Source organism: Sphingomonas sp. PL-96, from assembly GCF_020707215.1.
GTDB lineage: Bacteria > Pseudomonadota > Alphaproteobacteria > Sphingomonadales > Sphingomonadaceae > Sphingomonas.
The window spans coordinates 1-113,245 of the sequence record NZ_JAJFET010000010.1 but is presented as its reverse complement, the minus strand read 5'-3'; the positions used below and the strand labels follow the sequence as shown (position 1 = coordinate 113,245).

Genomic DNA, 113,245 nt, shown 5'->3' with positions numbered 1-113,245 from the left:
CAGAACACGGCTGCACATTGCGACACGCTCGCCCGGCTTCCGATCAGCGACCAGATCGAAAGCCTCAACGTCTCCAACGCGGCCGCAATCGCGCTCTACGCGGCGGCGACGCGCCGGAGCTGAGAGCCCGGGGTGCGGTTTCCAGCCGCACCCCACCCGCCTTTGCACCCGCGGTATTCCCCGCTAGTCGTGGTGCGATGAAGCGTTTTCTTGTTCCCGCCGCCCTGCTGCTTGCCGTTCCTGCTGCCGCGCAGCCCCCCGCCGCGCCGCCTGCACCCAGCGCCAAGGCGCAGGGCGTGGTCAGCGCCTCGGACCCGCGCGCGGCTGCGGCCGGAGTCGAGATGCTGCGCGCCGGCGGCAGCGCGACCGACGCCGCGATCGCTACGCTGCTGGCGCTCAACGTGGTCGAGCCGCAGAATTCCGGCATCGGTGGCGGCGGCTTCTGGGTCGGGCATGATGCCAGAACCGGCAAGCTGCTCACCATCGACGGGCGTGAGGCGGCACCGGCCGCGGCCGACCCGCGCTGGTTCTACGCGCCCGATGGCAATCCCCTCACCCATTCCGCCGCGGTTCCGGGCGGGCGCAGCGTCGGCGTGCCCGGCAATCTGCGCGAATGGGCGATGGCGCACGATCGCGGCGGCAAGCTCCCCTGGGCCAAGCTGTTCGAGCCGGCGATCCGGCTGGCGCGCGACGGGTTTCGCATCACCCAGCGGCTGAACACCGGCATCAACAATTTCGGTAGCCACATCGCCCCCTGGGCCGCCGCGCACTATCGTGGTCCCGACGGCAAGGCGCTGCCGGTCGGCACGCTGCTCAAGAACCCGGAACAGGCGGCGTTGTTCGAGCGGCTGGCGCGGCTTGGCCCCGACAGCTTCTATGTCGGCCCGAACGCGCAAAAGCTGGTGACGACCGTCAACACCGCCGCGCGTAATCCGTCGAAGATGACGCTGGGCGACCTCGCCAGCTATGATGCCAAGGAGCGGGCGCCTGTGTGCGGCAGCTACCGCGCCTATCGTATCTGCGGCATGGGCCCGCCCTCGTCAGGCGGCGTCGCGGTGCTGATAATCCTGAAGCAGCTCGAACGCTTCGACATGGCCAGGCTCGGCAAGGACTCGCCGGTCGCATGGCACCTGATGGCCGAAAGCCAGCGGCTCGCCTATGCCGACCGCGACCTGTATCTCGCCGATCCGGACCATGTGGCGGTGCCGGTGAAGGGCCTTACCGACCCGAAGTACATCGCTGGGCGCTCCGCACTGATCTCGCCCGACCGCACCATGGCAGGTGTCGCCGCGGGCGTGCCGGCCGGCGCCCCTGCCCGCATCCGCGCCCAGCCGAGCGAAGTGCCGGGCACCACCCATGTCGCCGCGACCGACGCGCGCGGCAATGCCGTGTCGGTCACCTCGACGATCGAGGGCTATTTCGGCTCGGGCCTGGCCGTGAACGGCACGATGCTCAACAATGAGCTCACCGACTTCGACATCGTGCCCGAAAAGAACGGCGCACTTGTCGCCAACCGGGTGGAGGGCGGCAAGCGGCCGCGCAGCTCCATGTCGCCCACGATCGTCTATGGTCCGGACGGCAAGGTGCGGATGGTGATCGGCGCCGCCGGCGGCTCGACCATCATCGCCCAGGTCGCCAAGGCGCTGGTCGCGGTGATCGACTGGAAGCTGTCGGCGCAGGACGCGATCGGCCTGGGGCTGATCTATGCGCCGGGCAAGGTCGCGACCCTGGAACAGGGCACCCAGCTCGATGCGATGGCACCGGCGTTGCAGGCCTTGGGCGAACCGGTGAAGATCGCCCCCCTCGGCCTCAAGGCCAATGCGGTGGAGCGCGTCGGTGGTCGCTGGGTCGGCGGTGCCGATCCGCGCAGCGAGGGCGTCGCCATGCACCAGGACGGCACGATTGCAGACATCAAGCGCGTCGGTGGCTTCGGCAACCGACCGCCCGAATAACAACAGGCAAGCCCCGGCGCACGGATGCCGGGGCGGCAGGAGAGGCCATGCGTACCCTCGAGCATTTCCCGAACCTCGTTTCGATGTTCTTCGCGCGTGCCCGCGAGCGGGGCGACACGCCGTTCCTGTGGCACAAGGCGGACGGCCAGTGGCAGTCGCTCAGCTGGGCGGACGCCGCCCGCCAGGTCGCGAGCCTCGCCGCCGGCCTCAAGGCGCTGGGGCTGAAGCGCGGCGACCGCGTGATGCTGGTGTCGGAGAACCGGCCCGAATGGTGCATCTCGGACCTGGCGATCATGGCCGCGGGCTGCGTGACGGTGCCGACCTATGTCACCAACACCCAGCGCGACCACCAGCACATCATGGAGAATTCGGGCGCCTGCGCGGTGATCGTCTCCACCGCCAAGCTTGCGCGCACGCTGATCCCGGCGGCGCTCCACGCCTCCACACCCGAAAAGATCATCGGCATCGAGGACGTGCGCCTCTCGCAGCCCGGTAGCCTGGAGTTCCACGGCTGGCATCAGCTGATCGCCGACCATCCCGCCAGCGCCGATGCCGCCGCGGGCGAGGCGAATTTCACGCGCGAGGACCTGGCCTGCATCATCTACACCAGCGGCACCGGCGGGGCGCCGCGCGGGGTGATGCAGCACCACGGTGCGATCCTGCACAATGTCGCAGGCTGCTCGGCAGTGATCTCCGAGGATTTCGGGTGGGGCGACGAGGTGTTCCTGTCGTTCCTGCCGCTCAGCCACGCCTATGAGCACACCGGCGGCCAGCATTTCGCGATCGGGCTGGGCGGGCAGATCTATTATGCGGAAGGGTTGGACAAGCTCGCCGCCAATATCGAGGAGGTGCGCCCGACGATCATGTTCGTCGTGCCGCGCCTGTTCGAGGTGCTGCGCACCCGCATCACCAAGGCGGTCGAGAAGCAGGGCGGGATGGCCGCCTATCTCCTCGCCAAGGCACTCGACGTCGGGGCGAAAGAGAGCGAGGGCCGGCTGCGGCTGACCGACCGCCCCGCGCAGCTGGCGGTGCGCACCCTGTTCAAGCCCAAGATCGCCAAGCGCTTCGGCGGGCGGATGAAGGCGATGGTGTCGGGCGGCGCGCCGCTCAACCCGGAGGTGGGGCTGTTCTTCCAGTCGCTCGGCGTCACCTTCCTCCAGGGCTATGGCCAGACGGAGGCGGCACCGGTGATCTCGTGCAACCGGCCGTCCGCCGGCGTGCGCATGGATACGGTCGGCCCGCCGCTCCAGAACACGGAAGTTCGCATCGCCGACGACGGCGAGATCCTGGTGCGCGGCGAACTCGTCATGCACGGCTATTGGCGCAACGAGATCGAGACGGCGCGCGTGCTCAAGAACGGCTGGCTGCACACCGGCGACATCGGCCTGATCGACGAGGCCGGTCGGATCAAGATCACCGACCGCAAGAAGGACATCATCGTCAACGACAAGGGCGAGAATGTCGCCCCGCAGAAGGTGGAGGGCATGCTCACCCTGCAGCCGCAGATCGCCCAGGCGATGATCGCGGGCGATCGCCGGCCGTACATGGTGGCGGTGATCGTGCCCGATCCGGAGTGGACGCAGGAATGGTGCGCCGCCAACCGCACCGCCTGCGACTTCAAGCGGCTGGGCGAGGACAGCTCCTATCGCGCGGCGATCGCTGCTGCGGTCGACCGGGTGAACCAGGACCTGACCGTGACGGAACGCATCCGCCGCTTCATCCTGGCAGACGCCCCCTTCACGATCGAGAACGAACAGCTCACCCCCAGCCTGAAGATCCGCCGCCACATCCTGCGCGCGGCCTACGGCGAGCGCCTGGACGCGCTGTACAAGGGCTAAGCGGTAGTCTTGCTGCTGCGGGAGCGGGGTGCAGAGCCGCCGGCGTTCCGCCCCGCAACCCTGGGCTCCTGCCTCCGCAGGAGCACGGTGGTGGGTGAGCCCCCTATTCCCGTCATCCTGACCTACGCCAGCATGACGAGGGTGGCTGCGGATGCCCTGCACCCCAGCCGATGCCGTGCTCCTGCGCAGGCAGGAGCCCAGAGCCACAAGCCTTTGCGCTAGGACCCTGGACCCCTGCTTGCGCAGGGATACGGCGACCTCAATTCGCCTTCTTCTCCGGCACCACGACCAGCGACCAGTCCTTTTCCGGGCGCAGATACTTGGCAGCGAGCGCCTGGATGTCGGCGGCCGTCGTCGTGCCGACGTCGGAGGCGATGGTGTTGATCGCGTCGATCCGCTTGGGATCGAGCGTGCCGCCGGCGGTCTGCTGCATCCAGAACATGTTGCCGCTCGACACGCGGGCGATGAACTGGAGCACGGGCGCCTGGGCGCGGCGCAGCTCGTCCTGGGGGATCGGGTTCGCCACCAGGTCCGCCGCGATGCCGCGCGCGAGCTCGAAGAAGAATTCCGTCTTCTCCGGCGGCACCGATCCGATTGCCAGGATCTTGCCCCCGCTGGGCAGGCCCACCGGCCAGTCGGTGGAGACGTTGGGAGTATAGCTCACCCCCGCTTCCGAGCGCAGCTTGTCGAGCAGCCGGTCGCGGAACACCGCCGCCAGCAATTCGAGCTTGCGGCTTTCGGTGAGGCCCGCACTGCCGCCCCCGGTCGGCCAGGCGATGACCGCTGCCGCCTGGTTGGGCTGACCGGTGTGCGTGCGCACCACCGGCGTCGCCACATGCGCGGGGAAGCGCACGTCGGTGTTTGCCGCCGGCGCCGCCGGCCGCGCCTTCAGCGCGCCAAAGGTGCTCGCCACCGCCGCGATGGTGGCGTCGGCGGTGGTGTCGCCGAACACCTGCACTTCGATCGGGCCGCTCGCGAGCAGCGGCTCCCAGAAGGCGCGGAATCGCGCCGCATCCAGACCCTCGATGTCCTTGCGGTCGGGCGAGGCCCAGCGCGTGTCGCCGGCATGGAGCAGGCCCTCCAGGTCGCGCTGGAGCACGCCCACGGGCGATGACGACTGGCTGTCATAGCTGGCCAGCATCACCGCACGCGCGCGCGCCACCGGCTTGGGGTCCCAGCCGGGCGCCGCAAGCTTGGTCGCGATCAGCCGCAGCTGGTCCTTCAGGTCGGCCGCCGTCGTGATGCCGCCCAGGACGAACGCGTCCTCCTGCATCCCGAACGACAGGCCGATCTGGCGGTCGCCGGTCAGCCGGTCGAGCTCTTCCTGCCCGAACTTGCCGACGCCGCTCGCCACCAGCGCCAGGTCACCGGCAAAGGCGGGCGTCTGCCTGTTCGACGGCAGCGCGCTCAGGCCACGGCCGAAGCGGACCTGGACATAGACCTTGCCCGTCTCAGAATTGTTCGGGAACATCAGCAGGTTCACGCCATTGGCGAAGCTCACCTTCTCGATTTCGGGATCGGTGAGCACGACGCTGCGGCCGGTGACCTTGCCCGGCGTGCCGAGCTTGGGAAGTTCGTCGAACTTGACCGTGCGCTGCGGCCCGCGCGTCTCGGTAGCCGCCGTCACATCGGCCTGGATCGCCGCTGCCAGCTTGTTGGCCGCGGTCGGATCCGGGGCGGGCGTGTTGACCAGCGCGCGAGTCTCGACCCCGTCGAACACCTTGCGTGTTGCCGCCTGTACCTTGGCGGGCGTGAAGAACTTGCCAGAGACTGCACCGTCAAAGATGCGCAGCGACATTTCCGGGCCGGCGACCGTCTCGCGGATGTCGACGGCCTCGACCAAGTTGTCGGCGAGCTTGGAGCCCGCGTCCACGCGCGAAGTCGCAACCGCATTTTCCATGCCGGCGCGGATCTCGCCCACTTCGCGGTCGATCTCCTGCTGCGAAGGCGGGTTGCGCAGCGCGCTGGCGACCGTGGCGCGCACGTCGCGCACGGCCGCTTCCCAGTCGTTGCCGACCGGCAGGATCGAAATGGCGGTGATGTTGGCCGAACGCGACACATCCTCCAGGTCGGCGCCCGCGCTGATGTAGCTGGCGCCGCCCCGCGCGCGGCTTTCCAACCGGCGGTTGATGATCCGGATCGCGATCTGGTCGACCATGCGCTCCTGGTTGAACACGATGGTGTCGTTGCCGACCGTCCACGGCCGCACCGTGGCCATCTGCACCAGCGTCGGCAGCGCCGGCTCATTGACGACGGCGCTGAGCGGACCGCCGGCCTTGGGCTTGCCCAGGTCCGGGTTGGTCGGCGCGGGACCCTTGCCCTGCCAGCCGGAGAAGTGCTTCACCACTGCCGCCTCGAGCAGCTTGGGGTCGGCGTCGCCTGCAATCACCACCACGGCCCGGTCGGGCCGGTACCAGCGATCGTGAAACGCGCTCACCGTGCCGGCGGTCGCCGCCTGCAGCGTCTCGACATTGCCGATCGGCGAACGATCCGCGAGCGGCTGGCCGGCAAAGAACAGCGAGCGCGTCGCATCGCCGAGCCGCATCTGCGGCCCCGGCTGCTCGCGCTGCTCGGCGAGCACCACCGGCCGCTCGGCATTGAGCGAGGCAGCCGTGATCGTCGGTTCGGCCATCATGCCGGCCAGGATCTTCATGCTCTCGTCCAGCCCCGCCTGAGTCGCCCCGGGCAGGTCGAGCTTGTAGACCGTCTGGGTGAAGCTGGTGGAGGCGTTGCTGTCCGAACCAAAGGTCACGCCCAGCCGCTGCCACACGCGCTTCGATTCACCATCGGGAACATGGGTGGAGCCGCGGAACGACAGATGCTCGATCAGATGCGCAAAGCCGCGCTCCTGCTCGGTCTCCATCAGCGAGCCCGCGTCGATCGCGACCCGGATCGAGACCTGCCCCGGCGGCACGCCATTGTGACGCACGGCATAGCGCAGGCCGTTCGGCAGCACGCCATAGGTCCACGTCCGGTCGGGCGGGATGTCGCTGCCCTTGAACAGCCAGGGCGTGTCCGGCCCCTGCGCCACAGGCTGCAACGGCGGCAGCGGGCGAGTCTGTTGCTGGGGAGCGACTGGCGGCGCGGTCTGCGCAACGAGCGGCGTGGTGGCGATCAGGGCCAGAAGCGGCAGTGCGATCCGGCGCACGCGTACGGGAAATGCCATGTGCCCTGCCTAGCGGGCTTTTCCGGGCGCCGCCAGCACGGGCGTACCGCAACCATCCAAAAGCACCCGGAAACAGGCGGGTCACGATCTTCCACGCCGCCGCCACCTTTTCGCCGTTTCTGCAGCGCAGCTTGCGATTGCCAGGGGGATGCAATGCAGCGCGTACCATGTTCGATCGGCGAGGAAGGTCGTCTTGCCGGGGCAAGTCCGGCCCGACGCTCGCTTGCGCTGCGCGCGGGCAAGCGGTTGCGCCGTGTGTTCGATCCGTTGATCCGCACCTCGTCGCTGGTGTCCAACGCGCCGGTGCTGGACGTGCGCGCCTTTCCCTGGACGCGCGACCTGCGCGACCAGTGGCAGGCGATCCGCGAGGAAGCGGTACGCGTTGCCCTGCCCGAAGGCGCGGCCCCGCCGCTCGCCGCGATCGCGCCCGACCCGTTCACCCTCGCCGCGGTCGACCGGTGGCGCTCGCTGGTGCTGTGCGGCTATGGCTATGCGATCGACGCCAATCTCGCGCGCTGCCCGGCGACGGCGCAGGCGCTACGCGGCATCCCCGGCCTCACCAACGCGATGTTTTCGATCGTGGCGCCGGGCACCCACATCCCGACCCATCGCGGCGTTACAAAGGGGCTGATCACCTGCCACCTCGGCCTGGTGGTGCCGCGCGACGGCGACGTGCGGATGCGGCTCGACAACCGCATGCTGCGCTGGGCGGAGGGCGAGACATTGGTGTTCGACGACACCTATCCGCATGAGCTGTGGAACGACGCCGGCAGCACCCGCGTCGTCCTGATGCTGCAGTTCAAGCGGCCGCTGCGCCAGCCGGGTCGCTGGCTGGCCGACCTGCTGCTCGACCTGGTCCGGCGATCGGCGTTCGTGCAGGAGGCGCGCCGCAATCTTCTCGCCTGGCATCGCGCTGCGCAGGGGGAGACGCCGGGGACGTCGAACGCATCGTTTCCCGCCTCGGCTTGATCCGGCACCCCCGGCACGCCAAATGACGGGCATGTTGATCGAGACCGAACCGACCCCGAACCCCGCGACCCTGAAGTTCCTTCCGGGCCGGGTTGTGATGGAAACCGGCACCCGCGACTTCGCGAGCCCCGAGGAAGCGGAGACCTCGCCGCTTGCAGAGGCGATCTTCGCGCTGGGCGATGTGACGGGCGTGTTCTTCGGCCGCGACTTCGTCTCGGTTACCGCGGCTCCCGGCGTCGAATGGCCGAGCCTGAAGCCGGACGTGGTTGCGATCCTGCTCGATCATTTCTCGGCCGCGATGCCGCTGTTCCGCCAGGGCAGCGCCGGCTTCTCGGTTCCCCCGGCCGAAAGCGATATCGTCGACAATCCCGAAGATGCCGACATCGTCGCGCAGATCCGTGAGCTGATCGAGACTCGCGTGCGCCCGGCCGTTGCCAACGACGGTGGCGACATCGTCTATCGCGGCTTCGACAAGGGCAAGGTCTACCTGCAGATGCAGGGCGCCTGCTCGGGCTGCCCCTCTTCCAGCGCCACGCTGAAGAACGGCATCGAACAGCTGCTGAAATACTATGTCCCCGAAGTCACCGAAGTGAGGGCCGTTTGATGCCGCTGGACGACGCCGCCCTCGACACGATCTTTCGCACTGCCCGCAGCCACACCCACTTCACCGACCAGCCCGTCACGCAGGACGAGCTGGAGGCGATCTGGGACCTGATGAAGATGGGACCGACCTCGGCCAACCAGCTGCCCGCGCGGATGGTGTGGTGCGTATCGCCCGAAGCACGCGAACGGCTGGCCGCCTGCTGCAGCGACAGCAACGCCGACAAGGTGCGCGCCGCACCGGTGGCGGTGATTGTCGGCATGGACACCGAGTTCCACGAGCTGCTGCCCGAGCTCTATCCGCATGTGAATGCCAAGGCCTGGTTCGACGGCACCGCGGAGCTGCGCCAGGTGTCGGCCATGCGCAACTCGACGCTGCAGGGCGCCTATCTGATCGTCGCCGCGCGTGCGCTGGGCCTGGACATCGGACCGATGTCGGGCTTCGACAATGGCGCGGTGGACAAGGCGTTCTTCCACGACACGCCGGCGGTGCGCTCGAACTTCATCGCGGTGCTCGGCCATGGCGATCCGTCCCGGCTGCACGAGCGGCTGCCGCGCCCCGCGTTCGACCGGTTCAACACGATCGCCTGATCCCTTGCGCACGCTGGTCATCGAAACCGCCACCGCCGCCTGCTCGGTCGCATTGATGGAGGACGGCCACGTCCTCGACTTCCGCCATGTCGTGGTCGGCCGTGGCCATGCCGAGCGGCTGGTGCCGATGATCGCCGAGCTTCCCGACGCAGGGCGCGCCGACCGCATCCTGGTCGATTGCGGCCCCGGCAGCTTCACTGGCGTGCGCGTCGGGCTGGCGGCCGCGCGCGGGCTGGCGATCGGATGGGGGGCGGAAGTGCTGGGCTTTTCCTCGCTGGCGCTGGTTGCGGCCGGCGGCTTTGCCGCGAGGCCCGGCGACGACACCCGCGCGGTCGTGCTCGAAGGCGGGCATGGCGAGGTGTTCGTGCAGGAATTCACCGCCGATCCGCTGACTCCGGTCGCGTCCTTCGCCTCGCTGCGCCCGGAAGCGGCGCTGGAGCGACTGGCTGGCCGGCACGCAGTCGGCACCGGCGTCCACCGGTTGCTTGCGCTCGACCCCGGCTGTGTCGCAGCCGAAGCCCTGCCCGATGCCCGCGACGCGCGGCTGCTGCCGGAGGCACTTGCCACGCTGCCGCCACGCCCGCTCTACGGCCGCGCGCCAGATGCAAAGCCGCCGCAGGCATGAGCCGGAGTCCTGCCCCGGTCGTGCTGCGCACCGGCTCTGCGGCCGATCTGGACGCGGTGGCCGGCGTGATGGGCGAAGCGTTCGAATCGCGGTTCGGCGAAGCCTGGACGCCTGCCCAATGCCTGGGGATGCTCTCGCTGCCGGGCGTCTGCCTGACGCTGGCGGAACAGGACGGCCGGCTTGCCGCCTTTGCCCTTTCGCGCGCAGTGGCTGACGAAGGCGAGTTGCTGCTGATCGCGACCAGGCCCGCGGCACGCAGCCGCGGCATTGGTGGCATGCTGTTGCGATCGGTGGTGGAGGATGCGCGACGGCGCGGGCTGGCCCGCTTGCATCTGGAGGTTCGCCAAGGCAATCCTGCAGTTCATCTCTATACCCGCGAAGGATTTGCAAAGGTTGGAGAACGTCCGCTGTACTATCGCGGCAGATCGGGCGAGGCTTTTGATGCCCACAGTTACTCTCTCGACATATTGTGACACAGTACGAAACAATTGGTTGCAAAATTTTTTCGGCCAACTCTGTTGCGATTCAAGCACAGTAGGTGAATAGGCCCGACAGGAACGGCGGTGTTCAGCCGGTCCTGTGTGAAAGGGTCAGTATCATGGAAGTTCAGCAACCGCCGGTCGACACGCTTATCGCGTATACGGCCGACATCGTGGCAGCCCATGTCAGCAACAACAGCGTGTCGCTTGCCGACCTGCCGTCGCTGATTCAGAATGTTCACGGCGCGCTGATCACGCTTGGCGGTGCCCATGCGGAGCCGCAGGCGAAGCAGGAGCCGGCCGTGCCGATCCGCGCTTCGGTCAAGCCTGACTTCATCGTCTGCCTGGAAGACGGCAAGAAGCTGAAGATGCTCAAGCGGCACCTGATGACCCATTACCAGATGACCCCGGAACAATATCGCGCCAAGTGGGGCCTGCCGGCGGACTATCCGATGGTCGCCCCCAACTATGCCGAACAGCGCCGCACCCTGGCCAAGGCGATCGGCCTGGGCACCAACCGCAAGCGCTGACCCGACCAACGACACCACGGCCTCGAGCCGTCCGGCCGCCGTTCAACCGGCGACCGGGCGGTCAAGCCCGCTTCCCGAACCGCCCGCCTTCGGCTAGATAGCGGACTTTACGGAAGAAAGACGGAGAAGGAATGCCGCGCAGGATCGACCTCGAGGCGCTGTGTCAGGAAAAGGGGCTGCGCATCACCGAGCAGCGCCGCGTGATCGCGCGCGTGCTGTCGGAAGCGGAGGACCATCCCGACGTCGAGAAGGTCTATGAACGGGCCTCCGCGATCGACCCCGGCATCTCGATCGCCACCGTCTATCGTACCGTCCGCCTGTTCGAAGAGGCGGGCATTCTCGACCGCCACGACTTTGGCGACGGCCGCGCCCGTTACGAGCCCTCACCCGAAGCGCATCACGACCATCTGATCGACGTCGAGACCGGCAAGGTGATCGAATTCGTCGATCCCGAACTCGAACTCCTGCAAAAGCAGATCGCCGAACGGCTGGGCTTCCGCCTCGTCGATCACCGCATGGAGCTCTATGGCGTCAGCCTCGACCGCAAGGGCTGACCGGACGCCCGGCGTGGCCGGGCACCTCCGCCTCGCCGCGCGGGTGACGGCGATCCTTGGCTGGCTGCTGCTCGCGCTGGTGCTGCACGGCGGCTGGCGACTGTTCCGCCGCGCGTCGCCCTGGCCGCGCCGCTTCCTCGGAGGCGTTGCCTATCTGGTCGGGGGACGCGTGCGCACGACCGGCACGCCGATGCGGCACAATGCGCTGTTGCTCGCCAATCACCAGAGCTGGCTCGACATTCTCGCCATTGCCGGCGTCTCGGGCAGCACCTTTGTCGCCAAGGGCGAATTGCGCGCGGTGCCGCTGATCGGCTGGCTGTGTCGGCTGAACGAAACCCTGTTCGTCGAGCGCGGCGACCGGTTGGGCGTTGCCGCCCAGGTGCAGGCGCTGCGCGACGCACTCGGCGGCAGGCCGGTCACCATCTTTCCCGAAGGCACCACGGGCGACGGCACCGTGCTGCTGCCCTTCAAGGCGTCGCTGCTCGCGGTTGCCGACCCCGCTCCTCCCGGCCTGCAGGTCCAGCCGGTCGTGCTCGACTATGGCGATGCGACGCCCGAGGTCGGCTGGATCGGCGGCGAATCCGGCATCCACAACGCCGTCCGTCTCGTCTCCCGCCCCGGCACCATCCCCCTCACGATCCACTTTCTCGACCCCTTCGACCCCGCCGGCCTGGGTCGCAAGGGCGTGGCAGCCGAGGCGCGGCGCCGGATGGAGGCCGCGCAAGCTGGCAGCGGACGCCAAAGCGGCGTATAGGCCCGCGCCCATGAGCACGTCCCCAAAAAGCTTTCATGTCAAATCCTTCGGCTGCCAGATGAACGTCTATGACGGCGAGCGAATGGCCGAGCTGATGGCGGCGCAGGGCATGACCGCCGCCGCCGATGCGGGCGACGCCGATCTGGTCGTGCTCAACACCTGCCACATCCGTGAGAAGGCAACGGAGAAGGTCTATTCGGACATCGGCCGGCTGCGCAAAGGCGGCCGCAGTCCGATGATCGCGGTGGCCGGCTGCGTTGCGCAGGCGGAGGGCGAAGAGATCGTTCGCCGCGCCAAGGTGGACGTCGTGGTCGGTCCGCAGGCGTATCACAACCTGCCGGAGCTGGTCCGCGCCGCGGCCGCGGGCACGCCATCGCTGGACACCGACATGCCGGCGCTCAGCAAGTTCGGCGCGCTCGCCCCGCGGCGGCGCTCCGGGCCGACCGCCTTCCTGACGGTGCAGGAGGGCTGCGACAAGTTCTGCACCTATTGCGTGGTGCCCTATACCCGCGGTGCCGAAGTCAGCCGCCCCTGGGCAGCACTGCTCGATGAGGCGCGCGCGCTGGTTGATGCTGGCGCGCGCGAGATCACGCTGCTTGGGCAGAACGTCAATGCTTGGGAAGGCGTGGACGAGGCCGGGCGCACCCAGGGGCTCGACGGTCTGATCCGCGCGCTCGACCGGCTGCCGGGGCTGGCGCGGATCCGCTACACTACCAGCCATCCCAACGACATGGCGCAGGGGCTGATCGACGCGCATGGCGATGTCGAGAAGCTGATGCCCTATCTCCACCTGCCGGTGCAGTCGGGCAGCGACCGCGTGCTCAGGGCGATGAACCGCAGCCATACGCGCGACGGCTATCTGCGGCTACTCGACCGGGTGCGCGCGGTGCGGCCGGACATCGCGCTGTCGGGCGATTTCATCGTCGGGTTTCCCGGCGAGACGGACGAGGAGTTCGCCGACACGCTGCGGCTGGTCGACGCAGTCGGCTATTCGCAGGCGTTCAGCTTCAAATACAGCCCGCGCCCCGGCACCCCGGCGGCCGATTATGCGGGCGCCGTCCCGGCCGAGGTGATGGACGCGCGACTCCAGCAGTTGCAGGCGTCGCTGCTGCGGGATCAGCAGGCGTTCAACGCCGCCGCCGTTGGCCGCACCACCCAGGTGCTGATCGAGCGGCGCGCAAAGCTGCCCGGGCAGATGCTTGGCAAGTCGCCCTGGCTTCAATCGGTTCACCTGCTCACCGACGCACAGATCGGGGATCTGGTGGAGGTGGACCTGGTCGCCGCCGGCCCGGTGTCGATGTCGGGCGTGGAGCGAGTCGCCGCCGCGGCCTGAGTTGCGGTCCTTACATAAACGGCGCGGCGTTGCCGTATTCCTGCGCAGGCAGGAATCCAGGGCCAAGCAGAACAACGGCTGGAAGCGCTTGGAACCCTGGGCTCCTGCTTTCGCAGGAGCACGGGAGACACCACCCTTGTTGCCGGTTCAGTTGAGGCCTACATTTGCCTCAATTGAAACGGAGCGCATCATGGCCACGCAGGCTGCAACCATCGAGACACTGCTGGGAGTCCACGCCGGGCGGCAGGCGTCGCGACTGGCGCTGGCTGATTCGATCGAGAACGGGCTTCCGGTTGCAGCACTCGACCGGCTCGCCGACACGGTGGCGCCCGACGATGCCCGCTTCAAGTTCCGCCTGATCCCCAAGGCGACGCTGGAGCGGCGCCGCAAGTCCCCGTCCCAACGGCTGACCAGCGAGGAGGGCGACCGGCTGGCGCGACTCGCCAAGGTGTTCAGCTTCGCGCTCGACATCTACCAGGCGCCGGACAAGGCGCGCGCGTTCCTCGCCCGCCCGCAGCCCATGCTCGACGGCAAGCCACCGCTCGACGTGGCGCTCGCCACCGGGCCGGGCGCGGACCTGGTCCTCAACCTGCTCGGGCGCGCGGCGTACGGCGGCGGCGCGTGAAGGGGGCGAGGACCGATCGGGTCCTCACCGCCTTTCGCATCGGCGATCCCCATGGCCGCTATCCGATCTACGACAGCGAAGGCGCGCGCCTCTATCCCGGTCGCTGGAACACGCCGGCCAGCCCGGTGATCTACACATCGGAGCATTATTCGACCGCGATGCTGGAGAAGCTGGTCCACGCCAACGGCATCCTGCCGCCCAACCAGCATTTCATTCGCATCACCTTCCCCAACGATATGCCGTATGAGGTGTTTCAGCCCGAGGCGCATCCGGGCTGGGACGGCAAGGACGAGCGCCTCTGCAAGGCGGTGGGGCTGGAGTGGTTCGAAGCGGCGCGGTCCGCGCTTTTGTTCGTCCCCTCGATCCCGGCCCGACTGGAGCGCAATATCCTCATCAACCCGCGTCATCCGGATGCTGCTGCGATCACCTACGAGATGCCGGAGCCCGTCTGGTGGGACGAGCGGCTGTACGGCTGAGAGGGTGACTTCAGCCCTCACCTCTCCATGCCCTTCCGTTTGTTTCGGGTAGCCGTCGAGCTTGTCGAGAGGGCGTATCGAGAAATCGGTGGCGGTGGCTCTCTCGACACGGGCTCTCGACAAGCTCGATCCCTGCTCGAGACAAGCGGGGTGGGCGTCTGGTCGATCAGGCCCCTGCCCCAGCCGCAAAAACCACCGTCCTCCTCTGGCACTTCGGCGCGCGGCGCCCATATTCCCCCTGTCGTCCCGGCTGCCGCTCTGCCACACTTGGCCCGCATGCAGCCCGGCAGCCCTTCTCACCCAAGCGCAACCAAGCGCCGGCCGTGCACGTTGACGGTCGCCACCGCATGACCGCGTCGGATCCTTCCCGCCGCGTTCGCCACGAAAGGATCGCATGAGTCGCAAGCCCGTTCCCGCCCGCTCCGGCGAACGCAGCCGGGTCGAGGTCAGCTTCGACAAGCCCCAGATGCTGCCGCGGCTGTTCGGCGAATTCGACAGCAACCTGCTCGCGCTCGAGGAGCGGCTGGGCGTCTACATCACCGCGCGGGGCGACCGCGTCGGGATCGAGGGCTCGGCCGAGTCGGTCGCCCGCGCGCGTGAGGTGCTGCAGGAACTGCACCACCGCATCCTGCGCGGCGAAGAGGTCGACCCCGGCCTGATCGACGCCGTGATCGCGATGGCCGACCAGCCGACGCTGGATGGTATCGTGCGCGCGGACGGCGGCAATGCCGCCTCGATCATGATCCGCACGCGCAAGAAGACGATCGTGCCGCGCACCGCGGCGCAGGCGTCCTACATGCGCCAGCTCGTCGGCCACGACATCATCTTCGCCCTCGGGCCGGCGGGTACCGGCAAGACCTATCTCGCCGTCGCTCAGGCCGTGGCACAGCTCATCACCGGCTCGGTCCAGCGCCTCATCCTGTCGCGCCCCGCGGTGGAGGCGGGCGAGAAGCTCGGCTTCCTGCCCGGCGACATGAAGGAGAAGGTCGATCCCTATCTCCGCCCGCTCTACGACGCGCTCCACGACTGCCTGCCCGCCGAACAGGTCGAGCGCCGGATCAGCTCGGGGGAGATCGAGATCGCGCCGATCGCCTTCATGCGCGGCCGCACGCTCGCCGACGCCTTCGTGATCCTGGACGAGGCGCAGAATACCACGCCTGCGCAGATGAAGATGTTCCTCACCCGCTTCGGCCAGAACAGCCGCATGGTGGTGTGCGGCGATCCGAACCAGACCGACTTGCCGGGCGGCGTCTCTGCCTCCGGCCTGGCGGATGCGACCGCGCGGCTGGAGGGAGTGGAGGGCATCGCCTTTGCCCGCTTCGGTCCCGCCGACGTCGTCCGTCACCCGATCGTCGGCCGGATCGTCGAAGCCTATGAGGGGAAGGACGCTTGACGGGCGTCCCCGCCGGGCTACCCGTCCCCGCTGCCGACAACCGGAAGACGCCGCATGCTTGATATCGCCGTATTGCCAGAGGGCGAGTGGCCCAGCGACCTCGACTGGGAAGCGCTCGCCACCCGTGCGGCCGAGGCGGCGTTCGCGCGCACGCCCTATGCCGGCTGGTCGACCGATCCGGCGGCGATCGAGGTGGCGATCCGCCTCACGTCCGACGACGAGGTGCACGCGCTCAACCGCCAGTATCGGGGCAAGGACAAGCCGACCAACGTCTTGTCCTTCCCGATGATCCAGCCGGACCTGCTCGACACCGTCACGCAGAACTCCGACGATGGCGAGGTGCTGCTGGGCGACATCGTGCTCGCCCATGGCGTGTGCGTGGCGGAAGCGGCAGAGCGCAACATCCCGGTTGCCGACCATGCAACCCATCTGATTGTCCACGGTTGCCTGCACCTGCTAGGCTATGACCATCAGGACGAGGCCGAGGCGGAGGCGATGGAGGAGATCGAACGCCAAACCCTGCGCCAGCTCGGCCTGCACGACCCCTATTCCGTTCGAGAGGATTGACGAGACTTCGATGACTGACGGTTCCAGTAGCGCCGCCCCGGGGGGCGACAGTAGCCAGGCCGCAGGAGAAGGCGGCATATGGCGGGGCATCCGCGCCCTGCTCTTCGGCGAGGAACATAACGAAACGCTCCGCGGGCGGATCGAGGAAGTCATCACCGAGCATGAGGAGGAAGAGGCCCGCCCCGTCGCCGGCGACCTTGCCCCTATCGAGCGGCAGATGGTCCGCAACATCCTGCATTTCGGCGAGCGCGATGCCGGCGACATGGGCGTGCCGCGCGCCGACATCGTCGCGGTCGAGGAATCGACGCCGTTCGCCGAACTGGTGCAGATCTTTGCGGAGGCGGGCCACAGCCGCCTGCCCGTCTATCGCGAGCGGCTCGACCATGTGATCGGCATGATCCATGTGAAGGACGTGTTCGCGATCCTGGCGCGCGAGGGTGCGCCGCCCGAGAGCATCACCGCGCTGATGCGTCAGCCGCTCTATGTCCCCCAGTCCATGGGTACGCTCGACCTGCTCGCGCAGATGCGTTCCAGCCGCACCCATCTGGCGGTGGTGCTGGACGAATATTCGGGCACCGAAGGTCTCATCACCATCGAGGACCTGATCGAGGAGATCGTCGGCGAGATCGAGGACGAGCATGACGAGGCTCCGACCGAGCTGATGATCCCCATCGACGGCGGCAGCTGGGACGCCGATGCGCGCGCCGAGCTGGAGGACGCCGCCGAACTGATCGACCCGCGGCTTGGCGAGGTGGAGGAGGATGTCGAGACGCTGGGCGGTCTCGCCTTCGTGCTCGCCGGCCATGTCCCCAAGCCAGGCGAGCGGCTGGTCCACTCGAGCGGCTGGACGCTGGAGATCGTCGACGGCGACGAGCGCCGCGTCACCCGCCTGCGGCTCCATCCGCCAGTGGCGGAAGAGGTCGAGGAGGAATAGCGGAGGGGCCGCCGCGGGACGGCCTCCCGGTTTCGACGAGGGACAACGTACCCAACTTCGCACTTCCTTCTCCGTGCTCCTGCGCAGGCAGGAGCCCAGGGTTACTAAGCGCAGGCCGTTCTGCTTGGCCCTGGATCCCCGCCTGCGCGGGGATGCGCCGGCGGCACGCGCAGTGCCGCCCTTCACCGCAGCAATCCCTAGCGCCATCGCCAAATCCGATCACAGTCGGCACTTCTCTGCGTTTGAGACATTGCATCGACTGCGGCACCAACGTGCCCAGACGATCAGGAGACGTGCCATGGCCGATGCCGAAAAGAAGCGCCCGACGCTCACCACTTCTGCTGGTGCGCCGGTCGGGGACAACCAGCATTCCCTCACGGTCGGGCGTTTCGGCCCGCTGCTGCTGCAGGACTATCAGCTGATCGAGAAGCTGACTCACCAGAACCGCGAGCGCATTCCCGAGCGGGTGGTCCATGCCAAGGGCTGGGGCGCGTTCGGTACCTTCACGGTCACCCACGACATCAGCAAATACACCAACGCCAAGATCTTTTCCGAAATCGGCAAGCAGACGGACATGCTGCTGCGCTTCTCGACCGTCGCCGGTGAGCAGGGTGCGGCCGATGCCGAGCGCGACGTGCGCGGCTTCAGCTTCAAATTCTATACCGAGGAGGGCAACTGGGACCTCGTCGGCAACAACACGCCGGTGTTTTTCGTCCGCGACCCGCGCAAGTTCCCGGACTTCATCCGCACGCAGAAGCGCCACCCGCGCACCAACATGCGCAGCCCGACTGCGATGTGGGACTTCTGGAGCCTTGAGCCCCAGTCGATGCACCAGCTGCTGATCCTGATGTCGGACCGCGGCCTGCCGCAGGGCCCGCAGTACATGAACGGCTATGGCAGCCACACCTATTCCTTCTGGAACGATGCAGGCGAGCGTTACTGGGTGAAGTTCCACTTCAAGACCCAGCAGGGCCACAAGTTCTACACCAACAAGGAAGCCAGCGAAGTTATCGCCAAGAGCCGCGAGAGCTTCCAGGAAGAGCTATACGGCACGATCCACCGTGGCGAGTTCCCGAAGTGGAAGCTGTTCGTCCAGATCATGCCCGAGGAAGACGTCGGCAAGCACTGGTACAATCCGTTCGACCTGACCAAGGTCTGGCCGCACGGCGACTATCCGCTGATCGAGGTCGGCGAGATCGAGCTGAACCGCAATCCGGAAAATTACTTCGCGCAGATCGAGCAGGCGGCGTTCAGCCCGTCCAACGTCGTGCGCGGGATCAGCTTCTCGCCCGACAAGATGCTGCAGGCGCGCATCTTTTCCTATGCCGATGCGCATCGTCACCGGCTGGGCACCCATTATGAGGCGCTGCCGGTCAACCGTCCGCACGTGCCGGTGCACACCTATCACAAGGACGGTCTGCTCCGCTTCATGGAGGACACCAACCAGGACTATCCGGACGCCTATTACGAGCCCAACTCGTTCGGCGGCCCGGTCGAGGACCCGCGCTACAAGGAGCCGCCGCTCAAGGTAGAGGGCACCGCCTGGCACTGGGATCACAGCGAGGGCAATGACGACTTCCGCCAGCCGCGCGACCTGTGGAACCTGTTCGACGAGGACCAGAAAGCCCGCACCGCCAGCAACATCGCCGAGGCGATGCACGGCATTCCGCAGTTCATCATCGACCGCCAGCTGGGCCATTTCGAAGCGGTCGACGCCAACCTGGCCGAACGCATCCGCGAACGGCTGGCGACGATGAGCAAGTCGGAAGAGGACCGCGAGACGCAAAAGGACATGGACCGCATGGCGCTGGCCGACGCCGCCAAATAGGTCCGATCCGGAGTACGGGCGGCGCCTCCCCCATTCCCGCCGCCCGAATGCGCTGCCGCCGACAGGCGCAGCGCCGTGGAGCGCGCTGTCGACGGGATTCTCCCATCCGTCGGCGGCGCGTTTTTCGTTGGCGCGGCGGCAGGTCGCCCCTAATCCTCACGCCATGCGCAAACACCTGATCCGCATCGCGGCCATTGCCCTTGTCCTGCTGATCGCGTTCCTTTGGTGGCTGTTCAGCCCCGACCGGGCGGAGCTGCCCGAACAGGCCGTGACCGGCGCCCAGCCGCAGCTGAGCCGCGCGCGCGAACAGACCGTGCCCACCGTCCGCATCGCCAAGCCGATCGGCTGGAGCGCCAACGCCATGCCGACGCCGGCCGCAGGCTTGCGCGTCCAGCCGTTCGCGCGTGGCCTCGACCACCCGCGCTGGCTCTATCGCCTGGCGAACGGCGATGTGCTGGTGGCGGAGAGCAACTCGCCGCCGCGCGAGGGCGGTGGGCTCAAGGGCTGGGTGATGGGCCTGTTCATGGGCAGGGCCGGCGCGGGCGTGCCATCCGCCAACCGCATCACGCTGCTGCGCGACGCCGACGGGGACGGCGTCGCCGAACAGCGCTCCGCACTGCTGACCGGGCTCAACTCGCCCTTCGGCATGGCGGTGGTGGACAAGTGGCTCTACGTTGCCAACACCGATGCGCTGGTGCGCTTCCCCTTCCAGCTGGGCCAGACCCGCATCACCGCCCAGCCCGAAAAGGTCGTCGACCTGCCCGGCGGCGCGAACCACTGGGCGCGCAACGTCGTCGTGAACCCGGACGGCCCGACGCTGTTCGTGACCGTCGGCTCCGCCTCCAACATCGCCGAGAACGGGCTCGACGTCGAAAAGAACCGCGCGACGATCCTGGAGGTCGACCCGCTGGTGAAGAAGTTCCGCATCTATGCCAGCGGCCTGCGCAATCCCAACGGCATGGCGTTCGAACCGCAGACCGGCGCCTTGTGGACCGTGGTCAACGAGCGCGACATGATCGGGTCCGACATGCCGCCCGACTATATGACGCGAGTCGAGTTCGGTGGCTTCTACGGCTGGCCCTGGCATTATTGGGGTGGCTACATCGACGATCGCGTCCAGCCGCAGCGGCCGGACCTGCGCGAATATGTCGCCCGCCCCGACTATGCGCTGGGCGCTCACACCGCCTCGCTGGGCCTCACCTTTGCGGGCGACGCGAAGCTCGGGCAGCGTTTTGCCAGCGGCGCCTTCATTGGCCAGCACGGCTCGTGGAACCGCGTGCCGCCGTCGGGCTACAAGGTCGTGTTCGTGCCGTTCGCCGCCAACGGCTTCCCGGTGAAGGGTGTGAAGCCCATCGACGTGCTGACCGGCTTCCTGAACAAGGATGGCGAGGCGCAGGGCCGCCCGGTCGGCGTCATCACCGACCGCACCGGCGGCCTGCTGGTGGCGGATGACGTCGGCAACGTGATCTGGCGGGTCAGCGCAGCCGGCGCGCACTGAGGGCACGTGCTCCTGCGCAGGCAGGAGCCCAGGGCCAAGCAGAACAACAGCGCTTGGCGCGCGAAACCCTGGGCTCCTGCCTGCGCAGGAGCACGGAGATTGCCGCCCGGGCCGGAGGATCAGGCGCTGCGTGTCTGGATGCTGACCTGCGTCAGCATGATGGAGAACGGATGAGGGGCCCGCCTACTCCTTCACCTCGGGCAGGGTCAGCAGTTGCTCCCGCGTCAGCGTCTTGGCGCGCAGGTGCCACTGGCCGTTCACCGACACCGGCTCCAGGCCGTGGAGCGGCAACAGCACGGTACGATCAGGCTCCGCATCGATCTCGACCACCAGGCCGTTGACGTTGCCCTGCGCATCGGTCGTCGTGCGCTCCACTTCCGCGAGTTCGGCATTGTTGGCGCCCAGCAGTTCTGCGTCCTCCAGCTGCCGCTTGGTCAGGCCAAATGCGGTGCCGACGCCGGTCGCCACCGGGATGTTGGGCTCGCTACCCTGCGGTGGCGCGGCGACGACGCCATTGTCGGCGATCTGAGTGCCGACGGGAAGTGCAACCTGGTTCGTCTCCGGCGTATCGTTCGAGCAGGCAGCCAGTGCTGAGGCTGCGGTCAGGACGAAGAACGGTGCTTTCATGGGCTTCTCCTACCCTTGCACAACCGAAACGAGATGGGCCGAGTTCCCGAGCACCACCTCGACTTGCGCGCTACTTCAGCAACGCTGGCCCGTCCTTCTGCAACTTGGACCGGATCTTGTCGGCGAACAGGCGCAGGAAGGGCGGCAGGTCCAGCTGCGCATGCACGCGGTCATCGAACAGCTCCAGCCGGCTCGCCACCCGCTGACCCATCGCCTGCACGGTGAACGAAAGCGTGTCGCCCTCCCAATGATGCTCGGTGACGCTGCCGCCGGGGAACATGGCGCCGAGCTTTCCCAGCCCCGCCTCAATCCGGGTCCGGGCGCCCTCGCGGCCCAGCTTGTGGGGAATGTCGACAGTTACGGGATCGTTCACTTAGGAGTCCTTCACCTTGGAAACAGGGTTGATCGCAGAACGCCTTGGACGACGGCGCGTTTCCCCGGAAGCCGGTTGACGCATTGCCGCACTGCACTCCGCCGCGACGCGAACCGCTTGCCCGCGCCCGCAAAGCGCACGATATCCGCCGCGTGCGTCTTCCCCCTGCCCTGCTCGTCCTTCTTGCCGGTGCCGTCTCGGCGCTCGGCTTCGCGCCGCTCCAATGGTGGCCGCTCACCCTGCTTGCCTTCGCGCTGTGGCTGCATTGCGTCCATGCGGCCCCCAGCCTGAAGTCTGCGTTGTGGCGCTCCTGGCTGTTCGGGGTGGGGCATTTCACCATCGGCAACAACTGGATCCAGCACGCCTTCGACTTCCAGGATCGCATGCCGCCGGTGCTGGGGTATTTCGCGGTCGTGGGCCTGGCGCTCTACCTCGCGATCTATCCGATGCTTGCCGGCGGGCTTGCCTGGCGGCTGGGGCGCAAGGGCGAGCACCCGGACGCCGCCTTTGCGCTCGTCGCGGGTGCAGCCTGGATCCTTGCCGAATGGCTGCGGGCGGTGGTGTTTACCGGCTACGCCTGGAACCCGATCGGCGTGATCTGGCTGCCGGTGCCGGGCATTGCCCATCTGGCGGCGTGGATCGGCACCTATGCGCTCTCCGGCCTGACCGTGCTGGCCGCCGGCGCATTGCTGCTCGCGGCGCATCGGCGCTGGGCGCTTCCGGCCGGTGTGGCCGTCGCCGGGGTGGCGCTCGCCGTGAGCTGGCCGCTGCTGCACACGCCTGATCCCACCGCTCCCGCCGGAGCGCCGCGGGTTCGGGTCGTCCAGCCCAACATCGGCCAGGACCAAGTCGCGGACCCGGCCTATCCGGCCACGGTGTTCAACCGACTGCTGGCGCTGAGCGGCCGCCCCGGCCCCGCCCCGCGGCTGGTCGTCTGGCCGGAAGGTACGCTCCATTACTTCGTCGAGGATGGCTATCCGCGCTACTGGTACGATGCCGACCCGGCGCTGGTGCGCGCGGAAATCGCGTCGGCCCTTGGCCCGCGCGACGCGGCGCTGGTGGGCGGCACTGCCATGATGTTCGACGCCCGCGGCCAGGCGACCTCCGGCGGCAACTCCGTCTTCGCGATCCTGCCGGGCGGGCAACTGGTCGGCCGCTACGACAAGGCGCATCTGGTACCCTATGGCGAATATCTGCCGATGCGCACGCTGCTTCAGCCGCTGGGTCTCTCCCGTCTGGTGATGGGCGACATCGACTTCGCCCCTGGCCCTGGACCGCAATCGATCACCCTGCCGGGCTTTGGTCCCGTGGGCATGCAGATCTGTTACGAGATCATCTTCTCCGGACGGATCGTTGATCGCGCGCATCGCCCGCGCGTGCTGTTCAATCCCTCCAACGACGCCTGGTTCGGCGCCTGGGGTCCGCCCCAGCACCTGGCGCAGGCGCGGATGCGCGCCATCGAGGAGGGCCTGCCGATCCTGCGCTCCACCCCCACCGGCATTTCCGCGATCATCGACGCCGACGGACGGCTGCTCGCCACCATCCCCCTGGGCAAGGCCGGGGCGATCGAGCTGCCGCTGCCCCCCGCCCGCGCGCCGACGCTGTTCGCGCGCGCCGGTAACTGGATTGCGGCGATTGTGGGTCTTTTGCTGGCGCTGGTCGGCGTTGCCATCCAGCGGCGCACCCGCTAGGGCACGAATATAAGGAAGGCTTTATATCGGCATGGCAACGGCCGCGCTTTCCCACCAGAAAAGGGAAAACCATGCGTTCCAACTATCTCTTCACCTCCGAGTCGGTTTCCGAAGGCCATCCTGACAAGGTCGCGGATCAGATCTCCGACGCCGTCGTCGACCTGTTCCTGTCGCGCGACCCGGTCGCCCGCGTCGCGTGCGAGACGATGGTCACCACCCAGCGCGTCGTGCTGGCGGGCGAAGTCCGCTGCAACCAGGACGTGTTCCCGACCCTCGACGAAATCGAGAAAGCCGCGCGCGATACGGTGAAGAAGATCGGCTATGAACAGCACGGCTTCCACTGGCAGACCGCCGAGTTCGCCTGCCACCTCCACGGCCAGTCCGCGCACATCGCGCAAGGCGTGGACGAGAGCGGCAACAAGGACGAGGGTGCCGGCGACCAGGGCATCATGTTCGGCTTCGCCTGCGACGAAACGCCCGACCTGATGCCCGCGACGCTCTATTACTCGCACCGCATCCTGGAAAAGATGGCGCAGGACCGCCACGCCAATGTGGTCGACTTCCTGGAGCCCGACGCCAAGAGCCAGGTGACGCTCAAGTACGAGAACGGCCGCCCCACCGGCGCCACTGCGTTGGTCGTATCCACCCAGCACAGCAAGGCGCTGTCCAGCGACGCCGGCCAGAAGCAGCTGCGCGACTATGTGATGACGGTGTTCGAGGACGTCCTGCCGCAGGGCTGGATGCCGGCCGACCAGAGCCACATCTATGTCAACCCGACCGGCCTGTTCGAAATCGGCGGCCCCGACGGTGACGCAGGCCTCACCGGCCGCAAGATCATCGTCGACACCTATGGCGGTGCAGCACCCCATGGCGGCGGCGCCTTCTCGGGCAAGGATCCGACCAAGGTGGACCGTTCGGCGGCCTATATCAGCCGCTATCTCGCCAAGAACATCGTTGCCGCCGGCCTCGCCAAGCGCTGCACGATCCAGCTGAGCTACGCCATCGGCGTCGCCGAGCCGCTGTCGCTCTATGTCGACACCCACGGCACCGGCACCGTCGAGGAGTCGAAGATCGAGGCGGTTCTGCCCAAGCTCGTGCGCCTGACCCCCAAGGGCATCCGTACCCACCTGGGCATGAACAAGGCGATCTACCTGCCGACCGCCGCCTATGGCCATTTCGGCCGCAAGGCGGAGGGTGACCTGTTCACCTGGGAAAAGACCGACCTGGTCGACGCGCTCAAGTCCGAACTGGCCTGAGTTCCCTGAGGCGGGGCGGCGCGCAGCTGCCCCGCCTTTGCGCTTGTCCCTTCCCCCGCGCGATGGCAGCTTTGCCGCAACAGGGGGGAGAAGGATGATGAAGCGCATCTTTGCGGCCACGCTGGCGATCGCCGCGGCCGCAACCGTGTCGGGCATGCCTGCCGCAGCACAGCAGGTGGAGGAGCTCAAGGTTTCTTCGGACGAGCCGTACGCGCATGATCTGAGTGGACTTCGCTTGCCCGCGACGCTGGCCCGTGCGCCGCGCAACAAGGCAGTCACCATCGGCGGAGATCTGCTCGATGTTTCGGCCAATTATGAGAGCCCTGACCGCGCTGAGCTGTTGAGCCTCTATGTCTACCGCCAGGCAAGCGGCGCGTTGCCGGTGTGGTTTGATCGCGCCCGCTGGTCGATCGAGCACCGCCCCAACGTCTACGGCAAGCCTGTTGCCGCAGTGGGCGGCCCCAGTTTCGTGCCGCCCCGCCAGCAGACGGCAAGCGGCCTGATCGCAACCTACACCCTGAACAAGAACGCCTACCGCAGCACGGGCGTCGCCATCCTGCCGTTCGGCAATTGGCTGGTAAAACTACGCTACTCCTCGAAAACCCTGGAAGCGGCGAGCCTCGCCACAGCGATGCGTGCGGCACTGGCCGAGCTCGAATGGCCAGCGGACATCGCCCCGGCACCAGCTGCCGTCCCTGTCACCAACTGTTCCACGCCGCTGGTGACATCCGGAAAGTCCCGACCGGCACAGGAAGATCTCAGGGCGATGTTGATGACGGCCATCGTTGGCGTGGCGGCGGCGACTGACCCTGCGGACAAGGAAGCAACCGCAGCTGAGCCGCGAGCCGCTTGGTGCCGAGATGCGACGGCTCTCAAGGGCGGCGGCGTTTATCGACCGAACGAAGCGACGGACAACTATTTGATCGCCCTGTCGGATGCCGGACGTGGCGTGCTTGTCGGCCCCAGTCCTGCCAATAGCCTGCGGGCTGAAAGCAACCCTCCCGCGCCCAGCTGGAACGTATCGCTCGTCGATCTGGGCGCTACCACCTTTTTCCAAGCGCAGGATCGGCTCCCTTCTCCCTCGCATGTGATGCAGCGCGTGATCAGGGGCCCGGTCACGTCGCAGGTCAGCACCCGGGGCAAGAAACGGAACATCAACATCAGCCCCGGAGCTTTCCGGAACGGTAATGGCAAGGCGAAGTAGATCCGAGCACAACGGTTGCTGCCGGACCTCCCGATCTCAGAGGCAGACTACGGCCGGCCGCGTGGAACCCTGAACTCCCGCTTTCTCCAGAGGGTGAAGAAGGCTCTCACGAACCCGTGCAGCCACCACGCCGCATCCACCTTCCAGAAAAAAGTAGTGCCTCAGCCCCGGGGGGCTTGCGCTCGAGTCCCGTGGCGGATAGGGGACCGCCTCCCAAGCGCCCGTAGCTCAGCTGGATAGAGCATCAGACTACGAATCTGAGGGTCGGACGTTCGAATCGTTCCGGGCGCACCATTTTCCTACAGCCTTGTCGCCACGCCTCCCCCGCTCGAACGCGGCGTCGGGGAATACGCGCGCGACCGCCGCTTCCGCGCCCAGGCCGATCGCAGCGCCGGCAGCGACGTCGATCGGGAAATGCGCGCCGGTCGGCAGCTGCAGCGCGCCCATCGCTGCCACCGTTGCATAGGCCCGGCCCCGCACCTCCGGATATTCGCGCAGGATCGCACGCCCTACCGCCATTGCGCCGGCGGTGTGGCCGGACGGGAAGCTGTTGTGCGGCCCTTCGTTGCGCTCGCCGCGGGTCAGCTGGTGGTCGCGTTCGCTGCTGAACAGCCGCGGTCGCGCCCGGTCGACGCGGCGCTTGACCGCTGCTTTCATCGCGGTCGCGGCAAGGTGGCTCGCCAGCATCCGCACGCCGGTGCGCGCCAGCCGCCGGTCGCCGCGCGCGGCCCCTACCGCTGCCGTCGCCAGCGACAGCGCAATAAGCGGCGGCTGGTCGGCGAGCTCGCGCACCTGCTTCAGCACCCGCACCACCGGATGGTCGCGCCATTCCGCCGCCGCATGGCCTGCCTTGATGTCGGCGCGCTGCACCTTCGCCAGCGTCCTGCCCGTCTTGCCGTTGCTCATCCGTCGCCTTCCATGCGTGCCGGCAGACAACCCCCGGGGACGTGCGTGGCTCCATCGCCGCTTGGAGCCTGCGCAATGCGCGGCTACAGCCCCGCGCCATGAACGATCCGACCTCGATCCGCCGCCTCTACGGCCGCCGCCAGGGACACAAGCTGCGCCAGGGCCAGGCCGCGCTGGTGGAAGACCTGCTCCCCGTCGTCAGCATCCCTGACGAAGGCGTGCTGGATGCGCCCACGCTGTTCGGGGACGCCCGCCCGCTGGAGTTCGAGATCGGCTTTGGCGGCGGCGAGCACCTCGCCGGCCAGGCGGCGATGCGTCCCGATCATGGTTTCATCGGCTGCGAGCCGTTCCTGAACGGTGTCGTCGGCGCGCTCAACCACATCCGCGACGGGGAGCTGGAGAACGTCCGCCTGCACATGGGCGATGCGCTGGAGGCGCTGGAGCGGGTGCCGGACGCCAGCCTGGAGCGCGTCTACCTCCTCCACCCCGATCCCTGGCGCAAGGCGCGCCATGCCAAGCGACGCATGGTCAACGACGGCCCGCTCGACATGATTGCCGCCAAGCTCAAGCCGGGCGGCGAATTCCGCCTGGGCACCGACGATCCCACCTATTGCCGCTGGTCGATGATGGTGATGCGCGGCCGCCGCGACTTCGCCTGGCAGGTCGAGACCGCGCAGGATTTCCTCACCCGTCCCGACGACTGGCCGGAGACCCGCTACGAGCGCAAGGCACGGCGCCAGGGGCATGAGGTCTGGTACTTCCGCTACCTGCGGCTATGAGCACGGCCATGACCGCTGCCGACCTGCTCGACCTGTTCGTCACGACGCTGGTGCGCGATGCCGGGGGCACGCGGCGCCACTGGCGGCTGGTGATCGGCGGCATCACCGTCCACAGCCTGGACACGCATTCGCATTGCAACTGGTCGATCCACCCGTCCGGCAATGGCGCCGCGGTGGAGGCGGTGGAGCGGGTCGCCGACGACCTGCGCGCGCGGCATCCGATTGTGGCGGGGTAAGCGAGAGCCCCCTCTCCCCCCTCCCGTTCGTCTCGAGGAGCCGTCGAGCTTGTCGAGACGGCGTCTAGAGAAGCCGGTTGCGGCTCTCTCGACACGGGCTCTCGACGAGCTCCGTCCCTGCTCGAAACAAACGGGAGAAGGGGTCGGCTGAGCATTCAAGCAGGTGTCGCTGCGATCTTCTCGCTCCGACCCGCCTGAACGGCGGCCTCAGTCCGTCTTCGAGCCCGCCCCGGCATTGGCGTTGGTGCCGGTGTCGCCTTCGCCGCCGCCGGTGCCGCTATAGTCGATCTCGGTCTGGCCGCCGTGGCCGAAGAAGCCGCTCTGCTTTTCGTCCTTGCCCGTGTGCGGGTTGGGATAGGCGCCGCCGCCGCTCTCGCCGCCCGCATTGCGGCTGTTCACCCGCTCCTGGTCGACGCCGTCCTTGCCCTCGGCCACGCCCTTGCCGGCTGCCTGCATCGGTTGCTTGTCGCTCATGGTCCGTCTCCTTGTGAAGCTCGAACCGGCGCCGACGATGAGGGTTCCGTTCAGTCCGCCGGCGCGACCGGAATTGGGCCGTGGTCGGTCGCTTCCAGCAGCGTGTCGCCGCCCAGCGCGCGATACAGATTCACGCGGTTGCTCGCCTCTACCAGCCGGGTGGTCGCCAGCGTCCGCTGCGCCTCGTACAGCGAGCGCTGCGCATCCAGGCTGGCAAGAAAGGTGTCGATCCCGCCGCGATAGCGCGCCTGGGTGAGGTTGAACGTATCCTCAGCCGCCTCGGCCTGCACGCGCGTTGCGCGCAGCTGCTCGCCGATCGTACCCTGGCGCGCAAGCGCGTCGGAAACCTCACGGAACGCCGTCTGGATGGTGCGCTCATATTCGGCGAGCAGGCCTTCGCGCTGCGCCTCCGTCAGCCGGACGTTGGCGCGTGCGGCGCCGGCCTGGAAGATCGAATAGGAGGCCGAAGGCGCGACCGAATAGGTAAAGGCATCGCCGTCGAACAGCGAGCCGAGCGCATTGCTTGCAAAGCCGAGCGCCCCGGTCAGCGAGATGCGCGGAAACAATGCCGCGCGTGCTGCGCCGATCTCGGCATTGGCGGCGCGCAGCTGATATTCGGCCTGCACCACGTCCGGCCGGCGCAGCAGCACGCTCGAGTCGACGCCTGCGGGCAGCGCCACGACGCCGGGCGCCGCCTGCTCGATGGTGCCCGGCAGCAGCGCGCGGTCGAACGGCGCGCCTGCCAGCAGCTGGAGCGCGTTGACGTCCTGCGCCAATTGGGTGCGCTGCTCGGCCACGTCCGCCTGGGCGGTGGCGAGGATCTGTTCGGCCTGGCGCAGGTCGGTACGCGGCGCGACGCCGCCACGCAGCCGCGCACGGGTGAGCGTCACGCTACGCTCGGCGCTCGCCACCGTCTGCTCGGCGATGCGCAGCAGGCTGGCGTCGGTAGCGTAGGTGAGCCACGCGTCGGCAATGTCGGCGACCAGCGTCAGCCGAGTCGCGCGCGCCGCCGCCTCTGTCGCGAAATACTGGTTCTGCTGTGCGCGGCTCAGCGAGCGGAGCCGCCCGAACAGGTCGAGCTCAAACGCGGTGATGCCGAGGTCGGCGCCGAACTGCTCGCTGGTCGACGCGCTGCGGACCACGCCGTCGGTGCCCGTGCCCGTGCCGTCGCCGGTGCCGTTCCCGCCGGTGCCGGGCAGGACGTTGCCGCCACCCGACCCGGTCACCGCCGTGGTGCCGTTGCGCGAGCGCCGATAGCTGAGCGTGGCATCGACCTGCGGGAACAGCGCCGCCCGCTGGATGCGATACTGCGCGCGTGCCGTCAGGATGTTGGCCGCCGCCACCCGCAGGTCACGGTTGTTCGCCAGCGCCTGGCCGATCAGCGTCTGCAGGCGCGGATCGACGAACACGTCGCGATAGCTGACCACCGGCAGCGCGGCCTCGCTCTGGCGCAGATAGGCGTCACCCACCGGCCAGGACGGCGGCACCGGAGAGGCCGGACGCACGTCCTTCGGGTCCATCGAACAGCCTGCCAGCACCAAGGGCAGCATCATGATCAGCCGCATGTTCATGCCGCAGGCTCCTCCTTGTGCTGATGCCCGGCGGGCTTGCCCCGCAGCTTGGCCAGGCCGTCGCGCACGCCGCGGCGCACCAGCACGAAGAACAGCGGGATGTAGAAGATCGCCAGGATCGTCGCCGTCAGCATGCCGCCGATCACCGAGGTGCCGATCGCGATGCGGCTGTTGGCACCCGCACCCGTTGACAGCGCCAGCGGCAGCACGCCGAAGATGAAGGCGAGGCTGGTCATCAGGATCGGGCGCAGACGGATGCGTGCCGCCTCCAGCGCGGCGTCGATCACGCGCGCGCCCTTGCGCTCCGCCTGCTCGGCGAACTCGATCATCAGGATCGCGTTCTTGGCCGCCAGCCCCATCGTCGTCAGCAGACCGATCTGCAGATAGACGTCGTTCTCCAGCCCGCGCAGCGTCACGAAGAACACAGCACCAATCAGGCCGAGCGGAATGACGAGCAGCACCGCGACCGGGATCGACCAGCTTTCGTACAGCGCGGCCAGGCACAGGAACACGACCAGCAGCGACAGGCCATAGAGCAGCGGCGCCTGGCCGGAAGACAGCCGCTCCTGGAACGAGAGGCCAGCCCAGGCGACGCCGACGCCGGGGATCTCACCCGCAAGCGCGGTGATCCGCTCCATCGCCTCGCCCGAGCTCGTGCCCGGGGCGGCATCGCCCTGGAACTCGTAGGAGGGGATGCCCTGGAAGCGTGACAGCGTGGTCGGCGCCGTGCTCCAGGAGGTGCGCGCGAACGACGAGAACGGCGCCATGGTACCGTCGCCGGTGCGCACGAACCACTGGCTGAGGTCCGATGGCGCGGCACGATACTGGGCGTCGCCCTGCACATACACGCGCTTCACACGGCCGCGATCGATGAAGTCGTTGACGTAGCGTCCGCCCCAGGCAGTCGACAGCGTCGTGTTCACGTCGCTCTGGGAAAGGCCCAGCGTCGACAGCTTCTGCTGGTCGAGATCCACGCGCAGCGTGGCCACGTCGGGCAGCTCGGTCAGGCGCACGCCCGTCAGCTTATCGTCGGCATTGGCGGCGGCGAGCAGCTTGTCGCGTGCCTCGGCGAACTTCTCCGCCGACATGCCGCTCACATTCTGCAGCTCCATGGTGAAGCCGCTCGACTGGCCAAGGCCGCGGATCGCGGGCGGGATCAGCGCATAGACCTGCGCGTCGCGCAAGCCCCGGAAGGCGACGGAGGCGCGTGCGACGATCGCGTCCGCGCTGTCCTCCTTGCCTTCCCGCTCGGACCAGTCGACGAAGTTCATGAAGCCCTGCCCGGTGTTCTGGCCACTCGCGCCGCCGCCGCCGCCGCCGCTGACGGTCAACAGCGTGCGGACGTTCTTGCCCTCATGCTTCAGCAGGTAGTCCTCGATCGCGCGCTGCACCGCCTCGGTCCGGCCGCGGGTGGCGCCCGCGGGCAGCTGGTAGCGGATCAGCGCGGCACCCTGGTCCTCGGTCGGCAGGAAGCTGGTGGGCAGCCGCACGAACAACAGCACCAGCAGCGCGAGCACGCCGGCATAGATCAGCAGGAACAGCCACTTGCGATTGATGACCCGCTTCACCCCGCCCTCATAGCGGTCGATCATCCGGTCGAAGCGCGTGTTGAAGCCGTCGCGGGCGCGATCGGCGAAGTGGACCACGCCGGGGAAGCGGTTCGCGAACCAGCCGTCGCGGACATGCGCGCCATCCGCGTCGCGCGGCTTCTGCTTCAGCAGCGTCGCGGTGAGTGCGGGCGACAGGATCAGCGCGACAAGCACCGACAGCACCATCGCCGCGACGATGGTGACCGAGAACTGGCGATAGATCACCCCTGTCGAGCCGCCAAAGAACGCCATGGGCAGGAACACCGCCGACAGGACGATGCCGATCGCGATCAGCGCGACCTGGATCTCCTTCATCGACTGGATGGTTGCCTCGTACGGCGTCATCTCGGGATTTTCCTCGAGCAAACGCTCGACGTTTTCCACCACCACGATCGCGTCGTCGACAAGCAGGCCGATCGCCAGCACCAATCCGAACAGCGTCAGCGTGTTGATCGAGAAGCCCGCGAGGTAAAAGACCGCGAACGTGCCCAGCAGCACCACCGGCACCGCGATCGTCGGGATCAGCGTCGCCCGCCAGCTCTGCAGGAAGACGAACATGACGATCACGACCAGGATCACCGCTTCGATCAGCGTCTTGACGACTTCCTCGATCGACAGCTGGATGAACGCCGTGGTGTCGTTGGCATAGGCATAGGCATAGCCCTGCGGGAAAGCCTTGGCGAAGCGCGAGACCTCGGCCTTCACCAGTTCGGCGGTCTTGAGCGCGTCGGCGCCCGGTGCCAGCGAAATGGCCACGCCGGCGCCGGGATGGGCGTTGACGCGGCTGAGCGCGGCATAGCTTTCCTGGCCCAGCTCGACGCGGGCCACGTCACCCAGCCGCACGGTGGCACCGCTGCCCTGGCTCTTGAGTACGATCGCGCGGAACTGTTCGGGCGTCTGGAGGCGCCCCTGGGCCGTCACGGTGGCATTCAGCAGCTGGCTGTTGGGCTGCGGCTGTCCGCCCAGCTCGCCGGCGGCAACCTCGGTGTTCTGGTTGGTGACCGCGGTGATGACGTCGCCCGGCACCAGGCTGTAGCTCGCGAGCTTGGCGGGATCGAGCCAGATGCGCATCGCGTATTGCGACCCGAACACGTTGGTCTCGCCAACGCCTTCGATCCGGCCGAGCGGTTCGACGAGGTTCGACTGCAGATAGTCGGAAACGTCGCCGTTGGTGCTGCGGTCCGTCTCGTCAAAGACGCCGACGATCATCAGGAAGTCGGGATTGGACTTGGTGACGCGCAGGCCCTGTTCCTGCACCTGCTGCGGCAGGCGGGACAGCGCCTGCTGCACCTGGTTCTGTACCTGCACCTGAGCGATGTCGGGATCGATGCCCTTGGCAAAGGTGGCGCTGATCGTCACCTGCCCGCGCGAGCTGGAGGTCGAGCTGAAATATAGCAGCCCGTCGATCCCGGTCAGCTGCTGCTCGATGATCTGGGTGACGCTGTTCTGGATGGTCTGCGCATTGGCACCCGGATAGGTCGCGCGGATGTTGACCTGCGGCGGCGCGACGTCGGGATATTGCGCGATCGGCAGGCTGAAGATCGCGCCCACGCCGGCCAGCATGATGATGATCGCGATCACCCATGCAAAGATCGGGCGATCGATGAAGATCTTGGACATGGCGGCTCAGCCCCCCTTGGCGGGGGAAGCAGCACCCGACTGGCCACCCTGCCCGCCCTGGGCACCTTGGCCGGCTTGCGGAGGCGCCACGCGCTGGGGCGAGTTGGCAGGCACCGGCTGGATTGGCGCGTTCGGGCGCAGGTTGCCGGTCCCCTGGACGATCACCTTGTCGCCGGGCTGGAGCCCCTGGGTCACGACCCAGTTGGTGCCCTGGGTCAGGTTTGCGACGACCTTTCGCTGCACCGCCTTGTTGCCAGGGCCTACCACGAACAGCGTCGCGTCGCCCGCCGGGCTGCGGCTGATCGCCGGCTGCGGCACCAGGAAGGCGCGGCTGTTGATCGACTGGACAAACACCGCCCGCGCAAACATGCCGGGCAGCAGCAGGCCGTTGGGGTTGGCGAAGCGCGCGCGCAGCGTCACCGTGCCGGTGCTGGGATCGACGATCGACTCGGCGAACTCGACGGTGCCGGTCAGCCCATAGTCGCTGCCGTCCTCCAGCTTCAGCCGCACCGCGGCTTGGCCAGGCGCTACGCCATCCTTCGACAGCGACCGGCGCAGTGCCAGCAGGTCAGCGCTCGACTGCTGGATGTCGACATAGATGGGATCGAGTCGCTGGATCACCGCCAGCGGCTCGGTCTGGTTGGCGGTCACCAGCGCACCGACGGTCGCCAGCGACCGGCCGATGCGGCCCGTGATCGGGGCGGGCACATTGGTGAAGCGCAGGTTGACTCGCGCCGTCTCCAGCTGCGCCTGGGTCTGGGCGACCGAGGCCTGGGCCTGACGCGAGGCGGCGGCGGCGTTGGTAAATTCCTGCTGCGACACCGCTTCCATCTGCGCCAGCGGCCGCAGCCGCTCGGCATTGACGCGGGTCGCCTCGGCATTGGCGCGCGCGCTCTGCACGTTCGCCTGCGCTTCCTGGACAGCGGCGCTGTAGATACGCGGGTCGATTTCGTAGAGCGTCTGCCCCTGTCGCACGACCGAGCCTTCGGTGAAGAAGCGGCGGCGGATGACGCCAGCGACCTGCGGCCGCACCTCCGACTGCTGATAGGCGGTGACTCGCGCGTTCAGCTCCACCGTTTGTGCGACGCTGGTCGGCTGGACCACCACGAAGCCGACCTGGGAGGGCCCGCGCTGGGCGCCGCGGCCGCCGGACTGCTCCTCGTCCTCCTTGTGCGAACAGCCGGCCAGCAGCAGGGCCGCGGCGAGCAGGGACAAGGACGCGCGAGGGAAAGCCGGGTGCATAGCGACAAAAGCCTGATCGTTAGGCGACGCTGCGACAGGGTCGCGGCGTGCACCAGGGATACGGGCGCCCTTCCCGGAGCCGCCAACCGCATACCCGTGGCTGTCGCCCCTGGGCATTGTCGGCCACCCCGCCGAGGCGCTGGCAAGGACGGCGGCCTTGTTAGCCGCCGCCTTCGCGCGCTGGCAATTGCTACTTTGTAACCGAATGTCGCAAGGTCTTGCGATCCTTGCCGACTTCTTCCGTGGTGGGCTCGACCGGTGCGACCGCGCCGATCCCGCCGTAAAGCGTGCCAAAGAAGTCGCCTGCGTTCCAGACCGGCCGCTCCGGCGCCTCGGCGATGTCGCGGGCGATCTGGTAGTTCACCTTGATGAAGCGGACGCCCGACTCCCAGTCGATCGCCGGGTCCTGGACCACCTCGTCGGAGGGTTGGTGATAATGTTCGGCAAAGAACTTCTCGACCGCAGCCTTGCCCGCGCCCGCCTCACCCGGCCACAGGAAGACCGAGGGGATGCCCTGCTGCACGAAGCGATAATGGTCGGAACGCACGAACAGCCCCTGCTCCGGCATCGGATCGGGCGAGAAGCTGGCGCCCGCCTGCGCCGCCGCACGCCGCACGATCGGCCCCAGGGTCGAGCGATCGGCACCGAACGCGATCACGTCGGTGAACTTGTAGGTGATGATCGGCATGTCGAGGTTGACGTTGGCGACCAGCGCCGACTTCGCGACGGTCGGGTTGTGTGCGAAATAATCCGAGCCGACGAGGCCCTTTTCCTCGGCGGTGACCGCCACGAACAGCACGCTGCGCCGCGGTGCCTGGCCCGACGCCTGGAAGCGCTTGGCCTCCTCGATCAGCGAGGCGATGCCGACCGCATTGTCCATCGCGCCATTGTAGATGCTGTCGCCCTTTACCGCGGTGCCGACGCCGACATGGTCGAGGTGCGCGGTCAGCACGACCACTTCGCCGCCGACCGCCGGATCGCGGCCGGGCAGCAGGCCCGCGACGTTGTAGCTGGTGAACGGCGTGCTGGTGGTGCTCATCCGCACCGACAGGTTCTTGTGCAGCGCGACCGCCTCGAACGGTGCCGAGCCCTTGAGCGATGCCGCCGCCTGATCCCAGGTGACCGATCCGCCCGCGAACAGCTTGGCCGTCGCGCCCGCGCTCAGCATGCCCAGCGTCGGCGTGGTGGGTGCCGGCACGTGCGCGATGCCGTTGCGGTCTGCCCAGGTGACGCGCGGCTGGTTCCACTGCTCGGCCATCTTGGCAAAGGGCCGCTGCTTGGCGGCTTCCGGCGTCTCCAGCGTGACGATGCCGATCGCACCCTTGGCCATGGCGGTGACCGCCTTGGTCGCGGGGCTGCCGAAGTGCGCGCGCTCCTCGCCGTTCAGCCCGTCCGGCGTGCCGGGGACCACCGCGACGATCTTGCCCTTCACGTCCACGCCCGCATAGTCGTCGCGACCGACGCTGGGCGCAACCAGGCCATAGCCTACGAAGACGACGGGCGCGTCGATCGCCAGCGTCGGCTGCGCCGGATTGCCGGCCGGGATGTAATCCTCCCCAAACACCAGCGGCTCCCCGCCGACCGCAACGCCGCCCTTGTCGGCCGGCTTGTAGTTCAGCAGCGGCACCTTCTGAAGATAGCTGCCCTGGTCACCCGCCGGCCGCAGCCCGGCCGCATAGAATTGCGACGCCACATAGTTGGCGGCGATGTCATATTCGGGCGACCCCGCATCGCGGCCCCGCATCGCGTCGGAGGCGAGGAACAGCACATGCGCCTTCATCGCTGCCTGATCCGCGGGCAGCGGGGCGTTGGCGGCGGCATTGCGCTGGGCAAGGTCGGGAGCCGCCGGTGCGGCGGGCGCGGGCTTGGCCTTTTGTGCCAGCGCCGGCGCGGCGATCGGAGCGGCGGTGGCGAGCAAGGCGAACGACAGGACGGAACGCAGCATTGGAATCCTTGGCGTCGGGGGCATATGGAACAGCTATGCAGCCGGCCGTGCGCGGACGCAATCGCGCGCACCCGGCCCCGATCGACTCCTGCAAGGGTTTGCCCATGGCCGACGCACTTCGTTCCCCCGACCAGCCGCCCGCGCCGATCCTGCGCAGCGACTATCGCGCGCCCGACTGGCAGGTGACGGAGATCGCGCTCGACTTCGATCTCGATCCCGCGCGCACGGTCGTCCGGGCGAAGCTGCACGTCACCCGCAACGGCGACCATGCCCGCCCGCTCCGCCTGGATGGCGACGGGCTCCAGCCGCTGTCGGTGGGGATCGACGGCGTCGCTGGCAGCAACGACCGCTGGCACATGGACGGCGACGAAGCGCTGGTAGTCGACCTCCACGGCGACGCGCATGTCGTCGAGACCGAGGTCGCGATCGCACCCGAGCGCAACACCCAGCTGATGGGGCTTTATGCCTCGGGTGGGAACCTGTGCACCCAGTGCGAGGCGGAGGGGTTCCGCCGCATCACCTTCTTCCCGGATCGGCCCGACGTGCTCGCCCGCTATTCGGTGCGCATGACCGCCGACAAGGCGCGCTTCCCGGTGCTGCTCGCCAACGGCGATCCGGTCGCGCACGGCGACTTGGCCGACGGCCGCCACTGGGCCGAATGGCACGACCCCTTCCCCAAGCCCTCCTATCTCTTTGCACTGGTCGCCGGTGACCTCGTCGCCAACCGCGCCACCTTCGTCACCGCCAGCGGCCGCGAGGTACAGCTCGCCATCTGGGTGCGTGAGAAGGACCTGGCCAAGACCAGCCACGCACTTGAAGCCTTGAAGACGTCGATGGCCTGGGACGAGCGCGTCTATGGCCGCGAATACGACCTGGACGTGTTCAACATCGTGGCGGTCGACGACTTCAACTTTGGCGCGATGGAGAACAAGGGCCTCAACATCTTCAACTCGCGCTACATCCTGGCCGACCCGGACACCGCGACCGATCACGACTATGACGCGGTCGCCGCCGTCGTCGCGCATGAATATTTCCACAACTGGTCGGGCAATCGCGTGACCTGCCGCGACTGGTTCCAGCTGTCGCTGAAGGAAGGCTTCACCGTCTTTCGCGACCAGGGCTTCTCCGCCGACCAGGGCTCGGCCGCCGTCAAGCGGATCGAAGACGTGCGCTCCCTGCGTGCCGCGCAGTTCCCGGAGGATGCGGGGCCGCTCGCCCATCCAATCCGCCCGGACAGCTATCTGGAGATTTCCAACTTCTACACCGCCACCATCTACAACAAGGGCGCGGAGGTGGTGCGGATGCTTCACACCATGCTTGGCCCGCAGCGCTTCCGCGCCGGCACCGACCGCTATTTCGACCGCTTCGACGGCACTGCCGCCACCTGCGAGGATTTCGTCGCCTCGATGGAAGAGGCCAATGACGTCGATCTCGCGCAGTTCCGCCGCTGGTATTCGCAGGCCGGCACCCCGCGGGTGACTGCGACGCTTGAGCATGTGCCGGGCGGCGGCACCGCGACGCTGCACCTGTCGCAGGCCGTGCCGCCGACGCCGGGCCAGGCCGACAAGCAGCCGATGGTGCTGCCGATCAAGCTGCGCCTGTTCGGCGGCAACACCGGCCAGCCGCTGGGCGACGAGCAACTGGTGCTGCTGTCCGACGCAGAGGCGACGCTGCGGTTCGAGGCCATCACCGAACGCCCGGTGCTGTCGATCAACCGCGGCTTTTCCGCCCCTGTGATCGTCGACACCAACCGCACCCCCGCGGACCTCGCCTTTCTGTCCGCGCACGACGACGATCCCTTCGCCCGCTACGAGGCGATGCAGCAGCTGATGCTCGACACGCTCGTTGCCGCCGTCGCCAGCGGCCGCGGCGATCATGGCGCGGTGGTGGATGCCGTGCGCGAGACGCTGCGCAACCCAGAGCTCGACCGCGCCTTCATCGCGGAGGCGGTGCTGCTGCCGTCCGACAATTTCATCGGCGACCAGCTGCCCGTCGTCGACCCGGAAGCGATCTTCCGCGCCCGCGAGGCGCTGCGCCGCGACATCGGCCGCGCGCTGGAGCAGGACTGGCGTCAGGCTTATGCCGACACCAATGGCGACGCCTTCGAATATTCGCCGGCGGCCAAGGGCAAGCGCCGCCTGAAGACCGTGGCGCTCGGCTATCTCGCCGCCTCGGGCGCGCCCGACATCGGCGCGCTCGCCTTTGCGCAGTTCGAGCAGGCGGACAACATGACCGACCGCCAGGGCGCATTGATGACGCTGGTGAACGGCCCGTGGGAACAGCGCGAGGCTGCCCTAAACAGCTTCTACGAGCGCTATCGCGACACGCCGCTCGTGCTGGACAAATGGTTCCAGACCCAGGCGCTCTCGACCCGCGACGACACGCCCGACCGGGTGGAGGCGCTTGCCCGCCACCGCGACTTCACCCTGGCCAATCCCAATCGCGCGCGGGCGCTGGTGGGCGCCTTTGGGGTCAACCAGCGCGCCTTTCATGCCGCCGACGGTCGTGGGTACCGCTTCTTCGTGGACCAGCTGATCGCGCTCGACCGGCTGAATCCGCAGACCGCGGCCAAGATGATGCCGCCGCTCGGCCGCTGGCGCCGCTTCGATGCCGCCCGGCAGCAGGCGATGCGCGCCGAACTGGAGCGCATCCTGTCCGCTCCGGGCCTCTCCAAGGACATGCTCGAACAGGTGAGCAAGAGCCTCGCCGCCTGAACCTGTTGAGTTGAATGACAAGGTTGTTTGTATGCGTCTTCCGATTCTCGTAATGCTCCTCGCCACTACTGCCTGCACGCAGACGCAAACCGCGGCCCCTGAAGCGGCAACGGCATCGGCCGCCGTTTCCCCGGCGGACGAGGGCAGCTATTCGGTCGAGGCGCAGCGCGCGAAGATCGCCCGCGTCAACATCGCGCCCGACACGGGCTTCCTCTCGGCCGAAGAACGCCAGGTGGTGAACCTGCTGATCCAGGCGTCCGACCTCATGACGCCGATCTATCTGCGCCAGCGCGACGCGCTCAACCCGCAGACGCGCCAGGCGATCCAGCGCATGCGCCGCGCCGACCAGCCGCTGATCCTTGATTGGTTCGATGCCAACCTTGGCCCGTGGGACGACTTCGCCGAGCTGCGCCCCTTCTGGGGCGACCGGCCGATGCCGGAAGGTGCCGGCTTCTATCCGGAGGACCTGACCCGCGCGGAGTTCGACGCCTATCTCGCCCAGCACCCGGACGAGAAGCCCGCGCTCACCAGCCTCTACACAGTGGTGCGCCGCGACGGCACGAAGCTGAAGGCGGTGCCTTATTCGATCGAGTATCGCGAATGGCTGGAGCCTGCAGCCAAGCTGCTGGAACAGGCCGCCGCCGTCACCACCAACCCCAGCCTGAAGCGCTTCCTCACCCTGCGGGCCAAGGCGTTCCGCACCGACGACTATTATGAGTCGGAGCTCGCCTGGATGGACCTGAAGGACACGCCGATCGAAGTGGCGATCGGGCCGTACGAGACCTACACTGATCGGCTTTACGGCTGGAAGGCCGCGTTCGAGAGCTTCGTCACGCTGAAGGACCCGGGGGAGTCCGCCGCGCTCGACAAGTACAAGCACTATCTGCGCGACATGGAGGCGAACCTGCCGGTCGATGCGCGCTACAAGAACTTCACGCGCGGCTTCGAATCGCCGATCGCGGTGGCCGAACAGGTCCGCGGCGGCGGCGACAACGAGCATGGCGGCCGCACCATCGCCTTCAACCTGCCCAACGACGAGCGGGTGCGTGAGGCCAAGGGCGCGAAGAAGGTCATCCTCTCCAACGTGCTCGGCGCCAAGTACGACCGCATCCTGGCACCCATGGCGCCGCTGGTTCTGGTGCCGGACCAGGCCGGGCTGGTCGCCAAGAAGTATATGCAGCTCGAAACCCTGTTCCACGAGCTGTCGCACAGCCTGGGGCCGGGCAACATCACGCTGAACGGCCGCAAGACCAGCGTGAACGAGGAACTGAAGGAGCAGGCGTCGGCGCTCGAAGAGGCCAAGGCCGACGTGATGGGCGTCTGGAACATCCTGTTCATGATGAACAAGGGCGAGCTGCCGGTCGCGGAAAAGCCGCAGCTGTTTGCGACCTATGTGGCGGGCGTGTTCCGCGCGATGCGCTTCGGCACGGCCGAGGCACATGGCCGGGGTGCGGCGATGCAGTACGGGTATCTGCGCGACAAGGGCGCCTTTGCCTGGGATGCCGCCGCGGGCCGCTTCCGCATCGACAACGCCCGGATGGAGACGGGCCTGCGCGATCTGCTGCACGACATGATCGTCGTGCAGGGCAATGGCGACTATGCCGGCGCCAAGGCGATGCTGTCGCGCTGGCAGAAGCTCGATGCCCATGCCGAACAGCTGGTCGGCACGATGGGCAGCATCCCCGTCGACATCCAGCCGGTCTACCCGACGAAGATCTAAGGGCGGGAGGGCGGCCCCTGCCCGATCAGGCGGCCGCCCCGTCCACGTCCGCGTCCTCTTCGCCCATCCGTACGCCGGCCTTGGCCGCACGCTCCGACTCGCGTTCCAGCGCGACCTTGATCATCGCCACCATCGGGTCCGCGAGCGCCAGGCCCAGGATGCCGAACAGCGTCGAGGTCAGGATCTGCGACGACAGCGTGAGCGCCGGCGGCAGGTCCACCGTACGCCTGGCGACGATCGGCAGCAGCACATAGCCGTCGAACGTCTGCACCACGAAATAGATGATGATCGCCCAGAAGCCGGTGTCGGAGCCTGCGCTGAACCCGACCGCGACCATCAACACACCGCTGATGAACGCGCCGATGTTGGGGATGAATGCCAGGAGACCCGTGATGATGCCCAGCAGCATCGCCATCGGCACGCCCGCGATCCACAGCAGGAGGCCGGTCAGCGCCCCTTCGAACACCATCCCCGCCAGCCGCCCGGCGAGCAGCCGGCGCATGGTGGTCGCCATGCGATTGATGGTGATCGCGAATTCCGTGCGCTGGCCGACCGGAATCATCCATTGCAGCCCGCGGTCGTAGATCCGGGGCTCCATGGCGACGAACAGCCCGATGATCAGGATCATGAACAGCGTCGTAAAGGCGCCGAACACGGTGCCCACGGCGGACGTCAGCCGCCCGACCGAACCCATCGCCTGCTGGACGATCCCGCTCAGGTCGGAGCGGCCGGGCATCAGCCCCATGTCGTTCGCCCAGCCGATCAGCCGGTTGCCCTGGACCTCCAGGGTCGAGCGCAGCTGTTCGGCCTGCGCCGCGATCTGCACGCCTGTCAGGTAGAAGGTGCCCAGGATGAATGCGGTTACCAGCAGCACGACGATCAGCAGCCGAAAGCCCCGTCCGATCGGCAGCACCTTGCCGAGCAGCCGCACGCCGCCGTCCAGCATTGCGGCGAACACCAGCCCGCCAAAGATGATCAGCAGCGGCTGGATCAGCAGCACCACCAGGCCGATGGCGGCCGCGACCCCGAACCACACCGATGCCTTGCGCAGTTCCGCCCGGGTGACCGGATCGCGCAGCTCGTTCGGGCCGGGTGCCCGCTCCACGGCCACCCGGTCGTCTCTGCTCATTCGGCTTCCTCTGGATGCAGCGAGGTACCCGCGCGGTCCCCACGCAGCGACGGCCACCAGCTGAGCGGATTGAGGCTCGTGGTCCCGTCGAGCGAGAAGGTGATGAACTCGGCGCGCCCACCGATATTCTCCCACGGCACCGGCCCGCCCAGCCCCTGTTCGGAAAGCGGAAAGCGGCTGTCGGCGCTGTTGTCGCGATTGTCGCCCATCAGGAACACATGACCGGCCGGCACGGTGACTGGTCCGAAATTGTCGCCGATCGAACCCTGCACCGCGTCGATCGTGTCATAGGAGCGACCGTTGGGCAGCGTCTCGCGATAGATCGGCAGGCGGCAGAACGCCCCGCCCGCGGCATTGCGCACCTGGGCGTCAGGATATTGCCAGGCCGGGCAATGGGTGTTGGCATCGACCGGGATCATGCGGTCGCCGACCGCCCGGCGCTCGACCGGCTTGCCGTTCAGGTAGAGCATGCCGGCGCGCACCTGCACCCGGTCGCCCGGCAGGCCGATCACGCGCTTGATATAGTCGGTCTTGGTCCCCGGCGGCGTCACGATCACGACGTCGCCCGCCTTGGGCAGGCTGCCGAACAGCCGGCCGTGGAAAAAGGGCAGCAGGTGGAAGGCGGGGGTGACGAACGAATAGCCATAGGGGTATTTGGTCACCACCAGGCGATCCCCGACCAGCAGCCCCGGCATCATCGATTCCGACGGGATGTAGAAGGGCTTGGCCACCAGGCTGTGGAAGCCGAGCACGGCCAGCACCAGCACCAGCAGGTTGCGGATCTCCGCACCCCAGTCGGTGGACTTGCGCTTGGTTCTGGCAGGCTGGGGGCGTTCGGACGGCAGCGCCAGGTCCTCTCCGGTCATCGGACTTCCTGTTCGGCGCCGGGCAGCGCCTCGATGATGACGAACGCCTGCGCCCAAGGATGGTCGTCGGTGAGCGTCAGGTGAATCTTGGGGACGTGCCCCGGCGGGATCAACGCATCGAGCGCGGCCTTGGCTCCACCCGAAAGCGCCAGCGTCGGCGCGCCCGACGGCGCATTGACGACGCCGATGTCGCGCATGAACACGCCGCGGTTGAAGCCGGTGCCGACCGCCTTCGAAAACGCCTCCTTGGCGGCGAAGCGCTTGGCAAAGGTGCCGGCGCGGGTGAAGGGTCGGCGCGCGGCCTTGGCCTGCTCAAGCGGCGTGAACACGCGCTCGATGAAGCGCTGCCCGAACCGGTCGAGCGAATTCTGGATGCGCTCGATGTTGCACAGGTCCGAGCCGAGCCCGACGATCACCGTGCCGCGTCCATCAGCGACCGCATCCGCGCCACCACGGGTACAAGGCCATCGAAGATCGCCTCGCCGATCAGGAAATGGCCGATGTTCAGCTCACGCACCTGCGGAATCGCCGCGATCGGCACGACATTGTCGAAGGTGAGACCGTGGCCGGCATGCACTTCGATGCCGTTCTTGGCCGCGAGCGCCGCGGCATCGGCGAGCCGCTTGAGCTCGACCTCGCGTGCAGCCTCCTCCAGCTCGGCATAGCGGCCGGTGTGAAGCTCGACCACCGGCGCGCCGAGCCGCACCGCCGCATCGATCTGTGCGGCATCGGGCTCGATGAACAGCGACACGCGGATGCCGGCTTCCCCCAGTGTCGCGACCATGGGGGCGAGCAGGTCGAACTGCCCGGCCGCGTCCAGCCCGCCCTCGGTCGTGCGCTCCTCGCGCTTTTCGGGAACGATGCAGGCGGCGTGCGGACGGTGGCGCAGCGCAATGCCCAGCATCTCCTCGGTCGCCGCCATCTCCAGGTTCAGCGGCACCGGCAGCTCCGCCGAAAGGCGCGCGATGTCCGCGTCGGTGATGTGGCGCCGGTCCTCGCGCAGATGGGCGGTGATGCCCTCTGCCCCAGCCTCCGCCGCCATCAGCGCCGCGCGCACCGGGTCGGGGTAGCCGCTGCCGCGCGCGTTCCGCACCGTCGCGACATGGTCGATGTTGACGCCCAGGCGGATCGGCTGAGTCACGCCGCAGCCCGGCTCCCGGGCTTCATCGCGGGGATCGCCGCCAGTTCGGGCGGCAGCGCGTCGGCTTCGTAGCTCGGCACTTCCAGTCGGATCAGCGGGAAGAAAGGCACGCCCAGGTCGGCCTGGCCGTTGGAGCGATCCACCAGCGCGGCTGCCGCCACCACCTGGCCGCCGCCCGCGCGAATCGCCGCAATGGCTTCGCGCGACGAAAGGCCCGTGGTCACCACGTCCTCCATCATCAGCACGCGCGTGCCGGGATCGAGGCGAAAGCCGCGGCGCAGTTCAAAGGTGCCGGTCGGGCGCTCCAGGAACATCGCCGGGCGGCCGAGCGCGCGGCCCATCTCGTGCCCTGCAATCACGCCACCCATTGCCGGCGAGACCACCGCGTCGATCGCGCCGCGCACGTCGCTGGGCAGCCGCGCCACGAGTTCGTCGGCAAGCCGGCTCCCGCGCCGCGGGTCCATCAGCACGCGCGCGCACTGGAGATACCGCGCGCTGTGGCGTCCGGAAGAAAGGATGAAATGGCCCTCCAGCAGGGCCTCTGCCGCGCGGAATTCCGCCAGGATGTCGTCGTCGGTCATGGTCGAGGCCCTCTCTAGGCGCAGGCGCGCGAGCCCGCAATCGGCGCTGCAAAAACAGCCAGCACGCGCTTGAGGCACGGCAAAACGCTGCCTATACCCCTGAACTGGGCCTTTTTCCGGGGCCCGGATGCGCAAGCCCGCGCGGTAAAAACGGGTGGATGGGGATGCGAATGGCTGGGATGGGGTCCGGACTGAAGCTTGCCCTGCTGGGGGCCGGACTGGCGCTCGCAGGAATCGGCCATGCCGCGGCACCCGCCGCGCCGGCTGCTGCCGCCCCGCAGGCAGCGGCGCCGCAAGTGGGCGCACCGCCGCCGGGCTCGGCCGAGGCAGCACCGGACGGCACCGTCACCCCGCCCGCGACCGCAGGTGCTGCGCAACCCGCCGCAGCGGTCGCCGACCCGACGCTCAACCCCGATGGCACCCCCAAGCTGCGCCCGACCGACAACCATGGCCAGCCGAGCCCGCGCGTCGTGGGCCTCCAGAACCAGGTGACGCCCAACGGGCAGGAGGCGGCGCGCTTCCACAACAACCTGCTGATGCCGGTCGTCACCGCCATCGTGCTGCTGGTGCTGGCGCTGATGGTGTGGGTGGTGATCCGCTTCCGCGCCGCCGCCCACCCCAACCCGTCGCGCACGTCGCACAACACCACCATCGAGATCCTGTGGACGGCGATCCCGGTGCTGATCCTGGCGGTGTTCGCAGTGCCCTCGATCCGGTTGCTCGCGCACCAGTTCAAGCCTGCGCCCGCCAATGCCGTGACGCTGAAGGCGATCGGCAACCAGTGGTTCTGGACCTATGAATATCCGGACAATGGCGGGGTGTCGGTCACGGCCAACATGCTCAAGGAGCGCGACCAGGTCGCCCCCGGCCAGCGGTACCGCACCGATGCCGACGGCCCACGCCTGCTCGCGACCGACAACCGCATCGTGCTGCCGGTGGGCGTGCCGATCCGGCTGATCACCACCGCCAACGACGTCATCCACAGCTGGGCGATCCCCAGCTTCTGGGTGAAGCTCGACGCCATTCCCGGCCGCCTGAACGAGACCAGCTTCACCATCAAGGAGCCGGGCGTCTATTTTGGCCAGTGTTCGGAGCTGTGCGGTGCCCGCCACGCCTATATGCCGATCGCGGTCGATGCGGTCTCGCCGGCCGAGTTCGCCGCCTGGATCCGTGCCAAGGGCGGCACCATGCCGGGTCAGGTCCAGCCCTCGTCGACGGCACCGGCGCAGCCCGGGTCGGACGCGGCCGACGACACGGCGACCCCGCCCACCGGCGGCGACGGCCCCATCGTCAACGCGACCGACACCGCCACTCCCGTCACCCAGGGCGCAACCGGCAACCCGGCCGGCGCCGGCAACGCGGATCAGTAAGCCATGACCGACACCGCCCTGCACCCCTCTGCGTTCGAGGCGCACCACGCGCATCCGCATGACCATCATGCGGACCACCGCCCGGCCTTTTTCGCCCGCTGGTTCCTGTCGACGAACCACAAGGACATCGGCACGCTCTACCTGATCTTCGCGATCTTCATGGGCATCGTCGGCGGCGCCATCTCCGGCCTGATGCGCTGGGAGCTGGCGGAGCCGGGCATCCAGCATCTGGGCAGCTGGGCGACCTGGCTCGCCGGGTCGGAACAGAGCCTCGATGAATCGCTCCACCTCTGGAACGTCATGATCACGGCCCACGGCCTGATCATGGTGTTCTTCATGGTGATGCCGGCGATGATCGGCGGCTTTGGCAACTGGTTCGTGCCGATCATGATCGGTGCGCCGGACATGGCCTTCCCGCGCATGAACAACGTGTCCTTCTGGCTGCTGGTACCCTCGGGCATCCTGCTGCTCGCCTCGCCCTTTTTCGGCGGCGCCGGCACCGGCTGGACGGTTTATGCACCGCTGTCCACCTATGGCGAGCCTTCGGCCTCGGTCGACATGGCGATCCTGGCGCTGCACCTGTCGGGCGCCAGCTCGATCCTGGGCGCCATCAACTTCATCACCACCATCTTCAACATGCGCGCGCCGGGCATGACGCTGCACAAGATGCCGCTGTTCGCCTGGTCGGTGCTGGTCACCGCGTTCCTGCTCCTGCTGTCGCTGCCGGTGCTGGCCGCGGCGATCACCATGCTGCTGACCGACCGCCACTTCAGCACCACCTTCTTCGATCCGGCCGGCGGCGGCGACCCGGTGCTGTACCAGCACCTGTTCTGGTTCTTCGGCCATCCGGAGGTCTACATCATGATCCTGCCGGGCTTCGGCATGATCAGCCATGTGGTCGCGACCTTCAGCCGCAAGCCGGTGTTCGGCTATCTCGGCATGGCCTATGCCATGGTCGCGATCGGCGCGGTCGGGTTCATCGTGTGGGCGCACCACATGTTCACGACGGGCCTGAGCGTGAACACCAAGATGTATTTCACCGCGGCGACGATGATCATCGCGGTGCCGACCGGCATCAAGATCTTTTCGTGGATCGCCACCATGTGGGGCGGCAGCCTGCGCTTCCCCACCCCGATGCTGTGGGCGCTGGGCTTCATCTTCATGTTCACGGTGGGCGGCGTCACGGGCGTCATTCTCGCCAACGGCGGCGTCGACGATTACATGCACGACACCTATTATGTTGTCGCGCACTTCCACTATGTGCTGTCGCTGGGCGCAGTGTTCGCGCTGTTTGCCGGCTTCTATTACTGGTTCCCGAAGATGTCGGGGCGCATGTACAACGAGCTGCTCGGCAAGCTGCACTTCTGGGTGTTCTTCGTCGGCGTGAACGTGCTGTTCTTCCCGATGCACTTCCTGGGCGCCAACGGCATGCCGCGCCGTATTCCCGACTATCCCGATGCCTTTGCGCATTGGAACCAGGTCGCCTCGATCGGCTATGTCATCATGGGCGTCGGCATGCTGATCTTCTTCGTCAACCTGGTGGTGTCGCTGCTGGGCGGCCGGCCCGCGGGCGACAATCCCTGGGGCGAAGGTGCGACGACGCTGGAGTGGACGCTGTCCTCGCCCCCGCCCTATCACCAGTTCGAGACGCTCCCCAGGGTCGACTGACCGGGCGGGTGTGGAACAGCAAAGGCCTCGGGGAGGAAGCTCCCCGGGGCCTTTTCCTTGCCGGCCCCGTTCAGGGCCGGACGGACAGGGTCAGCGACAGCACATGGTTGACCGCGACATCGCCGCCGGTGCGATTGACCAGCTGGTTCAGATAGCCCGCCTCGATCGTGGAACGGCCCCGCAACGGCACCTCCATGCCGACGAAGCTGCGTAGCTGGTCAAAGCCGCTTGCCGAGCCCCAGTCCGTCTCGTTGAGCACGAACATGCCCTCCAGCGACATCACCGCCTTCAGCGGCTTGTCGCCCGGGGCAATCGGCGTCTCGAGCCGCGCCAGCTGCCGCACGCGCAGCCCCATGTCGCGATAACCCGCCACCCAGCGCTGTTCGAACCGCGTGCGCGACGACAGCTCGGTTGCCCCCGGCAGCAGCGTCCAGGACAGCTGCTGAAAACTGCGCTGCTCGTCCCGGTCGGGCTCCGGGCCGTCGCGCGGCTGCACGATATAGGCATAGCCTTGGTAGAGGCTCACCCGGTCGCTCAGCCGTACACCGATCGCGCCGCGCAGGACCGCCTGCTGCATCTCGGAGACGCCCTCCATCAGCCGCGGCTGCGCTTCGACGAAATAGACCAGCCGGTCGCCAGCCGACCCGTTCAGCGTGACGTTGATCCACGCCTGCTCGTCCTCGGTCGTACGCGCCCATGCCGGCGCGGCAGTCGTCGAAAGCGCAAACGCGGCAAGGGCAAGGAAGGGGCGCGGCATGCACCATCCTATCCCATTCAGGGAGGGCGGCAACCCTTTCGCCGGCGCGCCCGTCTCCCTATACACAGGGGCAGATCATGACCACCGCCGTTCCCCTGACGATGCCTGCCGATTGGCGGGACTTCCTTGCTCTCACCAAGCCGCGCGTGATGACGCTGGTGGTGTTCACCGGCCTGTGCGGCATGCTGGCAGCACCCGTCGGCATTCACCCGGTGCTCGGCTTCACCGCCATCCTGTGCATCGCGCTGGGCGCCGGTGCGGCAGGCGCACTCAACCAATGGTATGAGGCGGACCTCGACGCGCACATGAAGCGGACGCGCAGCCGCCCGCTGCCGGACGGCCGCATGGACCGGCAGTCCGCGCTGCACTTCGGTGTCGGGCTGGCGGTCTTCTCGGTCGCGTTGATGGGGCTGGCGATCAACCTCGCCGCCGCTGCGATCCTGACCGTCTCTATCCTCTTCTACGTGCTGGTCTACACCGTCTGGCTCAAGCGCCGGACGCCGCAGAACATCGTCATCGGCGGCGCGGCCGGCGCCTTCCCCCCGCTGATCGGCTGGGCGGCCGCGACCGGCGAGATCGCGCTGCTCCCGCTGCTCCTGTTCAGCCTGGTGTTCCTGTGGACGCCTCCGCATTTCTGGGCGCTCGCGCTGTTCGTGCGCATGGACTATGCGGCGGCCGGTGTGCCGATGCTGCCGGTAGTGGCCGGCGAACGCGCCACCCGCACCCAGATCGGTCTCTACACCATCCCGATGGCACTGGCCGCGATCGCACCCTGGCCGCTCGGGTTGGCCGGCGCAATCTATGGCGTGGTGTCGGTCGTCATGACGGCGGTGTTCGGCTGGTTCGTGCTGCGCGTGGCGCTGCGCACGGCCGCGCCTGAGGGGGACACGATGCAGCCCGAAAAGCGCCTGTTCGGCTATTCGATCCTGTACCTGTTCGTCGTGTTCGGTGCGCTGGTCGTCGACCGGTGGCTGCTGCCGTGACGCCGGAAGAGGAAGCGCTGGTCCGCGCCCGCCAGCAGTCGCGCGCCCGGGTGATGGCCTGGCTGCTCGGTGCGCTGGTGCTGCTCATCTTTGCGATCAGCATCGTGAAAATTCAGGCAGGGATGATGTGACCCGCAACGGCCGTACAGCCTTGCTGGCCGGCCTGGCCGCGGTGGCGATGACCGGCCTCGGCTGGGCAAGCGTCCCGCTCTATCGCATGTTCTGCCAGGTGACGGGGCTGAACGGCACCACCCAGCGCGGCGACCTGGCCCCCGGTGGCATCGGCGACAAGGTGACGGTGCGGTTCGACAGCAACGTCGCGCCCGATCTCAAGTGGCGCTTCCGCCCGGAGCATCCGTCCGACACCATCGACATCGGCGCGCGCGACATGGCGTTCTTCACCGCGAAGAACCTGTCCGACAAGCCGATTACCGGCACCGCCACCTTCAACGTGACGCCGGCCCAGGCGGGCAAGTATTTCACCAAGATCCAGTGCTTCTGCTTCACCCAGCAGACGCTGCAGCCGGGCGAAGAAGTGCGGATGCCCGTGATCTTCTACGTCGATCCCAAGCTCGCAAGCGATCCCGACACCAGCGACGTGCGGGTGATTACGCTCTCCTATACATTTTACCCTGTGGATTCGGCCCGAACGGCGAGCTAGACCTTTCGCAACGAGAGAGGATGGGGACGAGCATGGCCGGAACCAAGAACCACGAATACCACATCCTGCCGCCGAGCCCCTGGCCGATGCTGAGCGCCTTTGCCGCGCTGGTGCTGGCATCCGGCGGCATCATGGTCATGCGCGACGCGACCTATGGCTGGCTGGTGTTCGGCGCCGGGCTGATCGCGGTTCTTTCCTGCATGGGCCTGTGGTGGGCCGACGTGATCCGCGAAGCGCGCGCGGGCGACCATACGCCTGTCGTCCAGCTCCACCTGCGCTATGGCATGGTGCTGTTCATCGCATCGGAAGTCATGTTCTTCCTGGGCTGGTTCTGGGCCTGGTTCGACTTTTCGCTGTTCCCGGCCGCAGTGCAGTTCGACCATGAGGATGGCGTCTCGCTGATCGACTCCGCCTCGCAGCTTGCGGCGCAATGGCCGCCGGCCGGGATCGAAGTGCTCGACGCCTTTCGCCTGCCGCTCCTCAACACCTTCCTGCTGCTGCTTTCGGGCACCACCATCACCTGGGCGCACCACGCGCTGATCCATGGCGAGCGTGGCGGCCGGCGCACCGGCCTGTGGGGCCTGCTCGGCGTCGGCGAGAACGACAGCGTGAAGAAGGGCCTGTGGCTGACGATCGTGCTCGGCCTGCTGTTCTCGTGCATCCAGGCCTATGAATATGCCCATGCGCCGTTCCCGTTCGGCACGATCAACTACACCTCCGCCTTCTACATGGCGACGGGCTTCCACGGCTTCCACGTCATCATCGGCACGATCTTCCTGATCGTGAACCTGGTGCGCACCTACCAGGGCGACTTCACCCCCCGGCAGCATTTCGGGTTCGAGGCCGCGGCCTGGTACTGGCACTTCGTCGACGTCGTGTGGCTGTTCCTGTTCGTCACCGTCTATGTCTGGGGCGGCTGGGGCGCGCCGGTCCACGCCGGCTGACGTGACGGACCCCGCCGGCGCGCCGCCGGAGTCGCTGCCGGCCGGCGCACCGCCGGAGCCCTTTGCCGCCGCGACCGGGGGGCTGTGCCCGCGCTGCGGGGCAAAGACGTTGTTCGCCGGCTTTATCGCCTTTGCGCCCCGCTGCACCAACTGCGGCCTCGACTTCCTCCGGTTCAACGTCGGCGACGGGCCGACGGTGTTCCTGACGATGGGGATCGGCACCCTGGTGACCGTGCTCGCCGTGGTGGTCGAGCTCGTCTTCTCCCCGCCGACCTGGCTGCACATACTGCTGTGGCTGCCGCTCACCCTGGGGGGCGTCGCGGTGTCGCTGCGCTTCACCAAGGCGCTGCTGCTCGCGCTGGAATACCGCAACGCCGCGCGTGAGGCGCGGCTGACCCGCGAGGAGCCGTGAGGCGCATCCCGCTTGCCGCCACGGTCGCAGTGGTGCTGGCCGTCGCGGCCATGCTCGCGCTCGGCGTGTGGCAGCTTCAGCGCCGGGCCGAAAAGGGGGCGATGATCGCGCGTTTCACCGCCAATGCAGGCAAGCCGGTGATGGCGCTGCCCGGCTTCCCCTATGCCGGCGCTCTGTTCCGCCGCGTCTCCGCCCACTGCCTGGAGGTGACGGACTGGACCACCACCGCAGGCCGCACGCGCGACGGCGCCACCGGCTGGCGCCATGTCGCCCACTGCCGCACCGGCGCCGAAGGCCCGGGCTTTCGCGCCGACATGGGGGTGAGCAACGATCCCAAGCTGCGCCCGGCATGGCAGGGCGGCGTGGTCACCGGCATGCTCACCCAGGCCTCCACCGGTCAGCCCGCGATCGCCGCACTGTTCGCCGGGAAGACGACGGGAGAGCGCCTGATCGTCTCGGAAACCGCGGCCCCCGGCCTCGCCCCCAGTCGTCAGCCCGACCCGGCCGACCTCCCCAACAACCACCTCGCCTATGCGGTGCAGTGGTTCGCCTTCGCCGCCATCGCGCTGGTCATCTACGTGCTCGCCCTGCGCCGCCGCCTGCGCGGCTGAGCCCCCTCCCATCTTCCCGACGGAAGCCAGCACGACGCGGCAGGAAAACCTACGTCCGTGCAAAGCCCTGCCCCGCTTGTGCCCTCCCGGCAGCAGGGCTAACGCCTCCGCATGCGCTATGTGAGCACCAGGGGGAATGCGCCCGTCCTCGATTTCGAGGGCGCGACGCTGGCAGGGCTGGCCGCCGACGGCGGACTTTATGTGCCGGAGGCGTGGCCGACGCTCTCGCGCGAGCAGATCGCCGGCCTGGCCGGCCTTTCCTATGCCGAGACGGCAGTGCGGGTGATGCTGCCCTTCGTCGGCGACAGCCTGAGCGAGGACGAGCTGCGCGACCTTTGTCAGCGCGCGTATGGCGACCGCTTCGCCCATGCCGCGGTGACGCCGCTCGTCCAGCTCGACCATCGCAACTGGCTGCTGGAGCTGTTCCATGGCCCGACGCTCGCGTTCAAGGACGTCGCTCTGCAGCTGCTCGGCCTGTTGTTCGAACGCTTCCTGACGGGCCGGTCGGAGCATGTGACGGTGATCGGCGCGACCTCCGGCGACACCGGGTCGGCGGCAATCGACGCGCTTGCAGGCCGCACCGGCGTCGACATCTTCATGCTCCACCCGCACGGTCGCGTCTCCGACGTGCAGCGGCGGCAGATGACGACGGTGCTCGCGCCCAACGTCCACAACATCGCCATCGACGGCAGCTTCGACGACGCGCAGGCGCTGGTGAAGGCGATGTTCAACGCGCCCGATTTCGCCGGCCGCTTCCACCTGTCGGCGGTGAACTCGATCAACTGGGCCCGGCTGATGGCGCAGGTGGTCTATTATTTCTACACCGCCGTGCGCCTGGGCGCGCCGGAGCGGCCGGTCGCCTTCTCCGTGCCCACGGGCAATTTCGGCGACGTGTTCGCCGGCTATGTGGCGCAGCGCATGGGCCTGCCGGTGGCGAGGCTGGTGGTTGCGACCAACGTCAACGACATCCTCCACCGCGCGCTGTCCGCCGGCGACTATTCGACCGGCAGCGTGACGGCGACCGACACGCCGTCGATGGACATTCAGGTCAGCTCCAACTTCGAACGGCTGCTGCACGATCTGGGCGGTCGCGACGGCGCGGCACTCGCGCTGCAGATGCAGGGGTTCGAGAAGAGCCGGGCGATGCAGCTTACCAACGCCCACCGCGACGGCGCCGCCGCGCTCTTCGTCAGCGCGCGCATCGATGCCGAGGGCATGATGGGCGCGATGCGCTGGGCGTGCGAGCGGTCGGGCGAGCTGATCGACCCGCACACCGCGATCGGCCTTGCGGCTGCGCGCGAGGCGGACGTTCCGGGCGACGTGCCCGTCGTCACCCTTGCCACCGCCCATCCGGCCAAGTTCCCCGACGCGGTCGAGCGCGCGACCGGCCAGCGCCCGCCGCTCCCTACCCGCGTCGGCGACCTGTTCGAGCGCGAGGAACGCTGCGATCGGCTGCCCGGCACGTTCGAAGCGGTGACCGGCTATATCGCCGAGCGCGCGGTCGCGCGCGCGTGAAGCTCGTCAGCCTGATCGGCGAGCCCTGGGCCGATTACGGCCTGGTGGACTGCGGCCACGGCCGCAAGCTGGAGCGCTACGGCCCCTATCGCTTCATCCGCCCGGAGCCTCAGGCGATGTGGGCGCCGGCGTCACCGGATTGGGACGCGCACGGCGAATTCGTGCCCGGCTCCGACGAGGAGGGCGGCGGCCGCTGGCAGTTTGACAAGCCCGTGCCGCGCGAAGGCTGGCCGCTCGCCTGGGATCAGGTCCGCTTCACGGCGCAGAACACCCCGTTCCGCCACCTGGGCTTCTTCCCGGACATGGCACCGGTGTGGAGCTGGATGCGCGAGCAGTTGGGTGACGCGCCTGAGCCTGAGTGCCTGAACCTGTTCGGCTACACCGGCGTCGGAACGCTCGCGCTCGCCTCTGCCGGAGCCCGCATGGTCCACGTCGACGCGTCCAAGAAGTCGGTCGAGGCCGCCCGGGGCAACGCGGTGCTGTCGGGCATGACCGACCTGCCGGTGCGCTGGCTTGTCGAGGATGCCACCAAGTTCGTCGCGCGCGAGGTGCGCCGCAACCGCCGCTATGACGGCATCCTGCTCGATCCGCCCAAATGGGGCCGCGGCCCCAATGGCGAGGTGTGGAAGCTGGAGGATCACCTCCCCGCCCTCATCGCCGACTGCCGCCAGCTGCTCGACGACAACTCGCGCTTCCTGTTCCTGACCGTTTACGCCGTGCGCATGTCCGCGCTCGCGATCGGCGAGCTGCTGCGCCAGGCGCTGGCCGACCTGGGCGGCACGGTGGAGTGCGGCGAACTCGGCGTCCGCGAGGAGGCGCGCGGGCTGACGCTGCCGACGGCGATTTTCGCGCGGTGGCGGCGGTAGCACCGGCCGCCTAACCATGCCGCCCTCCTCGTCTTCCCCCGTTCGTTTCGAGTAGCCGTCGAGCTTGTCGAGACGGCGTATCGAGAAACCGGTGGTGGCTCTCTCGACACGGGCTCTCGACAAGCTCGATCCCTGCTCGAGACAAACGGAGTGGGTCTACTCCCGCGCGAACCGCAGCGCAGCGCCAGCCACGAACGGGGCGCCGGCCAGCAGCAGCAGGCTCGTCGCCGCGACGAGCTTGAGGCCGGAACTGCCGCCCTCCAGGGCACCCGCGCCGAACACCAGCAGGGGCAGCGCGAACGGCAGCATCACCATGCCCGCCACCGCGCCCGCGCCCCGCAGGCCGGCGACCAGCGCGGCAGTCGCGACCGCCAGCGCCGCCAGGCCGGGCGTTCCCAGCAACAGCCCCAGCTCCAGCCGCAACAGCACCTCGGCCGGCATCTCCAGCAGCGCCGCGCTGAGCGCAGCCGCCAGCATCACCGCCGGGCCGAAGCCGATCCAGTGGCCCAGGATCTTGGCGAGCGCCACGCCGGCACCCGACAGGCCGCGCACCGCGAACTGGTCGATCACGCCTGACTCCAGGTCCGGCAGCACCAGCCGCTCGACCGGCAGCAGTGCTGCCAGCAGCGCGGTTGCCCACACCACCCCGCCGCCGATCCGCGCGAGCAGCTTCGCGTCCGGGCCGATCGCGAACGGGAACAGCGTCGCGACCAGCAGGAAAAAGGCGAGCGTCAGCATCAGCCCGCCGCCACTCCAGGCCCGGCGCAGCTCGCGCAAGCCGATTGCGATCATTCCGCCGGCTCCAGCGGCAGCACTCGCGCGCCCGGCAGCGCAACCGGCACATGGCTCGCCACCAGCACGATGCCACCCTCCGCCCGGTGTTGTGCGACCAGCCCCTCAAGCAACGCGGTCGAGGCGGTGTCGAGGCCGTTGACCGGCTCGTCGAGCAGCCAGATGGCGGCACCGCCTGCCACGACCCGCGCGAGCGCCGCGCGGCGGCGCTGGCCGGTAGACAGCATCCGCACCGGTACTTCGGCAAGCGCGCCGAGCCCCACTGCCGCCAACGCGTCCGGCACCCGCTCGCGCGCGCCATCCAGCGCCGCCCAGAAAGCGACCGAGTCCGCCAGCGTCCGCTCCGGATCCAGCGCCGCCGTCTCGGCCAGCAGCGCGCGGCTGCCCTGCGCCTCCACCCGCCCCGCGGCCGGCGCCAGCAGTCCGGCGGCGATGCGGATCAGGCTCGACTTGCCGACGCCATTGGGGCCCGTCACCAGCGCCGCCTCTCCAGCGCCAAGCGCCAGGCCGAACCCCCTGAACAAGAGCCGGCCGCCGCGCACGCAAGCGACGCCGTCCAGCACAAGCGCCGCGCCGCTCACGCGCCCGCCGCTTCCTCCAGCGCGTGCATGTCGGCGTCCGACAGGCCGAAATGATGGCCGACTTCATGCACCACGACATGGGTGATGAGCGCTTCGAGCGCGACGCCCGTCTCGACCCATTCGTCGAGCAGCGCGCGGCGATAGAGGTGGATGCGGTCCGGCATGGCGACCCCGGTCCAGGCGGATTTCTCGCCCACCGGCAGACCGTGGTAGAGACCGGTCAGCGCGAACGGATCCTCGATCTCCATCGCGTCGAGCGTCTCGTCGTCGGCGAACTCCTCGACCAGCAGCACGACGTCCTTCAGATGCTCGGCGAACGGCTCGGGGATGCGGGCGAGCGCCGTACGCGCGAGCGCCTCGATACGGGCGGCGTCGGGGGCGAACTGCAAAGGCGCTTGCTCGGACATGGCTTCGTCCATAGGCCCTGCCAGCAAGGCCGCACAAGGAGGGTCGAATGGAGCTGTTGAACGAGGCGGAGCGCGCCGATGCGCTCGACGGGCTGCCCGACTGGGACCATGACGACGCGCGCGACGCGATCACGCGCAGCTTCACCTTTGACAATTTCAGCCAGGCGTTCGCCTTCATGACTCAGGTCGCGATGCTGGCGGAAAAGGCGGACCATCACCCCGAATGGTCGAACGTGTGGAACCGGGTCGACATCCTGCTGACCACACATGAGGCGGGCGGGCTTTCCCCCCGCGACATCGACATGGCCCAGGCGATCGACGCGCTGGTGGAATAACGGACCCTCTGGCGCCGCCGCCCGTTGGGCAGGCGATGCCGAACCAATCCGAACGTCCGATGCGACTGGGCTTTCCCGTCAAGGTGATGGGCAAGCCCGAACTCAAGAGCAACGACACCCGCCGCTGGCAGGCGAGCCCGCACCTCAAATGCTCGCTCGAGCATGTCGACCGCGTGCTCGACTATTGCGCGGCCAAGGGCATTCCCATGTACCGGCTGTCGTCGGACCTGGCGCCCTATGCCACCCACCCGGACATGCCGCAGTTCCACGCCATGGTCGCGGAAAGCGATGCGGAGCTCGCCGCCTTTGGTGCCAAGGCGCGGTCGCTCGACATGCGGCTGTCCTTCCATCCGTCGCAATATATCCTGCTCAACAGCCCCAATCCGGAGCTGACCGCCAAAAGCATCCAGGATCTCGCCAGCCAGTCGGAAATGCTCGACCGCATGGGGCTGAACGACGAGGCGGTGGTGATCACCCATGTCGGCGGCGTCTATGACGACCGCGAGGCGGCGCGCGCCCGCTGGATCGAAGGCTGGGAGCAATGCCCTGACCATGTCCGGCGCCGGCTGGTGCTGGAGAATGACGACATCCGCTTCTCCGCGGCGGACGTGCTATGGATTCACGAGCGCACCGGCGTCCGGCTGATCTTCGACTATCAGCACTTCTGGTGCCTCAACCCGGAGGGGCTGGACCTGCGCGACACGCTGGAGCGCTTCATGGCGAGCTGGCCCACCGGCGTGCGGCCCAAGATCCACTTCTCCTCGCCCCGCACCGAGATGCGCGAGGTGAAGCAGAAGATCACCCCCGCCAAGCGCGGCAAGGCGGCCAAGGACGAGGTCACCAAGGCACCCGTAAAGCCCAACGCACGCGTGAAGACGGTGCTGCGCCCGCCGATCTGGACCGGCCATGCCGACTTCACCAACCCGTTTGAATTCGCGACCTTCATGCGCACTGCCAATGGCCTGGAGTTCGACGTGATGCTGGAGGGCAAGTCGAAGGATCTGGCCCTCATGAAGCTGCGCGGCGACCTGCTGCGCTTTGCGCCCGACGTGGCAGCGCGCTTCGGCATCCATGCCGAGGATGCCGCCGCGCTCGAAGCCGACGATGCGGCGATCGAGGATGGGGTGGATGCCGAGGATACGCCCGACGTGGACGAAGGCGCCGCCTGACCGCCGGGATACCCGCCGCCGTCTGCTCGTTGCCTTCCAGGACCATTTCAGGAGATCCGCATGCTTCGCTCCCTTCTTATCGGCCTTGTCGCCGGCCAGCGCGCGATGACCCCGCTTGCGCTGGTCGCGGGCGCCGCGCGGCGCGACCGCCTGCCGCAGGATGCGCCGGCACGCGACCTGCTCACGCATCCGCTGGTCGCGACCGGTGCGGTGGCGCTGGCCGCAGCGGAGATGGCGGGCGACAAGATGCGCACCGCACCCGATCGCACCGTCCTGCCGGGACTGATCGCACGCACGACCACCGCAGCCTTTGCGGGCGCAGCGCTGGCGCCGGCCGATCAGCGCAAGACCGCTGCGGTACTAGCCGCGGCGACCGCGATCGCGGCGTCCTATGTGGGCTTGTCGCTCCGCATGCGCGCGCTGCGCCGGTTCGGCCAGACGAAGAGCGGCTTCGTCGAAGACGCACTGGTCCTCGGCAGCGGATTGGCGATCACGCGCTGACAGGCGAGCCGTTGCGGCGCGTACGGGCCGGGCAGCCGCCGCCCGGCAACGCCCGCCTTCAGTCGCGCACCACTCGCGTGACATGGCCCATCTTGCGGCCGGCGCGGACTTCGCGCTTGCCGTAGAGGTGCAGGTGGGCGCCGGGCTCGGCCATCAGGGCGGGCCAGGCATCGGCGTCCTCGCCGATCAGGTTGGTCATCACCGCCTCGCGGCCGGTCATCCGCACCGGGCCCAGCGGCAGGCCGCAGATCGCGCGGACGTGGTTCTCGAACTGCGAGGTTTCCGCGCCCTCGATGGTCCAGTGGCCGGAGTTGTGGACGCGCGGGGCCATTTCGTTGAACACCGGACCATCCGGGCCGCAGAAGAACTCCAGCGTCAGCACCCCGACATGGTCAAGCGCTTCGGCGACGCGGCCGGCGAGCGCCGCTGCCTCGGTCCATTGCGCGGCCACTTCGGCCGGGGCGGGTACCGTCGAGGTGTCGAGGATACCGTCCTTGTGGACGTTACAGGCGGGCGGATAGCTCAGCAGGCTGCCGTCCGGCCCGCGCGCCAGGATGATCGAGAATTCATGCGTGAAGGGGACGAACGCCTCCAGGATCGCCGGACCCTCGCCGATCGCCGCCCAAGCGGCGTCGGCGTCGTCCGACGACGTGAGCCGAGCCTGGCCCTTGCCGTCATAGCCGAAGCGCGTGGTCTTGAGCACCGCAGGGCAGCCGATGGTGGCGATCGCCGCGTCGAGATCGGCGCGGGTATCGACCGCAGCCCAGCGGGCGGGGCGGCCGCCTAGTTCCTCTACGAACCGCTTTTCGGCGACCCGGTCCTGCGCCACGCGCAGCGATTGCGAGGAGGGGTGCACCGGCACCTGCTGCTCCAGCGCCGCGATCGGCTCGGCGGCGATGTTCTCGAACTCATAGGTGACGACGTCGACCTCTGCGGCGAAGCGCGCCAGCGCCACGCCGTCGTCATAGGCGCCGCGGCTGTGCGTCGCCGCCACGTCGTTGGCAGGACCGGTATCGGGGGCATAGACGTGGATGCGATAGCCGAGCTGGGCTGCGGCCATGCCGATCATGCGGCCGAGCTGACCCGATCCGATGATGCCGATGGTGGCGCCGGGTGCCAGCGTCATTGCGGGTCGATCGCCACGCTGTCGGTCTGCTTCGCCCGCCATGCTTCCAGCCGCGCGGCGAGCGCGTCGTCGGCGACGGCAAGGATCGCAGCCGCCATCAGCCCCGCGTTGACGGCCCCTGCGCGACCGATGGCAAGGGTGCCGACCGGGATGCCGGCGGGCATCTGCACGATCGAGAGCAGGCTATCCATGCCGCTCAACGCCTTGGACTCGACCGGCACGCCCAGCACCGGCAGCCGGGTCATCGAGGCGGCCATGCCCGGCAGGTGGGCCGCGCCGCCCGCGCCGGCGATCACGACCTTCAGCCCACGTCCCGCGGCGCCTTCGGCATAGTCGACCAGCCGGCGGGGGGTGCGGTGTGCGGAGACGACCTTGGTTTCGTGCGGCACGCCGAGCGCGTCGAGCACGTCCGCTGCGTGGCGCATCGTCTCCCAGTCGGAGGTGCTGCCCATGATGATGCCGACGAGAGGTTGGTCTGCCATCGCTGTCCCGAATGCGAGGAAGCGGGTTTCCTAGAGAGCGGGGCCGCGGGGGGCAAGGGTGGAGGGGAATGTGGTGGTCCCGTCGACCTGCGTCTTCTTCCGTTTGCCTCGAGTAGCCGTCGAGCTTGTCGAGACGGCGTATCGAGAGGTCGGTGGTGGCGGCTCTCTCGACACGGGCTCTCGACAAGCTCGATCCCTGCTCGAGACAAACGGGGTTGGCCTTGAGCTGCGGGGGCTGATGGCCGCGTTCCCCACCCGTCATGCCGACGTTCGTCAGCATGACGGGACGCGGGCGGTTTCTCAGCGATCGCGCAGATAGTAGCGGTCGGTGGCGTTCAGCGCCTCGTCCAGCTCATAGACGAGCGGCTGGCCGGTCGGGATTTCCAGGCTGGCGATGTCCGCGTCCGAAATGCCCGACAGGTGCTTGACCAGCGCGCGCAGCGAATTGCCGTGGGCGGAGATCAGCACGCGCTTGCCGGCCTTGAGCTCGGGGACGATGCGCGCCTCCCAATAAGGCAGCACGCGGGCGATCGTGTCCTTCAGGCTCTCGGTCGCGGGCACGTGGATGCCGGCATAGCGACGGTCGCTGGAGAGGTCGTACGCGCCGCCTGCCTCGGCCACGGGCGGCGGGATGTCGAAGCTGCGCCGCCAGATCTTGACCTGGTCGTCCCCGTGCTTGGCCGCGGTCTCCGCCTTGTCCAGGCCGGTGAGGCCACCATAGTGGCGCTCGTTCAGGCGCCAGTCCTTCTCGACCGGCAGCCACAGCCGGCCCATCGATTCCAGCGCCAGGTTGAGCGTCTTGATCGCGCGCGTCTGAAGGCTGGTGAAGCACTGGTCGAAGTCCAGGCCCTTGGCGGCCAGCAGCTCGCCGGCCGCAGTCGCCTCGGCAATGCCCTGCTCGGTCAGGTTGACGTCCCACCAGCCGGTGAAGCGGTTTTCCAGGTTCCAGGCGGACTGGCCGTGACGAATGAGGACGAGGCTGGGCATCAGGACTCCTTGAGTGACAGTGGGCGGCAGGGCCGGGCGATCAGAGTTCGTCGATCATCCCGGCAAGCGTGTCGAGGCACGAATGGGCAAGCGTCTTGGACCGCTCGGGCGACCAGCCGAACTCCGGATCGGGGTTCAGGTCGTGATCCTTGAACGGCATCTCCAGCGTCATCGAGACGGCGCCGAAGCGCTCGGCGAGCTGGTTGGTCGACATCGACAGGTTGGCGGTGCCGGGCTGCGACTTCACATAGCCGAGCTCGAGCTGGAAGTCGGGTGTCGCGGCGGCCAGGCGGCGGCCATATTCGTAGAATTTCTCGCCATGCGGATCAGTCCAGGCGGGGATACCCTCATAGCCGGCGAGGAAGTTGGCGGGGATCGCCTCGTCCCCGTGCACGTCCATCGCGAAGACGACGCCGGTCTCATCCATGGCGTTGCGGACGCAGAGCACTTCGGGGCTGCGTTCCGCGGTGGGCGTATGCCACTCGCGGTTGAGGTTCACGCCCGCGGCATTGGTGCGCAGGTGGCCACGGAAGGACCCGTCCGGGTTCATGTTGGGGACCAGGTGCAGCGTCGCCTTCTCGCGAAGCGCCTGTGCGGTCGCATCAGTCGGGTCGACCAGCTTTTCTAGCGCGCCTTCCATGAACCATTCGGTCATCGATTCGCCGGGGTGCTGGCGGGCATAGAACCAGACCTGCTTGGGGCCGGTGCCGATCGAGAGGCAGTCGATCGCGCGGCCATCGAGGCTCTGGCCGAGTTCGCGCAAGGTGACGCCCGGTTCGGCGGTGATGCGCGCGACCAGCGCGTCGTGGCGCTCCATCGAATAGGGTGCGAAATAGGCGAACCACACGACATCGCTGTCGATCTCGACGCTCCAGCGCAGCACGCCATCGGCATAGTCGGTGTCCGCGACCTGACGCCACGCCTCGCGATCGGTGCTCATGCGCGTGCGATAGCCGGGCCAGCCGAACGGATAGGCGGAGCCGGCCGCATTGGTGATGCGGAAGGTCAGCCGGCGCCCCTTGGCGCCGGCGACCCGAAAGTGGAACCACTGGTAGAAGTCCGACTGGTGATCGCGCACGATCTCCAGGTTCAGCGTGTCGCCTTCGATGCCGGTGAGGCGGATGTTGCCGCTGTCGAAGGCGGCGTTGACGGTGATGCTCATTTCACCGTGGTAGTGATCCCGGACTCTCCGGGGAAGCCCCGGAACAGCGCGTTGGCGAGCTTGTCGGCAACCGTGATCGGCTGGGTGCCGGGCTTGCCCTCCAGCGACTCGGTGACCGCCCGGCCTTCCCACACCACCGTGTTGTCGGTGCGGCGGCGGATCTGGGCGGAAAGCTCCGACCCGATCACCGCCTGCTGGCGACCGCGGCCGACCGGCAGGGTGACGCCGCCGCCAAGGCCTACGCCCGAACGGCGCCCGAAGCTGCCGCCACCGGCGCCCAGCCCGACCGAGAAGGGTGCCGGCTTGTCCACATAGCCGCGCGTGGCGCGCACGAAGGAGACCGACACGACATATTGCGAATCGCCGGTCACCGTGGTGCGAGTCGGGGTGAAGTCCAGCCGCTCCATCTCGCGCGACACGGCATCGGCATAGGTCTGATATTCCGGGCTGATCGTGGCATTGGTGCGCAGCGGCTCGACGGTGAAGCTGCCTGGCTGGACGGGCATGTTCAGGTGGAAACGAGTCACGTCCACAGGCGCCGCCCGCTGCGTGGTTGCGCAGCCGGCCGTAAGGCTTGCCATTCCTGCGGTAAGTGCCAGTACGAGCTTCTTCATGCCGTGGCTCCTGTGCGGCCCGGTCGGGGCCGGTCGTCGATGTGTCGTGTGCAACGCGCGGCTTGCCGCATCTGCTCCCAGCGCGCCATATCTTGACTTGAGAGCGGTCAGCTTCTAGGCGGGCGCCTCTTTTTGTCAGCCCAATTTTCGAGAAGCGAACCCGGTCATGAAGATCGTCAACTCCCTGAAGTCGCTGAAGGATCGTCACCGGGACAACCGCGTGATCCGCCGTCGCGGCCGTATCTACGTCATCAACAAGACGAATCGCCGTTTCAAGGCACGCCAGGGCTAATCCTGCCGGTTCGGTAGCGATGTCGGTACCGAACCCGATCAGGGCCGTCGTCTTCGACGTCGGCAACGTCCTGTACCACTGGGACCCACGGTTCCTCTACGAGCGCCTGATCGACGACGATCAGGCGCTCGCGGCGTTTCTGCGCGATGTAGTCACCCATGACTGGCATTTCCAGCATGACGCCGGCCGCCCCTTTGCCGAGACCTCGGCCGAGCTGATCGCGCGCTATCCGCAGCATGAGTCGCTGATCGCCGCCTGGGGCCCGCGCTTCAACGAAAGCATCGGCGGCCCGGTGCCGGGCATGGCCGAGATCGTCCGCGAGCTCGATGCCGCGGGCGTGCCGCTCTATGCGATCACCAACTTTTCGGCCGAGTTCTGGCCGCCGTTCCGCGCGACCGCGCCGGAGCTGTTCGACCGCTTCCGCGACGTGGTCGTGTCCGGCGACGAGAAGCTGGTGAAGCCGGATCCGGCCATCTACGCGCTGGCGCTTCGCCGATTCGGACTAGGCCGCGGCGAGGCAGTGTTCGTCGACGACAACGCCGCCAATGTCGCGGCGGCGGACGCGGCCGGGCTGCACGCGGTGCACTTCACCGACGCAGCTACGTTTCGGGCGGAGCTGGTGCGGCTCGAGCTGTTGCCGGCGTAACATGCGCCTGCGGGGATCCGCGGGTTATCCACAGAGATGGTGCTGGAGGAACCTGGTTCGGCGCACGGACGGGCGTGGCCAGTAACGGCTTGCTCAGGACGGCACCGACTCGCGGCTACATGCACGCAACGCAATCGCCGGCTAGTTCCTTGCAGTTGCTGCAATTGCGCGAACACGCCACATGAAGGGCAACCATGCTGCACCGCAGCACAACTTCATGAGGTTCCCATGTTCAGCCTGATCGCCCTGTATTTCGCCTATCGCAACCAGACCGTCGGCGCGCACATCGCGCCCGCTAACGCCAAGGCCCCGGCTGCCAACGACCGCGCGGTCGTGGCCGAATTCGCCAAGGCGGCCTAATCGCCCAGCCGCGCCCCCGGCGCGGCAATCCCGACGGGCGGAGCGCAAGGCTCCGCCCGCGAGGGCTCAGCCCTCCACCCCAAGCTGCCACAGAACGAACGCCATTTCCTCGGCGGCTTCCTTCAGGCTCTCCCACCGACCCGACTTGCCGCCGTGCCCTGCGCCCATGTTGGTCTTGAGCAGCAGCACGTTGCTGTCGGTCTTGGTGAAGCGCAGCTTCGCGGCCCATTTTGCCGGTTCCCAATAGGTCACCCGCGGGTCGTTCAACCCGCCCGAGATGAAGATCGGCGGATAGGCCTGCGCCTGGACGTTGTCGTATGGGCTGTAGGAGCGGATCAGCTCGAACGCGGCCTTGTCCTCGATCGGATTGCCCCACTCCGGCCATTCGCCGGGCGTCAGCGGCAGCGAATCGTCCAGCATCGTGTTGAGCACGTCGACGAACGGTACGCTCGCCACCACCGCGCCCCATAGCTCGGGATCGGAGTTCACCACCGCACCCATCAGCTCGCCGCCCGCCGATCCGCCGGCGATGGCGATCTGCCCTTCGCTGGTGAAGCCGTGCTCGATCAGCCCGCGCGCCACGTCGACGAAGTCGTTGAAGGTGTTGGTGCGCTTCTCCAGCTTGCCGTCGAGATACCATTGCTGGCCCAGGTCATCGCCGCCGCGGATGTGGGCGATGGCAAAGGCAACGCCGCGGTCCAGGAACGACATGCGGCTGGTCGAGAAGCCCGGCGGCACCGCATAGCCATAGGCGCCATAGGCATAGAGGTAGAGCTTGCCCGTGCCGTCGCGCGGGAAGCCGTTGGGATAGACCACCGACACCGGCACTTCCGTGCCGTCGCGCGCCACGATCTTCAGCCGCTCGGTGGCGTATTTCGATGCGTCATAGCCGCTGGGGATGGTCTGGACCTTGAGCACGCGCTGCTCGGCGGTGGCGACGTCATATTCGATGACGGTGCCCGGCGTGACCATCGACTCATAGCCGAGCCGCAGCGTGTCGACGGCGTACTCTGGGTTGTCGCCCAGGCCCACGACATAGCTCGCCTCCGGGAACGCGATCGGCGTCCCCTCACCGCCTTCGTAGCGGTGCAAAAAGATCTGATCGAGCCCGTCCTCGCGTCCTTCGACCACGAAGAAGTCGGCAAAGGTGGTGACGCCGGTCATGTAGAAATGGTCGCTCGCCGGCAGGCGCTCGGTCCACTCCGAGGGGCGCTCCAGCGGCGCGGTTACCAGCCGGAAGTTCGGGTTGGTGTCGTTGGTGTGGATGAACAGCGTGCCGTCATGCTCCTCCACGTCATATTCGACGTGCGGCTGGCGCGCACGCACCAGGATCGGCTCGGCGGTGGGGTCATCGGCCGGCACCAGCCGCACCTCGCTGGTGACATGGTCGCCGGCGGAGATCACCAGAAAGCGGCGCGACTGGGTCTCGCCCACGGACACGCGCCAGCCCTCGTCCGCTTCGTGGTACAACTCGACGTCCTGGTCGACAGGCGTGCCGAGGCGATGCAGCCGCGCATTGTCGGTCCGCCACTGGTCGTTCGCGAGGCCGTAGAGGAAGCCCGAGGAGTCCGCGACCCACACCAGCTCGGACAGCGTGCCGGGGATCACGTCGTCGAGCAGCGCGCCGGTGGTCAGGTCCTTGACCCGCGCCTCGAACCGCTCCGACCCGTTGTCGTCGATCGCATAGGCGAGGTAGCGGCCGTCCGGGCTGATCGAGAGCGCACCCAGCCGGAAATATTCCTTGCCCGCGGCCAGCGCCGGCTCGTCCAAGATCAGCTCGTCCGGGCCGCCCGAAACGGGCTTGCGCCACCAGCGGCGATACTCGCCACCGGTCTCATGGTCCGACCAGTAGAGCCAGTCGCCGTCCTTCTGCGGAACGGTGGCCTCGTCCTCTTTGATCCGCCCGCGCATCTCCTGGAACAGCCGGTCGGTGAGCGGCTGGTGCGGCGCCATCACCGTTTCGAAATAGGCGTTCTCCGCCTCGAGATAGCCGAGCACGTCCGGGTCGGTAACCTCCGGATAGCCGGCGTCGCGCAGCCAGGCCCAGGGGTCCTCTACGGTGATGCCGTGGCGTTCGAATTGGTGGGGACGTTGCTCTGCGATGGGGGGCGTCGGATGGTTCATGCCGCCCATGTGGGCCGCCACGCCCGCGAAGTCGAGGGGAGGTACGGTGCGGATCTACAGTGCTCCTGCGCAGGCGAGACCTTTGCAAAACACCCAACGGAATCTTGGACCCCTGCGCAGGCAGGGGGCCAGGGCCAAGCAGATCAACGGCTTGCCGGGCTGAGAAACCCTGGGCTCCTGCCTGCGCAGGAGCACCGGAAAGACCTGGTGAAGGTCCCGCCCAGGCAGGAGCGCGGTACGATCCGTCCTCTTAGCGCCCACTCTCCAGCGCCAGCCGCTCGCGCAGGTTCGCCAGCTCCGTCTCCGAAGCCCGCCGCCGCTCTGGCGCCGGCTTGCCGTCGCGCAGTCGGGCGCGGTCCTTTTCCGGCGGCTCCACCCGGCGCACGCGCACCCCGGCATAGCCTTGGCCGCGGATCCCCAGCTGCTCGGCCGCGCCGCGGCTCAGGTCCAGGATGCGCCCGCGCGAAAACGGCCCGCGATCGTTGATCCGCAGCAGGATGGTGCGCCCGGTGTCCAGCGCCGTCACCTCGACATAGCTCGGCAGCGGCAGGGTGGTATGCGCGGCGGTGATGCCTTTCGGCCGGAAGCGCTCGCCGTTCGCCGTCTGGTTGCCGGACTCATTGCCGTACCAGCTGGCATAGCCGACCGCGTCATAGTCCGGATCCTCGGCGGGCGTGTAGCGGATGCCGCGCACCGTATAGGGCTTGCCGATCTTGACCGGCACGTCGCTGACCGGCCGGAACTGCTTGCCCCCACATGCAGCCAAGAGCGGCACGGCGAGCAGCGCCATCCACGCCCCCCGGGGCAGGCGGGGAACGGCGGTCGGCATTGTCATCGCATCGGGCATGGCCGGCGGGGTATCGCAGCAGGCACGCCGAATGAACCCCCAAGCGGTGAACCGAGTCTGGTGCGGCCCTGTCGCGGCGGCGCCGAATCTGGCACATCCGGGGTTGTTTCGTCGTCGCGGGGAGTCCTCGCGGCGCAGATCGAACGCCAGATGGATTGCCGATGCCCCCCTATACCGACCGCCTCGCCGCCCTTCGCACCCGCCTCGCCCAGGACGGCCTCGACGGCTTCGTCGTGCCGCTCACCGACGAGCATATGAGCGAATATGTCGGCGGCTATGCCCAGCGGCTCGCCTGGCTCACCGGCTTCCAGGGCTCGGCCGGCAGCGCGGTGGTGCTGGCGACCGAGGCGGCGATGTTCACCGACGGCCGCTACACGCTGCAGGTGCGCGAGCAGGTCGACGGCGCCGACTGGCGCTATGCCCAAGTGCCGCAGGAGAGCATCGCGGGCTGGCTCGCCGGCCATGCGCCACAGGGCGGGCGGATCGGCTATGATCCCTGGCTGCACACGCGCGAATGGGTGGCACGCACCGCCGCCGCGCTTGCCCCGCGAGGGGCCAAGCTGGTGCCGGTTGCAACCAACCCGATCGACGCGCTTTGGGCGGACCGGCCGCAGCCGTCGGACGCGCCGCTCGCCGTCCAGCCGGACGATCTCGCCGGCCGCAGTGCCGCCGACAAGCGCGCAGAGATCGCCGACTGGCTGCGGGACCAGGGCGCCGACGCGCTGGTGCTTTCCGCGCTCGATTCGGTCGCCTGGGCGTTCAACGTGCGCGGCACCGATGTCACTCATACGCCGGTCGCGCTCTCCTATGCGCTGGTGCATGCCGACGGCACCGCCGAGCTGTTCGTAGCGCCCGACAAGGTCGGCGATGCCGTCCACCGCCACCTCGGCAACGCCGTGCGCGTCCGCGACAAGGCTGAGTTCGGGCCTGCTCTCCGCACCCTCGCCGGCAAGCGCGTCGCGGTCGATCCCGAGCGCGCGGTTGCCGCGATCTTCGACGCGCTCGACGCGGGCGGGGCCACGCTGCTGCCGGTGCGCGATCCCGTCGTCCTCGCCAAGGCGATCAAGAACCCGGCCGAGATCGCCGGCCACCAGGCGGCGCAAGCGCGCGACGGCGCCGCGCTGGTGCGCTTCCTGAAGTGGTTCGAGGAAACCGCGCCTGCCGGCACTCTGACCGAACTCGACGTGGCGGCCCGGCTCCACGAGTTCCGCGCCGAGACCGGCGTGCTCAAGGACCTGTCGTTCGAGACGATCTCCGCCACTGGCGCGCACGGCGCCAGCCCGCACTACAAGGTCACACAAGAGTCGAACGCGCCGATCCTGCCGGGCCAGCTGTTCCTGATCGATTCGGGCGGGCAGTACGCCGATGGCACCACCGACATCACCCGCGTGATGCCGGTCACGGAGCCTACCGCCGAGATGCGCGCCCGCTTCACTCGCGTGCTCAAGGGGCACATTGCCGTTGCGACCGCGATCTTCCCGGATGGCACGACGGGGGCGCAGATCGACGCCTTCGCCCGCCGCCCCTTGTGGGAAGCCGGCCTCGATTTCGCGCATGGCACCGGCCACGGCATCGGCGCCTACCTATCGGTGCACGAAGGGCCGCAGCGCATCGCCCAGCCGAGCTACCCCGGCGGCGGCCCGCTGGAGCCGCTGCGCGCGGGCATGCTGCTCTCCAACGAACCCGGCTATTACAAGGCCGGGGAATACGGCATCCGCATCGAGAACCTGATGCTGGTGGTCGAGCATACGCCCACGGGCGGCGACGCGGCGATGCTGGCGTTCGAGACGACCAGCTTCGTGCCGATCGAGCGGGGGCTGATCGAGCCGGCGCTGCTCACCCCGGCGGAGCGGGCCTGGCTGGATGCCTATCACGCCGAAACGCTACGCCGGGCCGGGCCGCTGCTGGATGCAGACACCCGCGCCTGGCTGGGGGAGAAGTGCGCGCCGATCGGGTGATTGGCGCGCTTCCGTCATCCTGACGAAGAGGGTGGCGACTTGTCCGGCTCCCCCGCCCCGTCCTCGGGCGCGGCGGCAGGCGTCCCCTCCGCCGCGCGCGCCTGAGCCTTGCGGCGCCGCAGATTGTCGCGCAGCGCCTGCGCCAGCCGGGCCTGTTTCTCGGGGTCGTTCATCACGGCTGGCATAAACCGCACGATGCCGGGTTGACAATGATCCGCGCCCCGCACATAGGCGCCCCTCCGCTGGCAATTGCCCGCGTGTGCTGCCGTAGCTCAGTGGTAGAGCGCATCCTTGGTAAGGCTGAGGTCGTGAGTTCAATCCTCACCGGCAGCACCATTTTCTCCTAGAAAATCAGACACTCCCTTCGGGGACCCGCCTGCGCAAAGCCGCGCGTGTTGGCGCATTGCATGCGGCACGAGGAAGCGGCGGCGCAGACCCGCTGCACCGCCGCCTTTCGATCAGTGCGCGGCGCTGGTGTCCGCTGCGCGGCGTGGTCGCGGTGCCAGCCAGATGATCGTCGCCGCTCCGAAAAAGGCGAGCGCCGACAAGAGGAAGATGTGGGTGGTGGCAAGCGCCATCGCTTCCTTGTCCACCAGCTGCGCCACGATCGCACGCACCTGGTCGAGCGGCATGCCCTGCCCCGTCAGCGCGTCGATGGTGTGGCCATCGTTGAGCCGGCCGGCCACCTCGCTGCGCGCCACGCGGGAGCTGTCGTCCCACATGGTCGTCACCACCGACGTGCCGATCGCGCCCGCCATGGTGCGAAGGAAGCTCATCAGGCCGGCGGCCGCCGCGGTCTCCTTCGGGTCCACCGATCCCAGCGCCAGCGTCATCAGCGGCACGAAGAAGAACGGCATGCCGAACCCCTGGAGCAGCTGCGGGAAGGCCAGCGTCCAGAAATCGGCGCCGCTGTTCCACTGCGTTCGAAGCAGCGTCGTCATGCCCAGCCAGACGATGCCGAAGCATACCAGCCCGCGCGGATCGACCTTGGTCGACAGCTTGGCGACGATCGGCGACATGACTACCGCCGCCACGCCGTTGAAGGCGGTGGCATAGCCCGCATAGGTCGCGGTGTAGCCAAGGCTCGTCTGCAACCACTGCGGAATGATGACGGCGGAGGCAAAGAAGGTGCCGAACGCGAAGAACAGCGACGTGACCGCCACCGTATAGCCGCGATGCCGGAACACGCGCAGGTCCACGATCGGCTCGGCCTCCGTCGCTTCCCAGGCCAGGAACACCAGGAAGCCGACGCCCGCGATCACCGCCAGCGCGACGATCGTCGGGTCCGCGAACCAGTCATGCTCGCGCCCCAGGTCGAGCATGATCTGCAAGGCGCCGATCCACAGCAGCATCAGCATCAGGCCGATCTTGTCGACGCGCAGCGGCTGGGTCGGCGTCTCGGCATGGCGCAGCAGCCGCATCGCGCCAAACGCGCACAGCATCGCGACCGGAATGTTGATGAAGAAGATCCAGTGCCACGACCAGCTGTCGCTGATGGTGCCGCCCAGGATCGGCCCCAGGATCGGCGCGACCACTGTTGTCATCGACCAGGCACCCATCGCCTGCGCGCGCTGGTCGGGGCGGAAGATGCGCATCAGCAGAGTCTGCGACAGCGGCATCAGCGGCCCGCCGCACAGCCCCTGCCCGATCCGGCACGCGATCAGCATGCCCAGGCTGGTCGACAGCCCGCACAGCACCGAAAAGATGCCGAAGCCGATCATGCCGATCGTGAAGACCCGCACCGCACCGAACCGACCTGAGAGCCAGCCGGTCAGCGGCACGCACACGGCTTCGGCCACCGCATAGGAGGTGATGATCCACGTCCCCTGGCTGCTCGATATGGCGAGGCTGCCGGAGATGTGGGGGACGGAGACGTTGGCGATGGTGGTGTCGAGCACCACCATGAAGTTGGTGAGCGCGAGGACCGCCCCCGCAAGCAGCAGCCGCACGCCCGTGAGGGGCGTGGGCGACTCGGCCTTGCCGTTCATGGGCTTGTCCTTAGTGCGAGCGGAGGTCGATCTCGGCGTCCATCGAGAGGCCGACGCGCAGCGGATGCGCCTGCAACTCCCTGGGGTCGAGCGCGACGCGCACCGGCAGCCGCTGAACCACCTTGATCCAGTTGCCGGTCGCATTCTGCGCCGGGATCAGCGCGAACGACGATCCGGTGCCGCCCGAAAAGCCGATGACGCGGCCGTGATATTCGACATCGCCACCGTACAGGTCGGAGGTGAGCGTCACCGGCTGGCCGACCTTCACACGGTTGAGCTGGCCTTCCTTGAAGTTCGCGTCGACGTAGAGCTGGTTGAGCGGCACGATCAGCATCAGCGCGGTGCCCGGCGCGACCCGCTGGCCGACCTGGACGTTGCGGCGGGTGATGACCCCGTCGATCGGCGCGCGGATCACCGTGCGCTCCAGGTCGAGCTTCGCCTGCGCGAGCTTGGCCTGGGCAGCGAGCACTTCGGGCGCGGTCGCAGCCGTAGTGCCGCGGATCAGCGCATTGTTGGCGGCCAGCTGGCCGGTCGCCTGACCGCGGGTCGAGCTCGCCTGGGCAACGCCGGCGCGTGCCAGCTCCAGGTTCGCACGGGCAGTGGCGAAGGCGTTGGTCGCGCTGCTCAGCTCCTCGCCCGAAACCGCGCCGTTGGGCGCGAGCTTCTGGCGGCGGGCGAGGTCGACGCGGGCGCGGTCATAGTCGGCCTGGGCGGCGCTCAGCTGCGCACGCGCCCGGGCGATGTCGGCGTCGCGCGCCTGCACCTGCGCGGCAAGCGCGGTGCTGGTGGCAGAGGTCTGGCCGTACTGGCGCTCGGCACGGGCAAGGTCCGCCTCGGCCTGTGCGACCGCAATGCGGGCGTCGCTGTCGTCCAGCTGCACCAGCACCGTGCCCTTGCGGACCGTCTGGGTGTCCGCCACCCCGACGCTTTTCACCTGCGCGGCGATCATAGGCGTCACGCTGGCGGTGTCCGCGCCGACATAGGCGTTGTCGGTGCCGACGAAGTGGCGGGAGACCAGCAGGTAATAGGCGCCAAAGACCACCGCGGCGATCAGCACCACGACGGCGATGATCCCCAGCAGCTTCTTGCGCTTGCCGTTGGGCTTGGTGCCCGCGCCGGCAGCGGCCTGGTTCGGGAGGGCGGCATCAGCCATGAGTCGGGTCCTTGCGTGCGGTCACGGCCGCGGTGTTGGTGGAAAAGCCGCCGCCGAGTGCGCGGACGAGCTGGACGTCGAGCGCGAACGCCCGCGCTTCCAGGTCGGCGACCGCAGTGCGGTTCTGCAGCACCCGGTCTTCGGCGGTGAGAACGTCGAGGAAGGTCGACAACCCGCCCTCATAGCGTTGCCGCGCAAGCGACCACGCCTCTTCGGACGCGGCCAGCGCCTGGCGGGTCTGGCCCAACCGCTCGACCAGCGCGCGCTGGCTGGTCACCGCATCGGCGACCTCGCGATAGGCATTGGCGACGGTGCCGTCATAGTTCGCGACCGCCTCGTCATAGCTGGCGCGCGCGCCGCGATACTGGCCGGACAGCTGCCCGCCGCGGAAGATCGGCAGGCTGAGCGCAGGCCCGACCTGGCCATAGGTCGACCCGCCCTTGAACAGATTGCTCAGGCCCAGCGACTGGAAGCCGACCAGCGCGTTCAGGTTGAGCGCAGGGTAGAAGTCGGCGTGCGCGACCTTGATCTCGCTGGCGCGAGCCTCGACCCGCGCGCGTGCCGCGGCGATGTCGGGGCGGCGGCCGATCAGGTCGGTGGTGACCCCGGCCGGCAACGCCCGCGTGCCCGCCGGGAGCGGCGGCAGCGCGATCGTGAGGCCGCGATCCGGCCCCTTGCCCAGCAGTGCTGCCAGGCGATTGCGGGTCAGCCCGATGTTCTCGTCGATCGCGGCAATCTGAGCCCGGATCGCCGGGATCGCCGCTTCGGCCTGCTTGACCTCGGCACGGGTATCGAGGCCGTTGGCGACGCGCTGCGCGACCAGCCGTTCGGTCTGGCTGCGCACCTCCAGGGACCGCAGCTGCACGGCCCGCTCGGCGGCAAGCTGGGCCAGGTCCGCATAGGCCGCCGCGATGTTGGTCGACAGCACCAGTCGCGCCTGCTCGACGTCGATCCGCGACGCCTCCGCCTCGGACGTGGCGGCGGCGAGCGCGGCGCGATTGCGGCCCCACAGGTCCAGGTCGAAGCTCAAGGTCGCAGCGATCGAACCCGTGTCGTTCCAGCCCTTGGGCACGAAATCGGCGGGGATGCCGTTGTTGTAGCTCTGCTTGGTCTCGCTGGCATTGCCCTCGATCCCGATCGACGGCAGCCGCGCAGCCCCGCGCTGCTCGACAAACGCCCGGGCCGAGCGCAGCCGCGCGGCGGCGGCCACAATATCGGGGGAGCCGGTCAGCCCCTCCTCGATCAACGCGCTCAGCTGCGGATCGCCGAAGCCCGACCACCAGTCGGTGGCAGGCCAGGCGGAGGCGACAGACGTGGTTGCCATGCTCTGCTCGGCGGCAAAGCTCTGGGAGGTCCGCACCTCGGGCCGGGCGCCCAGGTTCGGCACTGGCGCACAGGCGGCCAGCGGGATGACGCCGGCCGCGGCGGCGAGCAGCAACTGCCGGGAAGAAAATCGGATCATGGAGAAAAACCGTACTGATTGGTACGGTGCGCCAGATGGGAGCGGGCCGCTGCCTTGTCAACCAGAAACTGTACTCTATAGTACGGTTATGGAACGGGACCTTAAGGCAGCGACCGGCAAGCGGGAGGCGCGCAAGCAGGATCGACGCTTGGCGATCATGGCGATCGCGCGACGCATGTTCCTGGAGAACGGCTATGCCGCGACCTCCATGTCGGCGATCGCGGCCGAGCTGGGTGGGTCCAAGGCGACGCTGTGGAACTACTTCCCGTCCAAGGAAGAGCTGTTCGACGCGGTGCTGGACGATGCGACTGCCGCCTACCGCCAGCAACTGACCGATCTGCTGCGCCCCACGCCGGATCTGGGGGCGACGGTGCTCGCCTTTACCCGCAGCTTCATCGCCAAGATCACTTCGCGCGACGCCGTGCAGCTTCATCGCCTGGTCGCTGCCGAAGCGGCGCGGTCGCCCGAGGTCGGCCTGATCTTCTCGCGCGTGCCCCAGCGCACCCGTCAGCTCCTGGCCGAGTTCTTCGCCGCCGCCATGGCCGCGGGGCAGCTTCGCCAGGCCGACCCTGCCGATGCTGCGAACGTCGTCACCTACCTGTGCATGGTACTGCAACAACGCGTGCTTTGGGGCGGGGCGGCGCCGACTGCGGCCGAGATCGAGGCCGGCGCCGCCACCGCGACCGAAGTGTTCCTGCGCGCCTATGCGCCGGAACGGAGCCATAGCGCCTGAGACTTCCAGCGGCGGGGCTCGCGTCCTTCATGCATCTGTTCGCGGGCTCGCGCATTCTGCCCCGGTGACTCACTCGCCACCCCCCAGCATCGTCTGGTTCCGCCAGGACCTGCGGCTCTCCGACCAGGTCGCGTTCGCCGCCGCCGCGGCGGAAGGGCCGGTACTCGCCGTTTATGTGCTTGATGACGAGACACCGGGCGAATGGCGGATCGGCGGCGCCCAGCGCTGGTGGCTGCACCATGCGCTCGCGGCGCTCGCCGCGTCGCTTGCCGATCTCGGCGTACCGCTGGTGCTGCGCCGCGGCCGGGCGGCCGAGGAAGTCGCGAGGATTGCAAAGGAGACCGGCGCCAAGCGCGTCCACTGCCTCGCCCATCAGGAACCCTGGTGGCGCGCTGCCGAGGATGCGCTGGCGCAAGCCGTCGATCTGGTGTGCCACCCCGGCCGCCTGCTCGTCGAGGAGGGCGCCGTGCGCACCGGCACCGGTGGCCGCTTCCGCATCTTCACGCCCTTCTGGCGCGCGCTCCAGCTCCACATGCCGCCGCCCGCCCCCGAACCGGCGCCCACCGCCGTGCAAGGCGTGGCCCATCCGCCCCGCAGCGAGCGGCTGGAGGACTGGCGCCTGCTTCCCACTGCCCCGAACTGGGCGGAGGGCTTTGCGCACTGGACGCCCGGCGAGGCCGGCGCGCAGGCGCGGCTGGAGGCGTTCGCGGACGCGGTCGGCGATTATGACCATGCCCGCAACCTGCCATCGACCGACGGCACCTCCAGCCTGTCGCCGCACCTGCATTTCGGTGAAGTCTCCCCCGCCGCCGTCTGGCATGCGCTTGACGGACAATCGGGTGCCGAGAGCTATCTGCGGGAAATCGGCTGGCGCGACTTCGCCGCAAACCTGATCGTCCAGCAGCCGGATTATGGCAGCGCGCACGGGCGCACGAAGATGGACAGCCTGCGCTGGCGCACCGGCCCGGACGCCGAGGCGGAGTTCCGCGCGTGGACACAAGGACGCACCGGCTATCCGATCGTCGACGCGGGCATGCGCCAGCTCTGGCACATCGGCTGGATGCACAATCGCGTGCGCATGATCGCCGCGAGCTTTGTGGTGAAGCATCTGCTGATCGACTGGCGGCGCGGCCAGCACTGGTTCTGGGACTGCCTGGTCGATGCCGACTATGGCAACAACGCCGTGAACTGGCAGTGGATCGCCGGCACCGGCGTCGACTCAAGCCCCTTCGGCCGCATCATGGCACCGCTGGTCCAGTCGCCCAAGTTCGATGCCGCCGGCTACATCCGCAAATGGGTGCCGGAGTTGGCCGGCGTGGACGACGCCGCGATCCACGATCCGCATGGCGCCGGTGTCGCGCCCGCCGGCTATCCCGAACCCCTGATCGCCCATCGCCCCGCGCGCGAGCGGGCGCTTGCCGCCGCGGCTGCGGCACGCGGCTGATGCAGGCGCCGGCGCAAACGCCGGCGCCTGGCTGGCATCAGAAGCGATAGCTCGCAGTTACCGTCGCGTTGCGCGGCGCGCCGTAGCGGTACTGGCTGAACGAACCCACGTTGCTGTAGAAGGTCTTGTCGAGCAGATTGTCGATGTTGGCCTGCAACTGCAGCTGCTCCGTCACGGCAAAGCGCGCCATCAGGCTGACCAGCGTATAGCCGTCCTGCTGGAAACGATACGCGGTGTTCAGAACCGGGTTCGTGCCGTCCGAATAGGCCTTGCTGCGATAGTTCACGCCGCCGCCGATGGTGAGGCCCGCCAGCGGACCCTGCAGGTCATAGGTGGTGAAGATCTTGAGCAGCTTGCGCGGCTGGTCGGTGTTGGCGGGCACGTCGTCGGCATCTTCGGCCTTGAACTGGCTGTAGCTGGCGTTGACGTTCCAGCCCGGGAGTGGACGACCGGTGGCTTCCAGTTCGAAGCCCTTGCTGACCACGCCCTGCGCCGAGCGATAGGGCTGAAGGGTCTGGCCGTTCACGACGATCGGCTCGCCGTCGATCTGGCCGACATTGTCCTGTTCGATGCGGAACAGCGCGACCGAGGTCTGCAGCGCATCCCCGAAGAAGCTGCTCTTCAGACCGACCTCATAGGCAACGCCGTCGAGCGGATCGAGCAGGTTCAGATCGCGGTCGTACAGGTTCTGCGGCTGGAAGATCTTGGTGTAGCTGGCGTAGAGGCGGTGGTTGGGCGTGATATCGTAGAGCGCGCCGACATACGGGATGAACACGTCGTCGTCGCCATAGTCGCTCGGACCGCTCCAGGCGAAGCCCGTCTGGCGCCAGCTCGCCAGCCGGCCGCCGAGAATGACCTTGAACGGATCGGCGACGTTCAGGCGCACCGCGCCATAATAGCCGGTCTGCTTGATCCGCTCCTGTTCGTTGCGCACCGGCTCGGTACCCCACACCGGCTCGGGGTAGGGAATGCCTTCCTGGCCGATCACCGGAATGTCGGTGAGCCAGGGCAGCGGCGCATCGTAATTGTCGGTATGCCGCTTCAGGATGCTGTGCAGCGCCCCGACCACCACTTCATGATCGCGACCGAACAGGGATACCGCACCCTTCAGCTGCGCATCGAAGCTGTTCTGATAGCTGACCCCTGCCGACTTGTACGGATTGGTGCCGTCCATCGTGCCCGTCTCCTTGTCGACGGTGCCGTAGAGATAGAGCAGCTGGGTATGGCTGGTGTTCTTGAGCCGGTTGTAGTTGGCCGTCAGGTTCCACCGGTCGCCGAACTCCTGCCGGACGGTGGCAAAGACGTTCTGGTTGGTGCTGTTCCAGTAGGTCCAGTCCGCCGCCGTCGTCTGCGAGCGCGGAAGGTCGGTCAGCGTGCCGTCGCTGTAGAAGGTCGGCAGCGCACCCCAGGTCGCGCCCCCCGGCTTGGTATCCTGATGGCTGATTCCTGCGCGCACCAGCGTGGTGTCGGTCAGGTCGGCGTCGACCACGCCATAGGGCACCCACTTCTTCTTGTTCTGGATGTCGATGTAGCTTTCGCCTTCCTCATAGCGGCCGACGACGCGGGCGCGCACGCGCCCGTCCGCGGTGAGGGCGCCGCCGACATCCGCCGACACGCGCCAGGTGTCCCAGCTGCCGAGGCTGGCGTTGACATAGCCGGTCAGATCGGTGGCATCGGCATGCTTGCGCACGAGGTTGACCGAGGCCGAGGGGTCGCCCGCGCCCGAGAGGAGGCCGGTCGCGCCCCGCACGATCTCCACCCGGTCATAGATGGACACGTCGATGCTGGTCTCGCCGTTGCCGCCGGCCAGCGTCCAGGCCGCCGGCACCCCGTCCACCTGGGTGTTGCGGATCTCGAACCCGCGCGCGAAGAAGGTGTTGCGGACGTCATCATATTCGTTCGCGGATACGCCGACCGCGTTGGTGATGACGTCCTTCACGGTGATCAGATTCTGGTCGAGGATGCGCTGCGCGGTCATGATGCTGACCGATTGCGGCGTCTCCCGGATCGTCAGCCCGAGGCCGGTCGCCGTGTCGATCGCGTCCGGCAGGGTGTAGCTGCCGACCACCACGATCTCGTCGCTGGGCGTCTCGCGCGTCGCGGTGCTGGCCTGGCTGCTGCTGGTCGCCTCCGCCTCCACGCTCTGCGCGGCAGCAGGCGCTGCCAGGACGATGGAGGCCCCGCCAAGCAGGAACGCGATCTTCGACTTCATGACTTTCCCCGACCCCGGCCCTCCCCATCGGGGCCGCGGCGTTCGGCTACGATAGTTGCGTCTCATTCGCAATAAGAAAGTTGCGAATGCCTCTCATTTCGCGGCGGGCGCTACGCAGGGACGGTCTCTGTCAACTGGCACCCATCGCCGATTTCGCGCATGACCCGCCGATCGGCAGAAGCGGAGGGTATTGGATCGTGGCACAGGGGCATGGATGGCGCTTGATCCTCACGCTGCTGACGGCGGCGCTTGGGACGGTTCCGGCGGGAACGCTTCCGGCGCACGCGCAGGATCAGGACGCGCGCATTGCCCGTATCCTGCGCACCACGCCGCTGATCGACGGCCATAACGACTGGCCGGAGGTGCTGCGCGAGCGGGAAGGTGACGCGCGCTGGACCATGGACCTGACCGACCTCTCCAGTCGGCCGGACCGCTACAACACCGACATCGCCCGCCTGCGCCGCGGCAAGGTGGGCGCGCAATTCTGGTCGGTCTGGGTTTCGCCCGAGTTGCCGGGCAAGGAGCAGGTGATCCAGACGCTCGAGCAGATCGATCTCGTGAAGTCGATCTGCACCCGTTACGCTGACACCTTCACCCTGGTCCGCACCGCCGCCCAAGTCCGCCGCGCCTATGCGAATGGCCGCATCGGCTGCCTGATCGGGGTTGAGGGCGGCGGCCAGATCGACGGCAACCTGTCGGTCCTGCGCAGCTATGCGGCACTGGGCGCGGGCTATCTGACGCTCACCCATTCGCGCACCATCGACTGGGCCGACAGCGCCACCGACAATCCGCGCCACCGGGGCCTCACCCCCTTTGGTCGGCAGGTGGTGGCCGAGCTCAACCGGCTAGGCATGCTGGTAGACCTCGCCCATGTCAGCGAGCGGGTCATGCGCGACGCGCTCGCCGTCACCAGGGCGCCCGTGATCTTCTCCCATTCCGGCGCGCGGACGATCAACGACCATCCGCGCAACGTCTCCGACGCGGTGCTCGGGCTGGTGCGCGCCAATGGCGGCGTCGTGATGGTCGATTACGCGCCCATCTATGTCTCCGGCGCCTATCGGCGCTGGTCGGCGGATTCAGCGGCGGAAAAGACCCGGCTCAACGCCCCGCCCTTCAACGGCCTCGACATCGGCGAGCCGGAAAAGGCGGCGGCCGATTATGCCAAATGGCTCGCCGCCCATCCCGCGCCCAGGGTCACACTGGCGCAGGTCGCCGACCACATCGACCATGTCGCGCGCGTTGCCGGCCACGATCATGTCGGGATCGGCTCCGACTTCGACGGCGTCGGGGCGACGCTGCCTCAGGGGCTGGAGGACGTCGCCACCTACCCCGCCTTGCTCGCCGAACTCATGCGCCGCGGCTGGAGCGACGCGGACCTGGCCAAGCTCGCCGGCGGCAACGTCCTGCGCGTGATGGAGGAGGCAGAGCGCGTCGCGCGCGAACTCGCGCCGGTTCGTCCTGAGTAGCCGTTGGGCGAAAAGGTCTTCGACAGGGCTCAGCGCCTGCTCAGCACAGACGGCGGTCCCAAGCCGCTGCCCACCCGCTTGGAGACGCGGCCCACCATCCCCATCTCCCACCCATGACCGATTATTCGCTGCTCGACCTGGTTCCGATCGTCGCCGGAGGCGACGCCGGCACCGCCCTCGCCAACGCCGCCGATCTCGCCGCCCATGCCGAGGGACTCGGCTACCAGCGCTACTGGGTTGCCGAACACCACGGCATGCCCGGCATCGCCAGCGCCGCCACCGCCGTCGTGATCGGCCATGTCGCGGCCGCCACCCGCAGCATCCGCGTGGGCGCAGGCGGCATCATGCTCCCCAACCACGCGCCCCTCACCATCGCCGAGCAGTTCGGCACCCTCGACGCGCTGTTTCCGGGCCGCATCGACCTGGGCCTCGGTCGCGCGCCCGGCTCCGACCAGCGTGTCGCCCGTGCGCTGCGCCGCACGCTGGAGACCGATCCCAACGCCTTTCCGCAGGACGTGATGGAGTTGCAGTCGCTGTTCGCAGGCGACGGCCGCACCGGCATCGAGGCGGTGCCGGGCGGCGGCGCCAACGTGCCGCTCTGGATCCTGGGCTCCAGCCTGTTCGGGGCGCAGCTCGCCGCGGCGCTTGGCCTGCCCTACGCCTTTGCCTCGCACTTCGCGCCGGCAGCGCTCGACCAGGCGCTTGCGATCTATCGTCGCGACTTCCGCCCCTCGGCCCAGCTCGACAAGCCCTATGCCATGGCGGCGTTCAACGTGCTCGCCGCCGACACGGACGAAGAGGCGCGCTTCCTCGCCAGCTCGACCGAGCAGTCGTTCGTCGCCATCCGCACCGGCAACGCCATCCCGATGCCCCCGCCGGTCGAGGGCTATCGCGAGTCGATCGGTGCCCAGGGCGCGGCGATCCTCGACCAGGTGCTCGAATGCTCGGCGATCGGCGGACCCGACACCGTCGAGCGTGGGCTCGCCGCCTTTCTGGAGCGGACCAAGGTGGATGAGGTGATGATCACCGGCGCCATGTACGACCCCGCCGACCGCCGCCGCAGCACCCGCATCGCCGCAGAGGCGATGCAGCGCCTGAATGCGCACGGCTGACCCTTGCAGCGCCCGCGTCCTTCGCGTACCGGCACGGGCACCGGGCGCTTAGCTCAGTTGGTAGAGCATCTCGTTTACACCGAGAGGGTCGGCGGTTCGAGCCCGTCAGCGCCCACCACGCGCCCCCCAGGCGCATTCCCGGACAGATTGGCACAGCGGCACTGCTTGGCCGCGCCTTCCGCCACGGCTATTGCGCCCGCATGATCGCGATCGGTTGCCTGGCGCTCATCATCCTGCCGCTGCTCGGGCTTGCGCTGGGCGGGATGCTGGCGGGTCCGGACGGCGCCACCTGGGGCGCGATCCTCGGGCTGGTGGTGGCGCTGGGGATCAGCGGGTTCATGGGCTATGCGCTGGTAAAGATCGGCCGCCGGCGCTAGCCGCCCGCACGCGCAGCCTTTCGCCGCCTCGCCCGTTCGGGACTCCAAAGCCCGGAGGATTTCCATGACAGACGCCGCCACCCGCCCCCTCGCCGTCGTGACCGGCGGCTCCAACGGCATCGGCCTGGAGCTTGCCCGCCAGTTCGCCGAAAACGGCCACGACCTGTTGCTCGCGGCCGAGGACGAGGCGCATCTGCGCGCGGCGGCCGGCGCGCTTGCCGCCACCGGCGCCGGCGTCGACATTCACGCCAGCGACCTGGGCCAGGAGCAGGCCGTCGAAGCGCTGTATCGCGCGATTGCCGCGACCGGGCGGCCCGTGGACGTGCTGTGCGTCAACGCGGGCATTGGTCTTGGCGGCGCGTTCGTCGAGACGGATCTTTCGACCGAGCTGCAGATGATCGACCTCAACATCCGCGGCGCGGTGCAACTCACCAAGCTCGTGCTCAAGGACATGGTTGCACGGGACAGCGGCAAGCTGCTCTTCACCTCGTCGATCGCGGCCACCATGCCCGATCCGTTCGAGGCGGTGTATGGCGGCACCAAGGTGTTCCTGCGCTGGTTCGGCGAGGCGCTGCGCAACGAGCTGAAGGACACCGGCATCACCGTCACCGTGCTGATGCCCGGCGTTACCGACACCAATTTCTTCAACCGCGCCGACATGCTGGACACCCGCGCAGGCGGCATGGAGAACAAGGACGACCCTGCCGACGTCGCCAAGGCCGCCTATGCCGCGCTGATGGCGGACAAGGACAAGGTGCTGCCCAAGCTCAAGAACAAGGTCATGGGCGCCATCGCCGACGCGCTGCCGGACAAGACCGCCGCCCAGATCCACCGCGGCCTCTCGGAGCCGGGCTCGGCCGGCTGAGCGCGGGTCGGCGATGGCCCGCAGCCCCAAGCTCAAGGTGTTCCGCACGCCCATCGGCTTCCACGACGCCTATGTCGCGGCGCCGAGCCAGAAGGCGGCGCTTGAGGCCTGGGGCAGCGACCACGACCTGTTCGCGCGCGGCATCGCCGAACGGGTCGAGGACCCGGAGCTTACCCGCGAGCCCCTGGAGCAGCCCGGCACCGTGATCCGCCGCCTGCGCGGCACCACCGCCGAGCAGATCGCCGCGCTTCCGAAGGACAAGCCGCGCCGCGCGGAGGCGCCTGCCAAGGCAAGGCCGGCGCGCACGCCCAAGCCGAAGCCCGATCGCGGCGCGCTGCGCGAGGCCGAGGATGCGCTTGCCGACGCCGAGGCCCGCCATGCCGACGAGCAGGCCGAGCTTGCCCGGCGTGAAGAAGACCTCGCCCGCGAGCGCCGCGCGCTGGAGAAACGTCAGGCGTCCGAGCAGGCGCGCCTCGCCCGCAGGCGGGACGCGGAACGCGACCGCTATGATCAGGCGATCCGCGACTGGCGCGGCTAGTTACGATTTGCCGAGTGGCGGGAACAGCCCTGCCCGCCCATGGTTGGTCCGGCGAACGACTGAATGGAGCGCACCGCCATGACCGACAAGAGAACCGGCATCCCCCAGGACGGGGAAGGCAATTCCGACCAGCAGGCGCAGGGCGTGTCGGGCTTCCGGGGCGAGCGGGGCAGCAACCCTGCCGTCGAGCACCCCGAACAACGTCGCACAGTCCCGACGGAGGCAGGCGCGATCGTGGTCGAGGAGACTTCCGGCACCAGCTTTGCCGAAGCCAGGGGCACCGGCCAACGCGCCGCAGACGAACCCCGTGTCGGCACGCCCGAGACCGACGAACGCAACCTCCCGCCCGAGGCGCCGGAAGACGATCCCGATCACCTGGGCTGACACAGCGCGGCCAGCGGGCGCATCGACGCCCGCTGGCCGCGCCGCACCCGTCAGGCGGGTTGCAGTGCCTCTTCGTTGATCTCCGCGTCGGCGATCGCGGTCAGGTCCTCGTCGGTCTGCGATTCCTCCTGCAGCGTCTCGTCGAGCAGCTTCACCGCGTCCTCGAGGCCGAGCACGCCGGCCCAGCGCTTGAGCGTGCCGTAGCGGGTGATCTCATAATGCTCGACCGCCTGGGCGGCCGCGAGCAGGCCCGCGTCGAGCGCCGGCGTGCCCTTATATTCCTCCATGATCTCCTCGCCCTCGGCAAGAATGCCCTCGATCGCATCGCAGGTCTTGCCGCGCGGCGCCTTGCCGATGATCTCGAACACCTGCTGCAGGCGCTCGATCTGACCTTCGGTCTGCTCCTTGTGCTTCTCGAAAGCCGCCTTGAGCGCTTCCGACTGCGCCGCCCGCTTCATCTTGGGCAGCGATTTCAGGATCTTGCGCTCGGCGTAGTAGATGTCCTTGAGCGTGTCATGGAACAGCGTGTCCAGGGTCTTTTGCGCCACGGCTTGGTCTCCAGCTAGGGAGCCCCTGAACCGCACGGGCTGGACGAAGGTTCCTGCCCCCGCGCCAGTCGCGCGTTCCACCGGGCCAAGAATCTACCTAGCTCAGTTCGGCGGAGTTCCTGCCGCCACACCTTCCCTTGCGAAGCGGATCGGCGGTGCTTCAGGCAGGTAGAGCCCGTAATATTCGCCCGCACGCTGTTCGGGATGCGCGACAAAGTCGATGAACGGCGCGTCGCAATGCGGGCAGCGAAACGGATTTTGGTAGGCAAAACGCGATCCGTCCGGCGCAGCCGGCAGGCGAGCCTCGAGCGCGGCGAGCGCCTCCGGATCGGGATCGGACAGCGGCGCCGGGGCGCCCTCTAGTCTCGCGTCTACCGTCAGCGTGTACCGGCTCGAACCGGAATAGAAGTAGGCAGTCTCCCCAAAGCCCGCGTGAAAGGAGCGGACAAGGAACGTGCGGGCGCAGCGGTCGCACTCGCACGACAGCAGGATGTTCCCTGGCGTAACCAGTCCGGAAAAGTGCAAGCCCCGCGCGAACAGGCCGCGTCCATCCAGCGCCGGGATGCTCGGCGCTTCCGGGAGGAAGAATGGCTGGAACCGGATGCCAATCTCGTCTTCGCCGATCGGCGCGCCCGACGAATGCTCCGGCCGTTCAGTGACCACGGCATCGGCCTGGCAACCCAGATGCGGGTGAACCCGGACGCTCAGGTGCAACCAGCCTTGTTCCGCTGGCAGTTGGTGGCGGTGGACCGTCCCGGCGCTGTCTTCGAAATCGATCGTGGCAGGCGCGTCGAGTTGGACATCCGGGCAGATTTCGCAGGGCACGTCGCCCTGCCCGACGCTCGCAACCTCCCGCCCGTTCACCCGAACGACGAGCAGACGATCCTGCTTCTCAGGGGTCTGTTGCCTCGCCGCCCTGAACAAGTTCCGCAAACCCATGTCCATTCTCCCCGCAGGCGATCTTCGACACCGCATAGCCGATCGCCTGGGCGACGGTCAGCACGGTCTTATCATCCGGCCCGGCAAGCCGCGGCCTGCCCTCGAACCCGGCACCCGTAAGCCGTGCAGCGCGAAATACACGCAAAAGGCCGCCGCGCCGCAAGGAGCAGCCGGGCAGGTGGAAGCGCGATGACATCCGCCACCCGAGTGCGGAGCACCGTTCCCGGCATCGGCCTGTAGGGCCTGGATGCGACCAACGACTTCTCGTCGCCCGACGGCCTGTGGTTCGGCCTTCCGAGCAACCCGTCGGGTCAGGTCACGCCCTTTATGTGGATGCAGACCGACGACAGCGCCTTTACCGACCAGACCAACTGCATGATGCTGGCGGCAATCCCGGGCATCGTCGGCGACGGCAAGGCACAGGCGGTGACCAGCAACTGGCCTGCCAGCCAGACGGCGGCCGCTCCGGACCAGCGCCCGCGATCGTCCACCATCGTGATCACGCGCGACGACGGCGGCGTCGTCGGCCTTTGATGCAGAGGCGTCCCGTTCAGCCCGGCGGCTGAACGGGACACACCGGGGCAAGCGGATGCAGGGCGCCTTCAAAGACGCCAGCCTCGCGGCGACGCTCCTTCCACGGGGCGCGCGCGGGTCCCGAAGCCAAAGAAGTGGCGGATCTCGCGCGCATCGGCATGGCGCAGCAAGATGATAGCGGTCGCAGCCGGATCTATCCGCACCAGCCGGAACATCGATGTCGTGAAATTAGAGCACAAGGCTACGCCGCTCATTGTCGGCGCGAACCGTTGATTTCTCCGGCGGAACGCTGAGTAATCAGCCGCCTGGACCTCCGGAACAATCCGGAGGGAGAGTGGTGCCCAGAAGAGGACTCGAACCTCCACGACCTTGCGATCGCCAGCACCTGAAGCTGGTGCGTCTACCAATTCCGCCATCTGGGCACGGGGTAGGCCGGCGCCTCTACGGTTCCCTGCCGGGGGTGTCAACAGCCCCTTGTACGATTTTTCAGGACCGCAGCGTTCCCTTGCCCTTCCGGGCACATCGCGGCATGGGCGGACACACGCGAAAATTCCTGGTCGGACCAAGGCTGAGCACGATGAAAAACAAGGTAATCACCCTGATCGGCGGCGGCGGTTTCGTCGGCCGCTATGTCGCGCAGGCCCTGCTGCGCCGCGGCGCGCGGGTGCGCATCGCCCAGCGCGATCCGCGCCAGGCCTATTTCCTGCGCACGCAGAGCGCGCTGGGCCAGACCCAGTTCATCGCTGCCGACGTGTCGCGTCCCGACACGATCGCCCGCGCCATGATGGGCGCCAATGCGGTGGTGAACCTGGCCGGCACGCTTACCGGCGACATGGATGCGATCCAGGCCAAGGGCGCAGCCGCCGTCGCAGAGGCAGCCCGCGCCGCCGGGGTCGAGGCGCTGGTGCACCTGTCGGCGATCGGCGCGGATGCCAATGGTGAGACGGCCTATGCCCGCTCCAAGGGCGAAGGCGAGGCGGCGGTGCGCCAGAATTTCGACCGCGCTACCATCTTGCGCCCGTCGCTGATCTTCGGTCGCGAGGACCAGTTCGCCAATCGCTTCGCCCGCATGGTCGCCAGGCTGTCGGTGGTGCCGGTGGTGGCGCCCAAGACGCGGTTCCAGCCGGTCTATGTCGGCGACGTGGCAGCCGCTACGGTTGCGGCACTCGAGGATCCGGAGCGCTTCGGCGGCCGCACCTTCGAACTCGGCGGGCCGGACGTGCTGACGATGGCGGAGCTGATCCAGCAGGTCGCCGCGCTCCTCGACCGCAAGATCCGCACGGTGGAGCTCGGCAGCGGCATGGCCGGTCTGGTCGCAGCGCTTCCCGGCACGCCGATCACCCGCGACCAGCTGCGCATGCTGGGCCACGACAACGTCGTGACCGCGGGTACGGACGGGCTGGCGGCGCTGGGCGTCACGCCGACCCCGTACGAGTCGGTCGCGCCGCAGTGGCTGGTCCAGTATCGTCGCAACGGGCGCTTCTCGCGCCACGTGCACGTCGCCTGACGCTTTTCCGGACGGGACACGCATGACCGATCTTCTGACCATCATCCTCCTCGGCATCGTCGAGGGGGTGACCGAGTTCCTGCCTGTCTCGTCGACCGGTCACCTGATCCTCGCCGGCGCCCTGCTGGGCTTCAAGGACGAGGCATCGGGCACGTTCGAGATCGTGATCCAGCTTGGGGCGATCCTGTCGGTGATCGTGCTCTACTGGCGGCGGTTCTGGGACGTGTTCGTGGGGCTTTCCCGTCGCGACCCCCGCGCGATCGCCTTTACCCGCAACGTGGCGCTCGCCTTTCTCCCCTCGGCCGTGATCGGCCTGCTCGTCTACAAGATGGTCAAGGCGATGCTGGAGAGCCCGATGACGGTCGCGGTCGCGCTGGTCGTCGGCGGCATCGCCATCCTGGTGATCGAGCGGCTGGTGAAAACGCCCCGCACCACGGACGTCGAGCAGATCAGCTGGAAGGTGGCGCTGGGCATCGGCATCATCCAGTGCCTGGCGATGATCCCCGGCGTCAGCCGCTCGGGCGCCACCATCATGGGCGCGCTCGGCCTGGGCGTCGATCGCAAGACCGCGGCGGAGTTCAGCTTCTTCCTCGCCGTTCCCACCATGCTCGCGGCTTCGGCCTATGATCTCTACAAGAACGCCGCCGACATCGGCAGCGACGGCTGGCTCGCGATCGCGATCGGCTTTGTCGTGTCCTTCGTGGTCGCGCTGCTGGTGATCCGCTGGTTCCTGGGGATCGTCACCCGCCACGGCTTCACCCCGTTCGCCTGGTACCGAATCGTCGCTGGCGGCGTCGCCATCGTGTGGCTTTCGCAGCTGTAGGACCGGATCGGCCGCATCTTCTTCGCTGAAGCTGCGAACCTTTCGCAACTCTGCCAGCTTCTGCGAAGAACAAGGTCAGCATTGCTGACCTAGCGACATAATATTTCGTGACTTAGCCTTCCGGCTGTGCTTTTCGCACAGGCCGGAGGAAGTCATGGCTGCTGACCAGATGCTCAAGTTCGTTGCGCGCCCCCAGGCCTATCCGGCCAAGCGGGAGCCGGAGCTGCGTGCGGAGGATTTTCGCGAGATCGCGGATCGCTATGCGACGCCAACCGCGGAGGACCAGGCCGGACGCTGCTCGCAGTGTGGCGTGCCCTATTGCTCGGTGCACTGCCCGCTCCACAACCACATCCCCGACTGGCTGCGCCTGACGGCGGAGGGGCGGCTGCGCGAGGCGTATGAGCTGTCCAACGCCACCTCGACCATGCCCGAGATCTGCGGCCGCATCTGCCCGCAGGACCGGCTGTGCGAGGGCAATTGCGTCATCGAATTCTCCGGCCACGGCGCCGTCACCATCGGCTCGGTGGAGAAGTTCATCACCGACAAGGCCTGGGACGAAGGTTGGGTCGAGCCGGTCGCGGTCGGCCCGGAACGCGGCCAGTCCGTCGGCATCATCGGCGCCGGCCCTGCGGGGCTTTCGGCCGCCGACTGGCTGCGCACCGCGGGCTATGAGGTTCATGTCTATGACCGGCACGATCGCGCCGGCGGCCTGCTCACCTATGGCATCCCGGGCTTCAAGCTCGAGAAGCACGTCGTCACCCGCCGGGTGCAGCGGCTGAAGGACGGCGGCATCATCTTCCACGAAGGCTTCGACCTCGGCCGCGACGCGACCATGGAGCAACTGCGCCAGCGCCATGACGCGCTGCTGGTCGCAACCGGCGTCTACAAGCCGCGCGCCATCAAGGCGCCGGGTGTGGCCACCGACGGCGTGGTCGACGCGCTCGACTATCTCACCGCCTCCAACCGCAAGAGCTTCGGCGATGCGGTGCCTGCCTTCGACGGCGGCGCGCTCAATGCGGAGGGCAAGAAGGTCGTCGTGATCGGCGGCGGCGACACCGCGATGGATTGCGTGCGCACCGCCATCCGCCAGGGCGCGACCTCGGTGAAGTGCCTCTATCGCCGCGACCGCGCCAACATGCCGGGCTCGCAGCGCGAGGTCGCCAATGCCGAGGAGGAAGGCGCCGAGTTCGTCTGGCTCTCCGCCCCCGCTTCGTTCGAGGGCGAGGGTAAGGTCACGGCCGTCCGCGCCAGCGGCATGCGCCTGGGCGCCGCCGACGCCACCGGCCGCCGCGCGCCCGAGGTCGATCCGGGCAGCGAGTTCGTGCTGGAGGCCGATCTCGTCATCAAGGCGCTGGGCTTCGATGCGGAGGATCTCCCCACCCTGTTCGGCAGCCCGGATCTCGGCGTCACCCGCTGGGGCACGCTGCGCGTTGACGGCAAGTCGATGATGACCAGCCTCGACGGCGTGTTCGCCGCCGGCGACATCGTGCGCGGCGCCTCGCTGGTCGTCTGGGCGATCCGCGACGGCCGCGACGTGTCCGAACACATGCACCGCTACCTGCGCGAAAAGGCCAAGGCCGCAAAGGCGGGCGCCGCTCCGGTGCCGGAGCGCGAAGCCACGAAGGTCGCGGCATGATCCGCGCGCTCTTCCTGGCAAGTGCGCTTCTTGCCGCGCCTGTCGCGAGCGCGCAGACCAAGCCCGCCACCCCGGCGATAACCCTGGGCCCCGTTGACCCCGCACGTCTTGCCGCGGCCCAGCGAACGATCGCGCTGCTCGTCCCGCAGGGCATCTATGCCAGGATGACGCGCGACCAGTGGCCGCGCATGCTGGAGGCATCGCTCGCCGGCATGAAGGGGCTGTCGGCAGCCGATCTCGGCGGGAGCGGCGCAGGCAGCCCGCTCGACGCGCTGCGCGCCAAGGATCCGGACTTCGACGAACGGCTCGACATTATGGTGCGGGTGATGGGCGAGGAACTCACGCCCATCCTCACACAACTCGAACCGGAGCTGCGCGCCGGCCTCGCCCGCGCCTTTGCCCGCCGCTTCACGGTCGCCCAGCTGGCCGACATCAACGCCTTTTTCGCCACTCCTTCGGGCACGGTGATGGCCGAGAATTTCCTGTCGCTGTTCGCTGACCCGGACGTGATGCTGGAAATGTCCAGGTCCGCGCCGCTGCTGGCAAAGGCGATGCCCGGAATCATTGCGAAGGTGGAAGCCGCGACCGCCCACCTGCCCCCGAAGCCCGACTACGAAAGCGCCAAGTGATGCCCACGTTGGAATCCGAACGCCTCCGCCTCGCTCGCGAAGGCATGTACCGCCCCGAGTTCGAGAGCGACGCGTGCGGCGTCGGCCTGGTCGCCGCGACCGACGGCACCAGTTCGCGCCGAGTCGTCCAGTCGGCGATCGACGCCCTGCGCGCGGTCTGGCACCGCGGCGCGGTCGATGCCGATGGCAAGACCGGTGACGGCGCCGGGCTCCACGTCGATCTCCCCACCCGCTTCTTCGAGGATGCGGTGGCGGTCTCCGGCCACCGCATGCGCCCGAACCGGCTGGCTGTCGGCATGATCTTCCTACCGCGCACCGACCTGGGCGCGCAGGAGACCTGCCGCACCATCGTCGAGAGCGAGATCATCGCCGCCGGCTACACCATCTATGGCTGGCGCCAGGTGCCGGTCGACGTTTCGGTGATCGGGCTGAAGGCGCAGGCGACGCGCCCGGAGATCGAGCAGATCATGATCGCCGGGCCGATGCCCGACACGGTCGACGCGGCCGAGTTCGAGAAGAACCTCTACCTCGTCCGCCGCCGGATCGAGAAGCGCGTGATCGCAGCGCAGATCAGCGGCTTCTACATCTGCTCGCTGTCGTGCCGGTCGATCATCTACAAGGGGCTGTTCCTCGCCGAGTCCCTCTCGGACTTCTACCCGGACCTGAAGGACGACCGGTTCGAAAGCCGCGTCGCGATCTTCCACCAGCGCTATTCCACCAACACCTTCCCGCAATGGTGGCTGGCCCAGCCGTTCCGCTGCCTCGCCCACAATGGTGAGGTGAATACGATCCGCGGCAACAAGAACTGGATGCTCAGCCACGAGATCAAGATGGCGAGCCTGGCGTTCGGCGAACGGTCTGAGGACATCAAGCCGGTGATCCCGGCCGGCGCGTCCGACACCGCCGCGCTCGACGCCGTGTTCGAGGCGATCTGCCGCTCCGGCCGCGACGCGCCCACCGCCAAGCTGATGCTGGTGCCCGAGGCGTGGCAGGAGAATGAGGACCTGCCCGCCGGGCACCTGGCGATGTACGAATATCTCGCCTCGGTGATGGAGCCGTGGGACGGGCCGGCGGCGCTGGCGATGACCGACGGCCGCTGGGCGGTCGCCGGCATGGATCGCAATGCGCTGCGCCCGTTGCGCTACACCCAGACCAACGACGGCCTGCTGATCGTCGGCTCCGAGGCCGGCATGGTCGTGGTGCCGGAGGCAAGCGTGCTGGCCAAGGGGCGCCTTGGGCCGGGCGAGATGATCGCCGTCGACCTGCACGAAGGCCGGGTGTTCGACGATCGCACGATCAAGGATCAGCTCGCGGCCGAGGCCGACTACCCGGCCATGATCCAGAACTTCGTGACGATCGACGATCTCGCGCCGGTCGCGGGCGAGCAGCTGCCGCGTTACACCCGCGCCGAGCTTGCCCGCCGTCAAGTCGCCGCCGGCCAGACGCTCGAGGACATGGAGCTGATCCTGAGCCCGATGGTAGAGGGCGGCAAGGAAGCGATCGGCTCGATGGGCGACGACACGCCGCTTGCCGTCATCTCCGACAAGCCGCGCCTGGTCAGCCAGTTCTTCCGCCAGAACTTCAGCCAGGTGACCAACCCGCCGATCGACCCCTTGCGGGAGCGGCAGGTGATGTCGCTGCGCACCCGCTTCGGCAACCTCGCCAACATCCTCGACACGCAAGAGCGCGCCAGCAAGGTGCTGGTGCTCGACAGCCCGGCGCTCACCAGCGAGGAATGGCTGCGGCTCAAGGTCTATTTCGGCGCTCAGGCGGCAGAGATCGACTGCACCTTCGAGGTGTCGGACGACCATGAGGTGCTGCGCGCCGCCATCCAGCGCATCCGCCAGGAAGCCGAGCAGGCGGTGCGCGAAGGTCGCAGCGAGCTGTTCCTGACCGACGAGAATGTCGGGCCCGATCGCGTCGCGATCCCGGGCGTGCTCGCGGCCGCTGCCGTCCACACCCACCTCGTGCGTCGGGGCCTGCGCTCCTATGCGTCGGTCAACGTCCGCACCGCCGAATGCCTCGACACGCATTATTACGCGGTGCTCGTCGGCGTCGGCGCGACCACGGTGAACGCCTATCTGGCCGAGGCCGCGATCGCCGATCGCCACGCCCGCGGCTTGTTCGGCGACATGCGCTTCGACCAGTGCCTCGACCAGCATCGCCATGCGGTGAATGAGGGCCTGCTCAAGATCCTGTCGAAGATGGGCATCGCCGTCATCTCCAGCTATCGCGGCGGCTACAACTTCGAGGCGGTCGGCCTGTCCCGCGCGCTGGTCAACGACCTCTTCCCGGGCATGCCGGCGAAGATCTCGGGTGAGGGCTATCACTCGCTCCACTACAGCGCGATGCTCAAGCACCAGGCGGCGTTCGACCGCGGGGTCGCCACGCTCCCGATCGGCGGCTTCTACCGCCAGCGCGACGGCGGCGAGACCCACGCCTATTCGGCGCAGCTGATGCACCTGCTGCAGTCGGCGGTCGCCCGCGACAGCTTCTCGACCTACATGCAGTTCTCGCGCGGGGTGCGCGACCTGCCGCCGGTCTATCTGCGCGACCTGCTCGAGTTCAACTATCCCGACGAGGGGATCGCGATCGAAAAGGTCGAGGCGATCACCGAGATCCGCAAGCGCTTCGTCACGCCGGGCATGTCGCTGGGCGCGCTGTCGCCCGAGGCGCACGAGACGCTGGCGATCGCGATGAACCGCATCGGCGCCAAGGCCGTGTCGGGCGAGGGCGGCGAGGACAAGGCGCGCTATCAGCCGTACGAGAACGGCGACAACGCCAACTCGACGATCAAGCAGATCGCGTCCGGCCGCTTCGGCGTGACGGCCGAATATCTCAACGCCTGCGACGAGATCGAGATCAAGGTGGCCCAAGGCGCCAAGCCCGGCGAGGGCGGCCAGCTGCCCGGCTTCAAGGTGACCGAGTTCATCGCCAAGCTGCGCCACGCGACGCCGGGCGTCACGCTGATCTCGCCGCCGCCGCACCACGACATCTATTCGATCGAGGATCTCGCGCAGCTCATCTACGACTGCAAGCAGATCAACCCGCGCGCGCGCGTCTGCGTGAAGCTCGTCTCCTCGGCGGGCATCGGCACGGTCGCGGCCGGCGTCGCAAAGGCGCATGCCGACGTCATCCTGGTCTCCGGTCATGTCGGCGGCACCGGCGCGAGCCCACAGACTTCGATCAAATACGCCGGCACCCCATGGGAAATGGGCCTGTCGGAGGTCAACCAGACGCTCACCCTCAACGGCCTGCGCGGCCGCGTGACGCTGCGCACCGACGGCGGCCTCAAGACTGGGCGTGACATCGTCATCGCCGCGATCCTGGGCGCCGAGGAGTTCGGCATCGGCACGCTCTCCCTGGTGGCAATGGGCTGCATCATGGTGCGCCAGTGCCATTCGAACACCTGCCCGGTCGGCGTGTGCGTCCAGGACGAGAAGCTGCGCGCCAAGTTCACCGGCTCGCCCGAAAAGGTCATCAACCTGATGACCTTCATCGCCGAGGAAGTGCGCGAGATCCTGGCCCGCCTCGGCGTCTCCAGCCTCGACGAAGTGATCGGCCGCACCGAGCTGCTCCGCCAGGTCAGCCGCGGTGCCGAGCATCTCGACGACCTGGACCTGAACCCCGTCCTCGCCAAGGTCGACGCGACCGACGCGGAACGCCGCTTCTCGCTGAGCACCTTCCGCAACGAGGTGCCCGACAGCCTCGATGCGCAGATGATCAAGGACGCAGCCGCCGTCTTCTCGCGTGGCGAAAAGATGCAGCTGACCTATTCGGTGCGCAACACGCACCGGGCGGTCGGCACGCGGCTCTCCAGCGAGATCACTCGCACCTTCGGCATGTCCAAGCTATCCGACGGCCACGTGACCATCCGCCTGCGCGGCACCGCCGGCCAGTCGCTCGGCGCCTTCCTGTGCAAGGGCATCACGCTCGAAGTGTTCGGCGACGCCAACGACTATGTCGGCAAGGGGCTGTCGGGCGGCGTCATCGTCGTGCGCCCGATGGTGAGTTCCAAGCTCGTCAGCCACCAGAACACGATCCTCGGCAACACCGTGCTCTATGGCGCGACCTCGGGCCGGCTGTTCGCCGCCGGCCAGGCGGGCGAGCGCTTCGCGGTCCGCAACTCGGGTGCCACCGTGGTGGTCGAGGGCTGCGGCGCCAACGGCTGCGAGTACATGACCGGCGGCGTCGCGGTGGTGCTGGGCGACACCGGCACCAACTTCGGCGCGGGCATGACCGGCGGCATGGCGTTCGTCTACGACGCCGACGATCGCTTCCCCCGCCACGCCAACCCGGAAAGCATCGTCTGGCAGCGCCTCGACTCCGCGCATTGGGAGGGCGTGCTGCGCGACCTGGTCGAACAGCACCACCGCGCCACCGACAGCCGCTGGTCGGGCGAGATCCTGGAGGACTGGACCCGCACCCGCAGTCGCTTCTGGCAGGTGGTGCCCAAGGAAATGCTCACCCGCCTGTCCCAGCCGCTGTCGGACAGTCCGGCCGAGGCAGCGGAAGCGGCAATGGTGGCGGCGGAGTAAGGATCTCCGGCCCTGGCTTGCCAGGGCCGGCCCGGTCGCTCATTCGAGCCACGGCACCATCGCACCGCCGTACCCCGGCGAAGGCCGGGGTCCAGCTACGATGGTTGTCGTAGCGGAGCGCACCTTCACAACCGCCTCCTCACTGGACCGCGGCTTTCGCCGGGGTACGGATGGATGGGAGGATGTTCGCTCCAGCCGGATGAACGTCGGGGTCAGGCGCCCGCTGCCTGAGACCCGAGCCGGAGCCGCAATGGAGCCGGGCTTCCCTAGGATGACGCGGAAACCAGGAACGGCAGCATGCCGGTCGCACTCCCGTGCTCCTGCGCAGGCAGGAGCCCAGGGTTCCGGACGCTAGCCGCCGTTGCTCTGCTGGCCCTGGGTCCCCGCCTGCGCGGGGACACGGGCGCTGGTAAGGGCACAAAGTCCCCAGCGCCCGGATGCTGCCGCAGGGGACTTCGGCCGCCGCTCAGCCCGCCGCTGCTTCCCCCAGCAGCGCCCGCGCGTCGGCGCCCGTCCACTCCATCGCCCCCTGCACCCGCCACAGCTCCTTGCCCGCGGCATCGTACAGGATCGTCGTCGGCAGGTTCGCGTTGAGCCCCGTCGAGAGGCCCAGCTTGGGGTCGGAGTAGGCCGCGAGGTTCTTCCAGCCATGCTTGGCCAGGAACGGCGCCGCCGCCTTGCCGTCCTCCAGGTCCTGGCTCACCGCCACCACCTTGAGCTTCCCCTCACCCGCCAGCGCGTCGAGCGTCGGCATCTCCTGGATGCACGGCGCGCACCAGGTCGCCCACAGGTTCACCAGCACCGGCTTGCCGCGGAACGACGCCAGGCTCGTGGGCTTGCCGTCCGGCCCCGCGAAGGTGACGTCCGGCGCCGCCTCCCCCTTGTGGCTGCGGTCGACTTTGCCCGCCTTCGCAGGCACCCCGGAGTCCGCGCCCGCAGAGACGTCGGGAACCGTGCCCGCTTCGTCTTGCCGGGCCGGGTCGGGTCGCCTATCGCAAGCCCCGGTTAGCAGCAGCGTTGTGGCAAGGAGAAGCGCGATTACCGAGCGCAAGGCAGGCTCCAATTCGATGTGGGGCGGGCGCTTCGCCGAGGGTCCCTCGGCTGTGATGCGGGAGATAAATGCCTCCATCCCGTTCGACAAGCGAATGTGGCAGCAGGACATCGCCGGATCGCAGGCGCATGCCGCGATGCTGGCCGCCCAGGGCATCCTGACGGCGGAGGACGCCGCCGCGATCCGCGCCGGCCTCGACGGCGTCGCCGAGCATTATGCGCGCGAGGGCGTGGCCGAGGACCTCGCGCTCGAGGACATCCACATGCAGACCGAGGCGCGGCTGGCCGAGGCGATCGGCCCGGCGGCCGGGCGCCTGCACACCGCGCGCTCGCGCAACGACCAGGTCGCGACCGATTTCCGCCTGTGGGTGCGCGACGCGATCGACTCGGTCGATGCCGCGCTGGCCCAGCTCCAGGACGCGCTGATCGCGCGCGCCGATGAGCATGCCGAGACGGTGATGCCCGGCTTCACCCATCTCCAGGTCGCCCAGCCGGTGACGCTCGGCCATCACCTGATGGCGTACAATGCGATGGTGGCCCGCGACCGCAGCCGCTTCGCCGATGCCCGCGCCCGCCTCAATCGCTGCCCGCTCGGCGCCGCAGCACTCGCCGGCACCGGCTTTCCGATCGACCGCGAGGCGACTGCCCGCGCGCTCGGCTTCGACGGACCCACCGACAATTCGCTCGACTCGGTTTCCGACCGCGACTTTGCGATCGAATATCTCACCGCCGCGGTGCAGGCCGCGCTGCACCTGTCGCGCATGGCCGAGGAATTCGTGCTCTGGGCGTCGCAGCCGTTCGGCTTCGTCTCCCTGTCGGACGCCTGGTCGACCGGCTCCTCGATCATGCCGCAAAAGCGCAACCCGGACGCCGCCGAGCTGGTGCGCGGCCATTCGGGACGCATCCTTGGCTGCATGACCGCGTTGATGGTCACCATGAAGGGTCTGCCGCTCGCCTATTCCAAGGACATGCAGGACGACAAGCCGCCCGTGTTCGAGGCGACCGACCTGCTCGCCCTGTCGATCGCGGCGATGACCGGCATGGTCGAAAGCGCGACCTTCCGTCCCGCCCGCATGCGCGCCGCGCTGGAGGCCGGCTTTCCGACCGCCACCGACCTCGCCGACTGGCTGGTGCGGGAGGCGGGCCTTCCGTTCCGTGAGGCGCACCACGTCACCGGCCGCACCGTGAAGCTCGCCGAGGAACGCGGCGTCGCGCTCGACGCGCTGCCGCTCGCCGATCTTCAGGCGATCGACCCGCGCATCACCGACAGCGTCTACTCCGTGCTAACCGTGGACGCATCGGTGCGCAGCCGCACCAGCTTCGGCGGCACTGCGCCGGATCGCGTGCGCGCTGCCGTCGCCGCGGCCCGCGCCGCCCGAGCCGGGGAAGCCGCATGACCCGTCGCCCGCTGCTGCTCGCCGCCGTCGCCCTTGCGCTCGCCGGCTGCGGCGCGCGCCGTGACCTGCGGCCGGCTGAGGGCGAGGCGCTGCCGCCGCCGCCCTATGGCGCGACCGCGACCCCCACGCCCGGCGACCTGCTGACGCCCACCACCCAGCAGCGCCCTACCCGCAGCGACGAGCTGCTGCGCGAATCGACCGAACGCGCGGACGATCCGTTCGACATTCCGCCCCGCAACTGAGCCCCTGAACCCATGGACAATTTCCAGCTGCGCGACGGCGCGCTTCATGCCGAGGACGTGCCGCTGGCGGCGATCGCAGAGGCAGTCGGCACGCCCGTCTACGTCTATTCGACCGCGACCCTTGCCCGCCACGTCGCCGTGTTCCGGGAAGCGCTGTCGGGCATCGAAAATCCGCTGATCGCCTTCGCGGTCAAGGCCAATCCCAATGGCGCGGTGCTCGCCACCCTCGCCCGCGCCGGGCTCGGCGCCGACGTCGTCTCCGGCGGGGAGCTCGCACGCGCGCTCCACGCCGGGGTGCGCCCGCAGGACATCGTCTTCTCCGGCGTCGGCAAGACCGCGGAGGAGATGGCGCAGGCGCTCGACGCCGGGATCGGCCAGTTCAACGTCGAGTCCGAGCCGGAGCTCGACATGCTCTCCGCCGTCGCGACGGCACGCGGCGTCACCGCGCCGGTCGCAATCCGCGTCAATCCGGACGTGCTCGCCGGCACCCATTCGAAGATCTCGACGGGCGGCGCCGACAACAAGTTCGGCATCCCCTATGATCGCGCAGTTGCCGCCTTCGCTCATGTCGCGGCACTGCCGGGCCTGGAGGTACGCGGCGTCGCCGTCCACATCGGCAGCCAGCTGACCGACCTCGGCCCGCTGGAGGCCGCATTCGGCCGCATGGGCGCGCTGATTGCGGAGCTGCGTGCGGCCGGCCACAGCATCACCACCGCCGATCTCGGCGGCGGCCTCGGCGTCCCCTATGACCCGGCCAAGCCCGCGCCGCCTTTGCCCGCCGCCTATGGCGAGATGGTCCGCCGCGCCACCGCCGGCTGGAACGCGCGCCTGATCTTTGAGCCCGGCCGCCTGATCGTCGCCAACGCAGGCGTGCTGGTGTCGCGCGTGATCCGCGTGAAGCAGGGCGCCAACGCCCCCTTCGTGATCGTCGACGCGGCCATGAACGACCTGCTGCGCCCCAGCCTCTACGACGCCTATCACGCGATCGAGGCGGTCCAGCCCACTGGCCAGCGCGAGACCGTCAACGTCGTCGGCCCCGTGTGCGAGACCGGCGACACCTTCGCCACCGGTCGCACCATGGACCATGTCGCGGCCGGCGATCTCGTCGCCTTCCGCACCGCCGGCGCCTATGCCGCCTCCATGTCGAGCAGCTACAACTCGCGCGCGCTCACGCCCGAGGTATTGGTCTCGGGCGATCGCTTCGCCGTGGTGCGCGAGCGCCCGACGATCCGCTCGATGGTCGAGGCCGATACGCTGCCGGACTGGCTCGCCTGACATGATCGGCCTGCCGGTGCTGCTGCGGCTTGCCGGCAGGCCCGTGATCCTGAAGGGCAGCGGCCCTGCCGCAGACGCCAAGCGCCGCCTGCTCGAACGCGCTGGCGCCGAGATTGTCGAGGATCACCCCGACGCGCGCCTCGCGGTAGTCGCCCTCTCGGACGAAGCAGAGGCGCACGCCGCCATCGCCACGCTCCGCGCCCGCGGCATCCTGATCAACGCCGTCGACCGCCCGGAGCTCTGCGACTTCACCTTGCCGGCGATCGTCGACCGCGATCCCCTGCTGGTCGCCGTGGCCACCGGCGGCATCTCCGCCGGCCTCGCCGCCGCCGTCCGCCAGCGCCTCGAAACCCTGCTCCCCGCCAGCCTCGGCCGCCTTGCCGAGCAGCTCCACGCCGCCCGCGCTGCCCTGCGCCAGCGCTTCCCCGACGGCGACACCCGCCGCCGTGCGCTCGGCACGGCGCTCTCGGCAGGGGGCGCCCTCGACCCGCTGATGGCACACGACGACGGCGCCGTGGCCCGCTGGCTCGACACCGCCGATACGCCGCCGTCCGAACACGTCCGCATTTCCCTGCGCTCGCCCGACCCGGACGAGCTCACCCTGCGCGAAGCCCGGCTGCTGGCGCGCGCAGACCGGCTGGTCCACGCCGCCGACGTGCCCGCCGCCATCCTCGACCGCGCCCGCGCCGATGCCGACCGCATCGTCGGCGACACCCCTCCGCCCGATGCGCCGGGCCTCACGATCCTGCTGGAGATGATGCGTTGAACGGCTTTGCGATGCAGGTGAAGGACGGAACTGCCCGAGAGATCCCGCTGGAGGCGGCGCTGGAAGCGGACGGGGCATTGGTCTGGATCCACCTCCACGGCGAGGAGTCGGCGCTACGTCCCTGGTTCGAAAACACTGCCGGCCTTCCCGCCTGGGTCGTTGATCCGCTGGTCGCGACCGAGACGCGCCCGCGCGCCACCGCGCTGGAAGAGGGCGCCTTCGTCAACCTGCGCGGCCTCTCCCCCGACGAGCTAGCCACTTCGGACCCGCTCGCCTCGGTGCGTCTCTTTGCCACCGCCGGCCGCGTCTATTCGGTGACGCGCCACCGGCTCACCGCCATGCCGGCCGTCCGCGCGGAAGTGCAGCAGGCGCAGGTTGCCGATCCAGGCGACCTGATCGTCGCCTTTGCCGAAGAAATCACAGACGAACTCGACCCGCTGGTCGCCGATCTGGGCGACACACTGGACGATTGCGAGGGCGAGCTGAGCGCCGACCGGGTGTTCGACCTGCGCCGCGTCGTCGGTCGTGCCCGCATTCAGGCGATCGGCTACCGCCGCTTCCTCGCCCCCCAGCGTGCCGCGCTGGAGAAGCTCTCGACGCTGCCCGGTGACTGGCTGGGGTCCGACGATCGCCTCCACCTCGCCGCCGCCGCCGACAAGGCGGCCCGCATGGCCGAGGAGCTGGAGGCGATCCGCGAACGCGCCGCGCTGATCCACGAGACGCTGACCGACCTGCGTGCCGAACAGCTCGACCAGCGCTCGCTCCAGATCGCGATCGTGGCGATGGTGTTCCTGCCGCTGACCTTCCTCACCGGCCTGCTCGGCATGAACGTCGAGGGCATTCCCTTTGCTCACGCACCCTGGGCGTTCGCCGGCGTGGTTGCGATCTGCGTGTTCCTCGCCGCAGGTATCACCGGCTGGTTCGTCCACCGTCACTGGTTGAACCGCGGAAGCTGATGCTCCCGGGGGAATTTTCCTGCATTACAACGGTGCCGCGCCAGGCACAGAACTGCAAACATGCAAGTTGCTCTGTTCCCCGTACTATAGCATTCTCCCCCCATGATTTCGCTACTGTTGCTCTCAGCGGTCGGATCAACTTCCGCGCAAACACCGGCAGCTCCGGTTGCGGCGGACTCGACAAGCGCTGTCACTGCCGCCGTGCAGCGCTTCGACGATGCGATTGCGTCGGAACGGGCGGCATTCCGCGCCCTCTCTGCCACGGAGGAACGCGGGCGTAACCTTGCCACCCGGGTTACATTGGAGCAGGCTATGCGGCGGGAGATCGAACCTTCTCTCGTGAACCTCTCCGAGACAGAACGAGCTGCGGCATCGGTGGCGATTTGGCAGCGGATCGAACAGGTGGATGCGGCGAACACGACCTATGTTAGATCCATCCTGCCGTCAGACGGCTGGTTCAAGTTTCGGCGGGACGGGGTGGACGTGTCCCGCCAAGCCTGGTTGATCGTGCAGCATTCGCCGGACGCCGCGTTCCGACGAACTGTCGCGGCGCGAATGCAGCACCTGGTCGCTTCAGGAGACGCAAGCGGCGCCGACTTCGCCCTGATCTATGATCGCGCCGAGCGGGCCGACGGACGACCGCAGCTGTATGGCAGCCAGATGACGTGCGTCGCCGGACGCTGGCAGCCGGCACAGACCCTGGACCCGGAGAACCTCGACCGGCGCCGCGCCGATATGGGGCTGCAACCTATGGCTGAGTATATGAAGAACTTCGAAGGTCGCTGCTGAACGACGCGTCTTGCGTCCCGATGCGCGGTAACTCCAGCGAGATCCGTCGAGGTAACGATCCGTTTTCGACGGGCCTTAGACATCGACGGTGTCGTACACCACGACCCGCTCCCACAGCCCCTCGCAGGCGGCCACGAACGCCTTGTGGATCGGGTGGTCCTGATACCGCCGCTGGTCCTCGACCGTGTCGAAGACCATGAGCTCGGACACCTGATAGCTGCTATCCACCACCGAACGCTGCTCGGTCGCGGCCGGCATGCCGATGCGCAGCTCGCGGATTTGGGGGATGTCGCGCAGCGTCCGAAGCCCCGCGATGAGCTTGTCCGCATCCGCCTTGGACGCCGGGTTCTTCAGCCAGAAGAAGACGTGATGCACGATCTGCTTGCGCTTGGCGGCAGCAACAGCGGCTCTGCCCGCCGGTGCGATACCCAGCAGCAGAAGCAAGCTGATCCAGCGTCTCCGGTTCATGATCACGCGCACCTCCCTATCGTCACCGACGAGGAGGAAGGTGCCATGACCGGCCCGCCATGGCGAGCCGCAAACCTGTCAGCGCCGTCCCACGAACCCCATGATCTGCCCCACCATGGTGGCGATCTGCGGCTCGGCCTCGTTGATCGAGTCCGGGCTCGCAAGCGTGTTGATCGCGACCCCCATGGGCGTCGGCCAGCCGCGCAGCGCGTGCGCCACCGTGCGCAGCGTGCCGAGCGTCGCGACCGCCGCCTGCCATCCGGCCGCCGTCGCGATGATCCCGACCGGCAGCCCGTCGAAATAGACCCGCTCGTCGCCGCGCGTCAGCTCGACATGGTCGAGCGCGTTCTTGACCAGCCCGGACAGCGTTCCGTGGTAGCCCGGCGATCCGATCACGATCCCGTCCGCCTCACGCAACGTCGCCAGGAATGCGGCGATCACCGGATTCGCCAGCGCGCTTTCCGGCTCATAGTTCGGGAAGTCGATCGCAGCGCCGGTCAGCAAGGTGGTGCGCGCACCCAGCGCCTCCGCCTGGTGGAGCGCGATCTGGAGTGCGCGGGCCGTGCCGGAGCTTGCGCGGAGCGTTCCCCCGATCGCGACGATATGCGGTTGCTTCATAGGCACCGCCGCTACCGCAAAGCCGCAGCGCATGCCAGCGCGTGTGCCGAGTGCCTCGATTGACCCAGCGATATACGAACCATATACGCTTCATGTATTCGCATTTCGTAACAGGATCTGCCATGGGCATCGTGAAGATCGACGACCACCTCCATGCCCAGGTGCGCCGCGCCAGCACCGTGATGTGCCGCTCGATCAACGCCCAGGCGGAATTCTGGATGAAGATCGGCATGCTGGCAGAGGCGAACCCCACCCTCTCCTTCGCCGACATCGTCCGGCAGGAACTCGCCGCGGCCGAGAGCGCGCCGGCGCAGGCTGCGGCCGCCTGAGATGGAAAAGACACCGGACGAACTCGCGCTGATGCGCATCTCGGGCAAGCTGCTCGCCTCGGTGTTCGAGATGCTCGATCGGCAACAGCTGGCCGGCATGTCCACCCTCCAGGTCAACGACCTGGTCGAGCGCTACATCACCGACGACCTCGCCGCCCGCCCGGCGAGCAAGGGGCAGTACGACTTCCAGTACGTTCTCAACGCCTCGATCAACGAGGTCGTCTGTCACGGCGTGCCGGACGCGGAGGCAATCATCCGCGACGGGGACATCATCAACCTCGACATCACGCTGGAAAAGAACGGCTTCATCGCCGATTCGAGCAAGACCTACCTGGTCGGCACCGTCACTCCCGCCGCGCGCCGGCTGGTACGGGTTGCGCAGGAGGCCATGTGGGCCGGCATCCGCCAGGTCCGCCCCGGCGGCCACCTGGGCGACATCGGCGCCGCGATCGAGCGTCACGCCAAGAAGAACGGCTATTCGGTGGTGCGCGAATATTGCGGCCACGGCATCGGCCGCGAGATGCACGAGGAACCCTCGGTGCTCAACCACGGCCGTCCCGGCACCGGCCCGAAACTGCGCGAGGGCATGACCTTCACGGTCGAGCCGATGATCAACCAGGGCAGCCGCCGCGTGGCAGAAGCCGGCGACGGCTGGACCGTGGTCACCGCCGACGGCAAGCTCTCCGCCCAGTTCGAACATACGGTAGCGGTGACGGCGAGCGGCGTCGAGGTGCTGACGCTGCGGGCGGGGGAGACCGGGTTCGGCGGCAGGGCGTGAGGCGGCGACTTTTCTGAACGGGAGGGGGATGAATCGCCGAGTGCCTCGGCGGAACCCACCCCCGACCCCTCCCTTTCAGGGAGGAGAGAAGAAGACACGTCGCATTGACCGACCGAACCCCTCCCGGGGCTGGGGGTGGGTTGGCGAGCGCAGCGACGCCGCTCCCGCCCGCCCGTCAGAAGAACAGCTTGCGCACGCTTACCCGCACCGTCCGGCCGAGCGGGTCCAGGAAGCCGCCCTGGTAGCTCAGCGGCACCGTGCCCTGTGCATTGGTTACTTCCTGGCGCTGGTCGAAGATATTGTCGACCGACAGCGTCACCCGCGTGCCGCTCAGCCAAGGATGGTCACGCACCAGCGCCGGCTGCTGCCCCAGATTGGCGAACAGCCGCAGGTTGGCCGTCGCGAGCGAACCGAAGCGCAGCCGGTCGGCGCCCGTCTCTCCGCCGTTCACTTCCGTCGCGCTTTGCCAATTGGCGCTCACCCGCGCGCCCAGGCCGTTGACGACATAGCCGCCCTGCAGCTGGACCTGGTGGCGGGGCTGGCCGCCGCGGCTGCCGGAGGCGGAACCGTTCAATAGGTCGAGTTCGGGCAGCCCTTCGCGGATCAGGATCGAATTCTCGAACTGCCAGGTGTGATAGGCCGCGAACTGCAGCCGCCCGCCGGCACCGCCGCCGCCTCGGCCGCCGCGTCCGCCCCAGCCACCGCCGCCAGGCCCACCTGGCCCACCAGCGCCAGGCCCCCGGCCCTCTCCGCGGCCCTCGCCGCGAGGCCCGCGCGGAGGTGCCGTGCCGGCCGCTTCCGCCGCCTCGCGCTCGGCACGCCGTGCTTCGCGCGCAGCCTCTTCCTGGCGCTGCCGCTCGGTGACGATCGGCTTGGAGAAGTTGAAGCCCCAGCGCAGCTGGCTGCGATTGGAGCGGGCGAAGTTCACCGGCCGGGTATCCACACGCAGCAGCGTGCCGTCCTCGCCGCGCTCGAACCGGTCGGGGAAGGCAGCCTCGATCTCGGCAGTGGCCGCCGGGAAGCTAGACACCGGGTTGTTGATCCGGCTCGACACATAGTCCGCCGTCAAGGTGAGGTCGGTGGCCTGAAACGGGCGCAGGTTCAGCCCCGCCTTGAACACGCGCCGGCTGTCGCCCTGCAAATTGGGATTGCCGCCCTCGACCTGGGTGACGTCGACCGTCTCGCCGCGCACATAGTCGAAGATGCGGACATTGGGCGTCACCAGCACCGGGTTGCCCAGCTGCTGCGGCGTCGGCGCGCCTTCCTCATGCGTGACGGACACCAGCAGCCGCACCGGCTCGACCGGCTGCCAGTTGAGGCCATAGCCGAGTGTCCGCTGCGTGCCGAAGTCGGACAGCTGCTCCACCTCGGCATTGCCGTTCAGCGACAGATTGCCCAGGAACGCCAGCACGTCGCGCGAGCGGCTCGCGATCGGCAGGTCCAGGTTTGCGCGCGCGGTGCCGCTGTTGCGGCCGATGTCGACCGATTGCGCCACGCCGGAGCGCAACGTGTCGCTCTCCAGCTTGCTGGCATTGCCCAGCACGCGCACGCTGGCGCCGACCGGGCCGGCGGGCAGCTCGAACAGCGTGCCCGCGGCCAGCGCGTCGATCGCCGCCGCCTGGCTGACCGACTTCGCCCGGTCGACCGTGCGGCCATAGAGGTCGAGCGGCCCGAACGGGTTTGCACCCGGATCGCCGGCGTCGATTGCCGCCTGCAGGTCCGTCACATCGAGGCCGCGTTCGGTGAAGGTGCGCGATTCGTCGCGCTGGTAGCTGGTGTTGAGCGACCAGCGCCACCGGCCGATGTCGCCGTTGAATGCCGCCGTCGCATTACCCGTCCAGCTGCGGTTGTTGCGCTCCAACGGGTCGACGTCCGCATAGCGATAGAGGGTGGTATCGTTGGCAAAGGGCGAGAAGGGGCTTGCCCCCGGCAGGTTCAGCGTGACGGCCGGCAGTCCCGACAGCGCGTTGCTCTCGCTGCGTTCCAGCCGCACCGTGCCCGTCGCCGCGACATTGCCGAAGATGCTGGTGCTGTAGACCGCATTCGCCGCCACCCGATTGCTCGACGGCTGCAGGGTGCGGAACGGCGTCGTGTCGGTCACGTTGAGGGTGCCCGCGGTGCCGACGAAATCGGCAAGGCCTGGGCTGGCGATCCCCGCCGGCAACCCCGCCTGCGTCACCGTGCTGCCGGCAAGCGCGCTCAGCGCCGGGTCGATCTCCCCGCCGCCCGCGCCCAGGATGTTGCCGGCAAGGTCATAGGGCCGTTGCGCACTGGTGCTGGAGGTGATGTCACGCTCGCTTTCGAGCAGGTTCGACACGCGTTCCGCTTCGAGATCGATGCTCAGCCGCCCGGCGTCGCTGATCCGCGTGAGCCCGGCCTCCGCCTCGAACTGGTTGCTGCCGCCGGCGGTCGGGATGCGCTCGGTCAGCTCGCCGGTGATGCTGCGAAACCGCGGGCGCAGCACGAAGTTGACGACGCGCTGGTCGGCGCGGAAACCGAACTTCAGCGCCGCTTCTTCCGGCAGGATGTCGACGCGCAGGATCGCCTCGGTCGGCAGGTCGCGGATTTCCTGGAAGCCCGCGGTCCGCCTGCCGTTCACCAGCACCACCGGCGTGCCATTGCCGTCGCGCCCGCGCCCGCTGCCGGTCTGCGGCGCCAGTTCCTCCAGCAGTTCGGCGACCGAGCTCACGCCATAGGAGCGGATGTCGGCGGGGGAGAGCTGGATCTCGGGCGGGATGTCCCCCGGCACCGTGCCGGGCGGCGTACGGCCGGTGACCACGATGTCGGCGCCCTCGGTTTCCTCCACCACCTCAGGCGGGCCGGAATCCCCCGGGTTCTCGGGCGTCGTCTGGGCTGGCACCGGATCGGTCTGTGCAGCGGCAAGCGCAGGCGTGGCCACACCCAGCAGCAACCATGCTGCCGTCGACAAAGGACGCATTCAACTCTCCCACCCGCGCAACTGCGCGTTCACTCCGGTGGGGGCTTAGCGACCAATTGTCGCAGAAGTTTCCCGGCCCGAGGCAAGAAACGCGTAAGTTATACCGGGTGTCGCTGCGATGAACTGTTCGGGCGCGATGCCGCGTTTCGCCAGTGCCGCGGCCAGCCGCGTCACCGGTTCTTCGCGCGCCTCGTCGGTCAGCTGGAACGTGCCCCAGTGAATGCCAAGCGCATGGCGGGCACCGAGCGCCTCGAACATCGCCACCGCCTCGTCCGGATCGGCATGCTGCGGCGCCATGAACCAGCGCGGGGCATAGGCGCCGATCGGCAGCAGCGCGACATCGGGCGCGCCGTGCCTGGCCGCCATGTCGCGAAAGATGCCGCCGCCGCACCAGCCGCTGTCGCCGGCGAAATAGACGCTGCCCACCGGCGTCTCGATCCAGTGCCCCGCCCACAGCGCCATGCGCCGGTCGCCGGTGCCGCGTGCCGACCAGTGGTTGGCCGGCACCAGCGTCGTCGCAGCTCCCCGCGGCAGCGCGATGCGATCGCCCCAATCGCCCGCGACCGTACGCGCGCCGGGCACGCCCTTCTGGACGATCCTGTCGTTGCCCAGCGGCATCACCATCAGCGGCTGGTCGCGCGCATGCAGCCGCCGAAGCGTCGCCATGTCGAGATGGTCGTAATGGTTGTGCGACAGCAGCACCGCGTCGATTCGCGGCAGCGCCTCGAACGCGATGCCGGGCGCCGTCACCCGCTTCGGGCCGGCAAAGGTGAAGGGGCTCGCCCGCTCCGACCAGACCGGATCCGTGAGCAGGTTCACGCCCGCGGCCTGGATCAGCAGCGATGCATGGCCGACCGCGGTAATCGAAAGCCCCGCCACCCGCGGCTCCGGCACGGTCTGGACGACCGGCACCGATTTCGGCCAGGTCGCCGGACGCGTGCCGAACTTCCACTTCAGAACGTCGCCCAGCCGGCTGTCGGCGATCGGCCGTCCCGGATTGAAGAAGCGCGTCCCGTCGAAATGGTCGCTCGGCGGCCCCTGGTAATAGCGGTTGCGTCCCACGATCAGCCTCTCTGCTGCCGCCTCGGGCGGCGGTGCCCCACGAACGCGCGTTGAACGCCTTCCGCCTCACGGGACGGCGGATTTGCGGCAGGCCTGGCAACGGGCCATCTGCCGCGTCGGCAGGCCCGTTCGCTTATCCCCGGTAGACCACTCCGCCCGTCATCGCCTGCGGCACCCCCGTGGTACCCGGAAACGAGATCGGCAGCGCGCGCACCGATCGCGCCGCGAGATAGGCGAACGCCTCCGCTTCGATGAAGTCGCCGCGCATGCCCAGCGTGTCGGACGAATCCACTCGCCCCAGCGCGTCGGCCAGCATGGCCATCATCACCGGGTTGTGCCGCCCGCCGCCGCACACGATCCAGTGCCAGTCGTCCGCCGCCTCGCCCAGCTGCGCGCGGCATGCCACCACCGCCGCGACCGTGAAGGCGGTGAGCGTCGCTGCCGCATCCGCGTCAGACAGCGCCGCCACGGCATCGAGCGGGAAATCGTAGCGGTCGAGCGACTTGGCGCCAGTCCGGGTGAAGTAGGGGCTCGCCATCCACCGGTCGACCACGGCGCGATTGACGCTGCCCGCCGCCGCCAGCCGCCCACCCTCGTCATAGCGGCCAAGCCCGCGCGCCTGCACCAGTTGGTCGATGAGGCCATTGCCCGGCCCGACGTCGAATGCCGCCACGCTCCCGTCGGGCCGAATCGCGGTCACGTTCGCGACCCCGCCGATGTTGAGAAACGCGACCGGCCGCGCACACCCGGCCCATTCCGCCAGCGCGGCATGGTAGATCGGCGCCAGCGGCGCACCCTGTCCGCCTGCGGCCAGGTCCGCCTGGCGCAGGTCGGCGACGACCGGCACGCCCAGCGCCACCGCCAATGCATCCGGGTCGCCCAGCTGGATCGACAGCCGGCGCTCGGGCCGGTGCAGCACCGTCTGCCCGTGAAAGCCGACCAGCTCGATCGTGCCCGCATCGGGCTCGGCCAGCAGCGCGCGCGCGGCGCGGACATGGGCGTCGTGGATCACGCGCTCGGCCTCGGCAAAGCTCGCAGGGCGCGGGCCATGGCCGTCGCTCGCGATCGCATCCTCGGTTGCCTGGACAAGCACGCGGCGCTCCTCGGCGCCGAACGGCAGCATCAACGCGGGGCCGAAGCCGGTGATCGCCTCCCCATCCGTCTCCAGGATCGCGGCGTCCACACCGTCCAGCGAAGTGCCGCTCATATATCCCAGCACGCGCATTTGCCGCTCCCGTGAAAATCGCCGCTCGCCGCGCCGCGCGGCCCGCGATAGCGTGGAGCCGCAGCGCTGCTGTCCCGACCCAAAGCACAGCGCGCCAAGCGATGCCAGCGTGGAGACAAGGCCATGTCGGACGGCGATCGGTGCGAGGTGCTGGTGGTGGGCGCAGGACCCACCGGGTTGATGGCGGCGCTGTTGCTCAGGCGACAGGGGATCGACGTCCGCATCGTCGACCGCGCCGCTGAGCCCACTCGGGAATCCCGCGCCTTTGGCATTTCCGCGCGCACGCTGGAGCTGTTCGCGAGCCTGGGGCTTGCCGAAACGCTGCTCCAGCGCGGGGTGATCAACACCGGCATGAGCTTCCACGTCTCGGGCGAAGCCGTGGGCGGCCTGAACTTCGACCATGCCAGCGCCCCGGACACGCCGTTCCGCTTCATCCTGATGCTGCCCCAGGCAGAGACGGAGTCAGTGCTGCTCGACGCGCTCGACGATGCCTGGCTCGACGTGGAGCGCGAGGTGGCGGTCACCGGCCTCACCCTCCGCCCCGACGGTGTCGAAGTGGCGGCGCTCGACGCGACGGGCAGCGCCACCACCCTCCACGCCCGCTACGTCATCGGCGCGGACGGCGCGCACAGCGCCGTGCGCCACGCGCTGAACCTCCGCTTCGAGGGCGCGCCCTATCCGCAGAACTTCCTGCTCGGCGATGTTGCGGTCGACTGGCCACTCGAGGGGGACCGGTTCCGCGTGTTCGTCCATGCCGACCGCATCGGGCTGTTCTTTCCGCTCGACGGCTCCGGCCTGGCCCGGGTGATGACGACCGACCTGCGCGCCGATCCCGACGAGCATGCCGCCCCCGACCTGACGCTTGCCGAGCTCCAGGCCGCCTTTGCGGAGGCAAGCTGCCTGCCGGTTACTCTGTCCCGTCCCCAATGGCTGACGCGCTTTCGCACCCACCACCGTGCCGTCGACCGCTATCGCAATGGCCCGGTGTTCGTCGCGGGCGATGCTGCCCACATCCACTCCCCCGTCGGCGGGCAGGGCATGAACACCGGGCTGCAGGACGCCGCCAACCTTGCCTGGAAGCTGGTGTCGGTGCTGCGCGGCGGTGCCCCGGACGCGCTGCTCGACAGCTATGGCGCGGAGCGCCTGCCGGTCGCACAGGAGGTGCTGCGCTTCACCGACCGAATCTTCAGCGCCGCGGCCGGCCAGGTCGGCTGGCGTGCCTGGCTGCGCGACGCACTCGCACCGATGCTCGTCGGCCCGGCATCCGCGCTCGACCTGGTGCAGGAGCGCGCGTTCCGGCGACTTGCCCAGATCGACAGCGCCTATGGTCCGGGCCCTGCCGTCGCCGATCTCGCCAAGGGTCCCGCCCCCCGACCGGGCGAGCGTGCGCCCAATGCCCAGCTTAGCCGCCACCGCGACCTGCTCGACCTGCTCGCCGGGTATCGCTTCCACATCGTCGCCCTCTCCCGCAGGCCCTTGTCGCCGGTGGAGGCAGGTAGCCTTGCCGACGCGCTTGCCCGTCTCTCCGGGGACCGCGTGGCAACCCACTTGCTCGCCCGCCTGACCGCGGGTGCACACGGCGCCGTCGAACGGGTCGAGCGCGCCGACCTGTTCGACCGCTACGGCCTTGCCGACGACCGCGCCCAGGCGCTGCTCCTGGTCCGCCCCGACGGCGTCCTCGCCTGGCGTGCCGAGAGCCTCGACCTGACGGGCTGCACCGCCTTCCTGCGCCGGCTGGGCGCCTTCCCCCGCTGAGCCACCGGCGCCCCCCGCTGTCCTACCCCGCCAAACCATGGCATGGAGCCGCCACGCTGCCCCTCCGGGCGGCCGGTGCGACCCCGCATCCTGGACCAACTTTCGACCAACCGTTTGCCGCGATGACCCTGCCGATCCACGCCGTCCTGCCCGCCCTGCTCGGCCACCTGGCCGCGCGCAGCAGCGCCGTGCTCGTCGCCCCGCCCGGCGCCGGCAAGACCACCGCCGTCGCCCCGGCACTCCTCGACCAGCCCTGGTGCACCGGCGAAATCCTGCTCCTCTCGCCCCGCCGCATCGCCGCCCGTGCCGCGGCCGAGCGCATGGCAGCACTTGCCGGCGAACCCGCCGGCCGCACCTTCGGCTATGCCACCCGCATGGACAGCCGCCGATCGGCCGACACGCGGGTGACGGTCGTGACCGAGGGCATTTTCGTTGCCCGCATCCAGGCCGATCCCGAACTCGCCGGTATCTCGGCAGTCCTGTTCGACGAGGTCCACGAACGCAGCCTCGACAGCGACTTCGGCCTGGCCCTGGCGCTCGACGCCCAGGCCGGGCTCCGTCCGGACCTGCGCATCGTCGCCATGTCCGCAACCCTCGACGGCGCCCGCTTCGCCCGACTGCTCGACGGCGCGCCGGTGGTGGAGAGTGAAGGCCGTAGCCACCCGCTGGAGCTCCGCCACCTCGGCCGCGCCGCCGAACAGCGGATCGAGGATGGCATGGCCCGCGCCATCCGCACCGCGCTGGCCGACACCGACGGCGGCGTGCTCGCCTTCCTCCCCGGCGTCGGCGAGATCGAGCGTACGGCCGAACGGCTGGAGGGCCTCGGCCCCGACATCGTCCTCCACCGCCTGCACGGCAGCCTGGAGCCCGGCCAGCAGCGCGCCGCCATCGCCCCCGATCCCGACGGTCGCCGCAAGCTCGTCCTTGCGACCGCTATCGCCGAGACCTCGCTGACCCTCGACGGCATCAGCACCGTGGTCGACTCCGGCCTCGCCCGCCGTCCGCGCTACGATCGCGCCGCGGGCATGACCCGATTGGTGACCGAGCGCGCCAGCCAGGCCGCCGTCACGCAGCGCGCCGGCCGCGCCGCGCGCCAGCGGCCGGGCGTCGCCTATCGCCTGTGGGAGGCCGCCGCCACCGCCGGCCTGCCGCGCTTCGACCCGCCCGAAATCCTGGAGGCGGACCTCTCCGCGCTGGTGCTCGATTGCGCGCGCTGGGGAGTCACCGATCCCACGACGCTGCGCTGGCTCGATCCGCCGCCCGCCGCCGCGATCGCGGAGGCCAAGGCGCGCCTCACGACGCTGGAGGCGATCGACGCCGATGGCCGCCCGACTCCGCACGGTGCGGTGATCGCGTCCCTCCCGCTGCCCCCGCGCCTTGGCCACATGCTGGTGCGCGCCGGCGAACGCGGCCTTGCCCAGGTCGCCGCCGAAGTCGCGGTGCTGCTCGGCGAGCGCGGCCTCGGCGGCCAGGACGCCGACCTGGAACTCCGCCACCGCCGCTGGCGCAGCGAACGCGGCCAGCGCGCCGAGGCTGGCCGCCGCATGGCCCAGCGCTGGGCAAAGCTCGTCCCCGCGGCGCCTCCCGCCGAGCGTGACCCCCAGGCGCTCGCCACCTGCGTCGCGCTCGCCTTTCCCGACCGCGTCGCTCGCCGTCGCGACGCAAGCGGCGAGCATTGGGCGAGCGTGGGCGGCCGCGGTTTCCGCCTCGACCCCAGCTCGCCGCTCGCCAGCGCCGAATGGCTGGCGGTGGCGGAAACGCAGGGCGCCGCCTCGGGCGCGCGCATCCTCTCGGCCGCCGCCATCGACCTCGCCACCATCGAATCGCTGTTCGGCGACCGCATCGCCGTCCGCCGCGATGTTGCCTTCGATCCCGCCACCGGCGCGATCAGCGCCGTCCGTGCTCGCGCGCTGGGGGCGCTGCGGCTGAGCTCCGGCCCCGACAGCGCCGCCTCGGCAACCGAGATCGAAGCCGCGCTCCTCAAAGGCATGCGCGCCCACGGCCTCACCCTCCTCCCCTGGGGCGACGATGCCACTGCCCTGCGCGCCCGCGCGCGCTTTGCCGCCGAGATGGGCGGGATCGACGATCCGCTATCCGATGCCGTGCTGCTCGACCGCCTTGACGAATGGCTGCCGCCGCTGCTCTCGGGCAAGCGCCGCCTCGACGCGATCGCACCCTCCGCGCTGACGCAAGCGCTGGAGTCGCTCGCCGGCTGGGATGCGATGCAGGCCGTCCGTCGCCTCGCCCCCGCCCGCTTCGAAAGCCCGGCCGGCTCCACCCATGCCATCGACTATGGCGCCGAGGGCGGTCCCCGCGTCGAGCTTCGCCCCCAGGCGCTGTTCGGCCTCGCTCGCCACCCGACTGTCGCCGGCGGTGCGGTGCCGCTGGTGCTGAGCCTCACCTCACCCGCCGGCCGCCCGATCCAGACGACCCGCGACCTGCCCGGATTTTGGGCCGGCAGCTGGGCCGCCGTGGCGAAAGAGATGCGCGGCCGTTACCCCCGCCACCCCTGGCCCGACGACCCCGCATCCGCCTCGGCAACGCTTCGCACCAAAAATGCGGATGCACGGGCGCGCGCGGCGCGTTAGAGCGTTTTCCAAACAACCATTCCCGCGTGGAGAAGCTTGTGCCGTCCGCCCGTATCTATCAGCGTCCGAAGAATTCCACCCAGTCCGGTCGTGCCCGCACCGGCACCTGGATCCTGGAGTTCGAGCCCGCCGAGCCCAAGCATGCCGATCCGCTGACCGGCTGGGCCGGCTCCGGCGACACTCGCGACCAGGTCCGCCTGAGCTTTCCGACCGCCGAGGCCGCGCAGGCCTATGCCGAAAAGCAGGGCCTCACCTATCACGTTGTCCCGGCGCCCGAGCGCACTCTGAAGCTCCAGGCCTACGCCGACAACTTCCGCTGACAGCGCAGGGCGGGGTTCAACGCCCCGCCAGGATCCCTGCGCCGAGCAGCAGCAGCAGCTTCACGTCCATCGCGAAGCCCTCAGCGCGTTTGGCGGCGATGAAGCCCTCGACCTCGGCCAGGGGCACGCGGTGGACGGTGATGTCCTCCCCGTCGACGCCGCCGCCCTCGCCGGTCTTCACCAGTTCGGTCGCGCGCATCAGCGTGAACCCTTCGGTGACCATGCCGGGCGAGGAGTTGAAGCTGCCCACCGCCTCGATCCGGCCCGGCCGGTAGCCGGTTTCCTCCTCCAGCTCGCGCGCGGCGGCGACGGTGACGTCCTCGCCCGCGACCTCGTCGCCGATCAGCCCGGCCGGCAATTCCAGGCAGCGGCGGCCCAGCGGCATGCGGAACTGGTCGACCAGCAGCACATGGTCTTCGTCATCCACCGCCAGGATCACCGCGGCCTCGATGCCGCGGGCGCGGCCGACATATTCCCACGTCCCCTGCTTCTTGGCGACGATGTACTTGCCCTCCCACATGGTCTCGACGGGGAGGTTCGCGTCCTTGCTCATAGTTCGATCAGCCGATCCGGTAGTTCGTTGATGTCATCGGCGCTGCGCGGGAAATGCTCGGCGAGCACCACCCCCACCTGCGCCACGGCCTCAGCCATGCCCTGTGCCACGTGCCCTGCGCGCGCGGCGGCCACCAGCGCCGCCATCGCCTCGCCCCACACCTCGGGTGCGACCCGGGCGTGGATGGCGGCGTCCGCGATCAGCTCGGCGCGATGCTCGGCCAGCGACAGGTAGAGCAGCACGCCCGTCTGCCCGCGCGTGCGCTTTTCCGCAGCGGTGCGGAACAGCCCCAGCGCGCGCCGGCGCACCCGCCGCGTCTTGGTGGCCCCCGGCGTCAGCCGCAGCCGCAGCGCCGGGATCAGCAGCAGCAGCCGCACGGCCGCGAACGCGAGCACCTGCAGCACCAGCGCGATCAGCAGCAGCACGCTTGGGTGCACCACCTGAGTCCAGGGGTCGAACACGCGCTCGTACAGCGCCGCCGCAATGCCGGGCCATACCGACAGCAGCGCCAGGACGAGCAGCATCGCCAGCGCCGCCCAGTGCAGCGCCACGTCATGGTAGGAGTCGGAACGGCCGGCCACCACCGTGACGATCTCGCCGTCGGTGGTACGCTCGGCCGCGGTCACCGCCTGGGTGACCGTCGCATGATCCTGTTCCGTCAGATGCATCACCAGCTCCCCGAAGCGCCGCCGCCGCCGAACG

General features: G+C 68.6%; 108 protein-coding genes and 4 tRNA genes (1 of these 112 cut by a window edge). 71 read left to right on the top strand and 41 right to left on the bottom strand.

The features are described 5' to 3' along the window. The 3 genes from rlmB to LK533_RS15930 all read left to right on the top strand — a co-directional run. Positions 1-123 carry the end of a 23S rRNA (guanosine(2251)-2'-O)-methyltransferase RlmB gene (gene rlmB, locus LK533_RS15940; protein WP_229364059.1) on the top strand. 627 nt of this gene lie to the left of the window's left edge, so only the last 123 of its 750 coding nucleotides appear in the window; its start codon lies off the left edge, out of view; its stop codon occupies positions 121-123. Positions 124-197: 74 nt separating this feature from the next. Further along, positions 198-1,952 carry a gamma-glutamyltransferase gene (ggt, locus tag LK533_RS15935; protein WP_229364058.1) on the top strand — a complete coding sequence of 585 codons (1,755 nt, stop codon included), beginning with the start codon at positions 198-200 and terminating at the stop codon, positions 1,950-1,952. A gap of 47 nt (positions 1,953-1,999) precedes the next feature. Next, positions 2,000-3,790 carry an AMP-dependent synthetase/ligase gene (locus LK533_RS15930; protein WP_229364057.1) on the top strand — a complete coding sequence of 597 codons (1,791 nt, stop codon included), beginning with the start codon at positions 2,000-2,002 and terminating at the stop codon, positions 3,788-3,790. A 259-nt stretch (positions 3,791-4,049) separates the two neighbouring features. Here LK533_RS15930 and LK533_RS15925 read toward each other — a convergent pair whose 3' ends face one another. Continuing rightward, complete coding sequence (locus LK533_RS15925) at positions 4,050-6,956, bottom strand: M16 family metallopeptidase (RefSeq protein WP_229364056.1); 2,907 nt, start codon at positions 6,954-6,956, stop codon at positions 4,050-4,052. Between the two features lie 153 nt (positions 6,957-7,109). Between LK533_RS15925 and LK533_RS15920 the strand changes: the two genes are divergently transcribed. The 16 genes from LK533_RS15920 to LK533_RS15845 all read left to right on the top strand — a co-directional run bounded on the left by LK533_RS15920 (position 7,110) and on the right by LK533_RS15845 (position 20,712). Further along, on the top strand, positions 7,110-7,925 hold the full coding sequence (locus LK533_RS15920; RefSeq protein ID WP_229364055.1) for an aspartyl/asparaginyl beta-hydroxylase domain-containing protein: 816 nt from the start codon (positions 7,110-7,112) through the stop codon (positions 7,923-7,925). 31 nt (positions 7,926-7,956) lie between these two features. Then, entirely contained in the window at positions 7,957-8,529 is a 573-nt protein-coding gene (locus LK533_RS15915) for a NifU family protein (RefSeq protein ID WP_229364054.1), read from the top strand. Beyond that, positions 8,529-9,116, top strand: a complete 588-nt coding sequence (locus LK533_RS15910) for a malonic semialdehyde reductase (RefSeq protein WP_229364053.1) — start codon at positions 8,529-8,531, stop codon at positions 9,114-9,116. The genes LK533_RS15915 and LK533_RS15910 overlap by 1 nt, the downstream gene beginning before the upstream one ends. A gap of 4 nt (positions 9,117-9,120) precedes the next feature. Then, positions 9,121-9,741, top strand: a complete 621-nt coding sequence (gene tsaB, locus LK533_RS15905) for a tRNA (adenosine(37)-N6)-threonylcarbamoyltransferase complex dimerization subunit type 1 TsaB (protein ID WP_229364052.1) — start codon at positions 9,121-9,123, stop codon at positions 9,739-9,741. A gap of 20 nt (positions 9,742-9,761) precedes the next feature. Beyond that, positions 9,762-10,214 carry a GNAT family N-acetyltransferase gene (locus LK533_RS15900; RefSeq protein ID WP_324255323.1) on the top strand — a complete coding sequence of 151 codons (453 nt, stop codon included), beginning with the start codon at positions 9,762-9,764 and terminating at the stop codon, positions 10,212-10,214. 125 nt (positions 10,215-10,339) lie between these two features. Next, positions 10,340-10,750, top strand: coding sequence for a MucR family transcriptional regulator (locus LK533_RS15895; RefSeq protein WP_229364050.1), 411 nt, complete (start codon positions 10,340-10,342; stop codon positions 10,748-10,750). Between the two features lie 131 nt (positions 10,751-10,881). Then, complete coding sequence (locus tag LK533_RS15890; protein WP_229364049.1) at positions 10,882-11,304, top strand: Fur family transcriptional regulator; 423 nt, start codon at positions 10,882-10,884, stop codon at positions 11,302-11,304. 13 nt (positions 11,305-11,317) lie between these two features. Continuing rightward, positions 11,318-12,058 (top strand): lysophospholipid acyltransferase family protein, encoded by a 741-nt coding sequence (locus LK533_RS15885; RefSeq protein WP_229364048.1) that lies wholly within the window; start codon positions 11,318-11,320, stop codon positions 12,056-12,058. A 10-nt stretch (positions 12,059-12,068) separates the two neighbouring features. Beyond that, a complete protein-coding gene (miaB, locus tag LK533_RS15880) occupies positions 12,069-13,391 on the top strand; it encodes a tRNA (N6-isopentenyl adenosine(37)-C2)-methylthiotransferase MiaB (protein WP_229364047.1) in 1,323 nt (440 codons plus the stop codon). A 190-nt stretch (positions 13,392-13,581) separates the two neighbouring features. Beyond that, complete coding sequence (locus LK533_RS15875) at positions 13,582-14,016, top strand: antitoxin Xre-like helix-turn-helix domain-containing protein (RefSeq protein ID WP_229364046.1); 435 nt, start codon at positions 13,582-13,584, stop codon at positions 14,014-14,016. Further along, on the top strand, positions 14,013-14,492 hold the full coding sequence (locus LK533_RS15870; protein ID WP_229364045.1) for an RES family NAD+ phosphorylase: 480 nt from the start codon (positions 14,013-14,015) through the stop codon (positions 14,490-14,492). Before LK533_RS15875 ends, LK533_RS15870 begins: the two co-directional genes overlap by 4 nt. A gap of 394 nt (positions 14,493-14,886) precedes the next feature. Continuing rightward, a complete protein-coding gene (locus LK533_RS15865) occupies positions 14,887-15,885 on the top strand; it encodes a PhoH family protein (RefSeq protein WP_229364044.1) in 999 nt (332 codons plus the stop codon). A 54-nt stretch (positions 15,886-15,939) separates the two neighbouring features. Continuing rightward, on the top strand, positions 15,940-16,452 hold the full coding sequence (gene ybeY / locus LK533_RS15860) for an rRNA maturation RNase YbeY (protein ID WP_229364043.1): 513 nt from the start codon (positions 15,940-15,942) through the stop codon (positions 16,450-16,452). Positions 16,453-16,462: 10 nt separating this feature from the next. Next, positions 16,463-17,386, top strand: a complete 924-nt coding sequence (locus LK533_RS15855) for a hemolysin family protein (protein ID WP_229364042.1) — start codon at positions 16,463-16,465, stop codon at positions 17,384-17,386. Positions 17,387-17,684: 298 nt separating this feature from the next. Beyond that, entirely contained in the window at positions 17,685-19,214 is a 1,530-nt protein-coding gene (locus LK533_RS15850) for a catalase (protein ID WP_229364041.1), read from the top strand. Positions 19,215-19,377: 163 nt separating this feature from the next. Then, entirely contained in the window at positions 19,378-20,712 is a 1,335-nt protein-coding gene (locus tag LK533_RS15845) for a PQQ-dependent sugar dehydrogenase (RefSeq protein ID WP_229364040.1), read from the top strand. A 183-nt stretch (positions 20,713-20,895) separates the two neighbouring features. Here the strand turns inward: LK533_RS15845 and LK533_RS15840 are convergent, their stop codons facing one another. Together LK533_RS15840 and LK533_RS15835 are read right to left on the bottom strand one after the other, a co-directional pair. After that, entirely contained in the window at positions 20,896-21,339 is a 444-nt protein-coding gene (locus LK533_RS15840) for a hypothetical protein (RefSeq protein WP_229364039.1), read from the bottom strand. A gap of 70 nt (positions 21,340-21,409) precedes the next feature. After that, positions 21,410-21,712: a polyhydroxyalkanoic acid system family protein gene (locus LK533_RS15835; RefSeq protein ID WP_229364038.1), complete on the bottom strand. Its 303-nt coding sequence runs from the start codon at positions 21,710-21,712 to the stop codon at positions 21,410-21,412. Between the two features lie 152 nt (positions 21,713-21,864). Here LK533_RS15835 and lnt point away from each other — a divergent pair, with 152 nt between their 5' ends. From lnt to LK533_RS15815, 4 genes are all read left to right on the top strand, one after another. Then, positions 21,865-23,403 (top strand): apolipoprotein N-acyltransferase, encoded by a 1,539-nt coding sequence (gene lnt / locus LK533_RS15830; protein WP_229364037.1) that lies wholly within the window; start codon positions 21,865-21,867, stop codon positions 23,401-23,403. A gap of 71 nt (positions 23,404-23,474) precedes the next feature. Beyond that, positions 23,475-24,659 (top strand): methionine adenosyltransferase, encoded by a 1,185-nt coding sequence (gene metK, locus LK533_RS15825; RefSeq protein ID WP_229364036.1) that lies wholly within the window; start codon positions 23,475-23,477, stop codon positions 24,657-24,659. A gap of 94 nt (positions 24,660-24,753) precedes the next feature. Beyond that, complete coding sequence (locus LK533_RS15820; RefSeq protein ID WP_229364035.1) at positions 24,754-25,863, top strand: hypothetical protein; 1,110 nt, start codon at positions 24,754-24,756, stop codon at positions 25,861-25,863. A 217-nt stretch (positions 25,864-26,080) separates the two neighbouring features. Beyond that, a tRNA-Arg gene (locus LK533_RS15815) sits at positions 26,081-26,157 on the top strand. Here LK533_RS15815 and LK533_RS18080 read toward each other — a convergent pair. After that, on the bottom strand, positions 26,113-26,550 hold the full coding sequence (locus LK533_RS18080) for a phosphatase PAP2 family protein (RefSeq protein WP_420705874.1): 438 nt from the start codon (positions 26,548-26,550) through the stop codon (positions 26,113-26,115). The genes LK533_RS15815 and LK533_RS18080 overlap by 45 nt on opposite strands. 317 nt (positions 26,551-26,867) lie before the next feature. On the opposite strand from LK533_RS18080, the gene trmB reads away from it, so the two are divergent. Beyond that, positions 26,868-27,548, top strand: coding sequence for a tRNA (guanosine(46)-N7)-methyltransferase TrmB (trmB, locus tag LK533_RS15810; protein ID WP_229364034.1), 681 nt, complete (start codon positions 26,868-26,870; stop codon positions 27,546-27,548). An 8-nt stretch (positions 27,549-27,556) separates the two neighbouring features. Then, on the top strand, positions 27,557-27,784 hold the full coding sequence (locus tag LK533_RS15805; RefSeq protein WP_229364033.1) for a hypothetical protein: 228 nt from the start codon (positions 27,557-27,559) through the stop codon (positions 27,782-27,784). A gap of 207 nt (positions 27,785-27,991) precedes the next feature. Here LK533_RS15805 and LK533_RS15800 read toward each other — a convergent pair whose 3' ends face one another. From LK533_RS15800 to LK533_RS15780, 5 genes are all read right to left on the bottom strand, one after another. Beyond that, on the bottom strand, positions 27,992-28,258 hold the full coding sequence (locus tag LK533_RS15800; RefSeq protein WP_229364032.1) for a hypothetical protein: 267 nt from the start codon (positions 28,256-28,258) through the stop codon (positions 27,992-27,994). Positions 28,259-28,308: 50 nt separating this feature from the next. Next, complete coding sequence (locus LK533_RS15795; protein ID WP_229364031.1) at positions 28,309-29,829, bottom strand: efflux transporter outer membrane subunit; 1,521 nt, start codon at positions 29,827-29,829, stop codon at positions 28,309-28,311. Next, a complete protein-coding gene (locus LK533_RS15790; RefSeq protein WP_229364030.1) occupies positions 29,826-33,038 on the bottom strand; it encodes a multidrug efflux RND transporter permease subunit in 3,213 nt (1,070 codons plus the stop codon). The genes LK533_RS15795 and LK533_RS15790 overlap by 4 nt, the downstream gene beginning before the upstream one ends. A 6-nt stretch (positions 33,039-33,044) precedes the next feature. Further along, on the bottom strand, positions 33,045-34,280 hold the full coding sequence (locus tag LK533_RS15785) for an efflux RND transporter periplasmic adaptor subunit (RefSeq protein ID WP_229364029.1): 1,236 nt from the start codon (positions 34,278-34,280) through the stop codon (positions 33,045-33,047). Between the two features lie 190 nt (positions 34,281-34,470). Further along, a complete protein-coding gene (locus tag LK533_RS15780; protein WP_229364028.1) occupies positions 34,471-36,225 on the bottom strand; it encodes a M28 family metallopeptidase in 1,755 nt (584 codons plus the stop codon). A 104-nt stretch (positions 36,226-36,329) separates the two neighbouring features. On the opposite strand from LK533_RS15780, the gene pepN reads away from it, so the two are divergent. Beyond that, positions 36,330-38,939, top strand: coding sequence for an aminopeptidase N (gene pepN / locus LK533_RS15775; RefSeq protein ID WP_229364027.1), 2,610 nt, complete (start codon positions 36,330-36,332; stop codon positions 38,937-38,939). 31 nt (positions 38,940-38,970) lie between these two features. After that, positions 38,971-40,659 carry a dipeptidyl-peptidase 3 family protein gene (locus tag LK533_RS15770; protein WP_229364026.1) on the top strand — a complete coding sequence of 563 codons (1,689 nt, stop codon included), beginning with the start codon at positions 38,971-38,973 and terminating at the stop codon, positions 40,657-40,659. Between the two features lie 25 nt (positions 40,660-40,684). Here the strand turns inward: LK533_RS15770 and LK533_RS15765 are convergent, their stop codons facing one another. From LK533_RS15765 to pyrE, 5 genes are read right to left on the bottom strand one after another with little or no spacing between them, the layout of a single operon-like run. Then, complete coding sequence (locus LK533_RS15765) at positions 40,685-41,788, bottom strand: AI-2E family transporter (RefSeq protein ID WP_229364025.1); 1,104 nt, start codon at positions 41,786-41,788, stop codon at positions 40,685-40,687. Next, positions 41,785-42,654 (bottom strand): signal peptidase I, encoded by an 870-nt coding sequence (lepB, locus tag LK533_RS15760; protein ID WP_229364024.1) that lies wholly within the window; start codon positions 42,652-42,654, stop codon positions 41,785-41,787. The genes LK533_RS15765 and lepB overlap by 4 nt, the downstream gene beginning before the upstream one ends. Then, positions 42,651-43,070: a holo-ACP synthase gene (gene acpS / locus LK533_RS15755; RefSeq protein WP_229364023.1), complete on the bottom strand. Its 420-nt coding sequence runs from the start codon at positions 43,068-43,070 to the stop codon at positions 42,651-42,653. Before acpS ends, lepB begins: the two co-directional genes overlap by 4 nt. Then, positions 43,067-43,795 carry a pyridoxine 5'-phosphate synthase gene (locus tag LK533_RS15750; protein ID WP_229364022.1) on the bottom strand — a complete coding sequence of 243 codons (729 nt, stop codon included), beginning with the start codon at positions 43,793-43,795 and terminating at the stop codon, positions 43,067-43,069. The genes acpS and LK533_RS15750 overlap by 4 nt, the downstream gene beginning before the upstream one ends. Continuing rightward, the gene (gene pyrE / locus LK533_RS15745; protein ID WP_229364021.1) at positions 43,792-44,376 is read right to left on the bottom strand and encodes an orotate phosphoribosyltransferase; all 585 of its coding nucleotides are present in this window, start codon (positions 44,374-44,376) and stop codon (positions 43,792-43,794) included. Before pyrE ends, LK533_RS15750 begins: the two co-directional genes overlap by 4 nt. Before the next feature lie 164 nt (positions 44,377-44,540). On the opposite strand from pyrE, the gene coxB reads away from it, so the two are divergent. After that, positions 44,541-45,746 (top strand): cytochrome c oxidase subunit II, encoded by a 1,206-nt coding sequence (coxB, locus tag LK533_RS15740; RefSeq protein WP_420705873.1) that lies wholly within the window; start codon positions 44,541-44,543, stop codon positions 45,744-45,746. Positions 45,747-45,749: 3 nt separating this feature from the next. Further along, a complete protein-coding gene (ctaD, locus tag LK533_RS15735; RefSeq protein WP_229364019.1) occupies positions 45,750-47,414 on the top strand; it encodes a cytochrome c oxidase subunit I in 1,665 nt (554 codons plus the stop codon). Between the two features lie 70 nt (positions 47,415-47,484). Here ctaD and LK533_RS15730 read toward each other — a convergent pair whose 3' ends face one another. Continuing rightward, positions 47,485-48,171, bottom strand: a complete 687-nt coding sequence (locus tag LK533_RS15730) for a DUF2490 domain-containing protein (RefSeq protein ID WP_229364018.1) — start codon at positions 48,169-48,171, stop codon at positions 47,485-47,487. A gap of 77 nt (positions 48,172-48,248) precedes the next feature. On the opposite strand from LK533_RS15730, the gene LK533_RS15725 reads away from it, so the two are divergent. From LK533_RS15725 to LK533_RS15695, 8 genes are all read left to right on the top strand, one after another. Beyond that, on the top strand, positions 48,249-49,154 hold the full coding sequence (locus LK533_RS15725; RefSeq protein ID WP_229364017.1) for a heme o synthase: 906 nt from the start codon (positions 48,249-48,251) through the stop codon (positions 49,152-49,154). Next, the gene (locus LK533_RS17880) at positions 49,151-49,285 is read left to right on the top strand and encodes a hypothetical protein (RefSeq protein WP_267495481.1); all 135 of its coding nucleotides are present in this window, start codon (positions 49,151-49,153) and stop codon (positions 49,283-49,285) included. The genes LK533_RS15725 and LK533_RS17880 overlap by 4 nt, the downstream gene beginning before the upstream one ends. A 47-nt stretch (positions 49,286-49,332) precedes the next feature. Then, the gene (locus tag LK533_RS15720) at positions 49,333-49,815 is read left to right on the top strand and encodes a cytochrome c oxidase assembly protein (RefSeq protein ID WP_229364076.1); all 483 of its coding nucleotides are present in this window, start codon (positions 49,333-49,335) and stop codon (positions 49,813-49,815) included. 32 nt (positions 49,816-49,847) lie between these two features. Next, positions 49,848-50,759, top strand: coding sequence for a cytochrome c oxidase subunit 3 (locus LK533_RS15715; protein ID WP_229364016.1), 912 nt, complete (start codon positions 49,848-49,850; stop codon positions 50,757-50,759). A 1-nt stretch (position 50,760) separates the two neighbouring features. Then, on the top strand, positions 50,761-51,171 hold the full coding sequence (locus LK533_RS15710; RefSeq protein ID WP_420705872.1) for a DUF983 domain-containing protein: 411 nt from the start codon (positions 50,761-50,763) through the stop codon (positions 51,169-51,171). Then, complete coding sequence (locus tag LK533_RS15705; protein WP_229364015.1) at positions 51,168-51,782, top strand: SURF1 family protein; 615 nt, start codon at positions 51,168-51,170, stop codon at positions 51,780-51,782. Before LK533_RS15710 ends, LK533_RS15705 begins: the two co-directional genes overlap by 4 nt. Before the next feature lie 111 nt (positions 51,783-51,893). Then, the gene (gene thrC / locus LK533_RS15700; RefSeq protein WP_229364014.1) at positions 51,894-53,297 is read left to right on the top strand and encodes a threonine synthase; all 1,404 of its coding nucleotides are present in this window, start codon (positions 51,894-51,896) and stop codon (positions 53,295-53,297) included. Next, positions 53,294-54,163, top strand: a complete 870-nt coding sequence (locus LK533_RS15695) for a class I SAM-dependent methyltransferase (protein WP_229364013.1) — start codon at positions 53,294-53,296, stop codon at positions 54,161-54,163. The genes thrC and LK533_RS15695 overlap by 4 nt, the downstream gene beginning before the upstream one ends. A 156-nt stretch (positions 54,164-54,319) precedes the next feature. Here LK533_RS15695 and LK533_RS15690 read toward each other — a convergent pair whose 3' ends face one another. Genes LK533_RS15690 through LK533_RS15680 form a run of 3 tightly spaced genes read right to left on the bottom strand, consistent with a single transcriptional unit; the run spans position 54,320 to position 55,943 of the window. Next, positions 54,320-54,955, bottom strand: coding sequence for a heme exporter protein CcmB (locus tag LK533_RS15690; RefSeq protein ID WP_229364012.1), 636 nt, complete (start codon positions 54,953-54,955; stop codon positions 54,320-54,322). After that, positions 54,952-55,536 carry a heme ABC exporter ATP-binding protein CcmA gene (ccmA, locus tag LK533_RS15685; protein ID WP_229364011.1) on the bottom strand — a complete coding sequence of 195 codons (585 nt, stop codon included), beginning with the start codon at positions 55,534-55,536 and terminating at the stop codon, positions 54,952-54,954. The genes LK533_RS15690 and ccmA overlap by 4 nt, the downstream gene beginning before the upstream one ends. Then, on the bottom strand, positions 55,533-55,943 hold the full coding sequence (locus tag LK533_RS15680) for a metallopeptidase family protein (protein WP_229364010.1): 411 nt from the start codon (positions 55,941-55,943) through the stop codon (positions 55,533-55,535). Before LK533_RS15680 ends, ccmA begins: the two co-directional genes overlap by 4 nt. Before the next feature lie 47 nt (positions 55,944-55,990). Here LK533_RS15680 and LK533_RS15675 point away from each other — a divergent pair, with 47 nt between their 5' ends. The 3 genes from LK533_RS15675 to LK533_RS15665 are packed head-to-tail and all read left to right on the top strand — an operon-like array spanning position 55,991 to position 57,948. Then, a complete protein-coding gene (locus tag LK533_RS15675) occupies positions 55,991-56,278 on the top strand; it encodes a 4a-hydroxytetrahydrobiopterin dehydratase (RefSeq protein WP_229364009.1) in 288 nt (95 codons plus the stop codon). A 35-nt stretch (positions 56,279-56,313) separates the two neighbouring features. Then, positions 56,314-57,447: a UV DNA damage repair endonuclease UvsE gene (gene uvsE / locus LK533_RS15670; RefSeq protein WP_229364008.1), complete on the top strand. Its 1,134-nt coding sequence runs from the start codon at positions 56,314-56,316 to the stop codon at positions 57,445-57,447. 60 nt (positions 57,448-57,507) lie between these two features. Next, positions 57,508-57,948, top strand: a complete 441-nt coding sequence (locus LK533_RS15665; RefSeq protein WP_229364007.1) for a DUF4126 domain-containing protein — start codon at positions 57,508-57,510, stop codon at positions 57,946-57,948. Positions 57,949-58,006: 58 nt separating this feature from the next. On the opposite strand, the gene LK533_RS15660 is transcribed toward LK533_RS15665, so the two are convergent. The 5 genes from LK533_RS15660 to LK533_RS15640 form a co-directional block, all read right to left on the bottom strand. Beyond that, entirely contained in the window at positions 58,007-59,074 is a 1,068-nt protein-coding gene (locus LK533_RS15660) for a 5-(carboxyamino)imidazole ribonucleotide synthase (RefSeq protein WP_229364006.1), read from the bottom strand. Further along, positions 59,071-59,556 (bottom strand): 5-(carboxyamino)imidazole ribonucleotide mutase, encoded by a 486-nt coding sequence (gene purE, locus LK533_RS15655; protein ID WP_229364005.1) that lies wholly within the window; start codon positions 59,554-59,556, stop codon positions 59,071-59,073. Before purE ends, LK533_RS15660 begins: the two co-directional genes overlap by 4 nt. Before the next feature lie 300 nt (positions 59,557-59,856). Continuing rightward, a complete protein-coding gene (gpmA, locus tag LK533_RS15650) occupies positions 59,857-60,543 on the bottom strand; it encodes a 2,3-diphosphoglycerate-dependent phosphoglycerate mutase (RefSeq protein WP_229364004.1) in 687 nt (228 codons plus the stop codon). A 40-nt stretch (positions 60,544-60,583) separates the two neighbouring features. Further along, positions 60,584-61,705, bottom strand: coding sequence for a M14 family metallopeptidase (locus LK533_RS15645; RefSeq protein WP_229364003.1), 1,122 nt, complete (start codon positions 61,703-61,705; stop codon positions 60,584-60,586). After that, a complete protein-coding gene (locus tag LK533_RS15640; RefSeq protein WP_229364002.1) occupies positions 61,702-62,319 on the bottom strand; it encodes a DUF4136 domain-containing protein in 618 nt (205 codons plus the stop codon). Before LK533_RS15640 ends, LK533_RS15645 begins: the two co-directional genes overlap by 4 nt. A gap of 166 nt (positions 62,320-62,485) precedes the next feature. Here LK533_RS15640 and ykgO point away from each other — a divergent pair, with 166 nt between their 5' ends. From ykgO to LK533_RS17875, 3 genes are all read left to right on the top strand, one after another. Continuing rightward, positions 62,486-62,611: a type B 50S ribosomal protein L36 gene (ykgO, locus tag LK533_RS15635; RefSeq protein ID WP_055755695.1), complete on the top strand. Its 126-nt coding sequence runs from the start codon at positions 62,486-62,488 to the stop codon at positions 62,609-62,611. 19 nt (positions 62,612-62,630) lie between these two features. Next, positions 62,631-63,257: an HAD-IA family hydrolase gene (locus tag LK533_RS15630; RefSeq protein ID WP_229364001.1), complete on the top strand. Its 627-nt coding sequence runs from the start codon at positions 62,631-62,633 to the stop codon at positions 63,255-63,257. Positions 63,258-63,485: 228 nt separating this feature from the next. After that, positions 63,486-63,617, top strand: a complete 132-nt coding sequence (locus LK533_RS17875; protein ID WP_267495469.1) for a hypothetical protein — start codon at positions 63,486-63,488, stop codon at positions 63,615-63,617. A 66-nt stretch (positions 63,618-63,683) separates the two neighbouring features. Here LK533_RS17875 and LK533_RS15625 read toward each other — a convergent pair whose 3' ends face one another. Further along, entirely contained in the window at positions 63,684-65,741 is a 2,058-nt protein-coding gene (locus tag LK533_RS15625; protein WP_229364074.1) for a S9 family peptidase, read from the bottom strand. A gap of 250 nt (positions 65,742-65,991) precedes the next feature. Then, a complete protein-coding gene (locus tag LK533_RS15620; protein ID WP_229364073.1) occupies positions 65,992-66,531 on the bottom strand; it encodes a septal ring lytic transglycosylase RlpA family protein in 540 nt (179 codons plus the stop codon). A gap of 218 nt (positions 66,532-66,749) precedes the next feature. Between LK533_RS15620 and LK533_RS15615 the strand changes: the two genes are divergently transcribed. After that, complete coding sequence (locus LK533_RS15615; protein WP_229364000.1) at positions 66,750-68,546, top strand: aminopeptidase P family protein; 1,797 nt, start codon at positions 66,750-66,752, stop codon at positions 68,544-68,546. 14 nt (positions 68,547-68,560) lie between these two features. Here LK533_RS15615 and LK533_RS15610 read toward each other — a convergent pair whose 3' ends face one another. Continuing rightward, on the bottom strand, positions 68,561-68,719 hold the full coding sequence (locus LK533_RS15610; RefSeq protein WP_229364078.1) for a hypothetical protein: 159 nt from the start codon (positions 68,717-68,719) through the stop codon (positions 68,561-68,563). A gap of 88 nt (positions 68,720-68,807) precedes the next feature. On the opposite strand from LK533_RS15610, the gene LK533_RS15605 reads away from it, so the two are divergent. Continuing rightward, positions 68,808-68,882 (top strand) — tRNA-Thr (locus LK533_RS15605). A 122-nt stretch (positions 68,883-69,004) separates the two neighbouring features. Here the strand turns inward: LK533_RS15605 and LK533_RS15600 are convergent. From LK533_RS15600 to LK533_RS15590, 3 genes are read right to left on the bottom strand one after another with little or no spacing between them, the layout of a single operon-like run. Continuing rightward, on the bottom strand, positions 69,005-70,534 hold the full coding sequence (locus LK533_RS15600) for a DHA2 family efflux MFS transporter permease subunit (protein ID WP_229363999.1): 1,530 nt from the start codon (positions 70,532-70,534) through the stop codon (positions 69,005-69,007). Positions 70,535-70,544: 10 nt separating this feature from the next. After that, entirely contained in the window at positions 70,545-71,687 is a 1,143-nt protein-coding gene (locus LK533_RS15595; RefSeq protein ID WP_229363998.1) for an HlyD family efflux transporter periplasmic adaptor subunit, read from the bottom strand. Further along, on the bottom strand, positions 71,680-73,149 hold the full coding sequence (locus LK533_RS15590) for an efflux transporter outer membrane subunit (protein WP_229363997.1): 1,470 nt from the start codon (positions 73,147-73,149) through the stop codon (positions 71,680-71,682). Before LK533_RS15590 ends, LK533_RS15595 begins: the two co-directional genes overlap by 8 nt. 88 nt (positions 73,150-73,237) lie before the next feature. Here LK533_RS15590 and LK533_RS15585 point away from each other — a divergent pair, with 88 nt between their 5' ends. Next, entirely contained in the window at positions 73,238-73,882 is a 645-nt protein-coding gene (locus tag LK533_RS15585) for a TetR/AcrR family transcriptional regulator (RefSeq protein WP_229363996.1), read from the top strand. Between the two features lie 64 nt (positions 73,883-73,946). Further along, the gene (locus tag LK533_RS15580; RefSeq protein ID WP_229363995.1) at positions 73,947-75,326 is read left to right on the top strand and encodes a cryptochrome/photolyase family protein; all 1,380 of its coding nucleotides are present in this window, start codon (positions 73,947-73,949) and stop codon (positions 75,324-75,326) included. Between the two features lie 37 nt (positions 75,327-75,363). Here the strand turns inward: LK533_RS15580 and LK533_RS15575 are convergent, their stop codons facing one another. Then, complete coding sequence (locus tag LK533_RS15575) at positions 75,364-77,538, bottom strand: TonB-dependent siderophore receptor (protein ID WP_229363994.1); 2,175 nt, start codon at positions 77,536-77,538, stop codon at positions 75,364-75,366. A gap of 224 nt (positions 77,539-77,762) precedes the next feature. Here LK533_RS15575 and LK533_RS15570 point away from each other — a divergent pair, with 224 nt between their 5' ends. From LK533_RS15570 to LK533_RS15540, 7 genes are all read left to right on the top strand, one after another. Next, positions 77,763-79,004 carry a dipeptidase gene (locus LK533_RS15570; RefSeq protein WP_229364072.1) on the top strand — a complete coding sequence of 414 codons (1,242 nt, stop codon included), beginning with the start codon at positions 77,763-77,765 and terminating at the stop codon, positions 79,002-79,004. A 113-nt stretch (positions 79,005-79,117) separates the two neighbouring features. After that, complete coding sequence (locus tag LK533_RS15565) at positions 79,118-80,116, top strand: LLM class flavin-dependent oxidoreductase (protein ID WP_229363993.1); 999 nt, start codon at positions 79,118-79,120, stop codon at positions 80,114-80,116. A 42-nt stretch (positions 80,117-80,158) separates the two neighbouring features. Then, positions 80,159-80,234, top strand: a tRNA-Val gene (locus tag LK533_RS15560). A gap of 82 nt (positions 80,235-80,316) precedes the next feature. Then, positions 80,317-80,493: a hypothetical protein gene (locus LK533_RS15555; protein ID WP_229363992.1), complete on the top strand. Its 177-nt coding sequence runs from the start codon at positions 80,317-80,319 to the stop codon at positions 80,491-80,493. 64 nt (positions 80,494-80,557) lie between these two features. Beyond that, positions 80,558-81,358 (top strand): SDR family NAD(P)-dependent oxidoreductase, encoded by an 801-nt coding sequence (locus LK533_RS15550; RefSeq protein WP_229363991.1) that lies wholly within the window; start codon positions 80,558-80,560, stop codon positions 81,356-81,358. Between the two features lie 13 nt (positions 81,359-81,371). Next, positions 81,372-81,896 carry a hypothetical protein gene (locus tag LK533_RS15545; RefSeq protein WP_229363990.1) on the top strand — a complete coding sequence of 175 codons (525 nt, stop codon included), beginning with the start codon at positions 81,372-81,374 and terminating at the stop codon, positions 81,894-81,896. Between the two features lie 78 nt (positions 81,897-81,974). Beyond that, positions 81,975-82,280, top strand: a complete 306-nt coding sequence (locus tag LK533_RS15540) for a hypothetical protein (RefSeq protein WP_229363989.1) — start codon at positions 81,975-81,977, stop codon at positions 82,278-82,280. 50 nt (positions 82,281-82,330) lie between these two features. Here LK533_RS15540 and LK533_RS15535 read toward each other — a convergent pair whose 3' ends face one another. Continuing rightward, positions 82,331-82,828: a ferritin-like domain-containing protein gene (locus tag LK533_RS15535; protein WP_229363988.1), complete on the bottom strand. Its 498-nt coding sequence runs from the start codon at positions 82,826-82,828 to the stop codon at positions 82,331-82,333. 102 nt (positions 82,829-82,930) lie between these two features. Continuing rightward, complete coding sequence (locus LK533_RS15530; RefSeq protein ID WP_229363987.1) at positions 82,931-83,767, bottom strand: hypothetical protein; 837 nt, start codon at positions 83,765-83,767, stop codon at positions 82,931-82,933. A gap of 327 nt (positions 83,768-84,094) precedes the next feature. Between LK533_RS15530 and LK533_RS15525 the strand changes: the two genes are divergently transcribed. Then, positions 84,095-84,301, top strand: a complete 207-nt coding sequence (locus tag LK533_RS15525) for a hypothetical protein (RefSeq protein WP_324255321.1) — start codon at positions 84,095-84,097, stop codon at positions 84,299-84,301. A gap of 335 nt (positions 84,302-84,636) precedes the next feature. Here the strand turns inward: LK533_RS15525 and LK533_RS15520 are convergent. Further along, positions 84,637-84,723: transfer RNA gene (locus tag LK533_RS15520), tRNA-Leu, on the bottom strand. A 155-nt stretch (positions 84,724-84,878) separates the two neighbouring features. Here LK533_RS15520 and LK533_RS15515 point away from each other — a divergent pair. From LK533_RS15515 to gltB, 5 genes are all read left to right on the top strand, one after another. Further along, positions 84,879-85,808, top strand: a complete 930-nt coding sequence (locus LK533_RS15515; RefSeq protein WP_229363986.1) for a complex I NDUFA9 subunit family protein — start codon at positions 84,879-84,881, stop codon at positions 85,806-85,808. A 22-nt stretch (positions 85,809-85,830) separates the two neighbouring features. After that, entirely contained in the window at positions 85,831-86,631 is an 801-nt protein-coding gene (locus tag LK533_RS15510; RefSeq protein ID WP_229363985.1) for an undecaprenyl-diphosphate phosphatase, read from the top strand. A 154-nt stretch (positions 86,632-86,785) separates the two neighbouring features. Next, positions 86,786-88,267: an NAD(P)-dependent oxidoreductase gene (locus LK533_RS15505; protein ID WP_229363984.1), complete on the top strand. Its 1,482-nt coding sequence runs from the start codon at positions 86,786-86,788 to the stop codon at positions 88,265-88,267. Beyond that, on the top strand, positions 88,264-88,896 hold the full coding sequence (locus tag LK533_RS15500) for a DUF2059 domain-containing protein (protein WP_229363983.1): 633 nt from the start codon (positions 88,264-88,266) through the stop codon (positions 88,894-88,896). The genes LK533_RS15505 and LK533_RS15500 overlap by 4 nt, the downstream gene beginning before the upstream one ends. Further along, positions 88,896-93,434, top strand: a complete 4,539-nt coding sequence (gene gltB, locus LK533_RS15495; protein ID WP_229363982.1) for a glutamate synthase large subunit — start codon at positions 88,896-88,898, stop codon at positions 93,432-93,434. The genes LK533_RS15500 and gltB overlap by 1 nt, the downstream gene beginning before the upstream one ends. Positions 93,435-93,900: 466 nt before the next feature. Here gltB and LK533_RS15490 read toward each other — a convergent pair whose 3' ends face one another. Beyond that, positions 93,901-94,353: a TlpA family protein disulfide reductase gene (locus tag LK533_RS15490; protein WP_229363981.1), complete on the bottom strand. Its 453-nt coding sequence runs from the start codon at positions 94,351-94,353 to the stop codon at positions 93,901-93,903. 148 nt (positions 94,354-94,501) lie between these two features. Between LK533_RS15490 and argH the strand changes: the two genes are divergently transcribed. The 6 genes from argH (at position 94,502) to LK533_RS15460 (ending at position 99,909) form a co-directional block, all read left to right on the top strand. Then, positions 94,502-95,881, top strand: a complete 1,380-nt coding sequence (gene argH / locus LK533_RS15485) for an argininosuccinate lyase (RefSeq protein ID WP_229364071.1) — start codon at positions 94,502-94,504, stop codon at positions 95,879-95,881. Continuing rightward, the gene (locus LK533_RS15480) at positions 95,878-96,123 is read left to right on the top strand and encodes a hypothetical protein (RefSeq protein ID WP_229363980.1); all 246 of its coding nucleotides are present in this window, start codon (positions 95,878-95,880) and stop codon (positions 96,121-96,123) included. Before argH ends, LK533_RS15480 begins: the two co-directional genes overlap by 4 nt. A 12-nt stretch (positions 96,124-96,135) precedes the next feature. Beyond that, positions 96,136-97,398 carry a diaminopimelate decarboxylase gene (lysA, locus tag LK533_RS15475; protein ID WP_229363979.1) on the top strand — a complete coding sequence of 421 codons (1,263 nt, stop codon included), beginning with the start codon at positions 96,136-96,138 and terminating at the stop codon, positions 97,396-97,398. 1 nt (position 97,399) lies between these two features. Then, positions 97,400-98,164: a precorrin-2 dehydrogenase/sirohydrochlorin ferrochelatase family protein gene (locus LK533_RS15470; protein ID WP_229363978.1), complete on the top strand. Its 765-nt coding sequence runs from the start codon at positions 97,400-97,402 to the stop codon at positions 98,162-98,164. After that, positions 98,161-99,120 carry a zinc transporter ZntB gene (locus tag LK533_RS15465; RefSeq protein WP_229363977.1) on the top strand — a complete coding sequence of 320 codons (960 nt, stop codon included), beginning with the start codon at positions 98,161-98,163 and terminating at the stop codon, positions 99,118-99,120. Before LK533_RS15470 ends, LK533_RS15465 begins: the two co-directional genes overlap by 4 nt. Before the next feature lie 201 nt (positions 99,121-99,321). Then, positions 99,322-99,909, top strand: a complete 588-nt coding sequence (locus tag LK533_RS15460; RefSeq protein ID WP_229363976.1) for a DUF6624 domain-containing protein — start codon at positions 99,322-99,324, stop codon at positions 99,907-99,909. A 75-nt stretch (positions 99,910-99,984) separates the two neighbouring features. Here LK533_RS15460 and LK533_RS15455 read toward each other — a convergent pair whose 3' ends face one another. Next, positions 99,985-100,377 carry a Dabb family protein gene (locus LK533_RS15455; RefSeq protein ID WP_229363975.1) on the bottom strand — a complete coding sequence of 131 codons (393 nt, stop codon included), beginning with the start codon at positions 100,375-100,377 and terminating at the stop codon, positions 99,985-99,987. Positions 100,378-100,455: 78 nt separating this feature from the next. Beyond that, on the bottom strand, positions 100,456-100,995 hold the full coding sequence (locus LK533_RS15450; protein WP_229363974.1) for an NADPH-dependent FMN reductase: 540 nt from the start codon (positions 100,993-100,995) through the stop codon (positions 100,456-100,458). A gap of 122 nt (positions 100,996-101,117) precedes the next feature. On the opposite strand from LK533_RS15450, the gene LK533_RS15445 reads away from it, so the two are divergent. Both LK533_RS15445 and map read left to right on the top strand, forming a co-directional pair. Beyond that, entirely contained in the window at positions 101,118-101,324 is a 207-nt protein-coding gene (locus tag LK533_RS15445) for a ParD-like family protein (RefSeq protein ID WP_229363973.1), read from the top strand. Position 101,325: 1 nt separating this feature from the next. Next, a complete protein-coding gene (map, locus tag LK533_RS15440) occupies positions 101,326-102,102 on the top strand; it encodes a type I methionyl aminopeptidase (protein WP_229363972.1) in 777 nt (258 codons plus the stop codon). Between the two features lie 175 nt (positions 102,103-102,277). Here map and LK533_RS15435 read toward each other — a convergent pair whose 3' ends face one another. The 3 genes from LK533_RS15435 to LK533_RS15425 all read right to left on the bottom strand — a co-directional run bounded on the left by LK533_RS15435 (position 102,278) and on the right by LK533_RS15425 (position 107,327). Then, on the bottom strand, positions 102,278-105,040 hold the full coding sequence (locus tag LK533_RS15435; protein WP_229363971.1) for a TonB-dependent receptor: 2,763 nt from the start codon (positions 105,038-105,040) through the stop codon (positions 102,278-102,280). Between the two features lie 45 nt (positions 105,041-105,085). Continuing rightward, entirely contained in the window at positions 105,086-106,102 is a 1,017-nt protein-coding gene (locus LK533_RS15430) for an MBL fold metallo-hydrolase (protein ID WP_229363970.1), read from the bottom strand. Positions 106,103-106,235: 133 nt separating this feature from the next. Next, entirely contained in the window at positions 106,236-107,327 is a 1,092-nt protein-coding gene (locus LK533_RS15425; protein WP_229363969.1) for an anhydro-N-acetylmuramic acid kinase, read from the bottom strand. Positions 107,328-107,450: 123 nt separating this feature from the next. Here LK533_RS15425 and LK533_RS15420 point away from each other — a divergent pair, with 123 nt between their 5' ends. From LK533_RS15420 to LK533_RS15410, 3 genes are all read left to right on the top strand, one after another. Next, positions 107,451-109,082, top strand: a complete 1,632-nt coding sequence (locus LK533_RS15420; RefSeq protein ID WP_229363968.1) for an FAD-dependent monooxygenase — start codon at positions 107,451-107,453, stop codon at positions 109,080-109,082. 122 nt (positions 109,083-109,204) lie between these two features. Further along, on the top strand, positions 109,205-111,670 hold the full coding sequence (hrpB, locus tag LK533_RS15415) for an ATP-dependent helicase HrpB (protein WP_229363967.1): 2,466 nt from the start codon (positions 109,205-109,207) through the stop codon (positions 111,668-111,670). Between the two features lie 38 nt (positions 111,671-111,708). After that, on the top strand, positions 111,709-111,990 hold the full coding sequence (locus LK533_RS15410) for an ETC complex I subunit (RefSeq protein ID WP_229364070.1): 282 nt from the start codon (positions 111,709-111,711) through the stop codon (positions 111,988-111,990). A gap of 16 nt (positions 111,991-112,006) precedes the next feature. Here the strand turns inward: LK533_RS15410 and LK533_RS15405 are convergent, their stop codons facing one another. Further along, positions 112,007-112,543 carry an NUDIX hydrolase gene (locus LK533_RS15405; protein ID WP_229363966.1) on the bottom strand — a complete coding sequence of 179 codons (537 nt, stop codon included), beginning with the start codon at positions 112,541-112,543 and terminating at the stop codon, positions 112,007-112,009. Next, positions 112,540-113,211 carry a TPM domain-containing protein gene (locus tag LK533_RS15400; protein ID WP_229364069.1) on the bottom strand — a complete coding sequence of 224 codons (672 nt, stop codon included), beginning with the start codon at positions 113,209-113,211 and terminating at the stop codon, positions 112,540-112,542. The genes LK533_RS15405 and LK533_RS15400 overlap by 4 nt, the downstream gene beginning before the upstream one ends. Between the last annotated feature and the right edge of the window lie 34 nt (positions 113,212-113,245).

Coding starts and splice junctions, on each gene's coding strand:
- ggt (WP_229364058.1), top strand. CDS start 198: ATGAAGCGTTTTCTTGTTCCCGCCGCCCTGCTGCTTGCCGTTCCTGCT.
- LK533_RS15930 (WP_229364057.1), top strand. CDS start 2,000: ATGCGTACCCTCGAGCATTTCCCGAACCTCGTTTCGATGTTCTTCGCG.
- LK533_RS15925 (WP_229364056.1), bottom strand. CDS start 6,956: ATGGCATTTCCCGTACGCGTGCGCCGGATCGCACTGCCGCTTCTGGCC.
- LK533_RS15920 (WP_229364055.1), top strand. CDS start 7,110: ATGCAGCGCGTACCATGTTCGATCGGCGAGGAAGGTCGTCTTGCCGGG.
- LK533_RS15915 (WP_229364054.1), top strand. CDS start 7,957: ATGTTGATCGAGACCGAACCGACCCCGAACCCCGCGACCCTGAAGTTC.
- LK533_RS15910 (WP_229364053.1), top strand. CDS start 8,529: ATGCCGCTGGACGACGCCGCCCTCGACACGATCTTTCGCACTGCCCGC.
- LK533_RS15895 (WP_229364050.1), top strand. CDS start 10,340: ATGGAAGTTCAGCAACCGCCGGTCGACACGCTTATCGCGTATACGGCC.
- LK533_RS15890 (WP_229364049.1), top strand. CDS start 10,882: ATGCCGCGCAGGATCGACCTCGAGGCGCTGTGTCAGGAAAAGGGGCTG.
- miaB (WP_229364047.1), top strand. CDS start 12,069: ATGAGCACGTCCCCAAAAAGCTTTCATGTCAAATCCTTCGGCTGCCAG.
- LK533_RS15875 (WP_229364046.1), top strand. CDS start 13,582: ATGGCCACGCAGGCTGCAACCATCGAGACACTGCTGGGAGTCCACGCC.
- LK533_RS15865 (WP_229364044.1), top strand. CDS start 14,887: ATGAGTCGCAAGCCCGTTCCCGCCCGCTCCGGCGAACGCAGCCGGGTC.
- ybeY (WP_229364043.1), top strand. CDS start 15,940: ATGCTTGATATCGCCGTATTGCCAGAGGGCGAGTGGCCCAGCGACCTC.
- LK533_RS15855 (WP_229364042.1), top strand. CDS start 16,463: ATGACTGACGGTTCCAGTAGCGCCGCCCCGGGGGGCGACAGTAGCCAG.
- LK533_RS15850 (WP_229364041.1), top strand. CDS start 17,685: ATGGCCGATGCCGAAAAGAAGCGCCCGACGCTCACCACTTCTGCTGGT.
- LK533_RS15845 (WP_229364040.1), top strand. CDS start 19,378: ATGCGCAAACACCTGATCCGCATCGCGGCCATTGCCCTTGTCCTGCTG.
- LK533_RS15840 (WP_229364039.1), bottom strand. CDS start 21,339: ATGAAAGCACCGTTCTTCGTCCTGACCGCAGCCTCAGCACTGGCTGCC.
- metK (WP_229364036.1), top strand. CDS start 23,475: ATGCGTTCCAACTATCTCTTCACCTCCGAGTCGGTTTCCGAAGGCCAT.
- LK533_RS15820 (WP_229364035.1), top strand. CDS start 24,754: ATGATGAAGCGCATCTTTGCGGCCACGCTGGCGATCGCCGCGGCCGCA.
- LK533_RS18080 (WP_420705874.1), bottom strand. CDS start 26,550: ATGCTGGCGAGCCACCTTGCCGCGACCGCGATGAAAGCAGCGGTCAAG.
- trmB (WP_229364034.1), top strand. CDS start 26,868: ATGAACGATCCGACCTCGATCCGCCGCCTCTACGGCCGCCGCCAGGGA.
- LK533_RS15805 (WP_229364033.1), top strand. CDS start 27,557: ATGACCGCTGCCGACCTGCTCGACCTGTTCGTCACGACGCTGGTGCGC.
- LK533_RS15800 (WP_229364032.1), bottom strand. CDS start 28,258: ATGAGCGACAAGCAACCGATGCAGGCAGCCGGCAAGGGCGTGGCCGAG.
- LK533_RS15795 (WP_229364031.1), bottom strand. CDS start 29,829: ATGAACATGCGGCTGATCATGATGCTGCCCTTGGTGCTGGCAGGCTGT.
- LK533_RS15790 (WP_229364030.1), bottom strand. CDS start 33,038: ATGTCCAAGATCTTCATCGATCGCCCGATCTTTGCATGGGTGATCGCG.
- LK533_RS15785 (WP_229364029.1), bottom strand. CDS start 34,280: ATGCACCCGGCTTTCCCTCGCGCGTCCTTGTCCCTGCTCGCCGCGGCC.
- LK533_RS15780 (WP_229364028.1), bottom strand. CDS start 36,225: ATGCTGCGTTCCGTCCTGTCGTTCGCCTTGCTCGCCACCGCCGCTCCG.
- pepN (WP_229364027.1), top strand. CDS start 36,330: ATGGCCGACGCACTTCGTTCCCCCGACCAGCCGCCCGCGCCGATCCTG.
- LK533_RS15770 (WP_229364026.1), top strand. CDS start 38,971: ATGCGTCTTCCGATTCTCGTAATGCTCCTCGCCACTACTGCCTGCACG.
- LK533_RS15765 (WP_229364025.1), bottom strand. CDS start 41,788: ATGAGCAGAGACGACCGGGTGGCCGTGGAGCGGGCACCCGGCCCGAAC.
- lepB (WP_229364024.1), bottom strand. CDS start 42,654: ATGACCGGAGAGGACCTGGCGCTGCCGTCCGAACGCCCCCAGCCTGCC.
- pyrE (WP_229364021.1), bottom strand. CDS start 44,376: ATGACCGACGACGACATCCTGGCGGAATTCCGCGCGGCAGAGGCCCTG.
- coxB (WP_420705873.1), top strand. CDS start 44,541: ATGCGAATGGCTGGGATGGGGTCCGGACTGAAGCTTGCCCTGCTGGGG.
- ctaD (WP_229364019.1), top strand. CDS start 45,750: ATGACCGACACCGCCCTGCACCCCTCTGCGTTCGAGGCGCACCACGCG.
- LK533_RS15730 (WP_229364018.1), bottom strand. CDS start 48,171: ATGCCGCGCCCCTTCCTTGCCCTTGCCGCGTTTGCGCTTTCGACGACT.
- LK533_RS15725 (WP_229364017.1), top strand. CDS start 48,249: ATGACCACCGCCGTTCCCCTGACGATGCCTGCCGATTGGCGGGACTTC.
- LK533_RS15720 (WP_229364076.1), top strand. CDS start 49,333: ATGACCGGCCTCGGCTGGGCAAGCGTCCCGCTCTATCGCATGTTCTGC.
- LK533_RS15715 (WP_229364016.1), top strand. CDS start 49,848: ATGGCCGGAACCAAGAACCACGAATACCACATCCTGCCGCCGAGCCCC.
- thrC (WP_229364014.1), top strand. CDS start 51,894: ATGCGCTATGTGAGCACCAGGGGGAATGCGCCCGTCCTCGATTTCGAG.
- LK533_RS15690 (WP_229364012.1), bottom strand. CDS start 54,955: ATGATCGCAATCGGCTTGCGCGAGCTGCGCCGGGCCTGGAGTGGCGGC.
- LK533_RS15680 (WP_229364010.1), bottom strand. CDS start 55,943: ATGTCCGAGCAAGCGCCTTTGCAGTTCGCCCCCGACGCCGCCCGTATC.
- LK533_RS15675 (WP_229364009.1), top strand. CDS start 55,991: ATGGAGCTGTTGAACGAGGCGGAGCGCGCCGATGCGCTCGACGGGCTG.
- uvsE (WP_229364008.1), top strand. CDS start 56,314: ATGCCGAACCAATCCGAACGTCCGATGCGACTGGGCTTTCCCGTCAAG.
- LK533_RS15665 (WP_229364007.1), top strand. CDS start 57,508: ATGCTTCGCTCCCTTCTTATCGGCCTTGTCGCCGGCCAGCGCGCGATG.
- LK533_RS15660 (WP_229364006.1), bottom strand. CDS start 59,074: ATGACGCTGGCACCCGGCGCCACCATCGGCATCATCGGATCGGGTCAG.
- purE (WP_229364005.1), bottom strand. CDS start 59,556: ATGGCAGACCAACCTCTCGTCGGCATCATCATGGGCAGCACCTCCGAC.
- gpmA (WP_229364004.1), bottom strand. CDS start 60,543: ATGCCCAGCCTCGTCCTCATTCGTCACGGCCAGTCCGCCTGGAACCTG.
- LK533_RS15645 (WP_229364003.1), bottom strand. CDS start 61,705: ATGAGCATCACCGTCAACGCCGCCTTCGACAGCGGCAACATCCGCCTC.
- LK533_RS15640 (WP_229364002.1), bottom strand. CDS start 62,319: ATGAAGAAGCTCGTACTGGCACTTACCGCAGGAATGGCAAGCCTTACG.
- ykgO (WP_055755695.1), top strand. CDS start 62,486: ATGAAGATCGTCAACTCCCTGAAGTCGCTGAAGGATCGTCACCGGGAC.
- LK533_RS15630 (WP_229364001.1), top strand. CDS start 62,631: ATGTCGGTACCGAACCCGATCAGGGCCGTCGTCTTCGACGTCGGCAAC.
- LK533_RS17875 (WP_267495469.1), top strand. CDS start 63,486: ATGTTCAGCCTGATCGCCCTGTATTTCGCCTATCGCAACCAGACCGTC.
- LK533_RS15625 (WP_229364074.1), bottom strand. CDS start 65,741: ATGAACCATCCGACGCCCCCCATCGCAGAGCAACGTCCCCACCAATTC.
- LK533_RS15620 (WP_229364073.1), bottom strand. CDS start 66,531: ATGGCGCTGCTCGCCGTGCCGCTCTTGGCTGCATGTGGGGGCAAGCAG.
- LK533_RS15615 (WP_229364000.1), top strand. CDS start 66,750: ATGCCCCCCTATACCGACCGCCTCGCCGCCCTTCGCACCCGCCTCGCC.
- LK533_RS15610 (WP_229364078.1), bottom strand. CDS start 68,719: ATGAACGACCCCGAGAAACAGGCCCGGCTGGCGCAGGCGCTGCGCGAC.
- LK533_RS15600 (WP_229363999.1), bottom strand. CDS start 70,534: ATGAACGGCAAGGCCGAGTCGCCCACGCCCCTCACGGGCGTGCGGCTG.
- LK533_RS15595 (WP_229363998.1), bottom strand. CDS start 71,687: ATGGCTGATGCCGCCCTCCCGAACCAGGCCGCTGCCGGCGCGGGCACC.
- LK533_RS15590 (WP_229363997.1), bottom strand. CDS start 73,149: ATGATCCGATTTTCTTCCCGGCAGTTGCTGCTCGCCGCCGCGGCCGGC.
- LK533_RS15585 (WP_229363996.1), top strand. CDS start 73,238: ATGGAACGGGACCTTAAGGCAGCGACCGGCAAGCGGGAGGCGCGCAAG.
- LK533_RS15575 (WP_229363994.1), bottom strand. CDS start 77,538: ATGAAGTCGAAGATCGCGTTCCTGCTTGGCGGGGCCTCCATCGTCCTG.
- LK533_RS15565 (WP_229363993.1), top strand. CDS start 79,118: ATGACCGATTATTCGCTGCTCGACCTGGTTCCGATCGTCGCCGGAGGC.
- LK533_RS15555 (WP_229363992.1), top strand. CDS start 80,317: ATGATCGCGATCGGTTGCCTGGCGCTCATCATCCTGCCGCTGCTCGGG.
- LK533_RS15550 (WP_229363991.1), top strand. CDS start 80,558: ATGACAGACGCCGCCACCCGCCCCCTCGCCGTCGTGACCGGCGGCTCC.
- LK533_RS15545 (WP_229363990.1), top strand. CDS start 81,372: ATGGCCCGCAGCCCCAAGCTCAAGGTGTTCCGCACGCCCATCGGCTTC.
- LK533_RS15540 (WP_229363989.1), top strand. CDS start 81,975: ATGACCGACAAGAGAACCGGCATCCCCCAGGACGGGGAAGGCAATTCC.
- LK533_RS15530 (WP_229363987.1), bottom strand. CDS start 83,767: ATGGGTTTGCGGAACTTGTTCAGGGCGGCGAGGCAACAGACCCCTGAG.
- LK533_RS15525 (WP_324255321.1), top strand. CDS start 84,095: ATGTGGATGCAGACCGACGACAGCGCCTTTACCGACCAGACCAACTGC.
- LK533_RS15515 (WP_229363986.1), top strand. CDS start 84,879: ATGAAAAACAAGGTAATCACCCTGATCGGCGGCGGCGGTTTCGTCGGC.
- LK533_RS15510 (WP_229363985.1), top strand. CDS start 85,831: ATGACCGATCTTCTGACCATCATCCTCCTCGGCATCGTCGAGGGGGTG.
- LK533_RS15505 (WP_229363984.1), top strand. CDS start 86,786: ATGGCTGCTGACCAGATGCTCAAGTTCGTTGCGCGCCCCCAGGCCTAT.
- LK533_RS15500 (WP_229363983.1), top strand. CDS start 88,264: ATGATCCGCGCGCTCTTCCTGGCAAGTGCGCTTCTTGCCGCGCCTGTC.
- gltB (WP_229363982.1), top strand. CDS start 88,896: ATGCCCACGTTGGAATCCGAACGCCTCCGCCTCGCTCGCGAAGGCATG.
- argH (WP_229364071.1), top strand. CDS start 94,502: ATGTGGGGCGGGCGCTTCGCCGAGGGTCCCTCGGCTGTGATGCGGGAG.
- LK533_RS15480 (WP_229363980.1), top strand. CDS start 95,878: ATGACCCGTCGCCCGCTGCTGCTCGCCGCCGTCGCCCTTGCGCTCGCC.
- lysA (WP_229363979.1), top strand. CDS start 96,136: ATGGACAATTTCCAGCTGCGCGACGGCGCGCTTCATGCCGAGGACGTG.
- LK533_RS15470 (WP_229363978.1), top strand. CDS start 97,400: ATGATCGGCCTGCCGGTGCTGCTGCGGCTTGCCGGCAGGCCCGTGATC.
- LK533_RS15455 (WP_229363975.1), bottom strand. CDS start 100,377: ATGAACCGGAGACGCTGGATCAGCTTGCTTCTGCTGCTGGGTATCGCA.
- LK533_RS15450 (WP_229363974.1), bottom strand. CDS start 100,995: ATGAAGCAACCGCATATCGTCGCGATCGGGGGAACGCTCCGCGCAAGC.
- LK533_RS15445 (WP_229363973.1), top strand. CDS start 101,118: ATGGGCATCGTGAAGATCGACGACCACCTCCATGCCCAGGTGCGCCGC.
- map (WP_229363972.1), top strand. CDS start 101,326: ATGGAAAAGACACCGGACGAACTCGCGCTGATGCGCATCTCGGGCAAG.
- LK533_RS15435 (WP_229363971.1), bottom strand. CDS start 105,040: ATGCGTCCTTTGTCGACGGCAGCATGGTTGCTGCTGGGTGTGGCCACG.
- LK533_RS15425 (WP_229363969.1), bottom strand. CDS start 107,327: ATGCGCGTGCTGGGATATATGAGCGGCACTTCGCTGGACGGTGTGGAC.
- LK533_RS15420 (WP_229363968.1), top strand. CDS start 107,451: ATGTCGGACGGCGATCGGTGCGAGGTGCTGGTGGTGGGCGCAGGACCC.
- hrpB (WP_229363967.1), top strand. CDS start 109,205: ATGACCCTGCCGATCCACGCCGTCCTGCCCGCCCTGCTCGGCCACCTG.
- LK533_RS15405 (WP_229363966.1), bottom strand. CDS start 112,543: ATGAGCAAGGACGCGAACCTCCCCGTCGAGACCATGTGGGAGGGCAAG.
- LK533_RS15400 (WP_229364069.1), bottom strand. CDS start 113,211: ATGCATCTGACGGAACAGGATCATGCGACGGTCACCCAGGCGGTGACC.